Source organism: Limnobaculum allomyrinae (genome assembly GCF_016649425.1).
Classification (GTDB): domain Bacteria; phylum Pseudomonadota; class Gammaproteobacteria; order Enterobacterales; family Enterobacteriaceae; genus Limnobaculum; species Limnobaculum allomyrinae.
This window is the reverse complement of sequence record NZ_JADRCR010000003.1, coordinates 57672-168502: the sequence shown is the minus strand read 5'-3', so window position 1 is coordinate 168502 and position 110831 is coordinate 57672. Positions and strand designations below refer to the sequence as shown.

The 110831-nt window shown below is 48.5% G+C and carries 57 protein-coding genes and 1 pseudogene; 39 read left to right on the top strand and 19 right to left on the bottom strand.

All coding sequences use genetic code 11. The annotated features are described in order from the left end of the window. The first annotated feature begins 24 nt into the window (after nt 1–24). From I2494_RS08235 to I2494_RS08205, 7 genes are all read left to right on the top strand, one after another. Nucleotides 25–17760: an Ig-like domain-containing protein gene (locus I2494_RS08235; RefSeq protein WP_218467598.1), complete on the top strand. Its 17736-nt coding sequence runs from the start codon at nt 25–27 to the stop codon at nt 17758–17760. A gap of 110 nt (nt 17761–17870) precedes the next feature. Next, a complete protein-coding gene (locus I2494_RS08230; RefSeq protein WP_228350887.1) occupies nt 17871–18818 on the top strand; it encodes an OmpA family protein in 948 nt (315 codons plus the stop codon). 647 nt (nt 18819–19465) lie between these two features. Continuing rightward, nucleotides 19466–21724, top strand: a complete 2259-nt coding sequence (locus tag I2494_RS08225) for a type I secretion system permease/ATPase (RefSeq protein WP_228350886.1) — start codon at nt 19466–19468, stop codon at nt 21722–21724. A 106-nt stretch (nt 21725–21830) separates the two neighbouring features. Then, on the top strand, nt 21831–23087 hold the full coding sequence (locus I2494_RS08220) for an HlyD family type I secretion periplasmic adaptor subunit (RefSeq protein WP_218467596.1): 1257 nt from the start codon (nt 21831–21833) through the stop codon (nt 23085–23087). 7 nt (nt 23088–23094) lie between these two features. Continuing rightward, nucleotides 23095–25458 (top strand): TolC family protein, encoded by a 2364-nt coding sequence (locus I2494_RS08215; RefSeq protein ID WP_218467595.1) that lies wholly within the window; start codon nt 23095–23097, stop codon nt 25456–25458. Nucleotides 25459–25542: 84 nt separating this feature from the next. Next, nucleotides 25543–25821, top strand: coding sequence for an IS1/IS1595 family N-terminal zinc-binding domain-containing protein (locus I2494_RS08210; RefSeq protein WP_218467594.1), 279 nt, complete (start codon nt 25543–25545; stop codon nt 25819–25821). A 700-nt stretch (nt 25822–26521) separates the two neighbouring features. Further along, nucleotides 26522–31774, top strand: a complete 5253-nt coding sequence (locus tag I2494_RS08205) for an Ig-like domain-containing protein (RefSeq protein WP_218467593.1) — start codon at nt 26522–26524, stop codon at nt 31772–31774. Between the two features lie 4 nt (nt 31775–31778). Here I2494_RS08205 and I2494_RS20535 read toward each other — a convergent pair whose 3' ends face one another. Beyond that, the gene (locus I2494_RS20535; protein WP_267081247.1) at nt 31779–31910 is read right to left on the bottom strand and encodes a hypothetical protein; all 132 of its coding nucleotides are present in this window, start codon (nt 31908–31910) and stop codon (nt 31779–31781) included. 983 nt (nt 31911–32893) lie between these two features. Here I2494_RS20535 and I2494_RS08200 point away from each other — a divergent pair. From I2494_RS08200 to I2494_RS08180, 6 genes are all read left to right on the top strand, one after another. Further along, complete coding sequence (locus I2494_RS08200; RefSeq protein WP_218467592.1) at nt 32894–35509, top strand: Ig-like domain-containing protein; 2616 nt, start codon at nt 32894–32896, stop codon at nt 35507–35509. A 42-nt stretch (nt 35510–35551) separates the two neighbouring features. Next, entirely contained in the window at nt 35552–36433 is an 882-nt protein-coding gene (locus I2494_RS08195; RefSeq protein WP_321206118.1) for an Ig-like domain-containing protein, read from the top strand. Continuing rightward, nucleotides 36349–46602: an Ig-like domain-containing protein gene (locus I2494_RS08190; protein ID WP_228350902.1), complete on the top strand. Its 10254-nt coding sequence runs from the start codon at nt 36349–36351 to the stop codon at nt 46600–46602. The genes I2494_RS08195 and I2494_RS08190 overlap by 85 nt, the downstream gene beginning before the upstream one ends. Nucleotides 46603–46655: 53 nt before the next feature. Continuing rightward, nucleotides 46656–46790 (top strand): hypothetical protein, encoded by a 135-nt coding sequence (locus tag I2494_RS20525; protein WP_267081246.1) that lies wholly within the window; start codon nt 46656–46658, stop codon nt 46788–46790. Between the two features lie 273 nt (nt 46791–47063). Then, nucleotides 47064–48350, top strand: coding sequence for an Ig-like domain-containing protein (locus I2494_RS08185; RefSeq protein WP_218467589.1), 1287 nt, complete (start codon nt 47064–47066; stop codon nt 48348–48350). A gap of 419 nt (nt 48351–48769) precedes the next feature. Next, entirely contained in the window at nt 48770–59290 is a 10521-nt protein-coding gene (locus tag I2494_RS08180; protein ID WP_218467588.1) for an Ig-like domain-containing protein, read from the top strand. 105 nt (nt 59291–59395) lie between these two features. Here the strand turns inward: I2494_RS08180 and I2494_RS08175 are convergent, their stop codons facing one another. Further along, the gene (locus I2494_RS08175) at nt 59396–59806 is read right to left on the bottom strand and encodes an anti-virulence regulator CigR family protein (protein ID WP_218467587.1); all 411 of its coding nucleotides are present in this window, start codon (nt 59804–59806) and stop codon (nt 59396–59398) included. A gap of 225 nt (nt 59807–60031) precedes the next feature. Next, entirely contained in the window at nt 60032–62311 is a 2280-nt protein-coding gene (gene maeB / locus I2494_RS08170) for an NADP-dependent oxaloacetate-decarboxylating malate dehydrogenase (protein WP_218467586.1), read from the bottom strand. Nucleotides 62312–62838: 527 nt separating this feature from the next. On the opposite strand from maeB, the gene I2494_RS08165 reads away from it, so the two are divergent. Continuing rightward, entirely contained in the window at nt 62839–63180 is a 342-nt protein-coding gene (locus tag I2494_RS08165) for a YegP family protein (RefSeq protein ID WP_140920437.1), read from the top strand. Nucleotides 63181–63302: 122 nt separating this feature from the next. Here I2494_RS08165 and I2494_RS08160 read toward each other — a convergent pair whose 3' ends face one another. Both I2494_RS08160 and I2494_RS08155 read right to left on the bottom strand, forming a co-directional pair. Continuing rightward, complete coding sequence (locus I2494_RS08160; RefSeq protein WP_218467585.1) at nt 63303–63848, bottom strand: GNAT family N-acetyltransferase; 546 nt, start codon at nt 63846–63848, stop codon at nt 63303–63305. A 24-nt stretch (nt 63849–63872) separates the two neighbouring features. Continuing rightward, nucleotides 63873–65327 carry an MFS transporter gene (locus I2494_RS08155; RefSeq protein WP_218467584.1) on the bottom strand — a complete coding sequence of 485 codons (1455 nt, stop codon included), beginning with the start codon at nt 65325–65327 and terminating at the stop codon, nt 63873–63875. Between the two features lie 183 nt (nt 65328–65510). On the opposite strand from I2494_RS08155, the gene I2494_RS08150 reads away from it, so the two are divergent. After that, entirely contained in the window at nt 65511–67196 is a 1686-nt protein-coding gene (locus I2494_RS08150) for a molecular chaperone HscC (RefSeq protein ID WP_218467583.1), read from the top strand. A 283-nt stretch (nt 67197–67479) separates the two neighbouring features. Here I2494_RS08150 and I2494_RS08145 read toward each other — a convergent pair whose 3' ends face one another. From I2494_RS08145 to I2494_RS08130, 4 genes are all read right to left on the bottom strand, one after another. Further along, the gene (locus I2494_RS08145) at nt 67480–68931 is read right to left on the bottom strand and encodes an NAD-dependent succinate-semialdehyde dehydrogenase (protein WP_218467582.1); all 1452 of its coding nucleotides are present in this window, start codon (nt 68929–68931) and stop codon (nt 67480–67482) included. Between the two features lie 130 nt (nt 68932–69061). Next, on the bottom strand, nt 69062–70141 hold the full coding sequence (locus tag I2494_RS08140; RefSeq protein WP_218467581.1) for a tartrate dehydrogenase: 1080 nt from the start codon (nt 70139–70141) through the stop codon (nt 69062–69064). A 51-nt stretch (nt 70142–70192) separates the two neighbouring features. Continuing rightward, nucleotides 70193–72916: a DUF805 domain-containing protein gene (locus tag I2494_RS08135; protein WP_218467580.1), complete on the bottom strand. Its 2724-nt coding sequence runs from the start codon at nt 72914–72916 to the stop codon at nt 70193–70195. Further along, nucleotides 72913–73626 (bottom strand): DUF1266 domain-containing protein, encoded by a 714-nt coding sequence (locus tag I2494_RS08130; protein ID WP_218467579.1) that lies wholly within the window; start codon nt 73624–73626, stop codon nt 72913–72915. Before I2494_RS08130 ends, I2494_RS08135 begins: the two co-directional genes overlap by 4 nt. A gap of 268 nt (nt 73627–73894) precedes the next feature. Between I2494_RS08130 and I2494_RS08125 the strand changes: the two genes are divergently transcribed. After that, nucleotides 73895–75148 (top strand): MFS transporter, encoded by a 1254-nt coding sequence (locus I2494_RS08125; protein ID WP_218467578.1) that lies wholly within the window; start codon nt 73895–73897, stop codon nt 75146–75148. Nucleotides 75149–75498: 350 nt separating this feature from the next. Beyond that, complete coding sequence (locus I2494_RS08120) at nt 75499–76026, top strand: GNAT family N-acetyltransferase (protein ID WP_218467577.1); 528 nt, start codon at nt 75499–75501, stop codon at nt 76024–76026. Nucleotides 76027–76054: 28 nt separating this feature from the next. Here I2494_RS08120 and I2494_RS08115 read toward each other — a convergent pair whose 3' ends face one another. After that, nucleotides 76055–77017 (bottom strand): threonine/serine dehydratase, encoded by a 963-nt coding sequence (locus I2494_RS08115; RefSeq protein WP_218467576.1) that lies wholly within the window; start codon nt 77015–77017, stop codon nt 76055–76057. 405 nt (nt 77018–77422) lie between these two features. Between I2494_RS08115 and I2494_RS08110 the strand changes: the two genes are divergently transcribed. The 16 genes from I2494_RS08110 (at nt 77423) to I2494_RS08035 (ending at nt 95365) form a co-directional block, all read left to right on the top strand. Next, nucleotides 77423–78121, top strand: a complete 699-nt coding sequence (locus I2494_RS08110; protein ID WP_218467575.1) for a FadR/GntR family transcriptional regulator — start codon at nt 77423–77425, stop codon at nt 78119–78121. Then, nucleotides 78118–79023, top strand: a complete 906-nt coding sequence (locus I2494_RS08105) for a 2-dehydro-3-deoxygalactonokinase (RefSeq protein WP_218467574.1) — start codon at nt 78118–78120, stop codon at nt 79021–79023. Before I2494_RS08110 ends, I2494_RS08105 begins: the two co-directional genes overlap by 4 nt. Then, entirely contained in the window at nt 79007–79624 is a 618-nt protein-coding gene (locus I2494_RS08100; RefSeq protein ID WP_218467573.1) for a 2-dehydro-3-deoxy-6-phosphogalactonate aldolase, read from the top strand. The genes I2494_RS08105 and I2494_RS08100 overlap by 17 nt, the downstream gene beginning before the upstream one ends. Continuing rightward, nucleotides 79621–80769 carry a galactonate dehydratase gene (dgoD, locus tag I2494_RS08095; protein ID WP_218467572.1) on the top strand — a complete coding sequence of 383 codons (1149 nt, stop codon included), beginning with the start codon at nt 79621–79623 and terminating at the stop codon, nt 80767–80769. Before I2494_RS08100 ends, dgoD begins: the two co-directional genes overlap by 4 nt. Before the next feature lie 210 nt (nt 80770–80979). After that, the gene (locus tag I2494_RS08090; protein ID WP_218467571.1) at nt 80980–82281 is read left to right on the top strand and encodes an MFS transporter; all 1302 of its coding nucleotides are present in this window, start codon (nt 80980–80982) and stop codon (nt 82279–82281) included. 390 nt (nt 82282–82671) lie between these two features. Beyond that, complete coding sequence (locus I2494_RS08085; RefSeq protein ID WP_218467570.1) at nt 82672–83961, top strand: DUF3748 domain-containing protein; 1290 nt, start codon at nt 82672–82674, stop codon at nt 83959–83961. Nucleotides 83962–84095: 134 nt separating this feature from the next. Continuing rightward, nucleotides 84096–84542, top strand: coding sequence for a peptidoglycan-binding protein LysM (gene lysM / locus I2494_RS08080; protein WP_218467569.1), 447 nt, complete (start codon nt 84096–84098; stop codon nt 84540–84542). 471 nt (nt 84543–85013) lie between these two features. Beyond that, nucleotides 85014–85736 carry a carbonic anhydrase gene (locus I2494_RS08075; protein WP_218467568.1) on the top strand — a complete coding sequence of 241 codons (723 nt, stop codon included), beginning with the start codon at nt 85014–85016 and terminating at the stop codon, nt 85734–85736. Nucleotides 85737–85952: 216 nt separating this feature from the next. Continuing rightward, nucleotides 85953–87551: an FGGY-family carbohydrate kinase gene (locus tag I2494_RS08070; RefSeq protein ID WP_218467567.1), complete on the top strand. Its 1599-nt coding sequence runs from the start codon at nt 85953–85955 to the stop codon at nt 87549–87551. Nucleotides 87552–87576: 25 nt separating this feature from the next. Continuing rightward, nucleotides 87577–89235, top strand: coding sequence for a signal transduction protein (locus I2494_RS08065; RefSeq protein WP_218467566.1), 1659 nt, complete (start codon nt 87577–87579; stop codon nt 89233–89235). Nucleotide 89236: 1 nt separating this feature from the next. After that, nucleotides 89237–90163 (top strand): dihydrodipicolinate synthase family protein, encoded by a 927-nt coding sequence (locus tag I2494_RS08060; protein WP_228350885.1) that lies wholly within the window; start codon nt 89237–89239, stop codon nt 90161–90163. A 14-nt stretch (nt 90164–90177) separates the two neighbouring features. Next, nucleotides 90178–91248 carry a sialidase family protein gene (locus I2494_RS08055; RefSeq protein WP_218467564.1) on the top strand — a complete coding sequence of 357 codons (1071 nt, stop codon included), beginning with the start codon at nt 90178–90180 and terminating at the stop codon, nt 91246–91248. Continuing rightward, complete coding sequence (locus I2494_RS08050) at nt 91245–92216, top strand: tripartite tricarboxylate transporter substrate binding protein (protein WP_218467563.1); 972 nt, start codon at nt 91245–91247, stop codon at nt 92214–92216. Before I2494_RS08055 ends, I2494_RS08050 begins: the two co-directional genes overlap by 4 nt. Nucleotides 92217–92262: 46 nt before the next feature. Continuing rightward, complete coding sequence (locus I2494_RS08045; RefSeq protein WP_218467562.1) at nt 92263–92724, top strand: tripartite tricarboxylate transporter TctB family protein; 462 nt, start codon at nt 92263–92265, stop codon at nt 92722–92724. An 18-nt stretch (nt 92725–92742) separates the two neighbouring features. Continuing rightward, nucleotides 92743–94251, top strand: coding sequence for a tripartite tricarboxylate transporter permease (locus I2494_RS08040; protein ID WP_130589982.1), 1509 nt, complete (start codon nt 92743–92745; stop codon nt 94249–94251). Nucleotides 94252–94357: 106 nt separating this feature from the next. Next, complete coding sequence (locus I2494_RS08035; RefSeq protein ID WP_218467561.1) at nt 94358–95365, top strand: LacI family DNA-binding transcriptional regulator; 1008 nt, start codon at nt 94358–94360, stop codon at nt 95363–95365. On the opposite strand, the gene I2494_RS08030 is transcribed toward I2494_RS08035, so the two are convergent. After that, nucleotides 95349–95729 (bottom strand): YceK/YidQ family lipoprotein, encoded by a 381-nt coding sequence (locus I2494_RS08030; protein ID WP_228350884.1) that lies wholly within the window; start codon nt 95727–95729, stop codon nt 95349–95351. The genes I2494_RS08035 and I2494_RS08030 overlap by 17 nt on opposite strands. Before the next feature lie 298 nt (nt 95730–96027). On the opposite strand from I2494_RS08030, the gene ibpA reads away from it, so the two are divergent. Together ibpA and ibpB are read left to right on the top strand one after the other, a co-directional pair. After that, nucleotides 96028–96441 carry a small heat shock chaperone IbpA gene (gene ibpA / locus I2494_RS08025; protein WP_130589984.1) on the top strand — a complete coding sequence of 138 codons (414 nt, stop codon included), beginning with the start codon at nt 96028–96030 and terminating at the stop codon, nt 96439–96441. Nucleotides 96442–96530: 89 nt separating this feature from the next. Beyond that, nucleotides 96531–96962: a small heat shock chaperone IbpB gene (ibpB, locus tag I2494_RS08020; protein WP_218467560.1), complete on the top strand. Its 432-nt coding sequence runs from the start codon at nt 96531–96533 to the stop codon at nt 96960–96962. A 511-nt stretch (nt 96963–97473) separates the two neighbouring features. On the opposite strand, the gene I2494_RS08015 is transcribed toward ibpB, so the two are convergent. From I2494_RS08015 to I2494_RS08005, 3 genes are all read right to left on the bottom strand, one after another. Next, a complete protein-coding gene (locus I2494_RS08015) occupies nt 97474–98724 on the bottom strand; it encodes a valine--pyruvate transaminase (protein WP_218467559.1) in 1251 nt (416 codons plus the stop codon). Between the two features lie 288 nt (nt 98725–99012). Continuing rightward, nucleotides 99013–99987 carry a glyoxylate/hydroxypyruvate reductase GhrB gene (ghrB, locus tag I2494_RS08010; RefSeq protein ID WP_218467558.1) on the bottom strand — a complete coding sequence of 325 codons (975 nt, stop codon included), beginning with the start codon at nt 99985–99987 and terminating at the stop codon, nt 99013–99015. 81 nt (nt 99988–100068) lie between these two features. Beyond that, entirely contained in the window at nt 100069–101058 is a 990-nt protein-coding gene (locus tag I2494_RS08005) for a GlxA family transcriptional regulator (protein ID WP_218467557.1), read from the bottom strand. 131 nt (nt 101059–101189) lie between these two features. Here I2494_RS08005 and I2494_RS08000 point away from each other — a divergent pair, with 131 nt between their 5' ends. Next, entirely contained in the window at nt 101190–101816 is a 627-nt protein-coding gene (locus tag I2494_RS08000) for a cysteine hydrolase family protein (protein ID WP_218467556.1), read from the top strand. Nucleotides 101817–101964: 148 nt separating this feature from the next. On the opposite strand, the gene I2494_RS07995 is transcribed toward I2494_RS08000, so the two are convergent. From I2494_RS07995 to I2494_RS07980, 4 genes are all read right to left on the bottom strand, one after another. Beyond that, the gene (locus I2494_RS07995; RefSeq protein WP_218467555.1) at nt 101965–102624 is read right to left on the bottom strand and encodes an OmpA family lipoprotein; all 660 of its coding nucleotides are present in this window, start codon (nt 102622–102624) and stop codon (nt 101965–101967) included. A gap of 20 nt (nt 102625–102644) precedes the next feature. Then, a complete protein-coding gene (locus I2494_RS07990; RefSeq protein ID WP_218467554.1) occupies nt 102645–102914 on the bottom strand; it encodes a glycine zipper 2TM domain-containing protein in 270 nt (89 codons plus the stop codon). Nucleotides 102915–103195: 281 nt separating this feature from the next. Further along, the gene (locus I2494_RS07985) at nt 103196–103639 is read right to left on the bottom strand and encodes an N-acetyltransferase (protein ID WP_218467553.1); all 444 of its coding nucleotides are present in this window, start codon (nt 103637–103639) and stop codon (nt 103196–103198) included. After that, nucleotides 103636–104205 (bottom strand): DNA-3-methyladenine glycosylase I, encoded by a 570-nt coding sequence (locus tag I2494_RS07980; RefSeq protein WP_218467552.1) that lies wholly within the window; start codon nt 104203–104205, stop codon nt 103636–103638. The genes I2494_RS07985 and I2494_RS07980 overlap by 4 nt, the downstream gene beginning before the upstream one ends. A 120-nt stretch (nt 104206–104325) precedes the next feature. Here I2494_RS07980 and glyQ point away from each other — a divergent pair, with 120 nt between their 5' ends. The 3 genes from glyQ (at nt 104326) to I2494_RS07965 (ending at nt 109135) form a co-directional block, all read left to right on the top strand. Continuing rightward, nucleotides 104326–105240, top strand: a complete 915-nt coding sequence (gene glyQ / locus I2494_RS07975) for a glycine--tRNA ligase subunit alpha (RefSeq protein ID WP_218467551.1) — start codon at nt 104326–104328, stop codon at nt 105238–105240. 9 nt (nt 105241–105249) lie between these two features. Continuing rightward, the gene (gene glyS, locus I2494_RS07970; RefSeq protein WP_218467550.1) at nt 105250–107322 is read left to right on the top strand and encodes a glycine--tRNA ligase subunit beta; all 2073 of its coding nucleotides are present in this window, start codon (nt 105250–105252) and stop codon (nt 107320–107322) included. 340 nt (nt 107323–107662) lie between these two features. Further along, entirely contained in the window at nt 107663–109135 is a 1473-nt protein-coding gene (locus tag I2494_RS07965; protein WP_130589995.1) for a DASS family sodium-coupled anion symporter, read from the top strand. Nucleotides 109136–109223: 88 nt separating this feature from the next. On the opposite strand, the pseudogene I2494_RS07960 reads toward I2494_RS07965, so the two are convergent. Next, a pseudogene (locus I2494_RS07960) lies at nt 109224–110132 on the bottom strand (acyltransferase). Nucleotides 110133–110831: the final 699 nt, after the last annotated feature.

Sequence of the window (110831 nt, the reverse complement as noted above, 5' to 3'; positions counted from 1 at the left end):
AGTGAAGGTGAGCACAGCATCGTCGTGACTGAAACTGACGAAGCGGGCAACAGCAGCTCTACCGATCCAATTGAATTTGAAGTGGATACCACTCCACCGGCCACCCCGGACGTAGGCAGCATTATCGATAGCACCGGTGACAAAACCGGCTCAATCAAACCGGGTGACAAGACCGACGAAACCAAACCGGAATTTAACGGTAAAGGCGAACCGGGCAACGTTATCACCATCACTGACGGTGAAAACGTGCTGGGTACCACTATCGTTGATGAAGACGGTAACTGGACATTCACCCCGGATGAAGAGCTGAGTGAAGGTGAGCACAGCATCGTCGTGACTGAAACTGACGAAGCGGGCAACAGCAGCTCTACCGATCCAATTGAATTTGAAGTGGATACTACTCCACCATCTAAGCCTGAAATTGGCAGTATTATTGATAATACCGGTTCCAATGCGGGCGAAGAGATCAAACCTGGTGACCAAACCAATGAAAATCGTCCGGAGTTCAACGGTAAAGGTGAGCCTGGTGGCACCATCACTATCATCGATAATGAGAATGTGATTGGTACCGCTATCGTTGATGAAAACGGTAACTGGACCTTTACGCCGGACGAAGCGTTGGGCGAAGGTGAACATAGTATTGTTATCACCGAGACCGATGAAGCAGGTAACAAGAGTGAACCGTCCGATCCAATCGACTTTGAAGTGGATACCATCCCTCCGGCGAAACCGGAATTAGGCAGTGTTATTGATAACGAAGGTGATATCACCGGCGCTATCAAACCGGGTGGTGAAACTGATGATAAGACCCCTACCTTCACTGGTGAAGGCGAGCCGGGTAACACTATTACCGTTAAAGACGGTGATAAGGTGATTGGTACCGCTATCGTTGATGAAAACGGTGCATGGAGCTTCACGCCAGACACTGAACTGAGTGATGGTTCACACAGTATTACCGTGACTGAAACTGACAAAGCGGGTAACGAAAGCGATCCGTCTGACAGCTTTGATTTCGTCGTGGATACCACTCCACCAAATCCAGCCAACCTGTCTATTACCGGCGTACTGGATAACTACGGTGAAATCACCGGCAACATCACCAACGGTGGTGCCACCGATGACAGCCGTCCGGTTATCAGTGGTACCGGCACTGAAGGCGATACCATCATTCTGTATGTGAACGACGGCACCGGTAACCATGAAATTGGTCGCGGTACAGTCGGTTCTGACGGTAAGTGGAGCATTCAGCCAGAAACCCCATTACTGCCGGGCAGCAACCAGTTTACAGCGGTTGAAATGGACCCTGCAGGCAATAAAACTGACCCAAGTAACCAATACACTGTGACCCTGGATGTTTCCCGTCCAAGCGAGCCGGTGATTGTGAACGTGCTGGATAACGCAGGTGATATTGTAGGTCCATTGCAGAAAGGCGATGTGACTGACGATAACAAACCAACCATTACCGGTACTGCCGAGGCTGGCTACACCATCCGTATTTACGATGGCGTTACCCTGTTAGGTACGGCGACGGCTGACAGCAAAGGTGTCTGGACATTTATTCCGGATACGGCACTGGCTGACGGCAAGCACAACATTACGGCGACCGCCACCAGTCCGGTGGGTCAAACCAGCGATAAGACCGGTATCTTCAACTTTGAAGTGGATACCAAAGCGCCTGACGCCGTGGAAAATCTGGTGGTAACCGATAACGTCGGTGATTATCAGGGCCCTCTGAGCAACGGCGATACCACTGACGACAACACCCCGACCTTCAGCGGTAAAGCTGAACCGGGCAGCACCGTGACCATCTATGACGATGGTAAAGTGCTGGGTACGGCGAAAGTGGATGGTGAAGGTAAGTGGACGTTTACTCCTGACTCGGCACTAACTGATGGTGATCATAACTTCACTACCACCGTGACCGACAAAGCGGGTAACGTGAATCCAAATGGCCCTGGCCTGTCCCTGACGGTGGATACTTCAAACGATCCGGTCAGCATCACTGCATTAATCGATGATGTGGGTACTGTGACTGGCAATATCACCGCCAATGGCGTGACTGACGATACCAAACCGGAAATCACCGGTCAGGGTAAGCCAGGCGCAACCATCAAGGTTTACGACGGTTCAACCCTGCTGGGTGAAACCACGGTGAAAGCCAACGGCAGCTGGAGCTTCACGCCAGCCACAGAACTGAAAGAAGGTGCGCACAGCATTACGGTCACCATGACCGATAAAGCGGGCAACCTGACTGGCCCAACGGCGGCGTTTGACTTCACTGTTGATACCACTGCGCCAAACACACCGACCATTGATTCTGCCTTTGACGATGTAGGTTCTAAGCAAGGTTCAATGGCCAGCGGTAGTTTCACCGATGACTCCACGCCAACCCTGAAAGGTAGCGCAGAGAAAGGCAGCATCGTAACCATTTATGACGGTAGCAACGTACTGGGCTCGGTGACTGCGGATAACATCACCGGTGAGTGGAGCTTCACACCGTCTACCCCAATCAGTGAAGGCGAGCATAAGTTCCATGTCACTGCCACTGATGCGGCGGGTAATACCAGCACGCCATCTGCTGACTTTATCCTGACCACCGACTATACCGGTCCGGATGCCAGCAATCTGAAGATCACGGGTGTAACGGATAACTACGGTGAAATTACCGGCAATATCGACAACGGTAAAGCCACCGATGACAGCCGTCCGACCATTCAGGGTACCGGTACTGCCGGCGATACCATCATTGTGTACGCACAAGACGCCACCGGTAACCATGTGATTGGTAGCACCATAGTGGGTGCGGACAATAAGTGGAGCTTACAGCCTGAGTCGCCATTACTGCCGGGTGAGAACAAATTCACTGCGGTAGAAATCGATCCAGTGGGCAACTTCACCGATCCAAGCGCCGAGTATGTGGTGACGCTGGATATGTCACGTCCAACCGAGCCGGTTATCGTTAACGTGCTGGATAACGTGGGTGATATCACCGGTGCATTGCAGAAAGGCGATGTGACGGATGACACCAAGCCGGTTATCACCGGTACTTCTGAAGCGGGCTATCTGGTACGCATCTATGACGGTGCAACGCTGATTGGTTCTGCCACCGCTGACGAGAAAGGCGTGTGGACATTCGAGCCAACCACCGCACTGGCCGATGGTATGCACAACATCACGGCTACCGCCACCAGTCCGCTGGGACAAACCAGTAAACCTACCGGTATCTTCAATTTCGAAGTGGATACCAAAGCACCTAACTCGGTCGAAAACCTGCAGGTATTCGATAACGTGGGTGAGAAGCAGGGTTACATTCTGGATGGCGATACCACCGATGATGCTACCCCAACCTTCAGTGGTAAGGCGGAACCGGGCAGCACGGTGACCATCTATGACAACGGCAATGCCATTGGTTCTGCCAAGGTTGACAGCAACGGTAACTGGTCATTTACTCCGGACAGCAATCTGCCGGACGGTGAGCACACCTTTACCACAGCCGTTACTGATAAAGCCGGTAACACCAACACTGACGGCCCATCGCTGACTATCACTATCGATACCACCAATGTTGTGGTCAGCATTAGTGCGCTCATTGATGATGTGGGTGATAAGCAGGGTAATATCACACCAAACGGCGTGACCGACGATACCAAACCGGAAATCACCGGCGAAGGTAAAGCGGGCAGCACCGTAACCATCTATGATGGCTCTGTGAAGCTGGGTGAAACCACGGTGAAAGCCGACGGTACCTGGAGCTTTACGCCATCCACCCCACTGAAAGAAGGCGTGCACAGCATCACCGTGATTGCCAAAGATCAGGCGGGTAACACCAGCGATCGCACTTCGGCGTTCGAGTTCACCGTGGATACCACTGCGCCAACCATGCCGACCATCGAGTCAGCCCAGGATGACGTGGGTACGAAACAGGGTACTCTGAACAATGGCGATAAGACCGATGACTCCACACCAAGCCTGACCGGTACTGCCGAGAAGGGTAGTGTGGTGAAGATCTATGATAATGGCGCGCTGTTAGGCTCAACAGTTGCTGACAGCACCACCGGTAAGTGGACCTTCACACCATCGACGCCTGTACCAGAAGGTGAGAACAAGTTCCATGTGACAGCGACGGATGCGGCGGGTAATACCAGCGTTCCATCTGCTGACTTCATTCTGACCACTGACTATACCCGTCCGGATGGCACTAACCTGTCGATTACCGGCGTGGACGATCAGGTCGGCGCTTACACCGGTAACGTAAAAGCGGGTGAAACCACCGATGATACCCGTCCAACCATCAGCGGTACCGGTACGGCCGGCGACACCATTATCGTTTATGTGAAAGACGGTTCCGGTGAGCGTGAAATTGGTCGTGCGACAGTGGATGAAAATGGTAACTGGAGCATGCGTCCGGCGACACCACTGGCGAAGGGCTCCAACGAGTTCACCGCGGTGGAAATGGATCCGGTCGGTAACACCACCGATCCAAGTGCACCGTATGCGATTGTTATCGACAACTCCAAACCTCAACCGCCAGTGATTGAAACGGTGGACGATAACGTGGGACCGGTAACCGGCGCGCTGCAAAAAGGTGACGTGACCGATGACAACACGCCAACCCTGAAGGGTACCGCTGTGCCAAACGGCACCGTGACTATCTACAACAACGGTAACCCGATTGGTTCGGCGAAAGTTGACGACAAAGGTAACTGGAGCTTTACCCCAGAGCCTGCACTGGCAGACGGTAAGTACAACATTACCGTGACGGCTACCAGCCCGGTCGGTCAGGTCAGCGATCCAACCGGTATCTTCAACTTTGAAATTGATACCACGGCACCGGGTGCGGTAGAAAACCTGTTGATCAGCGATAACGTGGGTGCCTATCAGGGGCCATTGAAAGACGGCGATATCACTGATGACAACACGCCAACCTTCAGCGGTAAAGCGGAAGCGGGCAGCACGGTGTCTGTCTATAACGACGGCAATCTGCTGGGTACCGCTAAAGTGGATACCAATGGTAACTGGAGCTTCACGCCAAGTTCACCATTAGCGGACGGCGACTATAAGTTCACCACCACGGTAACGGATAAGGCGGGTAACACCGGCGATGAAACACCGTTAGTGAACATTAAGGTGGATACCACCGGTCAGCAAGTTTCACTGGATAAACTGGTGGATAACGTCGGCGATATCACCGGCAATATCTCGCAAAATGGCGTAACTGACGATACGCGTCCGGAAATCGTGGGTGCCGGTAAACCAGGCAGCATCATCAAAGTGTACGATGGTACGACTCTGCTGGGTTCTACCACTGTCAATGCCGATAAGAGCTGGAGCTTCACCCCGACCACCGATTTAGGTCAGGGCAGCCACAGCATTACCGTGACGGCCACCGATCTGGCAGGTAATACCACCGAACCGACGTATGCGTTTGAATTTACTATCGATACGCTGGCACCGAACCAACCAACCATTGAATCGGCCAAAGATGACGTGGGTACCATTCAGGGCACGCTGACCAATGGCGCGGCCACCGATGACCCGACGCCAACCCTGACCGGTAAAGCCGAGAAAGGCAGCGTGGTTAAAGTGTATGACGGCGATGCGCTGTTAGGCTCGGTGGTGGCTGATGATATCACCGGCCAGTGGACCTTTACCCCAACCTCGCCATTAGTGGAAGGTGAGCATAAGTTCCATGTCACGGCGACGGATGCGGCGGGCAACGTAAGTCTGCCATCGGCTGACTTCGTACTGACCATGGACTTCAGCGGTCCGGATAGCAGCAAGCTGTCTATCACGGGTGTGGACGATCAAGTGGGTGCAGTCACCGGTAATGTGAAACCGGGCGACACCACCGACGATACCCGTCCAACCATCAGCGGTACCGGTACCGCCGGTGACACCATTATTGTCTACGTGAAAGATGGCTCAGGTAATCGTGAGATTGGCCGCACTACCGTGGACAGCGAAGGTAACTGGACATTACGTCCGGCCTCTCCGTTGGTAAAAGGGGCTAACGAGTTTACTGCGGTAGAAATGGACCCAGTGGGTAATGCCACCGATCCAAGCGCACCGTATGCGATTGTTATCGATAACTCCAAACCTCAACCACCAGTGATTGAAACCATTGAAGACAACGTGGGCTCAATTACTGCGCCGTTGCAGAAAGGCGATGTGACCGATGACAACACGCCAACCCTGAAGGGTACCGCTGTGCCAAACGGCACCGTGACTATCTACAACAACGGTAACCCGATTGGTTCGGCCAAAGTTGACGACAAAGGTAACTGGAGCTTTACCCCTGAGCCTGCCCTGGCGGACGGTAAGTACAATATTACTGCTGATGCCACCAACAGCGTGGGCCAGACCAGTGATAAGACCGGTGTGTTTGACTTCACCGTGGATACCACGGCACCGGGTGCGGTAGAAAACCTGTTAATCAGCGATAACGTCGGTGCCTATCAGGGGCCGTTGAAAGACGGTGATACTACCGATGACAACACCCCGACCTTCAGCGGTAAAGCCGAAGCCGGTGGTACCGTGTCGGTGTACAACGACGGCAATCTGCTGGGTACGGCGAAAGTGGGCACCGATGGTACCTGGAGCTTTACACCAAGCACGCCACTGCCGGATGGAAGCTACAAGTTCACCACTACCGTGATGGATAAAGCCGGTAACGTGGGCGATGCCACACCAGTTGTGAACATCACGGTGAATACCGATAAGGTTGAAGTCAGTCTGGATAAACTGATTGATGACGTGGGCGATATCACCGGGCCAATTGCACAAAATGGCATCACCGACGATACGCGTCCGGAAATCACCGGTACCGGTAAAGCAGGCAGCATTATCAAGGTCTACGATGGCGCAACGCTGCTGGGTTCGACCACCGTTAATGCGGATAAGAGCTGGAGTTTCACCCCGACCACCGATTTAGGTCAGGGCAAGCACAGCATTACCGTGACGGCCACCGATCAGTCCAACAACACCACCGATCCAACCTCGGCGTTTGAGTTCACTATCGATACGGTAGCGCCAACTCAGCCAACCATTGAATCGGCGAAAGATGACGTAGGTTCTATTCAGGGCACGCTGACCAATGGCGCCGCCACCGATGACCCAACGCCAACCCTGACCGGTAAAGCCGAGAAGGGCAGCATCGTTAAGGTATATGACGGCGATGCGCTGTTAGGCTCTGTGGTGGCCGATGCGACCACCGGTCAGTGGACCTTTACCCCGACTTCACCACTGGGTGAAGGTGAGCATAAGTTCCATGTGACCTCCACCGATGCGGCAGGTAACGTAAGTCTGCCATCCGCTGACTTCGTGCTGAATATGGACTTCACTGGTCCGGATGCCAGCAAGCTGTCAATCGTGGGTGTGGACGATCAGGTGGGTGCGATCACCGGTAATGTGAATCCGGGCGACACCACTGACGATACCCGTCCAACCATCAGCGGTACCGGTACTGCCGGTGACACCATTATCGTGTACACCAAAGACAGCAGTGGCAACCGTGAAATTGGTCGCACTACGGTCGATAAAGACGGTAACTGGACATTGCGTCCTGAATCTCCACTGGTGAAAGGTTCTAACGAATTCACCGCGGTGGAAGTGGATCCGGTTGGTAATGCCACCGATCCAAGTGCACCGTATGCCGTCGTTGTGGACAGCTCTAAACCTCAACCGCCAGTGATCGAAACGGTGGAAGATAACGTGGGCTCAATCACCGCACCGCTGCAAAAAGGTGATGTGACTGATGACAACACGCCAACCCTGAAGGGTACGGCAGTGCCAAACGGCACCGTGACCATCTACAACAACGGTAACCCGATTGGTTCGGCCAAAGTTGACGACAAAGGTAACTGGAGCTTTACTCCTGAGCCTGCCCTGGCGGACGGTAAGTACAGCATCACTGCCGATGCCACCAACAGCGTGGGCCAGACCAGTGATAAGACCGGTGTGTTTGACTTCACCGTGGATACCACTGCACCGGGTGCGGTAGAAAACCTGTTAATCAGCGATAACGTCGGTGCCTATCAGGGGCCGTTGAAAGACGGTGATACTACCGATGACAATACCCCAACCTTCAGCGGTAAAGCCGAAGCGGGTGGTACGGTGTCGGTGTACAACGACGGCAATCTGCTGGGTACAGCGAAAGTGGGCACCGATGGTACCTGGAGCTTCACACCAAGCACGCCGTTGCCGGATGGCAGCTACAAGTTCACCACCACGGTCACGGATAAGGCGGGTAACACCGGCGATGCCACACCGGTAGTGAACATTACGGTTAACACCGAAGCGGTTGAAGTCAGCCTGGATAAACTGATTGATGACGTGGGCGATATCACCGGGCCGATTGCACCAAACGGCGTGACCGACGATGTGCGTCCGGAAATCACCGGTACCGGTAAAGTCGGCAGTATCATCAAGATTTATGATGGCGCGACTCTGCTGGGCTCCACCACCGTGAATCCGGATAAGAGCTGGAGCTTTACGCCTTCTTCCGATCTGTCTCAGGGCAAGCACAGCATTACCGTGACGGCTACTGACCAGTCCAATAACACCACCGATCCAACCTCGGCGTTTGAGTTCACGGTTGATACCGTGGCACCAAATGCACCGACCATTGAATCGGCCAAGGATGACGTGGGTGCCATTCAGGGCACGCTGACCAATGGCGCCGCCACCGATGACCCAACGCCAACCCTGACCGGTAAAGCCGAGAAGGGCAGCATCGTTAAAGTGTACGACGGCGATGCGCTGTTAGGCTCTGTGGTTGCCGATGCGACCACCGGCCAGTGGACCTTTACCCCAACGTCACCGCTGGGTGAAGGTGAGCATAAGTTCCATGTGACCTCAACGGATGCGGCAGGTAACGTAAGTCTGCCATCCGCTGACTTCGTGCTGAATATGGACTTCACCGGTCCGGATGCCAGCAAGCTGTCTATCACTGGTGTGGACGATCAGGTGGGTGCAGTCACCGGTAACGTGAACCCGGGCGACACCACCGATGATACCCGTCCAACCGTCAGCGGTACCGGTACGGCAGGCGATACCATTATTGTCTACGTGAAAGACGGTGCCGGTAATCGTGAGATTGGCCGTACTACGGTCGATAAAGACGGTAACTGGACGCTGCGTCCGGAATCACCGCTGGTGAAAGGCGCCAACGAGTTCACTGCGGTAGAAATGGATCCGGTGGGTAACTCCACCGACCCAAGCGCACCGTATGCGATTGTGGTAGACAGTTCTAAACCACAGCCGCCAGTGATTGAAACCATTGAAGACAATGTGGGCTCAATTACTGCGCCGTTGCAGAAAGGTGACGTGACCGATGACAACACGCCAACCCTGAAGGGTACCGCTGTGCCAAACGGCACCGTGACCATCTACAACAACGGTAACCCGATTGGTTCGGCGAAAGTTGATGACAAAGGTAACTGGAGCTTTACCCCTGAGCCTGCCCTGGCGGACGGTAAGTACAACATCACTGCCGATGCCACTAACAGCGTGGGTCAGACCAGTGATAAGACCGGTGCTTTCGACTTCACCGTGGATACCACGCCTCCGGGTGCGGTAGAAAACCTGTTGATCAGCGATAACGTCGGTACCTATCAGGGGCCGTTGAAAGATGGCGATACCACTGATGACAACACCCCGACCTTCAGCGGTAAAGCGGAAGCCGGTGGTACCGTGTCGGTGTACAACGACGGTAACCTGCTGGGTACGGCGAAAGTCGGCACCGATGGTACCTGGAGCTTTACACCAAGCACGCCATTACCAGATGGCAGCTACAAGTTCACCACCACCGTGATGGATAAAGCCGGTAACGTGGGCGATGCCACTCCGGTAGTGAACATTACCGTCAACACTGAGACCGTTGAAGTCAGTCTGGATAAACTGATTGATGACGTGGGCGATATCACCGGGCCGATTGCACCAAATGGCGTAACCGACGATACCCGTCCGGAAATCACCGGTACCGGTAAAGTGGGCAGCATCATCAAAGTGTACGATGGCGCCACCCTGCTGGGTTCTACCACTGTGAACGCCGATAAGAGCTGGAGCTTCACCCCGACCACCGATTTAGGTCAGGGCAAGCACAGCATTACCGTGACGGCTACCGATCAGTCCAACAACACCACCGATCCAACTTCGGCGTTTGAGTTCACGGTTGATACTGTAGCTCCGACTCAGCCGACTATTGAATCGGCGAAGGATGACGTGGGCTCCGTTCAGGGCACGTTAACTAACGGTATGGCGACCGATGACCCGACGCCAACCCTGACCGGTAAAGCCGAGAAGGGCAGCATCGTTAAGGTATACGATGGCGATGCGCTGTTAGGCTCGGTGGTGGCCGATGCCACCACTGGCCAGTGGACCTTTACCCCGACTTCACCACTGGGTGAGGGGGAGCATAAGTTCCATGTGACCTCAACGGATGCGGCGGGCAACGTGAGTCTGCCATCGGCTGACTTCATTCTGGAGATGGACTTCACCGGTCCGGATGCCAGCAAGCTGAAGATCACCGGCGTGGACGATCAGGTGGGTGCAGTCACCGGTAACGTGAACCCGGGCGACACCACTGACGATACCCGTCCAACCATCAGCGGTACCGGTACGGCCGGTGATACCATTATCGTGTACACCAAAGACAGTACGGGTAATCGTGAGATTGGCCGCACCACGGTGGATAAAGACGGTAACTGGACACTGCGTCCTGAGTCTCCGCTGAATAAAGGCGCCAATGAGTTCACCGCAGTGGAAGTGGATCCAGTGGGTAACGCCACCGATCCAAGTGCGTCTTATACCATTACGCTGGATATTGGTAAGCCGAATCCACCGGTGATTGAGACCATTGAAGACAACGTAGGCTCTATCACGGCACCATTGCAGAAAGGCGACGTGACCGATGACAACACGCCAACCCTGAAGGGTACGGCAGTGGCCAACGGTACAGTCACCATCTACAACAACGATGTGGCGATTGGTACGGCGAAAGTTGACGACAAAGGTAACTGGAGCTTTACCCCTGAGCCTGCACTGGCGGACGGTAAGTACAACATTACTGCCGATGCCACCAACACCGTGGGTCAGACCAGTGATAAGACCGGTATCTTTGACTTTGAAGTAGATACCACTGCACCGGGTGCAGTCGAAAATCTGCTGATCAGCGATAACGTCGGTACCTATCAGGGGCCGTTGAAAAACGGCGATGTGACTGATGACAACACCCCGACCTTCAGCGGTAAAGCCGAAGCCGGTGGTACGGTGTCTGTCTACAACGACGGTAACCTGCTGGGTACGGCGAAAGTCGGTACCGATGGTACCTGGAGCTTCACACCAAGCACACCATTACCGGATGGCGACTATAAATTCACCACCACGGTCACGGATAAAGCGGGTAACACCGGCGATGCCACACCGGTTGTGAACATTACGGTCAATACTGAAGGCGTTGAAGTCAGTCTGGATAAACTGATTGATGACGTGGGCGATATCACAGGACCAATTGCACAAAACGGCGTAACCGACGATACCCGTCCGGAAATCACCGGTACCGGTAAAGCGGGCAGCATCATCAAGGTGTACGATGGCGCGACCCTGCTGGGCTCCACCACCGTGAATCCGGATAAGAGCTGGAGCTTCACCCCGACCACCGATTTAGGTCAGGGCAAGCACAGCATTACCGTGACGGCTACCGATCAGTCCAACAACACCACCGATCCGACGTCGGCGTTTGAGTTCACGGTTGATACTGTGGCCCCAACTCAGCCAACTATTGAATCGGCGAAGGATGACGTGGGCTCTGTTCAGGGCACGCTGACAAACGGTATGGCGACCGATGACCCGACACCAACCCTGACCGGTAAAGCCGAGAAGGGCAGCATCGTTAAGGTTTACGATGGTGATGCGCTGTTAGGCTCGGTGGTAGCAGATGAAACCACCGGTCAGTGGACCTTTACCCCAACCTCTCCGTTAATTGAAGGTGAGCATAAGTTCCATGTCACGGCGACCGATAAAGCGGGCAACGTGAGCATGCCATCCGCTGACTTCGTGCTGGAAATGGACTTCACCGGTCCGGATCTCAGCAAGCTGAAGATCACCGGTGTGGACGATCAGGTGGGTAATGTCACGGGTAACGTTGACGACGGTGATTTCACCGACGACAGCCGCCCAACCATCAGCGGTACCGGTACGGCGGGTGACACTATTTATGTCCACGTCTCACACGAGTCAGGTGCTGATGTTCTGCTGGGTACTGCCAAGGTCAATGACCAGGGTATCTGGACCTTCCGTCCGGAGAATGCACTGGCAGAGGGTAGCAATAAGTTCACTGCTTACGAACGCGATCCGGTTGGCAACGAAGTGGGGCCAAGTAACGATTACACCGTGACGCTGGATGGTACTCCGTCAGTTGCTCCAACGCTGGATAGGGTTATCGATGATGTGGGCGCAATCACGGGCGAGCTGAAGAGCGGCGACGTGACTGACGATACCAAACCAACATTTGAAGGTAAGGCATCGGCAGGCAGCACCATTCATGTGTACGACGGCACCACTCTGTTGGGTACAGCTAAGGCTGACAGCAATGGTGACTGGACGTTTGAACCATCAACGGCGCTGAAAGACGGTACGCACGACATCACCTTTACCGCGACTTCACCAATCGGTCAGGTGAGCGATCCAAGTGATGTGTTTGTTATTGAAGTGGATACCAAGGCTCCGGCTCCGGTAGAAAGCCTGCTGATCACCGATAACGTCGGCGATTATCAGGGTGAGCTGAAAAATGGCGATACCACGGATGATGCAACACCAACCTTCAGCGGTCAGGCAGAAGCGGGCAGTATTGTCACCATCTACAACGATGGCGTGGCGATTGGTTCAGCGAAAGTCGGTGAGAACGGAAGCTGGACATTTACTCCGACTACCGACCTGCCGGATGGTAACTACAAGTTCACCACCACGGTCACTGACAAAGCGGGTAACGAAGGTGCACCAACACCAGTGGTTAACATCACCATTGATACCAGCATCCTGACCGTTAAGATCGACAACCTGATCGATGATGTGGGTACGGTAACCGGCAATATTCTGCCAAACGGCATTACTGATGACCTGCGTCCGGAAATCGTGGGTACGGTCAGCAAGCCAGGCAGTATCGTTACCATCTATATCGATGGAGTGAATCAGGGTACGGCCACGGTGAAAGCTGACGGCACCTGGAGCTTTACGCCAACTACTGACCTGGGTCAGGGTGAGCATAAAGTGGAGGTGACGGCGAAGGATTCATCTGGCAACGTGACTGATATGAGTCCGGAATTTATCTTCACTGTCGATAATATTCCACCGACTCTGCCAACCATTGATAAAGCCGTGGATAACTTCGGCGATGTCACCGGTGATATGAACTCTGGTGCGTTTACCGATGATAAGACCCCAACCCTGCACGGTACCGGCGAGAAGGGCAGCTTAATCACCATCTATGATGAGAATGATCAAGTGCTGGGTAGCGTATTGGTTAACGATCAAGGTAAGTGGAGCTACGAGTTACCAGAGCAGGCCGAGGGTCGTCATGACTACTACGTCATTTCATCTGATAAAGCGGGTAACGCCAGTGCGCCATCTGCTGATTTCATTCTGAATATTGACGATACCCCACCGGTTGCAGCGGTGGTAATTGAAGGCTACCACGATGATGTTGGCACCAATAAGGGGCTGATACTGGGTAGTGGCACCTCCACCGATGATACCTCTCCGATATTGAAAGGTAGCTGGAGTGGCGACCTTGACAGTACCGATGTCATTCAGATTTATCAGAATGGCATTCTACTGGGCATCGCAACGGTCGATCTGGTCAATCGTTCATGGACATTTGCGGTAAGCGGACTGGTTAATACCAATACCTATACCTTTACTGCCGTTGCGGTTGACGTTGCCGGAAACAAGGCCACCATTTCACCGGACTTCTTGTTGACCATTGATTTGGATCCGCCAACGCAGACCATTGATATCCTCAACTACTCCGATGATGTTGGTCTGTCACAAGGTAAGTTTGGCACCAATACGACAACAGACGACCGTACTCCAACGCTGAACGGAACCATCAGTGCTCCTCTGGAGCAAGGTGATGAAGTTCGTATTTACGATGTTGCTACCGGTTTAATGCTGGGTACGGCAACGGTACATGCGGACAATGTTTCCTGGAGTTTCGATCCATCGGCGTTGAAAGATGATATGACCTATACCTTCCGTGCTGTGGTGGCGGATAAGGCGGGTAACGAAGGGACTGTGTCCAATAACTTCGTAATATCAATTGACCTGACGGTAGTGATTAACGTTCAGGATACGCTGGATACCACACCAATTATTACGGGTTCTACTGGCTTTGATATTCTGCCGGGCGAATACCTTGAAGTAACGGTGAACGGTAAGAAATACAGCTCGCAGAACGGTAGCGTGGTGATCGATTTCCGTAACAACACATGGTATGTCCAGATCCCGGACAGCGATGCGTTACCTATCGGAAAATATGACGTGAAAGCGGTGCTATATGATGTTTATGGTGCCAGCATCACTAATGACGATACGCTCAATGAACTGACCGTATCACCAACATCTACCGTTACGGTAGGTGCGGGTGGCGGCGATCCGAACCAGAAGGGTACTGCGGTTACGCTGAGTGAAAATGGTACATGGAGAATCCATAGTAACCAGGCCATGCTGGAGTCGAAGGCAACTTCGTCATCAACGCTGGGTGATTTCACTACGACGAAACTGGTCAGTAACACCGGTACCGGGTACGACGCGAATAACTACGTACAGAACGCTACCTTTATGGACTATAACCGTGATGGTCTGATGGATCTGTTTGCTATAGATAGTAACTATAACGACGGTCAGCAGATGTTCTACTACAACGGTTCTACCTATGTAGCATACCAAGTGGGGGCAAACACCAACACGTCTCAGTCCGGCGACTTTGCCGGTGATGCGGGTACTGATGGTAGTGCCAACACCTGGAGCTGGTACGGCGGGATTATCGCTATCGATAAAGACGGCGACGGTTATGTTGATATGATCAACGGTGACCAGACGCCTAACGATAGTGCGATTCGTGGTGGTTATGGTTCGCAGATCGTACTGAATAATGACGGTACGGTCACCGGTATGAGCAAAGATGGTACGTTCGCAACGGACTATGCGGCCAACTCCTCGCACCAACCAATCGGGCTGGATCAGTCACAACCTGATATGGAACTGTCCGGTGTGGACATTAACAACGATGGTATTGTTGACTTTGTGATGCACAGTCAGAACATCGTTGCGGATGGCTCACGTATTGATAAGGACGGTGCAACCAATAGTTCAGCTGCACGGAGTACCGATCAGGCCCGTCTGGTGGTGGTTAACGGCACCAACAACGGAAACTGGAAGGTCAATCAGATCGTTGAGAACGTGTTCCAGCGCGGCTCGGATGATGACCCGAATATCGGTAACGGTGTTGCCATGACTTGGGGCGACTTTAACGGCGACGGTATGATGGACTTGTTCCTGGGCCGCGGAAGTGCCAGCACCACCAACTCTGGTGCTGCTTCTGGCACCAACGCAGCGCAGCACGCCAGTCGGATCTACTTTAACGACGGAACCGGCAAACTGGTGTTCGATGACCCGAACAACGACGGTATTGGTAACCCAACCGCCGCAGGAATGTACACCTTTAATGACACCCTTGCGGGTGGTGCATCCCTTGCGCTGGACTGGAACCACGACGGTAAGATGGACGTTATCGAACTGCCTGGTATGGGGAACTCCGGCGGTATGTCCAACGCCAGAGCGTCCGGGCCGGTTAACCTGTACACCAATACAACAACCGGTAGCACGGTGAGCTTTGACACCACGAATCTGCTTACCCAAGTGGGTAAAACGACGATTGGTGGCACAAGCACCTCGCAGCAAGTCACTGGTGCTATCGCCATTGATGTTGACTGGGACGGTGACCGTGACCTGTTAGTGTTCACTAACGGTGGTGTTACTACCTACATTGAAAACAAAAATGATGTTGGTTACGGCACGGCTATCCACCTGCGTATTCTGGATGCGGGCGGTATTAACTCCCTGTATGGCAACACGGTACAGCTGATTGATGAGGCCACAGGCCAAGTGGTTTCCACTCAAATCATCAACCCGCAGTCCGGTAACCAGACCAACGACAGTACGGCGATTGTCGACTTCTATAATCTGGATGCCAGCAAGTCGTACAGTGCAGTTATTCTGCGTTCAGAGAAGGGGGCGGTAGCCAACGTGGGTGGTGTGGCCAGTGTGGGCAGCACCACCGTTCAAAACGTCAACAAAGCATGGGCTGGGTTGAAGGCAGAAGAGTCTAACCACGCCTATGTGCTGACCACCGAGTCTGAAACCAACGTTGCGAACGCCAGCGCCAACGGCGGCACCAACAAGACGGGTATTGTGGGAACCGGCTACAACGATACATTCTTTGCCACCTTGGGTAACGATTTGTATAACGGCGCGGGCGGTACCACGGAGATATCCGGCGTTAAGACCTGGAGTGATACCGGCGGTCTGGACATCGTTGACTACAAGCTGGCGGGTAATACAGCACTGACCATCGATCTGAGCAAGACGACTATGCAGAATACCGGTTTCGGTAATGCACAGTTTGTGAATATCGAAGGGATTGCTGGCGGTGGCGGTAACGACACCTTTACCAGTGGCAATGCGGCGCATAACTACTTTGATGGTCGCGGTGGCGATGACACCTTCCATCTTGGCAGTAAAGGTCAGGATACGCTGATGTATAAGTCACTGAACTTGTCAGCCAATAATGGTGGTAACGGTCGCGATACGGTCTATAACTTCGCGATTGGTACGGTGGAAGCAACATCAAATGCTGACATTATTGACGTAAGCGATCTGTTGGTGGGTTACATGGCGGATGCTGACGGTGCGGCTCACTATATTAATGGTGTTGCAACCATTGATGCCGGTGACCGGATTACTCAGTATCTCTCTGTGTCCTACAGCGGTAATGACACCATTCTGTCTATTGACCGTGATGGTGACGGCTCAGCTTATGGCAGTACCGAGTTGCTGACATTGAAAGATACCAAAGCGACTCTGGAAGAGCTGTTAGCGAACCATCAGATAACCATCGACAATAATGGCAAAGCGTCTGCGACAACCAGCGAGTTCCAGGCCATCACGCAAATGTTTACCTCCGGTAACGACATTATGTTCGGTACCGAGCAGGAAGACGTACTGCTGGGCGGTCTGGGCAACGACACCTTTATCGGTATCGGTAAAGGGGATCAGGTATCGGGTGGTGACGGTAACGACATCATGAAGATTATCTCTACAGACTTCGCTTCAATCTCCGGTGATGAGGGTATCGACACCCTGATCCTGGATACCACCGGCGAACTGTTAGACCTGAGTGCGTTGAAAGACAAACTGAGCTCAGTGGAAATCTTCGATATGGGCAATGGTGGCAACACCATGAACGTATCACTGGAAGATGTCCTGCGCCTGGGATCAGAAGAACTGGCAATTAACAGTGGTAATAAAGCGATTGTGGTTAACGGCGAAGCCGGCAGCACCCTGCAGTTAGAAGGTACTGACGGTCAGTGGAGCATGTCGCAAAGCAATTACCAGTATCAAGGAAACACCTACAACGTCTGGACTATGGGTACCTCAGGAATCGAGGTGCTGGTCGAGAACACGGTGAATCCGGTCATCCTGTAATGGCTTAACCGAAGGACTGCCGCAAGGCAGTCCTGTCGGGACACTGTTTAATTTACCAATAACTGAATAACCCAGGAGTAAATATGTTTAGGGAAAACAAGAGGTCTGACGTGAATAAGCTGACAACGCTATTACGCGTATCTGCTGCGGGTGCGATTCCTGCTTTACTGGCTTTCAGCGTAGCGGCCGCCGGCGTACCGGCGAATGACGTGATGGAAATCAGCTCAACGGAAGAAGCGGCGACTGCTGCTGCACCGGTGGTACTGACCCATACCGGCACGCAATACGTACCGGTATCCAGAGTGAGTGAAAGTCTGGCTCAGGTGGTGTTCTACCGTCCGGCGGGTGATGCGGACGTAGGCGTATCGAACGTCTATGTCGATCGTGAATTCCAGGGTGCATTACGAAATGGTGAGTTCACCGTGTTCTGTGTGGAGCCGGGAAAACACATTATCGAAGCCTACGCAGATGATGCACCAAATTATAGCGGTAAAGAAACGCCAAAATCGGTCGCTAGATTAAATGGTGGCAAAACTTATTTTATCGAAACTAACCGCGTACCGGGTGTGGGCACACCTATCGCAGTCACTCGTACCCAGGCCGAAAGCAAGCTGTTTGGCTACAAAGGCGGCGCGACCATTAACCGTGCTTCCGCAGTACGTGCCTGTGACTATGTGGGTGGCTCACCGTTAGGCAACGTACTGTTCAGCTTCGCCGGTAAAAACGTATCGGATATTGAAGCGGGCGGTACTGAAATCGTGCAAAACATGGCTAACCACATCAACGGCCTGCCAGCGGGTTCGAGTGTCAACATCGTTGGTCATGCAGACCCGGTGGGTAATGCAACCTTTAACCAGAAGCTGTCAGTACAGCGTGCAGAAACCGTGAAGAAAATGCTGATCTCCTACGGCGTCTCACCATCGGTACTGTCTGTTAGCGGCCAGGGCGCCAACAACCCAACGGTTGATTGCACCGGCCTGCCAAACAACGAACGCAACTTCTGTAACCGTGCTAACCGCCGTGTAGACACCATGATCCAAACCGGCGCAGGTTATTAAGAGTAATGAAGTAAACCAAACCGGTTTGGTACCTGAATTTGTACCAACCGGTTTAGTGATTAAAAACAATAGATTCAAAGATAGTAAAACGAATGGTTTTGAATTTACCAAAGCCAATCGGAGGGAGAGGGTGCCGTGGGGGTCGACTTGGCGTAAGTCAACGACAAACAGGCGAAAGCCTGTTTGAACAGCGCTTGCGCTGGCCCGAAGGGTGAAACACCGCAAGGTGTTTCATAACTGCCCGTAGGCAGCCTAGGCCCGACGCCCACAAGGGCTAAGTACAACCGGTCTTCCGGCCGAGCACAAAGACGATATAAGCACATCGTTTTTACGGCCGGAATATCCACAGAAGCTAATAGTAAAAGATGTTAATCGGAAGGTAATGCCCGACGCCCTCCGAATTAAAGTACAACCGGTCTTCCGGCCGGGCACCAAGGTGATATAAGCACATTGTCTTTACGGCCGGAATATCTACAGAAGCTAATAGTAAAAGATGTTAATCGGAAGGTAATGCCCGACGCCCTCCGAATTAAAGTACAACCGGTCTTCCGGCCGGGCACCAAGGCGATATAAGCACATTGTCTTTACGGCCGGAATATCCAAAAAGGCTTATTTAATAATATTAAGCAACACATTGAGCCAATGATATGGACAGCGGATTTCCACCATTAAGAAAGCCGAAGTCCGCTACCCATATCAAAAAAATAGATGAAGTAACAACAACAGGAATAACCAAAACTATGAGTCAGGATTTCGCCCCCGCAACGGACGCACAACAAGACAGCTTACTCTGGTCTGTTCAGTGGCTGGCCGCATACTACAACAAACCAGCCAGTGCCGCGGTACTGTACGCCGGGCTGCCAAAAGAGCCGAAACTTACTTCCCAGCTTGCCCTGCGCATGCTGGATCAAATCGGCATGGGCGTTGCCTGGGTGGAGCGGGATCTTGACCAGTTATTCTCCTACCTGTTCCCGGTGGTGCTTACTCGTAAAGACGGCAGCCACTGCATCGTTACCGAACGCAGCAGCGGTAAAGGCGCCGGTTCATCTTACCGCGTTATCCTGCCGGAAAACGGCGGTGAGGTAACCCTGTCAGCCCGGGCGCTGGAAGAGATGTACTCCGGTTACGCCCTGCTGTGTAACCCCAAACCGAAACTGGATGAGCGCAGCAACGACTGCCTGCCGGAGCCCAATAAAGAAGGCCACTGGCTGTTCTCCACCCTGTGGCGCTATCGCCACTACTTCGCCAGCGCAGCCCTTGCCGCGCTGCTGGCTAACGTTCTGACGCTGGCCTCTACCTTCTTTACCATGAACGTGTATGACCGGGTGGTACCGACTCAGGCCTATGTAACTCTGTGGTCACTGGGTATCGGCGTTTTTATTGCCATTATCTTCGAGTTTGTCTCAAGGTTAGTAAGGGCTCACCTGTTTGATATTGCAGGTAAAAAAGCTGACTTACTGTTAGGCACCATGCTGTTCCGGCAGGTGTTAGGCATTCGTATGGAGAGCAAACCGCAATCTTCCGGTGCCTTCGCCAACCAGCTGCGCGAATTTGAATCGGTGCGGGATTTCGTCACCTCTGCGACGTTATCAACACTGTCGGATCTGCCGTTCTGTGCCCTGTTCCTGTTTATCATCTATCTGGTGGCGGGGCCGCTGGTGCTGGTTCCGCTGTGTGCGGTGCCGATTATCCTGATTGTCAGCCTGTGCGTGCAGTGGCCACTGGCGAAAAACATGAAGGAAAACCTGCGAGAAATCTCCCTTAAGCAAGGTTTGCTGATTGAAACCATCGACGGTCTGGAATCACTGAAAGCCGCTCAGGGTGAAGGCGTGATGCAAAAACGCTGGGAAGATTTCAGTGCACTGGCGGCGGCTACCTCAATGAAAACCAAAGCGTTATCCAGTACCACCACCACCTTCGTCAGCTTTATGCAGCAACTGACCACGGTAGCGATAGTTATCTGGGGTGTGTATTTGATCCATGCCGGTGAACTGACTATGGGTTCGATGATCGGTGCGGTGATCTTATCGGGTCGTACCCTGTCGCCGCTGGGCTCGGTAGTAGGTCTGACCCTGCGTTTCCAGCAGGCAAAAGCCGCGCTGAGCTCACTGAACCAGTTAATGAAAATGCCTACCGAGCGTGATGAGAAAATTCACTACCTGTCGGCACCCAACTTTACCGGCAACCTGCGTTTAAAGGGCGTCAACTTCAGCTACCCGAGCGGCAACATGATGATGGCCGCGCCGGTAGTTCTGCAAAAAATCAATATCTCTATTCGTCGGGGAGAGCGTGTGGCGATCCTCGGCAGTATCGGCAGCGGTAAATCCACCCTGCTGAAAGTGATGGCGCGGCTGTTCCAGCCGGGGGGCGGTCAACTGATGATCGACAACGTGGATGCCACCCAGGTGGATCCGGCGGACTGGCGTACCTCGGTAGGTTATGTGGGGCAGGACAGTCGTCTGTTTTTTGGCACGTTGCGGGAAAACGTCACCATTGGTAACCCGTCGGTGGCGACCGAAGAGCTGTTACAGGTAGCTCGTATGACCGGACTGGACAAAGTGGCGATGCGCCATCCGCTGGGTTTTGAAATGCCCATCGGCGAAATGGGACAGGGGATCTCCGGCGGTCAGAAACAGCTGGTGTCGCTGGCGCGTTGCCTGCTGTTAAAACCCAAAATTCTGCTGATGGATGAACCGACCAGCTCCATGGATGCCATGACCGAACTGCAGTTTATCAACAAGTTAAAAACCTCCATTACTGACCAAACGGTAGTGCTGGTCACTCACCGCTTCTCACTGCTGGAGCTGGTGGACAGGCTGATCGTACTGGATGAGGGCAAAGTGGTGGCGGATGGGCCAAAAGATGAAGTCATTGCTGCATTAAAGGCTAACGGTAAGGCGCAGTGATCCATATTTTTGGCGATCGGAAGTGTGGAATAAAACGGTCGCCAACAGGGAAGTTAGTTACAGATAGCATTAGATGGCGCAGATAGCGCTGGGGAAGACGGGCTTTATGACAGACAAGATACAAAAAGTGGGTGGTGGGCAACCAGCACCAACAGGAAAAGTAAAAAGCAGCGATTTGCCGTTTATGCGGGATTTGCAGGAAGCGCTGATCGAGCAGAAGACGCCGTTCAGCCTGATCATGCTGTATTTAATCGGTGCCATTCTCATTATCGCCATTGTCTGGGCGAAGTTTGCGCGGGTGGAAGAAATTACTCTGGGAGAGGGGCGAATTATTCCGGCCAGCCGTGAGCAGATTATCCAGAGCCTGGAAGGCGGGATCCTGGAAGAGCTGAACGTGCGCGAAGGTGACATCGTTGAGAAAGGTCAGGTGCTGTTGAAAATCGACCCGACCCGCGCCGGCGCGGTATATCGCGAAGGGGTCTCCAAGGTGATTGGCCTGAAAGGTACCATCACTCGTTTACGGGCCGAAGCCTATGGTACGCCGCTGGTGTTCCCGGCGGATGTGATGGCGGTACCGTCAGTGGTGAAAGATGAAACTCAGGCCTACAGCGCCCGTAAGCAAACGCTGGACGAGAGCGTTAAAACCCTGCAAACCAGCCTGAAACTGGCAGAAGATGAAATCAACCTGTCCGAGCCGCTGATGCAAAAAGGTTTAATGTCGGAAGTGGAACTGCTGCGGATGCGTCGTCAGGCCAACGAATTTCGCCTGCAAATTGCTGAGCGCCAGAACCGTTTCCGCTCCGAGGCCAACGCCGAACTGAACAAATTCGAAAGTGAACTGGCGCAAAGTGTGGAGAACGTGGCAGCCCGTGAAGACGTCATGAACCGTACCACTATTGTGGCTCCGGTTCGCGGCACGGTAAATAACATCAAAGTGACCACCGTTGGCGGGGTTATCCAGCAGGGCGGCGAGATCATGGCGATTATCCCGCTGGAAGACCAACTGCTGGTGGAGGCCAAAATCAAACCGTCGGACGTGGCGTTTCTGCATCCCGGTCTGAAAGCGACGGTGAAAATTACCGCCTATGACTACGCCATTTACGGCGGCTTAAGCGGCACGCTGGAACACATCAGTGCTGACACCCTGAAAGATGAAGACAAGATGCGTCAGGGACGTGGTGATACCACCTATTACCGGGTGTTAGTGCGTACTGACAAAGCGGCACTGACCGCCAAAGATAAGGTATTCCCGATAATGCCGGGCATGATCGCCACGGTAGAAATCAGAACGGGAGAAAAAACCATACTGGATTACATCCTGAAACCAGTCTTGAAAGCCAGAGAAGCGTTCCGGGAGCGTTAAGAACTATATGAAAATGAAACAACTGGCCCTGCTGACATTATCCTTATCGGTGACGGTGACAACCGCCATGTCAGCACAGGTGGACGATAAATTATTACAGGCGTTACAGCCGGGGCGTCGTGCGGGAGCGGTCAATCAGCCGCCACCGCCGGCGGTCAAACCCAAAGCGGTTGAGATGCCGGTGGCTCAGGCCGAACCGGTGATTATCACGCCAACACCGGTTTCTGCCACACCGGCGCGTGAGGTGGCTCCGGCCATTGTCGTGCCGCCTCCTGCACCCGTCTCGACCGTGGGTCGAGACGGTAACAGCTGGTCGACAGGTGCTAAGCCTGTTGTCGCGCCTGTTGCGACGGTCAGCAGTCATAAAGGCTGGCAGCAGGATGCGGTGACTCAGCCAGTATCTGAACCCGTTCGCCAGCCATCAGGACATGATAATCAGGTGCTGGAGCTGATGGATATTGAAGCGACAGAGACGGCACCAAAAGCCGTAGCAAACAGCACGCCGGCTCCGGTGGTTGTGGCAGAGCCGCAGCCGATCACAACCGCGCAAAACCCGGCTCCAATTGCTCCGATGGTTACGGCACCCATTGCTACCGTGGGTCGTGATGGTAAAAGCTGGGTGGTAAAAGACAACGTACCTCAGCAGGCGAAGCCATCCGCTTCAGAGAATGATGCTCTGGAATTTACCGCCATTGATGCAGCGGATAGTAAAGCAGAAATCATTGCCAGTGCGACACCGGTTAAAGCTGCAGAGCCTGAACCCAAACGTAATGCGCAGAATCCGGCACCTATTGCGGCCAGCCAACCTGCTATTGCTAAAACAAATGTAGCAGCGAGTAACAGCCACGATACGGAGCAACTTGCCTTTAGCGATATTTCATCGGATAGCGAACCGATGACAGTCTCTACCCCAGTGAAGCAGGACGAAAGCAAGCAGGCAACCCTGCTGGCAGATACCCGGCCAATGGTTCAGCCAGCATCAACCAGCGGAAATGATAATTCTTTTACTAAGACCGACGATAAAGTTCAGCAAGATATTCTGAACTGGGTGGTCACGGATACGTCACTGACCCCGCCGGATAACGCTCAAAATGCCGGTATTGTGGTGAAGACCTCCGGTTATGCCACTAAACCGCCGGTAGCGGGCAAAGGTATCCCGTCAGTTGAGTTTGTGAAGAGTACCGTGCGTCAGGCGCTGAACTTCAGCCCGGAAATTCGTAATGCGCAGGCGGCCTTTACCGCCGCCAAATATGACACTGATGAAATCAAAGGCACCCGTTGGCCGCAGGTGAGAGTGGGTGCTAACTCGCCAGTCTCTAACTTTGGTAGTGGTAGTCGTAACAATAACTCTTCGGATATCAGTGATACCAGCGGCTCGGTCTCGGTTACTACCACTGTGTTTGATTTTGGTAAAACCGGCAGCGGTATTCAGAGTGCGGAGGAACTGTCTAAATCATCCTTACAGACAGTGAAACTAACCCGTAACCAGATTGCCTATCAGACCATTGAAGGTCTGTTGACGCTGGATAAGTTCCAGAAAGATATCAAGGTGGCAAAAGCGTATGAAAAGCGCATGTCCGATCTGGTGAATATGCTGTCGCAAATTACCCAGACGGATAAAGGGCGGGGCAGTGAGCTGGTTCAGGCCCGTGCCAAGCTGCTACAGGCTCAAACTAACGTGCAACAGCTGGAAAGCAGCTGGCGCGATACCCAAATTATGATGACCCGTCTGCTGGGGCGTGAAGTTCAGCTACCGGAAAATCTGGTGTGGGATGAGTCCAATATCAGCTCCGGCAGTATTCTGGCGTCGCTGGATAACCACCCTCAAATTCAACGGGCGAAAGCGGAAGTTCAGGCCAGCCTGCATAAAGCAGATGCCATCAAATCTTCTGCTTATCCCAACATTAACTGGGTAGTGTCAAAAAGCACCGCCAAAGATAGTAACGGTGACGAACAATCCTGGTACACCGGTATAAACGTGGAATGGGATCTGTTCACCGGTGGCTCAGCCTCGGCATCTCAGGCCGCCGCTGTGCAGCGGGCTCAGGCTACTCAGATGCAGTTCGAAACCACCGTATTGGAACTGAAATATAAAATCCGCAGCATGATTCAGGTACGGGATTCCGCCTTTGAACGGGCGAAAGAGTATCAGGCATTGTCATCAGAAACGGATCGGGTGAGAACCATGTTCTATGAGCAGTGGTATTACCTGGGTAAGCGATCGCTGCTGGACGTACTGACAGCTGAGAACGACCATTTTAATAATCAGATTTCAGCCATCAACAATGAATTTGATGGTTACACCGCCAATATCAACATTATGGCGGAATCGGCCATGCTATTGGGCTGGCTGGGAATGCCGGTTTATTAAGTTGTTATATGTTCGTTCTATTTGAAATTGATTGCCTTAATCACTTTGGATAGCACGATGATAGCTTGTTATGGAGAATAATTTATGAAAAAGGATACACCAATTTGCCATTATTGTGGCAGGGCCGACCGTATTAAGAGGCATGGTATAGGTAGAACAGGACGACAGCGTTATTACTGCGCGGAGTGCAAGAAGACATTCCAAACCTATTATATCTATAAAGGAAAAGAGCAGAATATCGCTCTACAGATTGAACGTTTACTGGCCGAAAATTACACGCCAGAGAGAATAAGCAACGAGATGCAGGTTCGTTTAGCAACGATAGAGGCTCATATCCGGCAGCTTCAGGCATCAAATCTATAAATCGTTATTATATTTTTATATTGTAAATGTGAGCATTGAATAATAGAAAGAGCAGCTTTCAGGCTGCTCTTTTGTTTTTTTTAAAAGAGATGGTTGTGAAATCAGAAATTAATTTATTTTAATTATTAACGAGTTGGTGTGTTTTTTCAGGTGATGTTAAGTTTAGTATATTTTGGCTTTTTTATTTGGCTCTTTTTTTATTACCGTTGGTAAATTGTTTTTATTTAAAATCATTTATGTTGTTTCATCTGTTTTTTTACAAATTTTGTGTTGGTTTTATCTATACAGAACGTGATGACTTCATTTAATTTATTGTTTTTATTGTATTTTATTTTTAAGTGTTCGTGTTGCCTGTTGTTTTGATATTGAATTAATTCACTGTTACATCATCAGTTTTATTGTCTGATCAACCAATGTAAAGCAACACATCAGCAATTAAATCTGATTTATTCCTGTTCATTATTATTTTTATTGAAGAGTGTGATAATTAATGAATTTATTGGCTGGTTTAATACTTTTATTAGGATGAATAGTTCAAATGATAGCGTTGGACGATCATTAAATAGAATGATGCTTGTATTGTAAGATAAGATGTTTGGATAAGGATAAAATTCAATATAAACATTTAATTAAACAGTTACCATCAAACGAGTTGTAAATCTATTTTGTTACTGGTAATGAATAAAGGAGCTATTCTAATATGAGTAATAACGCCAGTTTATTAGTTAATTCAGGCAACGGTTCTTCTCAGGTGATCTCCCTTGATGCAGGGAAACCGATCAAAATCAAATTCCAACCGGGTAATCAGTATCTGCTAAAAAATGCAGATGATAACTATGCACCGAAGAATGTAATGTTGCAGCGCAATGGCGACGACTTGTATGTCATTCTTGAGGGAGAAGAGAATCCGGCTATCGTTGCTGAAGATTATTATATTTCTGGCAATAGCCAGCCATTCCTTGGTATGGGGGATGATGGACAACTTTATTCATATCCAGCTGCTAATGAGAATGGCTCCTTAACTTCTGTTTCTCTTGGTGGTATACCACAAGGGGATGCCTCCTATTTGTTTGAAAGCGCGGAATACGGTGATAGTAGTGTAATGGCATCATGGCCATGGTTTTTGGGTGCCGCCGTTATTGGTGCTTCAGCTATTGGCTATGGGATTTATGATCATAATAAAAGCGATGGCAACGGCTCGTCTTCTTATCCACCTTTGGGATCTCAGCCAGAAACTCAACCTGAAACCCAGCCAGAACCTCAGCCAGAGTCTGAATCCGAACCAGAACCAGAACCAGAACCAGAACCAGAACCTTTGCCGAATCCTGATGGTTCTGGCGTAGTTGATGGCACTATTGCCACTCCTGTTGTTGGCGACATGAGTTCAGATCAAAACCAAACAACGGTTCAGGGTACGGGAGAAGCGGGTTGCACGATTATTCTTTATGATAACGGTGAGGAAATAGGTTCAACTACCGTCGATGCAGAAGGCAACTGGATTTTTACCGCTGATACCGTTTTAAGTGATGGTTCACACAACATTTCTCTTATCCAAACCAGCCCGTCCGGGGAGATTAATTGCTCTGCTGAAGATTTTCCGTTTATTGTTGATACCGTACCGCCAGCAACACCGATTATTAGCGATATTGCCGGTGACAGTTCATTACCAACCTTCTCCGGTGAAGCTGAACCGGGTAGCACCATTACCATTTATAATCATACTACCGGGATTAGCCCGGCATTTATGAGTAAAAATGCTGCCGGAAACGGCACTATTATTGGGCAAGTGATTGTCGGTGAAGATGGCAAATGGAGCTTTACACCGGAAAGTCCTTTGCCTGCCGGCGAACACCATATCACCGTTATTGCAACCGATAAGGCCGGAAACCAGAGCGCACCATCAGAAGAATGGGTGCTGACTATTCATCCTCCGGTACTGGAAATACCGACGATTGAGTTTGTAACCGATGATGTTGGTGATTATCAGGGCATGTTGCAAAACGGCGATAACACCGATGACTATACGCCAACCTTTAGCGGTAAAGCTGACGCGGGCAATGTCGTTATTATTTATGGCAATGGTCAAATTATTGGTTCCACCTCCGTGGATGCCAACGGCAACTGGACATTTACCCCGGCAACCCCATTAGCTATGGGTGAGTATGATTTTACTGCTGTAGCAATGGATGCAGCAGGGAATCTGAGTGACCAGAGCGGATCCTTTAATCTGATTCTGGATGGCGTGGTGATACCGAACTTGGTGGAAATCACTCATATCATCGACGACGTGGGTGCGGTAACCGGTTTACTTGCCTCTAATGGTGTCACCGATGATACTCGTCCGCAGATTAGCGGAACTGCTCTTTCTGGCGATGTTATTAATATTTACGACGGTGGGGTACTGTTAGGTTCTACGGTTGTTGATACTAACGGTGAGTGGAGCTTTACACCTGCCGTCGATCTGGCTGATGGTCAGCACAGTATTACCGCGGCGGCAGTTGATGCGGCCGGTAATGTCGGCAAGCCAACCGCCGAGTTTGTGGTGATTGTTGATACGGTGGCTCCAGCCACGCCAGCTATTGAATCCATCTCTGCTGATGTTCGCGACGACCTGAGTAGCGGAACGGCCACTAATGATACCCGGCCAATACTGAAAGGTACGGCGGAACAGGGCAGCGTGGTGATCATTTTCGATAATGGCGCTGTTCTGGGTTCGACAATAGTGGATAACACCGGTCACTGGAGCTTTACGCCAGCAACCGAACTGCCTTACGAGGAGCATGTCTTTACCGTGTCCTCTGTTGATGCAGCAGGCAATATGAGCCAGCAATCACCGGGCTTTATTGTGATTATTGATAGTGATATCACGATTGTTCCACCAGTGGAGGAACCACCGGCTACGCCAACCATTGAGTTCGTAACCGATGATGTTGGTGATTCTCAGGGCATGCTGCAAAACGGCGATAACACCGATGACTATACGCCAACCTTTAGCGGTAAAGCTGACGCGGGCAATGTCGTTATTATTTATGGCAATGGTCAAATTATTGGTTCCACCTCCGTGGATGCCAACGGCAACTGGACATTTACCCCGGCAACCCCATTAGCTATGGGTGAGTATGATTTTACTGCTACAGCAATGGATGCAGCAGGGAATCTGAGTGACCAGAGCGGATCCTTTAATCTGATTCTGGATGGCGTGGTGATACCGAACTTCGTGGAAATTACTCAGGTTGTGGACGATGTGGGTATGGTAACCGGTTTTGTTACCTATGATGGTGTTACTGATGATGCACGTCCGCAAATTGGCGGGATTGGCTCTGTTGGTCAGCAGGTGATTGTTTACGCTATCGCTAATGAAGGGATGCGTGAAATAGGTCGGGCAACGGTAGATGCTGATGGTCAATGGAGCTTGCAATCAAACATCGCATTAGCTGAGGGAAGAAATGAGCTGATAGCGGATCTGATGGACTCTGATGGCAATCTATTACTGGTATCGTCGGTCTATCCCATTACGGTTGATACCACAGCGCCAATGCCGGTAACCGATTTTGTGATTACTGATAATGTTGGTAATTATCAGGGCATATTGAAAAATGGTGATGTAACCGACGACCCTACTCCAACCTTTAACGGTAAGGGAGAAGCCGGCAATATTATTGTCATTTATGCGAACGACCAGATTATTGCTTCTGCCCCGGTAGATGCGGATGGTAACTGGACATTTACGCCAGCTACCCCACTACCATTCGGGGAGTATCATTTTACTGTTGTAGCGATAGATCCTGTGGGCAATCAGAGTGAGCAGAGTGGATCTATTCACCTGATAATTGATAATCCGGGAACACCAAACGTTATTCAGATCACTCAACTGATTGATGATGTCGGTTCTGTGGTCGGTCAACTGACCATGAATAGTGTGACCGATGATGCTCGTCCACAGATTATGGGTGTGGCAACAGCCGGTAATGTGGTCAAAATTTATGATGGTGAGATTGAAATAGGCTCTACTACTGCAGATATGAATGGACAGTGGAGCTTTACGCCAGAATTTAACCTGGCTGATGGCGAGCACCGTCTGACTGCATCAGAAGTTGATGTAGTGGGGCACCAGAGTGAACGAAGCCCAGAGTTTGTCTTTACCGTGGATACTATTCCATCATCCACTCCGACCATCGATTCCGTGTCTGCTGATTTCCGTGGCGATCTGACTAACGGTACCGCTATCAATAATGGCACACCGACGCTGAAGGGCACCGCAGAGCAAGGCAGCGTGGTGAACATTTTTGATGATGGCATCCTTCTGGGCTCGACCATTGCCGACAGTGCGGGTAAGTGGAGCTTTACGCCGGCCACAGACCTGCCGGAAGGCGAACATGCCTTTACCGCGGCGGGCAATACGGGCTCTCCGTCAGGCGAGTTTACGGTGATTGTGGATTATGACCTCCATATTCATCCGCCGCTGCCGGAAGAGCCGTCGGTGCCGACCATTGACTCCGTGTCTGCTGATTTCCGTGGCGATCTGACTAACGGTACCGCCATCAATAATGGCACACCGACGCTGAAGGGCACCGCAGAGCAGGGCAGCGTGGTGAACATTTTTGATAATGGCATCCTTCTGGGCTCGACCATTGCCGACAGTGCGGGTAAGTGGAGCTTTACGCCGGCCACAGACCTGGCGGAAGGCGAACATGCCTTTACCGCGGCGGGCAATACGGGCTCTCCGTCAGGCGAGTTTACGGTGATTGTGGATTATGACCTTCATATTCATCCGCCGCTGCCGGAAGAGCCGTCGGTGCCGACCATTGATGTGGTGATTAATGACGCTCAGGAAGTGGTGAGCAATGGCGGCGTCAGTGATGACTTTACGCCAACGCTACTTGGTAAAGGCGAGCTGGGAGATATCATCCATGTGTATGATCGTGGTGTTCTGCTGGGTAGTGCAGTCGTTAATGATGATTATAACTGGAGCTTTACCCCTGAGTTGCCATTATCCGATGGGAATCATGTTTTCTTTGTTACCGCAACGAATGCTGAGGAAGTGGTAAGCCAGCCGTCAGCTGATTATGTGGTTATCCTTGATTATGCGGCTTCTTATCCGGAGCTGGCGATTACCGAAGTACTTGATCAAGTTGGTACTTTCACCGGTAGCCTTAGCATTGGTGATATGACTGATGATAATCGTCCAGTTATCAAGGGAACGGGTACCGTTGGCGATATGATCATTGTCTATACTACCGATCAGCATGAACTGGGAAGAACCATGGTTGATGCCGATGGTTCATGGAGCTTGCGTCCGGTAAATCCGCTACCAGAGGGTGACAATGCGCTAACGGCTGTTGGGGTGAATACTGATGGTGAGATGACTATGCCAACGCCACCATTCACCATTGTTATCTCATGTGGGATTGGTATGGCTCCTACGATGATTACTGGTGCGTTGGATGATGTTGGTTCGATACAAGGCATGCTACAAAACGGTGATACTACAGATGACAACCGTCCAACTCTGCAGGGAATGACTAATAATGAAAGCATCATTTCTCTGTACGACAATAATACGTTAATTGGTTCAACGCAGGCAGATGCAAGCGGTAAGTGGTCATTTACGCCAATATATGCATTGGTAGATGGTGAACACAAGATTACGGTTACAGCGAAAGATATGCATGGCAATGTCAGTGATCCATCCGACGTGTTTAACTTTACCGTTGATACAAGGGCTGATGCCGCAGAGGGCGTAATGGACGTTTCTCTGAGTGATGTTCTGCGTATTGGTTCGGATGAGTTAACCTTTGCTGCCGATAGCGAGAAGGAAAGCGCGCTACAGACAGAGAATGTAGCGCAGAGCCATTATCAACCAGAAGGCAGCAGTTATAATGTCTGGACAATGGGAGCCTCTGTGGTTGAAGTTGCACCACTTGAGAATGTAGTGAACCCTGCCATTCTGTAATTGATTAGCCGGATAGCGCGATCGCCGTTAAGCGATCGTTGATATAAGAAACGACCTGAATAACAGGTCGTTTTTTTTTGGTTTCGTTTTTTGCTGCTATCTGCTGATAGTTTTTGTAAAAGACAACGGTTGTCATATCCAGTATCTCAAACGCGCACTCCATCAAGCTCAATCAATTGTCGGGTATTTGAAGCATCCATATGTTTTCACTTTAATTGTATTATTTTTAGCCATGCTTGACTGTTTTTAGTTGAATAATCTAACTATTTAATTAAATCAAAATATAATTCTGATTTTGTTCTGGGTCAACATTATGTGATTGTGTGTGGTTTGTAGGGGGAGACGTGGTTGATAATCCTGATTTCAATTATCAGATATCAATTATTTTCTGTCGGAATTCAGGTGGGTTCTAATGGTGTAAAGCGTTTTGTTACTGTCTATTTCTGAAGGAAATATGAGTGTTTTTACACTGTTATAAATAGCGATAGCAAATGCCAAGTACAGTTAGTTTGAATGAATACATAATTTTTTTATCTAATACTATGTATTTCAATGATTTTTTATCATTGGTTTTTTACTGTATATGATTAAGTTTTCACATCGTTATTTTTGATTTTATTGACTAAGGAATGTTATGGCTATTATTTATATTTTATATTGGCGTTGTTTGTTTTATTTTTAATAACTTGTTTGTTTTTTTATTTTTATATTTCAAATAAACTTAATTTAATTATAACTATATCTTTAATTGTTTATTTAACTACTTGTTTGAAATTTAAATTTAATGATTGATTTTTACTATTTATTTAATTGTTGTTTTATTTGGCATGTTTGATTTTTCATTTTATTTTATATTTAATTAATTGTTTTTAATCGATATTTTTTAAATAAATCAAATTTATTTTATATGTTACTTAACGTGGTTAATCTATTTTTTTAATTTATCGGCAACATTTTTATTTTTGTTATTTGTTGGGGTTTTTATTGGGTTTTAGGTTAATATATCAACCTTTTTATCATGCGGCTTTTAGTCTGCTGTTTTTATAATTATTAGGTTATGCATCCGCGTAGCCTATGCGCTTTTCTGGGAATGAATAGGAATAAAGGAGCTATTCTCATATGAATCATAATGTCAGCTTATTGGTTAATTCAGGAAGTAGTACCTCGCAGGTTATGTCTGTTGATGCTGGAAGACCTATCAAAATCAAAATTCAGCCGGGCTGTAAATATCTGCTAAAAAATAAAACTGATAACTATGCTCCAGAAAACGTGACTCTTCAGCGTAATGGTGATGACCTGTATGTCATTTTAGAGGGTGACTCTACCCCTGCTATTGTTATTCAGGACTATTATGTTTCCGGTAATAATGAACCGATATTAGGTATGGCCGAGGATGGCCAACTTTATGCCTATATGGTGACAAATGGTTCCGCATTAGGTGAAGGTTACCAGTTTGAGAATGGCACGTTGGCGTCGGCGGCGCTTGGTGGCATGCCTTTAGGTAATGGTGCGTATTTATTTAACGACACGGATCACGATCATGATTTACTGGCATTGTGGCCCTGGTTTCTTGGGGTAGCAGCGCTGGGTGCATTGGCGGCCGTGGTCTTTCATAAAGATGATGACAGTAGTAGCCCGGCCCCAGCGCCACTACCCGCTTCCGTACCTGTTCTTAGTGGAGCAATGGATGCGACGGGGTCTATTACTGGCCCTATTGCCTATGGTTCTTCAACCGATGAACAAAAGCCGTTAATTTATGGTACCGGTGATGCGGGTAATACAATTACCATTTATGACAACGGAAAAGCGATTGGTATCGCCATTGTGGGAGCTGATGGTACCTGGAGCTTTAAACCTGCAACGGCATTAAGCGAGGGTGATCATTCGATTACCATTACTCAGACGAACGCTTCTGGTTCAATCAGCGCTTCATCTGATGATTTCTCGTTTATCATTGATATTACCGCCCCACAAAGACCACTGTTTAACGATATTATTGATGATGTTGGCACCATTCAGGGGCCGATTACCAACGGTGCTGTTATTGATGATGCCCGTCCGGAAATTACTGGCTCCGGGGAGCCCGGTAATACCATTACCGTTTTTGTTGATGGTAAAGAAATTGGTACAACAATTATTGATAATCAGGGTAACTGGAGTTTCACCCCGGCTTCAGATTTAACCGATGACCACCATCAAATTACCGTAACCGAAACGGATAAAGCCGGTAATACCAGTCCAGTCTCACCAACATTTGATTTTACGGTCGATACGATAGCTCCAGCGATACCAACAATTGAATCAGCAATCGATGATGTGGGTACCATTCAGGGTCGATTAAGCAACGGCGGCGCTGCCGATGATTCAACGCCAACCCTGCTCGGTAAAGCTGAAATAAACAGTATTGTTAAGGTATACGATGGCTCTGAGCTGTTAGGTTCTGCGGTTGCCAATGGGATAACGGGTGAGTGGGTCTTCACACCAGCTAAACCGATTTCAGAAGGTGAGCATCACTTCCACGTTACTGCAACAGATAAGGCTGGAAATACCAGCCAGCCATCATTAGATTTTGTTCTGACCACCGACTACACCCCACCAGACCGTAGCAAGCTGGCAATTACTGGCGTGGAAGATCAGGAAGGCGCCACCACGGGTAATGTTATCAACAATGGCATGACTGATGATGCCCGTCCAATCATCAGCGGTACCGGTACTGCTGGCGATACCATTGTGGTGTATGTAAAAGATGCCACCGGTAATCATGAGATTGGTAAAACTCTGGTTGATGCCGATGGCAAGTGGAGTCTGCAACCGGCAACGCCATTGCTGCCGGGTAATAACCAGTTTACTGCGATAGAAAGCGACCCGGTAGGTAATGCCACCACGCCAAGCGATCCCTACAGCGTTAATCTGGACATTGTTAAGCCAGTCGAACCGGTAATCGTTAACATCGTGGACAAGGTGGGGCCAATTACCGGAGTATTGCAAAAAGGTGCGATTACCGACGATAACCAGCCAACTATCATTGGTACGGCCAGAGTTGGTTATATCGTCCATGTTTACGATGGCGCATCTCTGCTGGGTACTACGATCACGGATAGCAAAGGTGTCTGGCGTCTAATGCCAGAAAAAGCGCTGGCTGATGGTAAGCACAATATCATGGCTACTGCGACCAGCCCTGAGGGTGAAGTTAGTGAACATACCGGTGTGTTTAATTTTGAAGTGGATACCAAGGTACCTACTGCACCAGAAGGTTTGATCATCACTGATAATACCGGTCAGGAGCAGGGCCCATTAAATGATGGCGATACTACGGATAACAATACTCCGGCCATTAGCGGTAATACTGAACCGGGCAATACCGTTGTTATTTATGATAACGGCGAGAAGATTGGTGAAGCAACGGCCGATACGGAAGGAAACTGGATATTTGTTCCGGATGTCCCTCTGGCTGATGGTGAGCACGAAATTACCGTTACGGTAAGAGATGAAGCCGGTAACACCAATACAGATGGGCCGGAAATATCGATTATTATTGATACCAGCAAGGTTCTGGTCAGTATTACTACCTTAATCGATGATGTTGGTACCATCACTGGCAGCATTAAGCCGCACGGCACCACGGATGATGTACGTCCGGAAATCATCGGTCAGGGCAAAGTTGGGAACCTGATTAAGGTTTATGATGATAAGACATTGATAGGTACAACAACGGTTAAAGCCGATGGTACCTGAAGTCTTACTCCGACTAAAGATTTAAGCGAAGGTAAACATAGTATTACCGCAACAGCCACCGATCTGACTGGCAATCTCAGTAGCCCAACATCAGCATTTGAATTCACGATAGATATTTCAGCACCGACAATGCCGGTTATTCAATTGGTAAAAGACGATGTCGGTTCAATACAGGGTGAGTTAAGCAGCGGTAGCATGACGGATGATTCTACCCCAACCCTGATTGGTAAAGCAGAAAAAGGCAATATCGTTACCGTATATGACGGCATCATTCTGTTAGGTTCGGTGGTGGCAGATAGCGTAACCGGAGAGTGGAGCCTCACTCCGTCTACGCCAATTTCAGAAGGTGAACATAAGTTCCATGCCATCTCGACTGACGCAGCAGGCAATATTAGTAAGCCATCAGCAGACTTTATACTGATCACCGATTACACCGCGCCAGATATCAGCAAACTGGTGATTACGGGTGTGGACGATAGGGAAGGCGATATCACCGGCAATATCGCCAATGGTGGATTGACTGATGACACTCGTCCAACTATCAGCGGTACCGGTACTGCTGGTGATACCGTTATAGTGTACACAAAAGATGCATCCGGCCATCATGAAATTGGCAGTACAACCGTGGATGCTAATGGTAAATGGAATCTGGTGCCAACCTCGCCATTATTACCAGGTTATAACCAGTTTACCGCGATGGAAATGGATCCGGTGGGTAATTCCACCGATCTCAGTGCACCTTACAGCATCATACTGGATGTTAATAAGCTGCCGGTTCCGGTGATCGTTAACATACTGGATGATGTTGGCCCAATTACCGGGCCGCTGGAAAAGGCGATATCACGGATGATAACCAGCCAACCATCGTTGGTACGGCTGAAGCTGGTTACACCATCCACGTATACGATGGCCTCTCATTGCTAGGGTCTGTGGTTGCGGACAGTTATGGCGTATGGATATTTACTCCAGCTACGGTTCTGGTTGATGGTAAACACAATATCACCGCCACGGCTACCAGCCCGTCGGGTGAAATCAGTCAACCAACGGGTGCCTTCAACTTTGAAGTGGATACCAAGGCACCAAATGCAGTAGACCCTCTGGTTATCAAAGACAACGTAGGTGATCACACCGGGGCACTGATTAGCGGTGATACCACGGATGATAATACGCCAACCTTTGAAGGCCAGGCCGAAGCGAATAGCACCATCACCATTTATGATAATGGCAATGTCATTGGCTCAACCACAGCAGATGCCGACGGTAAGTGGTCGTTTACGCCAAATGAATCATTAACCGATGGCGATTATACCTTCAGTACTACAGTGACGGATGCGGCAGGTAATACCAGCGCAGCAAGTCCGGATGTGCACATCACCATTGATTCCAGCGCTGTGGCGGTGAGTATCACCAAACTGGTCGATAACGTAGGTACCATCACGGGCAATATTACGCCTGCTGGCGTGACCGACGATACCCGTCCCGACATCCTTGGTGAAGGTAAATCAGGTAGCGTAATCAAGGTTTATGACAAAGGCAGTACGCTGCTGGGGTCAACAACGGTTAAATCTGATGGAAGCTGGAGCTTTACCCCTGCTTCTGATTTAAGCGAAGGCCCACACAGTATTACAGCGATTGCTACTGACAAAGTGGGCAATATCAGCCTGCCAACATCAGCGTTTGAATTCTCAATAGATATTACCGCACCGGCTATTCCAACCATTGAATCAGCACAAGATGATGTGGGTGCAATACAAGGCACATTGTTTAGCGGCGATATGACCGATGACCCAACGCCAACCCTGGTAGGCAAGGCTGAAAACGGTAGTATTGTGAAAGTGTATGACGGCAGCATTCTGTTAGGTTCCACGGTGGCTAATGGGGTAACCGGAGAATGGCACTTTACGCCAGCAACACCGATTTCTGAAGGTGCGCACAAGTTCCATGTTAGTGCTACTGATGCAGCAGGTAATACCAGTAAGCCGTCAGCCGACTTCATTTTGACCACCGACTACACAGCTCCGGATATTAGCAAACTGGCTATTACCGATGTAGACGATCAGGTAGGGTTAAAAACGGGTAACGTACTGCCAGGAGAAACTACCGATGATACGCGTCCAACCATCAATGGTACCGGCACTAAAGGCGATACGGTTATTGTGTTCACTACCGACAGTTCAGGTAAACATGAGATTGGCCGCGCTACGGTAGATGCTAACGGTAAGTGGCATCTGAAACCAGTATCGCCATTACTCCCGGGCAAGAATGATTTTACCGCTATCGAAGTTGATCCTGTGGGTAATCAGGCTGGTCCAAGCGCAGAATACCGTATTTTAATTAATACCCTGCCACCAGAACCACCAGTAATCGAGCGAGTGGAAGATAACGTCAACAATGTTGATGGTCTGATTGTTGCTCTGCAAAAATACGATGTCACTGATGACAATACGCCAACCATTATTGGTTCCGCGGTAGCCAACGGTATCGTTACTATTTACAACAAAGATGTGGCGATCGGCTCGGCAAAAGTCGGTGCTGACAGTCAGTGGACTTTCACACCATCACCAGCTTTGGCGGATGGTAAATATGAAATTCGCGCCAGCGTTACTGACACTATCGGCAGAACCAGTGAAAAGACCGGTCCTTTTGATTTCACCGTAGATACCATCGCACCAGGTAAAGCTACCGATCTGGTGGTTATCGATAATGAAGGTGACTGGACAGGTGCCCTCACCAGCGGTGATACCACCGATGACAGTACACCAACCTTTACCGGTAAGGCAGAAGCCAACGGTACTGTTACCATCTACAGCGGTAATACGGTGGTGGGTAAAACCGATGCCAATAGCAACGGTGACTGGACATTTACCCCAAGTACCGCACTGGCTGATGGTGATTATACCTTTACCATTAAAGTGACCGACAAAGCGGGTAACACGGGGGCAGCGACAGACAAGTTTAATCTGACTATTGATACCTCTAAAGTGACGGTGAAAATTGTCAAACTATTGGATGACGTAGGTGATATTACCGGCCCGATTACGCCAAATACCGGAGTGACCGACGATACGCGTCCGGAAGTGATCGGTGAAGGTAAAACTGGCAGCGTCATCAAAGTGTATGACGGTGAAAACCTGCTGGGTTCTACTTCGGTGAAAGCCGATGGCAGTTGGAGTTTTACACCATCCTCAGATCTGGGACAGGGTAGTCACAGTATTACGGCTACGGCCACCGATAAAACGGGCAATACCAGCCCGAAAACTTCGCCGTTTGTGTTTGAAATTGATTCGGTGAAACCATCTGTGCCAACCATTGATTCCGCGATTGATGATGTGGGTACTATTCAGGGCACGCTGAATAACCACGGCTGGACTGATGATCCAACACCAACGCTGATGGGTAAAGCCGAGAAAGGCAGTATCGTGAAGGTGTATGACGGTGAGGCCTTCCTGGGCTCGGTTACGGCAAACGCTACCACCGGTGAATGGAGCTTCACACCAGTATCCGGTTTATCGGAAGGGGAACACAAGTTCCATGTGACGGCAACGGATAAAGCCGGCAACGTTAGCGATAAATCGACTGATTTTATTTTGACGATGGATTTTACTGCACCGGATCCCAGCAAGTTGGCGATTACCGGAGTAGACGATCAAGTGGGCGGACTGACGGGTAACGTCGCATCAGGCGGGCTCACCGATGACAGTCGTCCGACTATTAGTGGTACCGGCACCAAAGGCGATCTGATTACGGTCTACAGCAAAGACAGCACCGGTAACCATGTGATTGGTTCAGCAACGGTAGGAGCCAATGACAGATGGTCATTACAACCGATATCTCCATTACTGGGCGGCTTAAATGAGCTGACGGCGGTGGAAACGGATCCGGTAGGCAATGCTACCAGTCCAAGCACCTCTTATACTATTACTCTGGTTACCAAAGGGCCTGCGACCGCTGTCATTATCAATATCCTTGATGATGTCGGTACCATTATCGGTGAGGTGCAAAAGGGCGGAGTAACGGATGATAATAAACCAACTATCAACGGTACTGCAGATAAGAATAGTGTCATTAAGATTTATGACGACGTTAAACTGCTAGGATCGGTGGTAACAGACAGCAAAGGTGAGTGGCACTTTACACCAGCTAAGGCATTGACAGACGGTATTCATAATCTGACAGCGACTTCAACGGATGCAATCGGTCAAACCAGCCCATCAACCGGTATCTTCGATATTATTGTGGATACGACAGCGCCCGCTAAAGTAGAAAATCTGGTGGTTATCGACGATGTTGGTGCGGTCACCGGCCCTCTGAAAAGTGGGGACATTACTGATGACAGCATGCCAACTTTCAGTGGCAAAGCGGAAGCCAATGGTAAGGTCACTATTTATGACAATGGTGTGGCTATTGGTAACACTACCGCTAATGCCAGTGGTAACTGGAGCTTTACGCCATCAACCGCATTATCAGACGGCACACATCCGTTCACTATCACGGTAACGGATAAAGCAGGTAATGAAGGCGAGTCAACGGCCTTTAAACTGATAATAGACACCTCTACGGTAACCGTATCCATCACGGCGCTGATTGACGACGTGGGTGATATCACCGGCAATATTGCCCAAAACGGCGTCACTGACGATACCCGCCCGGAAATTACCGGTAAGGGTAAAGAAAATAGCATCGTTAAGGTATACGACGGCAGTACGTTACTGGGTAGCACTACGGTCGATAGCAACGGTAAATGGAGCTTTACTCCGACTGCGGATTTGGGGCAGGGTGGTCACAGCATCACGGTCACAGCAACCGATTTGGTGGGTAACACTACAAAACCAACCTCAGCGTTTGTATTTAACATTGACACGGCGGCACCGAATCAGCCAACGATTGATAAGGCAGTGGATGATGTAGGCACCATTCAGGGTGACCTGATGAATGGCGCGATGACCGATGACCCTACGCCAACCCTGATTGGTAAAGCCGAAGCGGGTAGTCTGGTGAAGGTGTATGACGGCAATGTACCGTTGGGCTCCGTTACTGCTGCGGCAGACGGTAAATGGTCCTATACGCCGACAACAGGCATTTCGGAAGGTAAGCATGAGTTCCATGTTACTGCTACCGATAAAGCGGGTAATGTCAGCTTACCATCAGCCGATTTCGTACTAACCACCGACTATACTCCACCGGATATCAAAAAGCTGGCGATCACCGGTGTTGACGATCAAGTAGGGGGTATCACCGGTAATGTGGTGTCAGGTGGTGAAACCGATGACAATCGTCCAACCATTAGTGGTACGGGTACTAAAGGCGATCTGATCACGGTCTACAGTAAAGACAGTACCGGCAACCATGTTATTGGTTCAACGATTGTTGATACCAACGGTAAGTGGTCAATGCAACCGACCTCTCCGCTATTGGGTGGCCTAAACGAACTGACTGCGGTGGAATCGGATCCGGTAGGTAATAGCACCGTTCCGAGTGCAGAATATAACGTCACCCTGATAACCAAGGGGCCTGGCGCTCCGGTGATTGTCAGCGTGGTGGATGATGTAGGCACCATTACTGGTACGGTACAAAAAGGTGGCGTGACGGATGACAGCAAACCGACCATCAGCGGTACTGCCGATAAAGGCCACATCATTAAGATTTATGATGATGTCAAACTGTTAGGCTCGGTAGTAACAGACAGTAAAGGCGAGTGGCATTTCACACCGGCCAATGCATTAATCGACGGTGTCCATAACCTGACAGCTACGGCAACGGATGCTATCGGGCAGACCGGCCCGGCAACGGGTATTTTCGATATTATCGTGGATACTACCGCTCCGGGTAAGGTGAGTAATCTGGTGGTTATCGATGATGTCGGAGCCGTTACTGGTCCTCTGAAGAGCGGGGATATTACCGATGATTCTACGCCAACCTTCAGTGGTAAGGCAGAGGCCAACGGTAAGGTTATCATCTATGACAATGGTACGATGATAGGTTCGACAATGGCGAATGCCAGCGGCGACTGGAGTTTCACACCGAGCACCTCTCTACCGGATGGTTCACACCCGTTCACTATCACGGTAACCGATAAAGCAGGTAATCAAGGTGAGGCAGTTGCCTTTAACCTGGTGATAGACTCTTCTAAGGTGACCGTTTCTATTATTGCCCTGATTGATGATGTGGGCACCATCACTGGTAATATCGCGCAAAATGGCGTAACCGACGATACCCGTCCGGAAATTACCGGTAAGGGTAAAGAAGGCAGCATCATCAACGTTTACGATGGCGCAGCGATGGTAGGTAGCACCACAGTAGACAGCAATGGTAAATGGAGTTTTACACCCGTTGCCGATATGGGATCGGGTGAACACAGCATTACGGCCACGGCGACGGATAAAACAGGTAATACCAGCCCGAAAACTTCGCCGTTTGTGTTTACCATTGATACGTTAGCACCGACTCAACCGACTATTGATAAAGCTATTGATGACGTGGGCACCATCCAGGGCGATCTGGTCAGCGGCGCGATGACCGATGACTCTACGCCAACGCTGGTGGGTAAAGCTGAAGCAAACAGTCTGGCTACAGTATATGACGGCAGTGTAACGTTAGGTTCAGTGACTGCGACAGCAGACGGTAAATGGACTTATACGCCAACGACAGCCATTTCTGAAGGTAAACACGAGTTCCATGTTACTGCCACCGATAAAGCGGGTAATCTCAGTGTGCCATCAGCCAACTTTGTGCTGATTACCGACTATACCGCACCAGACCCAAGCAAACTGGCTATTACGGGTGTAGACGATCAGGTCGGTATTATTACGGGGAATATCAAATCAGGTGGTGTGACTGACGATAGTCGTCCAACCATCAGTGGTACCGGTACTAAAGATGACATCATTACGGTGTACACCACAGACAGTACTGGTAAACATGTGATTGGTAGCACTATTGTTGATGCCAATGGCAAGTGGAGCCTGCGACCAGCAGCAGCATTGGCTCAGGGCGAAAACAAGTTCACGGCGGTAGAAACCGATCCGGTAGGTAATTCAACGGAACCTTGTGCGCCGTACACCATTACCTTAGACACCTTTATATCAGACGCCAAAGTTACTATTACTGCGATCACTGAAGATCGCGGTAGCTCCAGTACTGACTTTATCACCAACGATAATACGTTGTTGATTAGCGGTACGCTGGATAAAGCACTGAAATCTGATGAGACAGTAGAAATTACGCTGGATAGCGGCAAAACCTGGACTAAGGCAACAACGCTGACCGATAGCGGCTGGACTGTTGACCTACAGAGTAAAGTGCTGGCTGATGGGGATTACACCATCAAAGCTCGCGTGGTGGATACCGCCGGTAATGTGGGTAGCACCGACAGCCATTCTCTGAGCATTATCACAGAAAGTCGTGATATGAATGGCCTGAGTACGACCGCGAAAATCACTACCGATACCAGCCATGGTCTGGTGGCGGGTGATCTGTTCAGCCACAGTGCAACACTCACTAACACGGATATGGTTACCCGTGACCGTAATGTAACGGTAACCGGTACCCTGAGTGCAGCGCTGTTAACCGGTGAAAAACTACAGATCTCGCTGGATGATGGCGCGACCTGGAAGACACTCACGCTGAGCGGTAATAACTGGAGCTACGCGTTGCCTGAGGTTTCAGCAGACACCACGTATAATTTTAGGCTTCAGGTCATTGATAATGCAGGTAACCTGGGCAGAAATACTAAGTTTGCCGAGAATTATAAAGTCTCCATCGATCTGACAGTACCGGACATGATTACAGCAGCTCCGGATATTGCTAAACACGTCAGTACTAAAGATGCCTTTACCTTTGACAGCAGCCATTATGGCACGGTAGAAGCCGGTACTATTGTTGCACTGGTTAGCGATGAGAACCGTAACGGTAGCTATCAGGAAGGTCTGGATCAGGTGCTGGGCTTTGCGAAAGCGAATGCAGATGGTTCCTGGAGCATGACGACTAAACTGCCAGCGGGTGCACATAACCTGGCGTTTATGGTGTGGGATGAAGCCGGTAACCACTCCAGTATGGGAGCCGCTACCAGCGTCGGTGTAACTGACGGTGAAGGCAGCTTGCTGATTACTCAGAAATGGGGTGGAACCACGGATTCCGATGGTCGTGGTCTTAGCTCAGCGGCAGTAACCATCAGTCAGGACGGTTTGTGGTCGTTCTTCCAGAGCGTACGTGGTACTTCCGGTACAACTACCGCTAACGCCGGTCGTGTGTATACCGCAACCGATCGTGAGAACTATGAGTCTACCTATTTAGCTCAGCCGTCCACCTCAAACGGTGCTGGCTATGATATCGATAGTAATACTTACAGCCGTTACGTTAACTCAGCGGTGTTTGCAGATATTAACCGTGATGGTTACACCGATGTGATGTCACAGGTCAGTTCGTACCAGAACGCGGGTCGTACTGCTTACTGGATGCAGAATGCAGACGGTACCTTCTCACCGAAGGCTGTGGATCAGGGAACCCTGAACCATCTGGGCGGTGTAATTGCCTATGACCGTGAAGGTGACGGTTATCTGGACTTCGTGCTGGCAGACTCTGAGGCTGACTCCATTTCATTCCTGAAGAATGATAAAGGCGTGCTGTCCTACGAGAAAGTGTCCGGTTTTGATAACGGGCACCCTGGCGGAGCTATTCCGGCAGCCCTGAGTATCATGCACGAAGTGGGTGCAGTGGATATCGATAACAACGGTACCGTCGATATTACGGCGCATATTGACTACAACGGCGTGGGTAATTTTGTTGGCAATACGTCTCGTGGTTTAGGCATTCTGTATAACCAACTGACCAATAATGGTTCAGGAAAAACTAACTTCAGCTCCGTTGGTTACTATGCCAACGTATTTACTAATGATGGCCATGAAGACTACGGTAACCTATCCATCTCCATGACCTACGCTGACTTTAACGGCGACGGCTGGTTGGATCTGTTCCTGAGCCGTGGTTCTAAAGCGGGTGCTAACAGCGATGAAAGCCGTATCTATCTGAACGATGGTACCGGTAGGTTGATTGCTCAGGACAGTCAGGCGCTGTGGTTTGGTGACAATCTGGCTGGTGGTACTTCGCTGGCGGTGGATTGGAACCATGACGGTAAAATGGACATTATCGAAATTCCACGATCCGGCGTGAACGGTAGCCCAACGTTGTATACCAATCTGGGGACTGATGTCTGGAATGGCGGTGGAGTCAGCCTGACGGGTTCTACTAAGTTCGACAATATTACCGGTGCTGTAGCGCTGGACTACGACTGGGATGGCTCGATGGATATCGTGTTATACCGTTCCGGCAGCGATGCCGGTGTGGTATCCAGCACTGATTCCGCACCAACGTTGTTGGTAAAAAATACCAATATCGCAGCAGATGGTACCAGTCTGCAAATCCGTATTGTTGACGGTTTCGGTATTAATACCTACTACAGTAATACCGTTAAGTTGTATGACTCTAAAGGTGCCTGTGTTGCTACACAGCTGATTAACCCGCAGGCGTCCGGCTCCAGTAACAGTATGGGTCTGGTCAGCTTCTTCGGATTAGATCCGAACGAAGTGTACTCGGTGCAATTGCTGCGTATCACTAACGGGGTTACTGACCATGTGGGCGCTGTTCCACTGATCGGTGGCCTTGCCAACAACACGGTTAACGCAAACTGGGGTGGCCTGACAACCAGTAAGTCGCACGATGCTTACGTACTGACGGCAGAAAGTTTGGATGCCAACAACAATACGGTAGGAACAGCCGGCATTATCGGTACCGGTTATAACGATACTTTCTTCGGCTCTGGTGGAAATGATACCTATACCGGCGGTGGCGGCTGGAACCTGATAGTCAGCGGTCAGCAAGTCTGGAGTGAGACGGCGGGGCTGGATATTGTTGATTACAGTCGTTCCGCTTCAGCGATTACCGCTAACCTGGCTACCGGCGTTGCAACCGGATGGGGTACTGACAAATTAGTCAGTATTGAAGGTCTGATCGGTTCTGCACAGGGCGATACATTCACGGATAACGCCGCGAATAACCTGTTTGAAGGCCGCGGTGGCAATGACACCTTCTACCTGACCAACGGTGGTAACGATGTACTGATGTACAAAGTGCTGACCGGTAAGAGTGGTGACGGTAGGGGTGGTAACGGCCATGACACAGTGTATGGTTTCACCGTGGGTAATCTGCTGACGAACAACAATGCCGATCTGATCGATTTGGGCGATGTACTTAACTACTCCGGTTCTTACTCCTGCTTTATGGATGAAGGCAAGATGACGCTGGACTTCGCTTCTCAGGGAATACTGAATTACCTGAAAGTGGAGCAGTTGAATGGCGATACCATCATCAGTATTGACCGTGATGGTAAAGGTGGTGCTTATGGCTTTGAAGAGCTGCTAACGCTGAAAGGGGTAAGTACTGACCTGGTGACGCTGTTGTCTAACAACCAGATTGAAGTTGGTGACGATACGCTGTCCAGCGCATCTTCCAGCACACATTCTCTGTTATCCACCACTCAGCAATCACTGCTGTCCATTTCTCAGATGTATACCGCTGGTGATGACATTTTGTTCGGCACCGATAAGGCTGACATCCTGATGGGTGGTCTGGGCAACGATACCTTTATCCATATTGGTACCGGCGATCAGGTCATGGGCGGGGCAGGTAACGATATCATCAAGCTGGCTTCAACAGATTTTGCTTATATCTCTGGTGATGAGGGTATCGACACCTTGATTCTGGAAGGTAAAAACGAACTGTTAGATCTGAGTGCGTTGAAAGACAAGCTGGAATCAATCGAGATATTCGACATGGGTGATAGTAGTAACACCATGAAAGTCTCTCTGGATGATGTTCTGCGTCTGGGTTCGGAAGAGCTGGCAATTCACCGTGGTGATAAAGCCATTATTGTCAATGGTGAGGAAGGCAGCACCCTGAAGCTGGAGAATGGTGACAGTCAGTGGGCCATATCGCAAAGCGCTTATCAGTATCAAGGTAACACCTATAACGTCTGGACTATGGGTGTTTCTGGTGTCGAAGTACTGGTCGAGAACAGCGTCAATCCAATCATTATGTAACTGAGTGACCAAAGCAGCTGCCTTCAGGCGGCTACTTTGGTTTTATCAATATTTTGTCAGAAGTCATCCTGCAACAGGGTGTTGCAGGAAGAGTAAGTAAAAGGCAGGTCTCTCAGGATGTACCTGCTGAATTACTGCCTACCGGTAGTCTGGATGGTAGTAATTCAACGGTGGTACGGGTGAATTAAGTAAACAAGATATCACCGGTATAACCGTGAAAATCGTCAAGTAAGTGCGTTGACTTAGTTGATGTCAGTAAAGGGAGGGAGAACCCATTACTGGTTAGTAATCACGCAGGATGAGTAACAGTTAACCTGTTTTATTCAGGTGATTTTTACTTTTTAAGTATACGGAAATAGTGATGGCAGGACATTTGTCTGACGCCATCAAACGCTGAGTTAAGCGTTAAGCACTTAATGGAATGCCTATTTCTGAAAATGGAATATAAGGAAATAATTTAAATGAATACCAATTTTATTGATAACAGTCGCGATGCTACCCCTGCGTTTTCTGGTGAAGGTGTACCGGGAACTATGATTACTCTGTTTGATAATGGCAGGGCGATCGGTCACACAGTGATTGGTGAAGATGGCCTGTGGAGCCTTTCTGCTAATGAATTGCCAGACGGTATCCATTACCTTTCTGTTCTTGGAATGGATAGCTACGGTAACAACCAGTTCGTGTTGGGCGCGACAATGATGGAAGTGGGTGACATTACACAACCGGCACCACAGCTACCACCTGAACTACAACCTGAGCCACAACCAGAGCCGCAGCCAGAGCCACAACCAGAGCCACAACCAGAGCCACAACCAGAGCCACAGCCTGAGCCGCAACCAGAGCCGCAACCAGAGCCACAGCCAGAGCCAAATCGTACATTAGTAACACCAATCATTAGCGGTGCCTATGATCAGGTTGGTGCTGATGTGGGTAATGTTAAATCTGGTGCGATCACGGATGATGCTCGCCCGGTTATCAGCGGCACCGGTACTGCTGGTGATGTTGTTGTTGTATACAACACCGATATTAATGGCAGACATGAAGTTGGCCAGGCAGTCGTTGATGCTGAAGGTAACTGGAGCGTAGCTCCTTATGGATTTGCTGCATTGTCAGTGGGTGAAAACCAACTGACCGTTGTAGCGATAGATCCTGCAGCAGGTACGCGTAGCGAAGCAAGCGAGCCATACACTCTGGTCGTTGAAGCATTTATTCCAGCTCCGGTACATGGCGAAGTGATGCAGGGTACTGCTGGTGATGACGTGTTTAATCATGTGGGTGAAGCGGATCAGGTGCTGGCTGGTGCTGGTAACGATCTGATCAATCTGCAATCACTGAACTTTGCTCTGGTTGATGGCGGCGAAGGTACTGATACGGTAGCACTGTCAACGGTGTACGCTAACTTATCCCTGAGCGCACTGAAAGACACGTTAACGTCAGTAGAGATCTTTGATCTGGGCGATGGTCATAACACCATTACCGTTTCTATGCATGACGTTCTGCGTATGGGCTCTGAAGAGCTGTCAGTTCACGGTGATAAGAAAGCGCTGGTTATCAATGGCGAAGACGGTTCTACCTTAGCGATCGAAAACGTTCGCGAACAGTGGATTCAGTCTGGCGGCGACGACAGTAAGTGGATGATAACTGAGCAAGATTATCATTATGCAGGTAACACTTATAACGTCTGGTCTATTGGTAATGCCGGTGTTGAGCTATTAGTTGAGAATACAGTTAACACTATCATTATGTAATTGAAAGATAGAACGGCCACCGTTTGGTGGCCGTTTTTACATCTAAATTTCGCTGAAATAGCCAAAAAGGATATTTCAGGCACAAAAAGGAGGAGGAAAAAACACACCGGTAGCTCAAGGCACAAATAAAAACAGCAGGATGGATAGTGGGTTAACGGAAGAAAACCCCACTTTCGGCCCTTGTGCTCATCGTCGAATAGCAACATTAAGCTGAATGATAAACGCTAAAAATTGTTTACGTTGTCAGCAAGATCGCAACAGTAATCAGGGAGTACGCGCTAAATTCCGCTAATTAGATACACCAACAGATAACAATAAAAAGCAAGCCCGGTTGCAGAACCTGAGATTGAGTTCTGTTAAGAGTGATGAACTCAACGGGCTATCAAAAAATGAGTAATGGATAAGGAGTCTGTTCTCGTATGAGTAAAAATATTAGTCTATTGGTTAATTCCGGGGGCGCCAGCTCTCAGGTTATATCTCTTGATTCAAACAACCCCGCCAGAATTCAAATTCAGGATGGACACCAGTACATCTTAAAAAATCAAGATAATAACCACTCGCCGGAAAATGTGACGCTAAAGCGGCACGGTAACGATCTGTATGTGATCTTGGAAGGCGATACCGATCCTGCGATTGTTATTGATAATTACTATGTTTCAGGTAATCACCAGCCATTATTGGGTATTGCTGAGGATGGTCAGCTCTATTCCTATATTACCAGTGATGCATTGAACGAAGGTTACATGCTGGCTGACGAGGGGGTTACCTCTGTTACATTAGGCGGTTCTTCACTGGGCGATAGTAGCTATTTATTTGAGAGCGTTGAATATAGCGATGGACTGATGGCATCATGGCCGTGGTTCTTAGGTACCGCAGTGATTGGCGGTATTGGCTATGGCATTTATAATACGAATAAAGATGATGATAACTCTTCTTCATCTTCTGTATCACTACAAACACCTGATACAAAACCTCAACCGAGCTCTCAGGCAGAACCACAGGCTGAATCTCAAGTAGAACCTTTACCAACACCAGCTGAAACTATTAATACGGTTGGTGAAGTCGCTATTCCTGCAGTTTCTGGTACCAGTACAACTGAAAATAAGACCACAATTTATGGTGTCGGTGAAGCAGGCGACACCATTACTATTTATGATAACAATCAGGTCATTGGTACCACGGTGGTTAATGCCAATGGTCAGTGGCAATTTATATCTGAAACGGCTTTAAATGGGGGCGTACATAACATTACGTTGACTCAAACTAGCCCATCAGGTTCAACCAGTGGTTCATCTGAAGCTTTCTCATTTACGGTTGATATCGCTACGTCAGAACAACCGATAGCCCCGGTTCAGGCAGTGTTTAACAGTATGGTAGATAGCGAGACATTGCTTGCTATCAATCTGGAAACAAAAACGGCCAGTACCACACCCATTTTTTCTGGCGTAGGTGAACCAGGCGCTGTTATTACCTTTATTGATAGCAGTAATGCGAGTCTTCTGTCTGCCGTAAATAAGAGCGGTAAGCAATTACTCAAAGCTGATGGCGGCAAAATTATTGGTCAGGTTACTGTAGGTGAAGATGGTATATGGAGCTTTACGCCAGATAAACCGTTGGCTGAAGGTCAGCACCGTATCACGATGATATCTACGGATAAGGATGGCAACCAAAGCCTGCCATCCGATCCGATAATATTTGAAATCGATATTACTGCACCAGACACTCCGGTCATTAATGCAGTACTGGACTCTTCTGGTGATTTGAACAACCCAATTTTATTGGGTAGCAATACTCATGAAGCCAAACCGATTATCTCGGGGCAGGGTGAGGCGGGAAGTACCATTATTGTTACCGATCGTGGTGAATTCATCGGTAGTGTGATTACCGATCAATCCGGAAACTGGACATTTACTCCAGAAGTGGCACTGAGCGAAGGTGCCCATAGTATCTGCGTTGCGGCAATAGATGAAGCCGGTAATGGTAGTCAAATCTCTGATGTGTTTGTATTTAATGTAGATACGTTAGCGCCAGAACAGCCGATTATTAACAACGTTACGGACGATAAAACGCCATCTTTCGTGGGTGAAGGTGAGCCAAACAGCACGGTCACTATTTTTGATAATGATGTGTTAATTGGCCAGGCAGCGGTGAGTGATGAAGGTCGATGGGTATTTACACCAGACGAGCCGCTAAGTGTAGGTACTCATAATATCACAGCCCGTGTAACGGATAGTGCGGGTAATGTGAGTGAGCCGTCAACAGTATTTGAGTTTATCTCTGAGACCACAAGTTCACCGACAGAGCCAGTTGTACCAACCATTGAATTTGTTTCTGCTGATTTCCGCGGTGACTTAGATAGTGGTACAGCGGTTAATAATGCTACGCCAACGCTGAAAGGCACGGCAGAGCAAAGCAGCGTTGTGACCATTTTTGATAATGGCACCATTCTGGGTTCGACGGTAGCGGATAGCACCGGTAAGTGGAGTTTTACGCCAGCAGCAGAACTGCCGGCAGGCGATCATGCCTTTACGGTAGCGGGTGATGCAGGTATCCCATCCGCCGAGTTTATGGTCACCGTGGATCCTGAACTTCATATTCACCCACCGGTACCGACAGAGCCAGTTGTACCAACCATTGAATTTGTTTCTGCGGATTTCCGCGGTGACTTAGATAGTGGTACAGCGGTTAATAATGCTACGCCAACGCTGAAAGGCACGGCAGAGCAAAGCAGCGTTGTGACCATTTTTGATAATGGCACCATTCTGGGTTCGACGGTAGCGGATAGCACCGGTAAGTGGAGTTTTACGCCAGCAGCAGAACTGCCGGCAGGCGATCATGCCTTTACGGTAGCGGGTGATGCAGGTATCCCATCCGCCGAGTTTATGGTCACCGTGGATCCTGAACTTCATATTCATCCACCAGTGCCGGAAGAGCCAGTTGTACCAACCATTGAATCCGCACAGGATGATGTGGGTGCAATTCAGGGTATTCTGAAGCATGGCGCTATAACTGATGATTCTACCCCAACGCTGGCAGGCAAAGCAGCCATGGGCAGCGTGGTGAAAGTTTATGATGGTGAAGAGTTACTGGGCTCAACGGTGGCAGATAACCAAACGGGTCAGTGGAGCTTTACGTCAACCACATCATTAGCTGAAGGTGAACATCAGTTCCATGTTGTTTCGGTCAGTGCTACTGGTAACGTTAGCGCCCCGTCGGATAGCTTTGTGCTGACGGTAGATACCATTGCGCCGGAAAAACCATCGATTAATATTAGTATTATGCTTCATGCAGATGTCCTTGATGATGAAGGGAATCCGTATATTCCGGGCGTAGATGAATGGTTCGGTGGGTTCTATGGTAAAGGTGAGCCAGGAAGTACGATTACCATCATTGATAATGGTAACGTAGTCGGTCAGACCATTGCTGATGCATCAGGATCATGGGTATTTACACCGCCGCCAGCATTAGGGAGCGGCGATCATGAAACTTATGTCACGGCAATGGATAAAGCGGGCAATATCAGCGAATCCTCCAACACAGTAACCTTCAAACTGATAGGTAATGACTCTGAGCCGCAAATACCAGCAACCATTGAATCCGCTCAGGATGATGTGGGTGCAATTCAGGGTATTCTGAAGCATGGCGCTATAACCGACGATTCCACCCCAACGCTGGCAGGTAAAGCAGCCATGGGCAGCGTGGTGAAAGTTTATGATGGTGAAGAGTTACTGGGTTCAACGGTGGCAGATAACCAAACGGGTCAGTGGAGCTTTACGTCAACCACATCATTAGCCGAAGGTGAACATCAGTTCCATGTTGTTTCGGTCAGTGCTACTGGTAACGTTAGCGCCCCGTCGGATAGCTTTGTGCTGACGGTAGATACCATTGCGCCGGAAGCAGCCTCTGATATAGATATCGTTCAATACCCATGTGGCGCGCCGGAGTTCATCACGGGGACGGCTGAAGCTCATGGTGTCGTTACCGTATATGATAATGGCAGTGTAATTGGTAGTACGGTGGCTGATTTTGATGGTTTTTGGGAGTTTAATCTGGAACATGCTCCAGAATCAGGGGCTCATACGATCACCACCACCGTAATGGATAGTGCGGGTAATATTAGTCAAGCCAGTCAGGAGTATTCTTTCTATATTAGTTTGAAAGGTATAGGGATTACTGAGTTAAGTGATTCGACGGGTGAGATAACAGGTAATATCTTCCCGGGTAGCGTAACCGATGAAGTTCGTCCAATAATCACTGGTTATGCAGAAGTAGGTTATGTCATTAAAATTTATGATGGCAGTACTCTGTTGGGTTCAACCGTAGCATATGAAGACGGTGAATGGAGCTTTACGCCAATCGATGATTTGGCTCAAGGGGAGCACAGCATCACAGCTGTCGCGATCGATGCAAATGATACTGTTGGTAATCCTACCCCAGCAATTACCTTTACTATTGATATTACTCCACCAGATGCACCGACCATTGAATCCGCACAGGATGATGTGGGTGTCATTCAGGGCAGTCTGAACAGTGGTGATTCGACGGGTGATTTTACCCCAACACTGAGCGGCAAAGCTGAAGCGGGTAGTGTGGTGAATGTGTATGGTACAGCGATACCTCTGGAAGGAACAGCATTACTGGGTTCTGTCGTTGTGGATAGCGAAGGTAAGTGGAGCTTTACGCCAGCTTTTGAGTTGGCTGAGGGCGAGTACAAATTCACTGTAACGTCAATGGATAGCGCTGGTAACATCAGTGTACCGTCAGAGCCATTCATTCTGAACCTTGAATACCCGGCTCCTGCATCAATCTCTTCGATTAAACTCATCGATGATGTGGGTGATATCAGGGGTAGCATTGCACCAAATGGCATCACCGATGATGCCCGTCCGGAAATGACTGGCAATGCCAGAACCGGCGATATTATTAAGGTTTATGACGGTGACACCTGTCTGGGCTCAATCCCGGTTAGATCTAATAGTGAGTGGAGTTTTACCCCACCCACCGATTTAAGTGAAGGTGTGCACAGTATTACCGTGACGGCGACTAACGAGTTCGGTAAGACCAGTGAACCAAGTACAGCGTTTGTGTTCTTCATTGAGACCACTGCTCCTGTGGTACCAACCATTGAATCCGCACAGGATGATGTGGGTGCAATTCAGGGTATTCTGAAGCATGGTGATATAACCGATGATGCAACCCCAACGCTGACCGGTAAAGCGACCATGGGCAGCGTGGTGAAAGTTTATGATGGTGAAGAGTTACTGGGCTCAACGGTGGCAGATAACCAAACGGGTCAGTGGAGCTTTACGTCAACCACATCATTAGCTGAAGGTGAACATCAGTTCCATGTTGTTTCGGTCAGCGCGACGGGTAACGTTAGCGCCCCGTCGGATAGCTTTGTGCTGACTGTGGACACTATCGCCCCGGAAGCAGCCTCTGATATAGATATCGTTCAATACCCATGTGGCGCGCCGGAGTTCATCACGGGGACGGCTGAAGCTCATGGTGTCGTTACCGTATATGATAATGGCAGTGTAATTGGTAGTACGGTGGCTGATTTTGATGGTTATTGGGAGTTTAATCTGGAACATGCTCCAGAATCAGGGGCTCATACCATTACCACCACCGTAATGGATAGTGCGGGTAATATTAGTCAAGCCAGTCAGGAGTATTCTTTCTATATTAGTTTGAAAGGTATAGGGATTACTGAGTTAAGTGATTCGACGGGTGAGATAACAGGTAATATCTTCCCGGGTAGCGTAACCGATGAAGTTCGTCCAATAATCACTGGTTATGCAGAAGTAGGTTATGTGATTAAAATTTATGATGGCAGTACTCTGTTGGGTTCAACCGTAGCATATGAAGACGGTGAGTGGAGCTTTACGCCAATCGATGATTTGGCTCAAGGAGAGCACAGCATCACAGCTGTCGCGATCGATGCAAATGATACTGTTGGTAATCCTACCCCAGCAATTACCTTTACTATTGATATTACTCCACCAGATGCACCGACCATTGAATCAGTTTCTGCGGATTTCCGTGGTGAGCTGACTGGCGATGTCATCATTAATAATACCCTACCGACGTTAAGTGGCGTAGCTGAGCACGGCAGTACGGTACGTATTTTCGATAATGATAATTTAATCGCGATCGTTGAGGCGGATGGTACCACAGGTAAGTGGAGCTTTACGCCGAAAGAGGATCTCCTGTTCGGTGAACATATCTTCATTGCAGAAGCCATCGATGCAGCAGGTAACTACAGCAGTCAGTCACCTGAGTTTATTGTCATTATTGATAGTGAATTTTGTATTATTCCGCCACCTGCAGAACCACCCGTTACGCTAACTATCGAGTCAGTTTCTGCGGATTTCCGTGGTGACTTAAATAGCGGTACAGTGGTTAATAATGCTACGCCAACGCTGAAAGGCACGGCAGAGCAAGGCAGCGTTGTGACCATTTTGAATAATGGCACTATTCTGGGTTCAACGGTAGCGGATAGCGCCGGTAAGTGGAGTTTTACGCCAGCAGCAGAATTGCCAGCCGGAGATCATGCCTTTACGGTGGCAGGTGATGCAGGTATTCCATCAGCCGAGTTTATAGTCACTGTGGATCCTGAACTTCATATTCACCCACCGGTGCCGGAAGAGCCAGTTATACCAACCATTGAATCTGTACAGGATAATGTGGGTGCAATTCAGGGTCTTCTGAAGCATGGCGCTATAACTGATGATTCCACCCCAACGCTGACAGGCAAAGCAGCCATGGGCAGTGTGGTGAAAGTGTATAACGATAGTGTTCTTTTAGGCTCTGTTATTGCCGACGCTGAAACGGGTGAATGGAGTTTTACCCCATCTACTGCATTACTGGATGGGACATATCATTTTGCTGTTACTTCAACAGATGCAGTTGGTAATGCCAGCTTGCCATCAACAGTTTTTGATTTGACCATAGATATCCCTGCACCAGCCCCTGATATCAGACAACAAATTCTTGGAGTAGATGATCAAGTAGGTCATATCACCGGAAATGTTAAGTCAGGTGATTGGACTGATGACTCGCAGCCAACTATTCACGGTGTTGGTACTGCGGGTGACATTATTAGAGTGTACACCAAAGATGCCATAGATAGTCATGAAATCGGTAGCGCCAGGGTAAGTGCTGATGGTACATGGAGCCTGAAACCATCGACACCGTTGTATTATGGTAGTAATGAACTGACAGCCGTCGCCATAGATGGATCTGGCAATGCCTATATGCCAAGTGAATCCTATGTGATCAGTTGTGGTGACGGGTCTCAAATGCCGCCAGTAATTGAAATGGTGTTGGACGACGTGGGTATCACCACCGGTGTGTTGAAACAAGGCAGCGTAACGGATGATAACAAGCCGACCCTGAGTGGTACTGCCGCTCGGGATTGTATCGTTAAGGTTTATGATGATGCCACACTGTTAGGTTCAACGCTGACTGATGCTAACGGTGAGTGGTTCTTTACACCAACATCGACGTTGACTGATGGCTCTCATAACTTTACCGCAACGTCTACGAGTAACATTGGACAGGTCAGCAAACCGACCGGTATTTTCAATATTATTGTAGATACGACAGCACCTGCAACAGCCACCAATATTGCGACCAGCAATGACGACCCAACCCTCTTAACGGGCAGTGCCGAAGCGAATGGAACTATCACGGTTTATAGTAATGACCTTGTAGTGGGTACCGTGAAAGTGGGTGCAGATGGTTCTTGGTCGTTTAACCTGAGTACCGTTCTGGCGGCAGGTTATGACACGTTCACGGTTACTGTAACCGATCGTGCCGGTAATGAGAGTGTTCCATCTTCAGCATTTACCTTTGATATTGATACTGTTTCGCCAACGGTACCAACCATTGATTATGCCTTTGATAACGTAGGTCATCTCACTGGTGCGTTAAAAAATGGTGATGTTACTGATGACAACACTCCAACTCTCCATGGTTCAGCGATAGCGAACAGTGTTGTCAGTATCTATCTTGGTGGAGAGACGATTGGTAGCGTAACAGCAGATGCAGACGGTAAGTGGGTATTTACCACAGCACCGATTGATATGAGTACACATGTGTTTACCGTAACGGCAACAGATGCGAATGGTAAGGTCAGTGAACCAAGCCAAGCGTTCAGTTTAGCGGTTGATAATGGACACTATGTTCCCACTATTATCGCTTACGTAATTGATAGTGTTGGTGATATTACAGGTCAAATTCGAAAAGACAGTGTTATTGATGATCCTCGCCCATACATTGCAGGAACAGCGGATAAGCACAGTATCGTTGAGATTTATGATGGAGAGACCTTACTGGGATCAACAAGGGCTTTATCTGACGGTGAGTGGAGCTTTACGCCATCGTTTGATCTGGGGCAGGGTGAGCATAGTATTACTGCTATCGCAACTGACATCATTGGTTATGTTTATCCTCCATCCAACGCGTTTAGCTTTACAATCGATACCACCCCACCAGCGATGCCAACTATCGAATCAGTCTCTGCGGATTTCCGCAGCGATATGAGTAGCGGTACTGTCACTAATGACATTACGCCAACGCTAAATGGTGTCGCTGGGAAGGGTAATTTTGTCACTATTTTTGATGGTGACGTCAAATTAGGTTCAGTACAGGCAGACAGTACTACGGGTAAATGGAGTTTCACGCCATCATTCGATCTGACTTATGGCGACCATACCTTTACTGTGATATCTGTTGATAAAGCAGGTAATCAGAGCACCCAATCGCCAGAGTTTGTTGTGGTTATTGATGCTGATATTTGCATTATGCCACCGCCTGTGGAGCCGTCAGAAGCACCAGGGATACCGACCATTACTTCTCTGGTAGACAATGTAGGTATCATCACGGGTACGGTGTTAAGTACTCATGTTACAGATGATGCCAGACCAACATTATCTGGCACGGCAATAGCGAACGGTATTGTCACCATATATAACAATAATGCGAAGTTTGCCAGTGTAACCGCTGATGGTGAAGGCAAATGGTCATTTACTCCAGAAACTGAGTTACCTGATGACGTATATAGCATCAATATTGATGTTACCAATGCAGAAGGGCAAACCAGTGGCAAGAGCAGCTATTTCTACTTTTACGTAGATACTGTTGCGCCGGATGCAAGTGCTGCTCCAGTGATTACATATAATAATCTGGATGAAAGCATCTCGCTGAAAGAGGGTGATGTGACTGATGATTGCACCCCCGCTTTGTCTGGATTGACCGAAGGTGGCAATATTGTGACTATCTACGATCACGGTGTTGTTATTGGTTCAACCACTGCAAGCTCGGGCGGACCTTGGTGGTATCCTACTTACGGCTCACCTTTGGCGGATGGCGAGCATCAGTTCACCATCACGATTATGGATAAAGCGGGTAATATTAGTACGGTTAGCCCAGAAGTTAATATCACTATTGATACCAGTGGAATCTTACCTTCAGTTATGTATCTCAGTGATCTTGTTGGCACTGTAAGAGGTCATGTCACTGCAAATGGTTCAACTGATGATCTCCGTCCCTGGATTACAGGTAGCGGTAAAATTGATAGTGTCGTCATGGTATATGACAATGGTGTATTGCTGGGTTCATCCACAGTGGCTGCCTTTAGTAGCCGTTGGTATATAAAACCAGATTTTGACTTAGCCGAGGGTAAACATAGTATTACATTAGTTGCCACTGACAAAATGGGTAATCATAGTGAATCAATCTCTGCATTTGATTTCATTGTGGATACCGTTGCGCCAGCGATACCAACCATTGAGTCAGCGATAGATAATATGGGGTCGATACAGGGTTTATTGAGCAGCGGTGATATAACCGATGACTCAACACCAACTCTGACGGGTAAAGCTGAAGTTGGTAGTATCGTGAGAGTGTATGACGGTAGCGTTCTGTTAGGCTCGACAACAGTAGATAGCCTGAGCGGTGAGTGGAGCTTTACACCAGCAGCGTATTTGGCTAAAGGTGAACATCAGTTCCATGTTACAGCTATAGATACTGCAGGTAACAACAGCCAGTCATCAGAGAGCTTTAGCCTGATTCTTGACTATAGCCAGCCAGATAGCGCTAACTTAGCAATTACTAATGTGCACTCAGATGGCCCTGTAGAAGTAATGAATAATGGGCCTATGTACACGGGTGATATTGAGAACGGTGGTGCAATTAGTTATGGCAAACCTCTCATTAGTGGTACGGGAACTGCGGGTGATGTCATCGTTCTCTACTCCAATGGATATTATAGTCATCTTGAATTGGGGAGTACGACTGTAGATGCAAATGGGAAGTGGAGTCTTCAGTTAACCAATAGCTTACAGCTGGATGATAATGAGCTTTTCGTGGTTGGAATGGATGACCAAGGGAATGTTACTGGTACTAGTGCACCATATGCAGTTATTTACTACGGTATATGGTTCGATGCCATTACACCGGACTTTGTTCTTGAGAGCGATAGTCTGGTACCTGCCAACGTAGAGGATGAAAACGCTGAGACCGTAGATGATGCTACAACGGGCACTCTCCTACACTCAGCGAATCTGGTCTTCTTTGGTAGTGAAGGCACTGACACCTTGATCCTGAAAGGTCAGAGTGACCAATTGAAATCGGGGTTAATGCAAGACAAATTAACTTCTGTGGAGATTATCGATCTGGGTGATGGCAATAACACCATGACAGTCAGTTTGCATGATGTTTTACGTTTGGGTACAGAAGAATTGGCAATCAATAGTGGAAACAAAGCGATGGTTGTCGATGGTGATGAGAGCAGTACACTGCAGTTAGAAGAAATGGATACTCAGTGGAGCACGTCACAAAGCGAGCATCAATATGCTGGCAATACCTATGACGTCTGGACTACCGCGTCTTCAAACGTTGAAGTCCTGGTCGAAAACAATGTGCATGTCATGATGTAATGCACTAACTAAATGGAACGATCGCTATCTGGCGATGGTTCCGATAACAAAACCGGCCCGTTGTTCAGGCCGGTTTTATTGTTTATAAACTACCTGAAACAGCGACTAATTAAAGACACCTTGCAAAATCGTGTTCACTATCAAAGTCGTTGCCGCAACCAGCACCAAATCATCACCCACCGCATACCATTCATAGCCAGGGTAGTGTGGCAGACCATTTAGCATGGTCACCGGTACCATTTTTTTAGCAATACCCGGAGGCAGCGGTTTACCCCGTGCTAAATTTTTAGCAATACCCGGTGGCAGAGGCTTATAGCCAACAATGCCATAGTTAACTGCCATTCCTCGCGCCTGATCGAACGTAATGGTTACGCTGACATTATCGTGGTCATCATGCCCGTTTCCTTTATTTTTATTACCTTTACCATTGCCACCGGGATCGGCATTTACCGGTGTCGTTCCCAACACCAAGGGTATTAACGCGGCAAAGATGATTGCAGTGAATTTTTTGCTCATGTGTGAAGCCTTATCTGAATGATTTACTGTCTGAATTAATAGTAGCAGCGATTAAGCAGGGCTTCCGTCAGCATAGATGAGCCAACGGTAAAAGAAGTGATAATGGTTGTAACGGTAGATGAGATCGGATGAGGCAATAAATATAAAGCCCGAAAACAAGGTGTTTTCGGGCTTTCAGTTTAAGGCAAACGGGCAAACGCGGCCAGAACGACCGCGTTCTATCAACTACAGCAACTGAGTTTGAGCTTCAGCCGCCGCCAGCGCTACCATATTCACGATACGTCTGACGGAAGCGATCGGCGTCAGAATATGTACCGGTTTGGAAATACCCATCAGCACTGGGCCCACGGTCACACCTTCCGAAGAGGAAACGCGCAGCAGGTTATAGCTGATACGAGCCGATTCCATATTTGGCATAATCAGGATGTTTGCCGCGCCTTTCAGCGGACTGTCCGGCATCACGTCGTTACGGATACTCTCTACCAGAGCAGCATCGCCGTGCATTTCGCCATCAATTTCCAGTTCCGGAGCGGCCAGTTTCACCAGCTCCAGCACCCGGCGCATTTTACGGGCGCTTGGACTATCTGAAGTGCCAAAACTGGAGTGGGACAGCAGCGCGACTTTAGGCTCGATGCCAAAGCGACGTACGGTCTCCGCTGCCATCAGTGTGATTTCTGCCAGCTGTTCCGGCGTTGGATCATCATTCACATAGGTATCAGCAATAAAGGTATTGCCGCTTGGCAGAATAATCGCGTTCATGGCACAGGCAGTATTCACCCCGTCACGATAACCAAATACTCCTTTCAGCACCTCATAATGCTCATGATAGCTGCCGATAGTGCCGCAAATCAGGCCGTCAGCTTCACCACGTTGCACCATAATGGTACCAATCAGGGTTGGGTTACCTATTAATGTACGCTGTGCCTGCTCGCGGGAAACGCCTTTACGCTTCATCAACTGATAGTACTCATTCCAGTACTCGTTGAAACGCGGATCGGATTCGTTATTTACAATCTCAAAGTCTTTACCCGCAACGATTTGCAGACCCAATTTCTTGATGCGCATTTCAATCACGCTTGGGCGACCGATCAGAATCGGATAGGCCAGCCCCTGAGAAACGATGTCCTGAGTGGCGTGCAGTACGCGTTCTTCTTCCCCTTCAGCCATCACAATTCGTTTCAGCTGTTTCTTCGCCTGAGAGAAGATTGGCTTCATAAACAGATTGGTTTTATAGATAAACTGAGTCAGATGTTCAACGTAAGCATCCATATCGGTAATTGGACGTTCGGCAACACCGGAGTCCATTGCTGCCTGCGCTACGGCCGGCGCAATTTTTACAATCAGACGCGGGTCAAATGGTTTTGGAATCAAGTATTCAGGCCCAAAAGAGAGTTCCTGATCGCCATAAGCAGAGGACACCACATCGCTCTGCTCTGCCAGCGCCAGATCGGCGATGGCACGTACTGCCGCCAGTTTCATCTCTTCGTTGATTACCGTGGCGCCAACATCCAGCGCACCACGGAACAGGAATGGGAAACACAGAACGTTGTTTACCTGATTCGGGTAGTCCGAACGGCCGGTACAGACGATAGCATCCGGACGTACCGCTTTCGCCAGCGGTGGCAGAATTTCTGGTTCAGGGTTAGCCAGCGCCAGAATCAATGGATTCTTCGCCATGCCTTTCACCATATCCTGTGTTAACACGCCAGGGCCCGAACAGCCAAGGAAGATATCCGCACCGTCAATGACCTCGGCCAGACTGCGTTTACCGCTGTCTACTACCGCGTAAAGCGCTTTATTCTCTTCCATATTCTCATCGCGGCCCTGATAGATAACGCCGCGTGAGTCACAAACGGTAATGTTCTTTTTGTCCATACCCAGCGCAACCAGCAGGTTCAGACAGGCGATGGCCGCTGCACCGGCACCGGATACCACCAGCGTAACCTCACCAATCTTTTTATCCACCACCCGCAGGCCGTTTAATACTGCGGAAGCACAGATAATGGCAGTACCATGCTGATCGTCGTGGAACACAGGAATTTTCATGCGTTTGCGCAGTGCTTTTTCGATCTGGAAGCACTCGGGTGCTTTAATATCTTCCAGGTTGATGCCACCAAAAGTTGGCTCCAGAGAAGCGATAATCTCAATCAGCTTATCCGGATCGGATTCGTCAACTTCAATATCGAATACGTCAATACCGGCGAACTTTTTGAACAGTACGCCTTTACCTTCCATAACGGGTTTTCCGGCCAGAGCACCGATATTGCCCAGACCAAGTACGGCTGTGCCGTTAGAGATTACCGCTACCAGATTGCCACGGGCTGTATATTTGTAGGATGCCTGAGGGTCGGCGGCAATTTCTAAGCAGGGCGCAGCAACGCCCGGCGAGTAGGCCAGTGCTAAATCACGCTGGGTAGCCAGCGGTTTGGTTGGCGTTATTTTAATTTTTCCTGGTACAGGAAACTGGTGGAAATCAAGAGCGCTTTGTTTTAATTGTTCGTCCATTATCGTGTCCTTTTCAGGGTGGTACAGGGCGACGCCGTGATACCCCGGAATAGATATAGGGTAATTATTAAAGACTAATGAGATGCAGCATCGTTATTGTTGGTCTTTCACTATAACTGTTTCTTTACGTACTTATTCATTATAAAGCACAGTTAGACAGCAATCTTAACATTAAATTAATAATTGACCACGCAAACATCAGTGGTGTTATCGCTTATTGTGACAGGGAATAACTATTGAGCCTTTCCCCCACACGTCTGAATTATTAATTGGCCCTTAACCGGCTAAATTGTCATCACTGAATGATTATTTGTCATAAATATCATATGGTTGAAAAATTTAATTATTTTTCTTTTCGTATTGCATACCAGAGCTAATACCATCAACTATGCTTACTGTGTATCGGTTAGAAAGAGCGTCCTTCTGTTTTAGTTGGCGTTGACTCTTTTTAAGGAACTTATCCGATCGCAGCATGAGGAGATGTAGTCGCTATCAATAAGATGGATTAACTAAAAGGTGAGTCGACAATGAGTGCAAAATTTGAAATTTTTCTAAGTAAAAACAACGAATTCTATTTCCGCTTAAAAGCAGGAAATGGGCAGATCATTCTGGGTAGTGAAGGTTATACCACCAAAGCTAACTGCCAGAATGGTATCAAGTCAGTGAAAACCCACTCTCAGGACAGCAAATATTTTGAAAAGAAAGTGACCTCTAATGACAAGTTCTCTTTCAATTTAAAAGCATCTAACGGTCAGGTTATTGGTACCAGCCAGACGTATACCTCTGAGCAGTCACGGGATGCCGGTATTGCTTCTGTGACGAATAATGCACCTGATGCAACCGTAGTAGATTTAACTGTAGAAGCCTGATTGCTTCTGCCAACAGGATTTTTACACCCTGTAGTGCTTCGTCCGTTAGTGCCTTACATGGCTAACGGACTTTTTTCTTTATTGCACCAGCTTCAATAAGCTATTGAGAACTGATGTAATAGCTATGGTCTTGCTGCCAGGCGATACAGGCAGTGTTGCAGTAGCGGGTGGTCTTTAGCCAGTGCCGGATGATCAAAGTAGTCTGGCGATAACGACATTCCCAACCTTTCCATTACCGCTCTGGAGCGCTGATTGGTTATGGTAGTAAAGGCAACAATCTCTGGTAAATCAAGCTGTTCAAAACCCACTTGCAGTGCGCGTTTTGCTGCTTCAGTGGCATATCCTTTCCCCCAAAAATCTTTTGCCAGTCGCCAGCCAATTTCCACACAGGGGGAAAAGGGAAGTTCATAGGTTGGAATATTCAGGCCGACAAAGCCAATAAATTGACCGGTAGCTTTTAACTCAACTGCCCATAAACCCCATCCACGTTCAGCAATTAGCGACTGGCAGCGATCGGCCATGGTATCGCTGGTGGCTTTATCCAGAGTAGAAGGGAAAAACGCCATTACCTGAGAGTCAGCATTAAGAGCGGCAAAGGGCGCGCGATCTTCAGTACGCCACTGCCGCAATCGCAGGCGTTCGGTTTCAGGTTCAATTAGTTTGGTCATCAGATACCTTTATTAAATATTTAGCTATACCAGCGTGTAGGCCTTCTCTAACCCGTCATCTTTGTCGTCCTTATCCTGTTTATCATCCTGTTCATGATGTTCACGAATGATAATAACAGGGGGCTCGATATCCTCATCGACAACAGCCGAAGCCGTCTCTGTTGAGTCATCCACTGGACTATCCGTCTCCACCATCTCCTGCTGATTAATGATCTCTGGCGCTGGCATGCTGTCCTGAATCATCTGTTCATCAAAGCTGGGGTTAAGAGCAGGAGAAAGCGGAGAACTCATCAGGCTGTCCGGCATAGCAATATGTGGTAATGGGGCATCTTCCACAAAATGCACTTCCTGCTTTTTCGCAGTACGACTCAGCAGTACCAACACCAGGCTACATAACGCAAAGAAAGCATACAGAATATTACCCCCCAACGGTTGCATCAGAGCACCAACAATCAGAGGCCCGATACTGGCACCTACACCAAATGACATCAGTAAACAGGCCGCCAGAGAGACCCGGCGCTCTGATTCAATCAGGTCATTGGCCAGAGCTACGACTAATGGATAGAGGGTAAATTGCAGCATGCCCACCACAAACCCAATTCCCAGTAAAAGCGTAAAAGAGATATGGGTCAGTATAGCTAATGGTAGTGCGGCCAATGCCAGCAACAGAGCAATAATTCGTAATAAAACTAATCGATTATAACGATCGGAAAGCCAGCTAAAAGGTAATTGAGCAATCAGGCCGGCACAAATAGAAATCGCCATAAACATCCCCGTCTGTTGAGTGGAAAGGGATTGCAGGCTGGTATAAACCGGAGCCAGACCGTAAAAAGAGCCCACCACCATGCCGATCACCACAATAGAGGCCAGTACTTTGGGAATGGAGCCAATAAAATAACGCAACTCCATGGGCGCCGGTGAAATCTGTTGCACGTGGCTACGGGTGGTCAGAGCAATAGGTACCAGACAAAGTGAGAAACACAGGGCAATAATCAGCAGGGTTTGAATGCCTAAATCAGGCTGCATAATTAACACAATCTGCCCTAATGCGGTTCCCAGATAAGAGGCGGCCATATAAAAGCCAAATACTACGCCACGTTGGTTAGGTTCAGCCTGATCGTTAAACCAGCTTTCCAGCACCATATACTGACACATCAGGCACAGGCCAATAATCAGCCTCAAAACGACCCATACCATCAGGATCTCGGTGATACCGTGCATCAATACCGCTGCAGTAATAATACCGGCACAGGCCACATAGGTTCGGATATGCCCCACCCGAATAATCAATGAGTAACCGACCTTCCCACCAATCACCAGACCAATATAGTTTGCGGCAATAATCGCCCCAATAAAGGCACCGCTAACGCTGGTTGATGCTAATCGAAGGGAGATATAGGTGGTCAACAGCCCGGAACCCAACAACATAATCATGGTTGTGGTATACAGGGGGAAAAACACGCCAAGGGCTTTTCTCACGGATCCTCCGGTGGAGTTTTTTTAACCAGCATCCGATGGTAACAAAATATACCCGGAAGAAATAGTGACGGACGGTTTTAGTACGGGATCGATCTGAATGACATAAAGCGTCCTCAGACGTTTGATTGATCGCTTTTCCCCCGATATGATGCAGCACTAAGGAATTGGAACGAGGTGAAAGTCATGAATGGAGAGCAGGCATCTGTACCGGCAATCGGTATTGATTTAGGGACAACCAACAGTCTTATTAGCGTTTGGCAAGATGGCAAAGCTCATCTTATTCCCAATGCGCTGGGGGAATTCCTGACCCCTTCCGCCATCAGCGTTGATGAGGATGACTCTATTCTGATTGGTCGGGCGGCATTGTCTCGCCTGACTACTCACCCGACGAAAACCGCTTCACTGTTCAAACGCTATATGGGTAGCAATCGCCAGTACAAACTGGGTGATAAGACTTTCACAGCGCCTGAACTTTCCGCACTGGTACTCAAATCCCTTAAAGCTGATGCTGAGGCTTGGTTGGGTCAATCGATTACCGATGTAGTTATCTCCGTTCCTGCCTATTTTAGCGATGAGCAGCGCAAACAAACCCGTTTTGCTGCGGAGCTGGCGGGACTAAATGCAGTGCGTTTAATCAATGAACCGACCGCAGCAGCCATGGCCTATGGCCTGCATACTCAGGAATTTGGTCGTACGCTGGTGTTTGATCTGGGGGGCGGAACCTTTGACGTTACCGTACTGGAATATGCACTGCCTCTGATTGAAGTTCACTCTTCTGCCGGTGATAACTACCTTGGTGGGGAAGATTTTACTCACGCACTGGTGAAAGCCTGCCTGAAAGAGTGGAAGCTGGACGAAAGTACCATTACACCGGAAGCGATGGCTCGCCTCAATGACAGTGCCGAAGAGATCAAATGCGGCCTGAATAATCAGGAAAGTGTGCTGAATTGGCACTGGCAGGATAAGGAATGGCGCTATAGCCTTGACGATCAACAGGCTGAAAAGCTGTGGTTACCATTGCTAAACCGCCTGCGTGCTCCCATTGAACAGGCGCTGAGCGATGCTCGCTTACAACCGAGTCAATTGGATAATCTGGTGCTGGTGGGTGGTGCTTCCCGCCTGAGCGTTATCCAGCGCATGGTTGTACGACTGTTTGGCAAAATGCCCCATCAGCATCTGGATCCCAGCACCATTGTGGCATTAGGTGCAGCAGTGCAGGCCGCCTGTCGCTTGCGTAATGAAGATATTGACGAAGTTATCCTGACGGATGTTTGTCCGTACACGCTGGGAATCGCCACCAGTAACGATAAAACATCGGGGATCTTCTCTCCGATTATTGAACGTAATACCGTGGTACCCACCTCCCGGGTTGAAACCTTTTATACCAATCACCCGGAACAAAAATTTATTCGGGTAGCGGTCTATCAGGGGGAAAGCCCTCGGGTAGATAACAATATTCTGGTAGAGTCGTTCGAAGTTCCGGTCGAACCCAACGGCCGTATTCAATCGCTGGATATCCGCTTTAGTTACGATATCAATGGACTGCTGGAAGTGGATGTCAACATGCTGGAAACCGGCAGCACCCACTCCAAAGTTATCGACCACAGCCCAATAGGATTGAGCGATAGCCAAAAACAGGCCAGCCACGACCGACTTAAAGCGCTGAAAATCCACCCGCGAGACGCCATTCCAAACCGCGCACTATTGGCACGTCTTGAACGCGCCTGGTCCCAATCCCTTGGCGACCAGCGCATGCAAATTGGTATCTGGCTACAAGAGTTCGACCAAACCCTGGCCGAGCACAAAGAAGAACTGATCACTCAGGTACGAGAAAGACTCATCGACTACCTGAACTCGATGAAGTTGTAATGTCTATTTAGTTGAATTAATTACGACAATATTTGATGGGTTTTACCTGTTAATAAAGCCAATCGGAGGGAGAGGGTGCCGTGGGGGGCGACTTGGCGCAAGCGCTGACTCGTCAGGGTGAAACACCGCAAGGTGTTTCATAACTGCCCGTAGGCAGCCCAGGCCCGACGCTCTCCAGACTTAAGTACAGGTACCTTCCGGCCGGGCACAAAGTCAATATAAGCACAATGCCATTACGGCCGGAACATCCACCGTTGTCCATTTCAACAAAACCTCAACAGCACTACAATCCCCCCTGACACATATACTTCAACTCCAGATAATCATCGATCCCATACTCAGAGCCTTCACGCCCCAGTCCTGACTGTTTCACACCGCCAAACGGAGCTACTTCATTCGACAACAAACCGGTATTAATACCGACCATACCGTACTCCAACGCCTCGCTGACGCGCCAGATACGGGCACTGTCTTTACTATAGAAATAGGCAGCCAACCCATAAATAGTGTTATTGGCCAGACGGATCGCCTCTTTTTCATCATCAAAAATCACTAATGGCGCAACCGGGCCAAAGATTTCTTCCTCCAGTAACTTTGCACTCTCAGGAACATCACCCAATACGATTGGATTAACAAAGTTACCGCCCAGTGGATGAGCCTTGTCGCCGGTCAGCACTTTGGCACCGTGGGAAACGGCGTCATCAACCAGCGATTGTACTTTGTCCACGGCTTTCTGATTAATCATCGGGCCGATATTAATCCCTTCATCCAACCCGTTACCCACCTTCAGTTCATTCACTTTGCGAGTGAGCTGCTCAGCAAAGGTAGAATAGATATCGCGGTGGATATAAAAACGGTTAGCGCAAACGCAAGTCTGTCCGGCATTACGGTATTTGGCCGCAATAGCACCTTCGACAGCGGCAGGAATATCTGCATCGTCAAAAACGATAAAAGGCGCATTGCCTCCCAATTCCAGTGATACTTTCTTAATCGTCTCAGCACTTTGTCGCATCAACAGACGACCCACTTCGGTGGAGCCGGTAAAGGTCAGCTTACGGATATCCGGATGAGCCGTGAGTACGCCGCCAATCGGGCCAGAGCGCCCGGTTACCACATTAAATACCCCGGCAGGAATACCCGCACGTCGTGCCAGTTCCGCCATCGCCAGAGCCGAATAAGGTGTTTCGCTGGCAGGCCTTAACACCATGGTACAACCTGCAGCCAGCGCCGGTGCTGCTTTACGGGTGATCATTGCCGCCGGAAAGTTCCACGGTGTAATTGCAGCGCAAACGCCGATGGGTTGTTTTATCACCATCAGGCGCTTATCCGCTGTTGGAGATGGAATCACGTCACCATTGGTTCGTTTACACTGTTCGGCAAACCATTCGATAAAGGAAGCGGCATAACGAATTTCGCCTTCGGCTTCGGCCAATGGCTTGCCCTGTTCACGGGTCATGATCATCGCTAAGTCTTTACGGTTCTCGATCATTAAATCGAACCATTTACGCAGCAGTATTGAGCGTTGCTGAGCCGGTAACGCTTTCCAGCCGTTCAACGCCAAACGAGCCGCATCGACGGCAACCAGCGTATCGTTTTCATTCATATCGGGCACCTGGCCCAAACGTTGACCGGTAGCGGGGTCGAATACCTCGAGATGGTTTTTACTGCCGGCATCCAGCCAGATACCGTTGATAAATGCCTGCTGTTTAAACAACGTTGGATCATTAAGTTTCATCAGATTGACCTCCGGAAATAGGTTTCAGGGTAGTCTTTAAGGATAGACCATCGAATACGGGCTATTTGTGATGGGCTATCGACATCCGGATAAATACCGAATGCCGATAGTGGCTAACTGTCAGATTTAACTACAGTCGTTCAGCAATCGCTTTGCCGACTTCCTGGGTTGAGGCACTACCGCCCATATCGCGGGTTTTGGGGCCCTGAGCGATAGCCTGTTCAATGGCGTGTAGAATGCCATCATGAGCCTGTTGATAGCGATTATCCCCTTCACCCAGAAAGCTCAGCATCATGGCGCCGGTCCAGATCATGGCAATCGGATTAGCAATATTCTGGCCGTAAATATCAGGGGCAGAACCGTGTACCGGTTCAAACATCGACGGGAAGTTACGTTCCGGATTGATATTGGCAGACGGCGCGATGCCAATGGTGCCGGCACAGGCAGGGCCAAGGTCTGACAAAATATCGCCAAACAGGTTAGAGGCCACCACCACATCAAAACGTTCCGGGTTAAGCACGAAGCGGGCACAAAGAATATCAATATGCTGCTTGTCCCAGGCAATTTGCGGATAGTTTTCTGCCATTAAAGCCAGACGTTCATCCCAGTAAGGCATGCTGATAGCCATACCGTTAGATTTTGTGGCCGAAGTCAGTTTTTTGCGTGGGCGAGTCTGAGCCAGTTCAAAAGCATACTTCAGGATGCGATCAACGCCGTGGCGGGAGAAGATAGACTCCTGTACCACAAACTCTCTGTCGGTGCCTTCAAACATGCGGCCACCAAGGGAAGAGTATTCACCCTCGGTATTTTCCCTCACCACATAAAAATCGATATCGCCGGGCTTTTTATTGGCTAATGGACAGGGCACCCCCGGAAACAGACGTACCGGACGCAGGTTGACGTACTGGTCAAATTCACGGCGAAACTTAAGCAATGAGCCCCACAGGGAGATATGGTCAGGCACTTTGTCCGGCCAGCCAACGGCACCAAAATAGATGGCGTCAAACGACTGGAGTTGTTTAAACCAGTCGGCCGGCATCATGCTGCCGTGCTCAAGATAGTAATCACAGCTAGCCCAGTCGAAAGTATGAAACTCCAGGTTGAGATCCCAACGTCGGGCAGCGGCTTCCAGCACGCGACCCCCTTCTGGTAATACTTCTTTGCCGATACCGTCGCCGGGAATGGCGGCAATTCTGTAAGTCTTATTCATCAGGGGCCTCTCTTGTGTGATTAAATTAACTCAATGGGCATCTTGCCTGTTCTATGGTTGATTAAACCATCCATTAGCCGGTGGCCCGGCTTTATTGGCAAAAGGAACACCCGGAGCCAGTAACAGGTAAATGATGCTTAAGGTCATGGTGATAGGAAAAATCGCGGAGACTACCGCCATGATGATGATGGCCGTATTACTCAAGTTCAGGTCATTGGCCCGTCTGATCATGGCGCCAAGGCTGCTGACCAGAAATAAGGCCACCAAAACTAATGGGCCTACGGCACTGTCTGACATCTTGATCAGGATGACACCGATAATACAGCTCAACAGTGCACCCAACAGCAACTGGGCGGCAAAGCCGGTGCGGTTAAGACGAGATTTAAAGCGCCAGAACTCCCAGAATTTACTGGGCTGTTGGCTGGCTTCCACAGGATTTCTACCGCGATAACGGGATTCCTGTAATAACAGTTTGGCCACCAGACGCAAGGTAATATCTTCATTGGGGTTTTGCTGACAATCCCATAGTGATTTTTGGCTGTCTTCAGAGAGAACCCGATGAGGATTGCGGCGCATATTCAGCGTTTCGCTAATCAGCTCTTTCAGCCGGGGATTACGCACTTCATTGATTTGCCCATAAGAGGTTGCGTTAAGCAATGCGCTTCTTAGCGCCTGTTCCGCCTCATTGTTGAGCTGCATTTCTTCTATCAACGTAGTGAAACGTTTTTCCCGACCATTGAGGCCAAACCAGGCGCAAGCGGCATAGAATACTATTTGATTGATATTCGAGGATTTTTCAATACGTCCTCGCCATTCCAGACTGCTGATATAAAAATGGTCGATAGAATAAGAGCGAGTGGTTTGTTGGTTTTCCAGATAGTTTTCCGGCGTGATCGGCAGTCGCGTCCATGAATGGTGCTGAAGAATTTGGCTCAGCGTGAGCCTATCCCGATATTGCTCAACGATATTCTCCTGCTGTATATCCAGGTTGTTAATCAACTGGCAGAATTCATACAGCGGATGCTGCTCTTGTGGTGTTATATTTTTCGCCTGTACCAGCATCGGTAATGATTCTGCCGGTCTTTCCAGCAACAGAACCAGCGCATAGCACTGGCGACACCATTGCCAGTAATCCTGATCGTTGACCGGTTCCGGCAGTGATGCACTGTTATTCAGGGCGATAAAGCTGATCCAATCCGTGATGGTTTCCAGATTGTTGCCAAAAGTTTCACTGTTGGCTAAGCGTTCTAATTGTTCATTGGCCATCCAGCGCCGTTGCAGTAACCAATGAAGGCACTGTAAATGTGCTTCAGAGTCGCGCTGTGCCAGTTCTGCCGGTAGTGCTTCCGGTTGCGGAGCATACAGCCAATGGGTAAAGGCTTGAATAACCGTAGATGTTTTCAGCCAGTCTAAACGTTGCTGAGCCTGTAGTTTAAATCGGCTCAGGATCAGGTCGTCCAGCGGATTGCCACTTTCCGGTTCATCAATAATTTGCTGTAGCAGGGTTTCATTTCCCAACCGCAGCATGCTGGCGTGGCGATAGAGATGCACCACCGGATCGCTGCCATCATCCAGAATCAGATGGCGAATCATGGTAATGGGTGTCTCTTTATGCAGCCGCCAGTTAGCAAAGTCCTGAGCTATTAGCGGCATCGGGCTTTGTAGTACCTCTCCCCATCGCAGCAAGGTTTTGGTGGTTTGGGTTGGGGTAATATAACGTTGTTCCGGTGCATCGATGGCTACGCCTTCGGCGGAGAGATATTGTGCATTATCCAGAGCCTGAATCAGCAGCGGCGTACGTTCTGGTGCATGATTAACGCACCAGGTTAATAGCCAGGCTTCTGCCGTGGCATGGCGCTCGGCTTGATACAGGCGGATCCAAAATGGCAGTGCTCTATCATCATGGCCGGACATAGAACATTGAGAAGCATATAAATAGAGCCAGTCGCTATTCTCCGGATCTTTGCTCAGCTGTTGCAGGCAATAGTCGCTGAGATGTTCAGAACCAATTCCCGCCAGTGTGTACCAGCGGCATCGCAGTTCCATCACCTCCGGAGAATCAGGCCAGTAGATCACCATCGGCTGCATCAGATACTCTCGCAACATCCAGGCAGGCCGTTCCCAAAACAGAAAATTGATCGAGTTGATATGCTCTACGCTGGCATTCTGTGCTGCCAGCGGCAGCCCCGTAAGCAGGGTCATATCAAAGATATCGCCTTTGGCAATATAGTCGAGATAGTCGTCCAGATGCTCGACGCTCTCACCTTTCAGCTCGGTGATTCGCTGTTTCCAACGCATACGCTCTGCCAGAATCTGCACGCAGTCTCTGGAGACATAGCTGGTGTTATACAGCATCATCAGCAGTTGCCAGCGTAGCTGGTTAGTCACCTCGATGGAGTGACTATCAATTTTCTGGATGTACTGATGCCAGGCATCCGGCTGATAGCGCTGATTAGCATCGTTTAACAGGGTTTCGAGATCCGCAGTTAACTGGTCAATGGCCTGTTGCTCAGGATGCTGTTCCTTCGCCTCTGGTTCTTGCTCTTGTTCCGCCTCAATCAGGGGTTGGATTGGTGCATCATTCAGGGCAGAGATCGGCCGGAATTCTGACTGAATCCCTTTTTTAGCCTGCTCATAAGCCTGACGCAGATTTTGGAAACCTTGTGGGTCGCTCTCCGGATGATACTCAGGTAGTTTTTTACGGTAAGCGTTACGGATAATCTCCTGATCGTCCGTGGGCTCAATGCCTAATATTTCCCAACAGCTTAGATTCATGACCAGTCAACCTCCTGTAGTGACTGAGGTTTTTCCATCTCCAGCTCGGCCGGATCCATTTCCCATATAAGATGCTGATAAGGGCTATTGGACTCGGTAAACAGATACCGGGAAATGGTCATATTCGAATCCAGCGTACCTTTACTGTTCAGCGCGTAGCGTTTGAGTTCCGGCAGCTCTTCACTGATGGAGAGCCAGAAGGTTCTGCCAATCAGAAATCCGGATGCGTACTCTTGCCAACTGGCGTAGTAGTGGCGGGCGCGCTGGGCGATACGACAGTGAAACCACAAACTCTCTTGTTCTGTAATCCACTGGTTCAATACGCCAATACGGCACAAGAAGCTCATTCGGCACAGATCCCAGGCACGGATGCCGCCTGAGCCGCACATGAGAGCGGTATCGGCCACAAACTCCAGCAATACCTGACGCGACTCTTCCTGATGTGCTGAATAATCCCGCCAACGGTTTGGTGTTAGCTGGTGCCATAAATAGTAAGGATAGGAGAGTTCGTCAGCATGACCGTGGTCGATCATGCGGGTGACGGTATCGAATAATGATTCTCTGGATTCTATGTCCCAGCTCTCTTTTAAATCCAGCGAGGAGTCATTTGGGTAGAAGTTCGGCGCGGTGTAAGACGCCCCGTATTCAATGTTTAGTGCGACTATTGGGGCCGACAGGGCGTATAGCCAGTGTTGATATTGTTGGTCCATCAATAAGCTCAACGGGGAAAAAAATAGTTATTCAGGATACTACTACAGAAAGAAAACGCCTTCAAAGATGGAAAAATGTGTTGTGAGACAACTCAGATGCTGTTATCACATTGTTTCTGGAAAAACTGCAACTACACATTGTGATATGCCAAAAGGATATCCGGAAGTGTGCCTTTGTTTATCAATCGGCGGGTTGAGACAAATTGTTCTATGCTTCATCCGCTCTGATATTTTCTGCCTGTTATAACAGGCGCTGAAACTCTACTTTATGAGGATAACTCAGGTGTCACAAGCGACGACTTCACAAAAAACGCTGGTTCAAAAAGGGGTGTCTAAACATAAGCTGTTGACGATTGCCGGTCTGGGGTGGATGTTCGATGCTTTGGACGTCGGGCTGTTGTCGTTTTTATTGGCAGCGTTAAAACAAGACTGGGGACTAACGGCTCAACAAATGGGCTGGATTGGCAGCATTAACTCTATCGGCATGGCGGTAGGAGCGTTTGTATTTGGCGTGATGGCGGATCGTACCGGACGAAAATCGGCATTTATTGTCACATTGCTGTTGTTTAGTGTTGGCAGTGGGCTGACTGCTCTGGTATCTACGCTGGCGGCATTACTGGTGCTGCGTTTTATTATTGGTATGGGGCTGGGTGGCGAACTGCCGGTAGCCTCAACGCTGGTATCTGAAAGCGTTGAATCACACGAACGCGGGCGCATTGTGGTACTGCTGGAGAGCTTCTGGGCGTTTGGTTGGCTGGCGGCGGCGCTGATTGCTTACTTTATCATTCCAAGCTACGGCTGGCGTGTGGCGATGTTAATCAGTGCGTTACCTGCGTTCTATGCCATTTATTTGCGCTGGAATCTGCCGGACTCACCGCGCTTTAAGCGGGCAGAAACCAAAGAGGCCAAGCCTTCAATTATCAGCAATATCACAGCGGTTTGGTCCAGTGATTATCGTAAAGCCACGCTGATGCTGTGGATTCTGTGGTTCTGCGTGGTGTTTTCTTACTATGGTATGTTCCTGTGGCTGCCGAGTGTCGTGATGCTGAAGGGCTTTAGTTTGGTGAAAAGCTTCCAGTATGTGTTGATTATGACGCTGGCCCAACTTCCGGGTTACTTTACCGCCGCATGGCTCATCGAGCGCTACGGGCGTAAGTTTGTACTGGCAACTTATCTGACCGGAACCGCGATTTCAGCCTATTTCTTTGGGGCTTCTGATACCGTTGCTCAACTGTTGATTTTTGGCATGCTATTGTCATTCTTCAATCTGGGTGCATGGGGAGCGTTATACGCCTATACACCGGAACAATATCCAACCGCGATCCGCGGCACGGGTGCCGGAATGGCTGCTTCCATTGGTCGGGTTGGTGGTATTCTGGGGCCACTAATGGTCGGTTATCTGGTGGCAATGAACAGTTCGATTACGCTGATTTTTAGTCTGTTCTGTGCGTCGATAATGGTGGCGGTAGTGGCGGTTATTTGGTTAGGGAAAGAGACTAAGCAGATGGATTTGATACCATAACGATCTGTTTAGCTCTTGAGTAATTTCGGCCGCTAATGATGTAGCGTTTAGTTCAACTATCGTGAGGCGGCCGAGCAGGGGGCGTTGGGGCGAACGTCCCCTGCACCCCCGCGCCTTCGCACCCGAATCCAGGTCGCCTGTGGCGACTTCCCTCCGCCTTCACTCGGGCTTACGCACCGGCACTGATTCGCTCCCAGCGAAGCAGTGCCTCGCCCAACATCCCTGTTGGGCGTGCTACCCTCTTTCAGTTGTCGGCTGAATTCCAGTGCTCTTTGAGGTCAAAAGCTTAAGAGAGAAGGTCAAGGGCTTTAAGGGCAACGGCGGGAATGCATTTTGTTGAAAGGATTTATATGACTGGTGAAATAACTAATTATTCGATTGGTTTGGCTGTTGCGGCCGATATCCCATTAATTGCCCCGATCGAGGCTGCTGCTGCGTCGATTTTTCCTGAATCCGTTTTGCCAATACCACAGCGGCAGGAGACGATTTCTGTTGATTTATTGCAGCAGGCTCAGGCAGAGAAACGATTATGGGTGGCGCAGCAGGATGGCCAGCCGGTTGGTTTTATTCTGGCAGATCGGGTTGAGGAGTGGGGCTGGATTCAGGAGGTATGTGTCCATCCTGATGCGGGCAGGCGAGGTATTGGTAAACAGTTGATTAGGCAAGTGATTGAATGGTCACGTCAGCAGCAGTGCCAATATGTCGGACTGACGACGTTTCGTGATGTGGTCTGGAATGGCCCTTTTTATCAACGTATAGGTTTTATGGCATTTGACTCATTGCCCGTCCCTGAGTTTCTACAGCAGGCTCTAGCCGGTGAGCGGGAATGGAGCCGCTTTTATCGGATGGCGATGTATTATCCCCTGAATCCGCAGTGAAACGGTTCAGAGGATAGAGGTTGAGGTATTATTCTCCGCTCACTGCATTAATGTACTTTTCCAGTACGATATTTTTACCGCACAGTACCACGGCGATTTTCTTACCCTGAAATTCAGGTGCCAGCCGTAGTGCAGTTGCAAGCGCTACGCCAGCGGCACCTTCAATCATCCAACGGTCGGTGCGGGCGACCAGACGCATTGCATCGCGGATCTCTTGCTCACTCACTAATTCGCAACGATCGATGACCTGTTGGCAAACAGGAAAGGTAATAGCGCCAGGCTCTACGCCGCCAGCGGTGCCATCAGACAGCGTTTCCTGCTCTTCCACTTCGATAATTTTTCCGGCCTTCAGGCTGGCGTACATGCTGGGCGCATTGGCTGGCCAGCAGCCGATAATGTGAGTTTTAGGGGATAACTGTTTGAGAGCAGTACCAATACCCGATATCAAACCGCCGCCACCAACGGCAATAAATACCGCATCCAAATCGTCTATCTGTTCTGCTATTTCTATGCCAGCTGTACCCTGACCGGCAATAATGTATTTGTCGTTATAAGGAGAGACAAAGGGTTTCCCCTGTAATCCGGCTTGTCTTGATGCTTCAAGCTCTGCCGCCAGCGCGTCCCCTTCAACCAGTTCAATATCAGCCCCAAATGCACGGATAGCATCCAGCTTAACCTGTGCCGCTGTTGCGGGAGCATATACGGTAACGGCTACGCCCGCTTTCCGAGCCGCCAGCGCTAATGCCTGACCATGATTACCTGTTGAAGCGGTGATCACACCGCTCTGGCGCGCGGTTTCATTCAGTAAATGTATCTTATTTGCCGCTCCCCGAAACTTGAATGACCCCGTATGCTGCAGGTGCTCACACTTCAGATAGATTTGGCAGCCGCTGATTAATGATAGCAACGGGCTGTAGTCCAGCGGTGTGGTTCTGACCTGGGGACGAATTGCCATATGGGCTTCAGTGATTAATGGATAGAGGGAATTCATACCGGCTCCTTTAGGTTAGCAAACTTATTTTTATCCTCTGGTTGATGAGTTGTCGAGGGACAAGTTAACCAGTAAATAAAAAATGATCGGAAATGATGAGGTTAAAAACTGTAAGAGAGGGTGAGTTTCAGGCAGGGCTGTTATTTTTTCAGCGCTGAATAACCTTTTCTGGCATTCAAATAATTTCCTTCCAGAAATGGATTGTACGTTTTGCGATCCAGATCGTAGTACAATTTAAATAAATTGAATTACAATCCTTTCGTCGTAGTAGAAATACTCGCCATTTTTAACATCGTGTACAAGACAGGTGAGGGTCAGACAGATAAAGTTGGTAACAGTCAAAACTGATGCCGAAGCAGCACAGTTTTCAGTACAACAACGACACTTATCACTCCGGAGTTATTGATGCCACAGTCTGAAATGAGCAAAACCGATCGCATTATTATCGAGCTGGGTAAGCAGATCGTACACGGTAAATATATTCCCGGTTCTGCGTTACCGGCAGAAACCGATCTTTGTGAAGAATTTAATACTTCACGCAACATTATTCGTGAGGTGCTGCGCGCACTGGCAGCAAAGCGTTTAGTTGAAGTGCAGCGTTATCGCGGAGCCTTTGTCACTTTCCGCAATCAGTGGAGTTATCTCGACAGTGACGTTTTGCAGTGGATTCTTGAGCATGATTACGACCCCCGGTTGATCGCCTCAATGAATGAAGTACGTCATTTAGTCGAGCCGAGTATGGCGCGTTGGGCAGCAGAGCGCGCAACCCCTACAGAATTGGTACAGATTGAAAGTGCGCTGAATGACATGATTGTTCACAGTCAGGATCGTGAAGCGTTTAACCAGGCGGATATTCGTTTTCACCAGGCTATTTTGGTGGCGACCCATAATCCAATATTACAGCAGTTGGGTGTTGCGATTAGTTCGCTACAACATGCGGTGTTTGAGCGTACCTATATGCCGGATGAAGACAATATGCCTCGCACATTGCGGGAACATAAGGACTTGTACGATGCGATTCGTCATCAGGATATTGATGCCGCAGAGAAGGCCGCTCTGGCGATGATTGCCAGTTCCACCCAGCGTTTGAAGGAGTCTACATGATTGAGCAATTTATCGGCGTTGATTGGGGATCAACCAATCTGAGAGCCTGGTTATTTGATGGCGATCTTTGCGTCGATACGCTGCGTTCTGAGCGGGGCGTTACCCGTTTTGACGGGCAGCCGCCGGAAGCGATTTTTCATCAGCTGTTTGATAACTGGCTGGCTCAGTATCCTGACGGGATCCCTGTAGTCATGGCCGGCATGATTGGCAGCAACGCTGGATGGATTCCTACTCCTTATCAAATGTGTCCGGCAAATTTAAGTCAGATCTCTCATCACTTAATGCCGGTAACTCAGCTAGCGCCAATGCGCGCCTGGATTGTGCCGGGTCTTGCCATCAATCAGGATGGCAACTGTAACGTTATGCGCGGTGAAGAGACCCAGTTAGTGGGTGCTCATGCACAAAAACCAGCCGCCTATTACGTGATGCCCGGTACCCATTGCAAATGGGTACAAATGGATGGCGATACGGTAGCCGATTTTCGGACGGTGATGACCGGTGAACTACATCATTTGTTGATTAATCATTCTCTGGTGGGTGCCGGTATTGGTGTGCAGCGGGAATCGCAGCAGGCATTCAGACAGGGTATGGAAGTTGGTTTTAATGAAACTCATATTATCCGCCGCCTGTTTGAAACCCGGGCGGCTCATGTTCTTGGTCAGTTAGATCCTTCCGTGGTTCAGGAGTGGCTATCCGGATTGCTTATCGGTAATGAAGTGGCGCAAATGCAACAGCAATATGCCGATGTGAATCAGCGTGGCGTCACGATTATTGGTAACCAGAGTTTAACCAGTCGCTATCGTGAAGCGTTGGCTTTAGCCGGTATTCCACATCAGGCCATTGATGGAGATGATGCCTTTAAATCCGGTATAAGGAGTCTGGTTTATGAGCTGGAAAACTAATTTTCCGCTAATTGCTATTTTACGTGGTATTCAGCCCCAGGAGGTGGAGTCCCACGTTTCCGCCCTGATTGAGTCTGGTTTTGATGCTATTGAAATTCCACTGAATTCACCGCAGTGGGAGGTCAGTATTCCGAAGATGGTTGAGCAGTTTGGTTCTCAGGCGCTGATTGGTGCGGGTACCGTCTTAACGGTTGCTAATGTCGAGCGTTTAGCGTCGATGGGCTGCCAAATGATTGTGACACCAAACACCAATCCGGCGGTTATCCGACGCGCCGTAGAGTTTGGTATGACGGTATGTGCTGGCTGTGCCACGGCAACAGAGGCGTTTACCGCACTGGACGCCGGTGCTCAAACGCTAAAAATATTTCCTTCTTCATCTTTTGGCCCTGACTACATTAAAGCGCTCAAAGCCGTTTTACCGCCAGAAGTACCGGTGTTTGCGGTGGGTGGCGTGACGCCAGAAAACCTCCACCAGTATAGGCGGGCGGGTTGTGTTGGCGCAGGGCTGGGAAGCGATCTGTATCGTGCCGGTCAGTCACCTGAACAGACCCGCCAGCAGGCGCAACGTTTTGTTAAAGCCTATAAGGAAGTGCAGTTATGAAAATTACTAAACTCACCACTTACCGTTTAGCCCCGCGCTGGATGTTTCTTAAAGTAGAAACCGATGAAGGCGTGACTGGCTGGGGGGAACCGGTGATCGAAGGTCGTGCTCGCAGTGTTGAAGCAGCGGTACATGAACTGTCAGAGATGATTATCGGTCAGGATCCTGCCCGCATAAATGATATCTGGCAAACCCTGTATCGCGGTGGTTTTTATCGCGGTGGCCCTATTCTGATGAGTGCTATCTCCGGTATCGATCAGGCATTGTGGGATATCAAAGGCAAAGTGTTAGGGGTTCCGGTTTACCAACTGCTGGGTGGACTGGTGCGCGATAAAATTAAAGCCTATAGCTGGGTAGGTGGCGATCGCCCATCTGATGTGATTTCCGGTATTAATAAACTGAAAAATATCGGTTTCGATACCTTTAAGCTGAATGGCTGTGAAGAGATGGGAATCATTGATAATTCACGTAAAGTGGATGAAGCGGTAGCGGTAGTGGCTGAAATTCGTGAAGCCTTTGGTAATAGTATTGAGTTTGGTCTGGATTTCCATGGTCGCGTTGATGCGCCAATGGCAAAAATTCTGATTAAAGAGCTGGAGCCTTATCGTCCGCTATTTATTGAAGAACCGGTACTGGCAGAGCAGGCAGAATATTATGTTCGTCTGGCAGCTCAGACTCATATTCCTATTGCAGCCGGTGAACGAATGTTCTCCCGTTTTGATTTTAAACGTGTGCTGGCCGATGGTGGCCTGGGCATCGTTCAACCCGATCTTTCCCACGCTGGTGGTATCACCGAGTGTTATAAAATTGCCGCAATGGCGGAATCTTACGATGTGGCGTTTGCTCCGCATTGTCCTCTGGGGCCGATTGCGTTGGCATCCTGCCTGCATATTGATTTTGTCGCACGTAATGCCGTACTTCAGGAACAGAGCATGGGTATTCACTATAACCAAGGCGCAGAGCTACTGGATTATGTACTGAATAAAGAAGACTTCTCGATGGAAGATGGTCATTTCTATCCACCAACCAAACCAGGGTTAGGCGTGGAGATAAATGAAGAGTTAGTGATTGAACGCAGTAAGCAAGCTCCTGACTGGCGTAACCCGATTTGGCGTTATCCGGATGGCGCTGTTGCCGAGTGGTAATAATGGCATTGTGAAAGCATCGCGTTTATTTAAAACGTAATTAACCGGTCAGTTTAATTATTAAAGCAATAAAAAGGCGTAAATACCCGCCGGGGTTCCCTTACGCCTTAATCTGACCGGATCTGTTTTGATTACGTTGATAAATAAGGCAATAGAGCAATTTTTATTATTTTCCGGCAGTATAAAAACAATTAAACAGGATACTCTACAATGGATAAAACAATCGATTCGGTAGAGGTAATAAAGCCCACCAAGCGTCGCTATATTACCTTATTGATGATTTTTGTGACGGTGGTGATTTGCTATGTCGACAGGGCAAATCTGGCCGTGGCATCTGCCAAAATTCAACAGGAGTTTGGCATCACCAAAACGGAGATGGGATATATTTTCTCCGCCTTCGCCTGGACTTATACTGCCTGCCAAATTCCGGGTGGTTGGTTTTTAGATCGGGTTGGTTCCAAACTTACTTACTTTATTGCCATCATGGGCTGGTCAGTCGCTACCTTCTTGCAGGGGTTTGCCGGTGGATTAGCCTCGTTGATTGGTTTGCGGGCTGTGACCGGTCTGTTTGAAGCCCCGGCGTTCCCGGTAAATAACCGGGTAGTCACCAGTTGGTTCCCTGAACAGGAACGTACCGGTGCTGTAGGCTTCTATACTTCAGGGCAGTTTGTTGGTCTGGCATTTTTAACGCCGATGCTGATTTGGGTTCAGGAAATTCCAAGCTGGCATTGGGTGTTCTTTATTACTGGTGCGATCGGGATTGTCTGGGCACTGATTTGGCATTTTAATTACCAAAACCCAAGAAAAAGCAAAGGAATAAACCGTGCAGAGCTTGAGTATATCGAGCAAGGCGGCGGTATGGTTGATGGCGATGCTCTGATTGAGAAAAAAGAAAAAGTGCCATTTACCCGCGCGGACTGGAAACTGATTTTTCATCGTAAATTGATTGGTGTCTATTTAGGTCAGTTTGCCATTACGTCCATGCTGTGGTTCTTCCTGACCTGGTTCCCTAACTATTTGACTCAGGAAAAAGGCATTGCCGCGTTAACCGCCGGTTTTATGACGACGGTACCTTTTCTGGCCGCTTTCCTCGGGGTGTTACTTTCTGGTCAGTTGGCCGATAAATTAACCCGTAGTGGTAAATCCATTGGTTTTGCCCGTAAGACTCCGATTATCTGCGGTTTGTTGCTCTCTTCCTGCATTATGGGAGCTAACTACACTAACGATCCGATTTGGATTATGGTGCTGATGGCGGTGGCATTTTTTGGTAATGGTTTTGCGTCAATTACCTGGTCGCTGGTTTCATCACTGGCTCCGGTGCGCCTGATTGGTTTAACCGGTGGGGTATTTAACTTTATCGGCGGTTTGGGTGGCATTACTGTGCCGTTGGTAGTGGGTTATCTGGCTCAACACTATGGTTTCGCTCCTTCGCTTATCTATATTTCCGTTGTGGCGGTGATTGGTGCGTTCTCGTATATTTTGTTGGTTGGAGAAGTTAAGCGGATAGCCTGATTTGCCGGGGCTATGACTGATGGGTCGTAGCCCCTAAACACGGTGTTATTACGGTCGGGATATTGGCAGGTGCTGATTTATTAGATTTGTCAGCCATCTGAGTTCGTTCGTGACGACGTTCCTCTGCAACCCTCTCTCCGCTGTCGTCTGAATTCCACTACTCATCAGGAAGGTTATAGCCGCTCTGGTATCAGCGGATCTTTTATCTCATCTCTCCTTGCTGTAACTCTAATTCCCTCCTATATCTATTTAACATCATTATGTTATTAATTTTCTTAATGAGTGACGAAATAGCGATAACGGTGGAATTTTTTATAACCTTTCAGTGACAGTTGAAAATTTATCTTGCAACATAAAGATTCGTACAGGCGACAAGGTAGGAGCACATCGATGCGTGAAACAGAAAAACAAATTACCTATACGCCCTGCAACCACCAGTTAACTAACGTTAACGTATGGACACCGGACAGTCAGTGGTTGATTTATGATGTCCGGCCCGATGGTTCGTCGTTTACCGGCGAGACTATCGAACGGGTGAATATTAATAGCTGCGAAGTTGAAATTGTTTATCAGGCAGAGCCGCAAAGCTATGTTGGCGTGGTGACTGCCAGCCCGGTTGAACCGGTGCGCTATGCCTTTATCCACAGTCCGGAGCAGCCGGATGAACAGTGGCACTATGACTTTCATCACCGTCGCGGTGTGATAGTGACTGAACCAGACCGAAAGCATGCGGTTACGCTGGATGCATTAGATATTACCCCTCCTTTTACCAGCGGAGCGCTACGCGGCGGTTCCCACGTTCACGTTTTTAGCCCGGATGGTAGTCGGCTGAGCTTCACCTATAACGATCATGTGATGCATGAGAAAGGGTCACAGTTTGATCAGCGCAATATTGGTGTTGCGGTGCCGCTGCATTCCGTTCATGTGGAAAAACAACACGTTCGGGAATATGACGGTAGTCATTTCTGTGTTTTGGTGAGTTCAACAGTATTGGTTCCCGAAGCAGGTAGTGATGAAATCAGCCGGGCTTATGAAGAGGGATGGGTAGGAAACGAAGGTTATATTACCCCACAAGGAACGATTCAACGCTGGGCGCTGGCATTTATTGGTGATACCCGGGCAGAGGATGGTAGCAAACTGTCAGAAGTTTTTATTGTTGATTTACCTGAGCATTTGGAAGATTACGCCAAACCCGGTGAGTACCCACTAACCGGAACCATGACGCTGATGCCAGCACCTCCGGCAAGTGTAAGTCAGCGTCGTTTGACCTATACCGGAGATCGACGTTTTCCGGGAGTTGTCTCTTCGCCACGTCACTGGATTCGCAGTTCTCCTGATGGCAGCAAAATCGCGTTCCTGATGAAAGACGATTTCGATGTGGTTCAGGTTTGGCTGGTCTCTCCGCAGGGCGGCGAACTAAAACAGGTGACCGATGGTGGTTACGGGGTGGATTCTGCATTTAGCTGGAGTCCGGACGGGCGTAGTCTGGCCTTTGTTATGGATGGCAGCATCGTGTTGTGTGATGTTAACAGCGGGGTTGTGAAGCGGTTAACCGAGAAGAATGCAAACCACCTTTGTGCTGATGCGGTGGTGTTTTCACCTAATGGTGAATATATTGCTTACATGCGAAAAGTAGACGGTTTTTCTCAATTATTTATTACTGGCACTGAACCGGATTAACACAAAATTAGTGTGTGGGCGGTTCGTGGGATATACTATAAACAGCGCTTATCTCTCGCTGACGAGGTGGTTCACCACGGGTTTAGTCGGAAATAAGTGGTGTCTAAACATTTTAACTGTTGTTGGAGAATATAATGGGAATGTTATTCAATTTTGTTAAGGAAGCAGGCGAAAAGCTTTGGGATAGTGTCTCTAGCAAACCAGAAGATAAAGCAGCAAAACTGAAGGCGCACTTAGATAAAATGGGTCTGCCTGGTTCTGATAAAGTTGATATTAAAGTAGAAGACGACACCGTTATTGTTGGTGGCGAAGCTGCAGATCAGGAGCTGAAAGAGAAACTGATGGTTATTCTGGGTAACGTTGCGTCTATCGGTAACGTTCAGGATCAAGTTTCTGTTGCTCAACCTTCAGAAGAAGGTAACTTCTATACCGTTCAGAAAGGCGATACTCTGGGGGCTATTGCTAAGTCTCAGTATGGTGATGCCAACAAATACCAGAAGATTTTTGAAGCTAACAAACCAATGTTAAGCCATCCGGATAAGATCTATCCAGGACAAGTTCTGCGTATTCCTAAATTATAATTAGTTATTAATTAACTGATTTAAAAGCCCCTGAACTTTAATAGGTTCGGGGGCTTTTTTATTTATTATCATTTTCTTTTTTATATTTGGTTATGCTGTTGAAATTAATTCTTATTTAATTTTAGTACTAAATAGAATAAACAAGATAAGTTTCAGATTCATATTTTAATTTCCTCCATTTTATTGAACATTAATAACGGCCTTTTGAAGGAGTTACATTATTTTTCATTGAGTTAATGAAAATGATACCTGTGTGTTATTTTTTTTCATATCAATGGGTTACATATTATTACACTTTGCATCGGGTTAATTACAGCTCGGTTGATTCAAGTTGTTTTAATCGAATATATAATTATCGAACACGGGAACTTATTTTTCCGCTGCATCCAGGGATGTTAGCAATATTGTATTCGATTGATACTTGTCATATCCCTCTAATATTGTTCTGGTTAATCTTTAAAAGGAAATAATGTGAAAACGTTTATCGCCGTTTGTGGTCTGGCATTGTCTTTTAGTGCGCTTGCATCCCCTCATTGGGAATATAGCGGCGAAGCAGGGCCGGAACATTGGGCTGAATTAGCACCAGAATTTGCTGCCTGCCACGCTCAAAATCAGTCACCGGTTAACCTGACCGGTACCGTTAAATCCGATCTGAAGCCTTTCCATATTACTTATGCTGCGGGCGCAGAAAATATGGTGAATAATGGCCATACATTACAAGTCAATTATGCCGCAGGTAGCAAAATTGATGTCGATGGTATGCCATTTGAACTGAAACAGTTCCATTTCCATACCCCGGGTGAAAACCAAATCGAAGGTAAATCTTTCCCTATGGAGATTCACTTTGTTCATGCTAACAGTAAGGGTGAACTGACAGTGTTAGCCGTTATGGTGAAAGAGGGTAAAGCTAACCCAACGCTGGCTAAACTGTGGAAAGAGATGCCTAAGACGGGTGAAACGGTGACCTATGATCAAAAGATCAATGCCAAAGATTTACTGCCAGCTAACTTGCACTACTATCGCTTTAGCGGTTCTCTGACTACACCTCCTTGTACTGAAGGGGTTCGTTGGTTAGTGCTGAAAAATCAGATCACTGCCAGCCATGAACAAATTCAGGCGTTTACTGCGCTGATGGGACACCCAAACAACCGTCCGGTTCAGCCAATCAATGCTCGTGAAGTTCTGAAAGACTAAGAAAACTGCGTCCTGCCGGCGTTAATTCTGATTGATTAACGCTGGCTGGATTATTGGATTTTCTCCTGCCAAATTGCTCAAAAAATTATCTATTTCAATTCAGTTGGTTATCTTCTTCATTTCGATCGATATCACATAATTTAAACAATTTGATTGTTTTTTGCTCCGCGCTTTCATGAGTTGCTAACTCGACGCAGCATTGAGTTTGGAGGCATTGTGGAGCATCAGTTTTTTATCGGGGTTGATGTAGGATCTGCCAGTGTCAGGGCTGGTATTTTTACCTCACAAGGGGAACGCCTGGCATTTTCAGTTCGGGCTATTCAGCAATTTCACCCCCGAGCGAATGTAGTTGAGCAGTCATCTGCGGATATCTGGCAGCAAGTGTGTGCGGTGGTAAAAGAGGCCGTTGAACTCTCCCGGGTTGATATTGATTCCATTTGCTCCATTGGCTTTGATGCCACCTGCTCTTTAGTTGCGGTTGCAACGGATGGCTCACCCGTTTCGGTTGCTGAAAATGGTGAGGCTGAGCGGGATATCATCATGTGGATGGATCACCGAGCCATTGATGAAGCCATGGAGATTAATCTGACCAATGATCCTGCGTTGCAATATGTTGGTGGTGAAGTCAGCGTTGAGATGGAATTACCCAAAATTCTTTGGTTAAAAAGGCATTATCCACAGCGCTATCAGCAGGTATGGCGCTTTTTTGATTTAGCTGATTATCTGGTCTGGCGAGCCAGCGCGGCTGATGCAGCCAGTATTTGCACCCTAAGCTGTAAATGGAACTACCTTTCTCATGAAGGACGCTTTAGCCACAGCCTGTTGGATGCCGTAGGGCTGACAGAATTAACCGATAAAGTACCCGCTACAGTTTTAAATTTGGGTGAAAAGGCGGGTATGCTCTGCCCGGAAGCTGCCCGTCAGTTTGGGTTGAATACCAATGTCGTTATCGCCAGTGGAATTATTGATGCCCATGCCGGTGGTCTGGCTTTGGTTGCGGCACATCCACAAGCCAGTTTGGCCATTATCAGCGGTACTTCTAATTGTCATATGGTCGTCAGTCCTCAGGCGGTGATGGTACCCGGCGTGTGGGGGCCTTACTTTAGCGCCATGATCCCTGATTGGTGGCTGAATGAAGGTGGGCAAAGTGCTGCTGGTGCTCTGGTTGAGTGGACACTACGCCAGAGCGATGCCTGGCCTGAACTGGAAGCGATAGCTCAGCGTCAGCAGTGCAGCTACTACCAAATTCTGAATCAGCGGGTTGCTCAACTCGAACAGCAGCATCCGTTTCCTACTTATCATCTACATATTCTGGCAGATCACCACGGCAATCGTTCTCCCCGCGCTAATCCTGATGCGAAAGGGATGGAGTCGGGTCTGTCGCTGGAGACGGGGCTGGATGCACTGGCCCGCCGCTATTTAGCCACCCTACAGGCTATTGCCTATGGTACTCGCCATATTATCGACGTACTGGAAGAGTCAGGCCATCAGATTGAGCGCCTGATTTTATGCGGCGGTGCGACTAAAAATCCGCTTTGGCTCAGAGAGTATGCCAATGCGACTCAACGCACGATCCATCTGGCTAAAGAAGAGGATGCAGTCACGCTGGGTGCTGCTTTACTGGGTGCCGTAGCATGCGATGCCTTTTCTGACTTTTCTCAGGCGGCCGGAGCAATGGTTCGATATGGAAACAGCATTCAGCCCGATGATTCAACCGCTTCATTCCATCAGGCTAAGTATCAGGTTTATTTACAGATGTATCAGGATCAGCAGCGTTATCACCAGATGATGAGTAATGCCGAATTGTCAGCGTAAAATTTATCAGAACAGGAAAATCAACGTGTTAAAACTTAATCTGCCACCGTCACCGGCGAAAATAGGGGCGAAAAGTAAGCAGGTATTGATGGTCACTAACGCGGATTTACGTGAGCCGGCAAACGTTACCTGTTGGCCAATACAGAAAAAATTTGAAGACAAGCTGGAGCGGGCTTTGGAACAGCTGGGTTACTCCATGAAGCGAGCTCATCCGGTGAGTCAAAGTCGTGGACATGGTTTTATCAGTAGCCAGCGTGAAGGCAGTGATTTGTTTGCCGCTATTGAACCGGATGCGCCAGTGATTGTGCTGTTAACTGCCTGGCAGTATTCACACCATATCGCTCCATCGTTAGCTCACCATCGTGGCCCTGTCCTGTTGCTGGCGAATTTTGACGGTACCTGCCCGGGGTTAGTGGGCATGCTTTGTCTGGCAGGAACCTTAACCAGTCTGGATAAACCCTATTCCCGTTTATGGTCAGAGAGCTTTGATGATGAGTTCTTTATGCAGGGTTTGCAGACCTGGCTGCGTTATGGCTCATTGCAACATAAGAATAATTATTTGCATGATGTGGCGCCGACACATCCGGTAATGGCGACCCCGGAGGGTGCCGTGGGTCGCAAAGTCGGCGAATATATTTTGCAGCATAAAGAGATTTTGGGATTATTCGATACTTTCTGTATGGGGATGATTAACGGCGTATTTCCTCAGCAAGCGTTAGTGAATATAGGCATGCCGCTGGAGTCGCTGTCACAGTCTGCTTTGCTGGTTGAAATGGCGAAAGTGCCCGATGAGCTAAGGGAAACCTGTCTGAACTGGTATGAAGAGCGCGGTATGAAATTCCAGTTTGGTGAGGATAGCGCCATTGAGCTAACTCGCGATCAGGTCAAAGAGCAGTGTGCCATGATGATTGCCATGGCGCGCTTTGTAAAACGTTTTGGTTTATCGGCGGTAGGGGTTCAGTATCAGCAGGGGTTGAAGGATAGCTGCGCCGCTTCAGATTTTGCTGAAGGTGCCATTGGTTCCACCGAGCGTTTTCCTATTCCGGATGAGCAAGGCGAGATCATCTGCCCAAATCAGGCCATCCCCTGCATTAATGAAGTGGATATGGGAACGGCTATTCCCCAAACCATGTTATGGCGTTTGCTGAGTTCATTAGGGCTGCCGGCGGAAACGACATTACATGATATTCGTTGGGGCAGTGAATATCGGGGTACTTTCTATTGGGATATGGAGATCTCCGGAGCGGTGCCGTTTGAGCATCTGAAAGGTGGTATTGCGGGTGCAACAGGATATCGTCAACCGCCTATGTTTTTCCCTTATGGTGGTTCAACTATTTGCGGGCAGGGTAAAGCCGGGCGCTTTGTCTGGGCTCGAGCCCACTATGAAGGAACCAATGTGGTGATGCATATTGGTTCCGGTCATGCAGTTGAATTACCCGAAGACGAGTTTGAACGCCGCCGCCGGGCGACTAACTATGAATGGCCGCTGCTCAACTGTGTACTGGATGGCGTTCAGCGTGATGACTTGATGTCAGGGCATCAAAGTAACCATATCACGATTGCTTATGTGGAGCAGGCTAAGCTGAACAGCGTACTGCGGGCGTTTGTCGCTCAGGCGCTGACTCAGGGGATTCAGGTAAAAGTAGCGGGCGATGCACTGCATGCGCTTCAAAAGGAAGCATAACGTGAACCAACAAAAATATAGCGGCGTTTGGCCTGTGATGCTAACGCCCTTTGATGAACGTAAAGAGATCGACTGGCCGTCACTGGAAAAGCTGATTGAGTGGTATCTGGCTGCCGGTGTTCACGGGTTATTTGCCGATTGTCAGTCGAGTGAAATGTTCTTTTTAAGCGACGAAGAAGCCAGAAAACTGGTGCGTTTTATCGTAGAAAAAGTTGATGGTCGGCTACCTGTCGTGGCATCCGGTCATACGGCAAATGCATTTAGCCATCAGAGTGAACAGCTAATCAGTATGTCTGAAACCGGTGTTGATGGGGTGATAATGATCAGCAACCGTCTGGCGCTGGCGGGCGAAAGCAACGATAAGGCACTGGAAACCTTACAGCGTTTAACCGCTCAGGTGCCGGTATCGGTAGATCTGGGAATTTATGAATGCCCTTACCCATATAAACGCCTGCTGTCGGAAGAGACGGTGGCCTGGTGTGCTCAAAGTGGTCGTTACACCTTCATTAAGGATACCTGCTGCGATTTGACCATGATTAAACGTCGCCTTGAACTGGCCAAAGGCAGCCGCCTACATCTGGCGAATGCCAATAGCCAAACGCTGCTGGCCTCTTTTCAGGCGGGGTGTCAGGCCTTTAGCGGTGTTATGGCTAACTTTCATCCTGACCTGTATGTCTGGCTGTATGAGAATTGGCAGGCCGAGCCGGAAAAGGCTCGCAAGTTATCTGATTATCTCTCTACCGCAGCATTAGTTGAGAATCTGGATTACCCGGTTTGTGCGAAAAATTTTCAACAATCCATTGGAAATTTCCATACTATTGCCTGCCGGGTGCGGGATAGCAGTGGATATCTGCAAACATTCTATCCGGAGGCCATTAATGGCATGGTGCGGTTGGGACAGGATATTCGCGGTTATTTAGAGCTATAAGGAAAAATCATAAGATGCATTTTATTAAGCAATCTTCGCAGTTTTTACTGGATGTGAATCATCAGCTTTTTAATAACTGTCATGCATCAACATTAGTGGTGCTACCAGACAGCGATCAACTGCTGGTAGCCTACTTTGCCGGACAAAAAGAGGCCAGCGGTGATACGGCAATTTGGCTATCTCGTTGCGTCAGAGGCGAATGGCAGCCGGCTCAAAGAGCCATTGCTCAGGATGGTCTGGCACACTGGAATCCGGTTTTGCACTACCAGTGCGGCACGCTATGGTTGTTCTATAAAGTGGGGCCGGATGTACATCACTGGATAACCCGCTATGTTACATCCGGAGACGGTGGTTATAGCTGGAGTCAACCTCAGGAGTTAGTGCCAGGAGACCCGCTGCCTCGTGGCCCGGTTAAAAACAAGCTGTTGGTGATGTCCAATGGTGAGTGGCTGGCTCCTTCCTCTATCGAGAACGATCGCTACTGGGATGCTTTTGTTGATATCTCCGCCGATTTGGGTGAATGCTGGCAGCGCGTGGACATCCCGATTGCTCATATTCATCCGGTATCTGCAAATGAGCGTGATATTTGGCAAGGTTTAAAAGATGACGCGCTGTGGGAAACCGATCTGCAACGCGTATTTGAATGGGATGGCGTGATTCAGCCAACGTTATGGGAGTCCGCTCCCGGCCTGGTACATGCCATGATGCGCAGTTCCCGTGGGCGCATTTACCGCAGTGATTCAATGGATTATGGCCGTAGCTGGTGTCCGGCCTATGAAACAGAACTGCCAAATAATAACAGTGGTATTGATGTAGTAAGACTGGGAAATGGCAGTCTGGTGCTGGCTTATAACCCTATCGAAGGCAACTGGAATCGTCGCTATCCCATATCAATCAATGTATCGCAGGATAACGGCAAAACCTGGTCGATTCCGTTAGATCTGGAAAATGGTGAAGGAGAATTTTCCTACCCGGCGATTATCGCCAATGGTGAAACACTCCATGTGACCTACACATGGAATCGTAAGAACATCGTGTACCAAAAAATAACGTCTGATAATGATAATAATGGAGTGCCCTCATGAAAAAAAATCTGCTTCCTCTGCTCGCGCTAATGCTGCCCTTCGGGATGGTTCAGGCGGAGCAAACGCTAACTTACCCTACCAAGAACATTGAAGTGGTTATTCCTAAAAATCCTGGTGGTGGTACTGATACTTCAGCCCGTACCGTGATTGAGTTTGCCCGTGACCGTATGCCTAAAGGAACCATGTTTGTTCCGGTGAATAAGCCCGCCGGTAACGGCCTGACCGGGCTGATTGAAGTGGCAAAAGCTAAGCCAGATGGCTATAAGCTGGTGATGACCACCGTTGAACTGGCGATGTTCCCACATCAAGGCAAATCACCGGTGACTTATAAAGATTTTACGCCGTTAGTGACAACGATTGCCGATCCGGTTGCGGTGGTGGTCAATGCCAAATCGCCTTATAACACGCTGCAAGAGTTTATTGATGCAGCAAAAGCCAATCCGGGTAAGTTAAAAGTGGGTAACTCCGGTATGGGGGCGATTTACCATTTGGCGGCGGTGAATATGGAAAAAACTATGGATGTGAAGTTTAACCATATTCCTTATAACGAAGGCACCGGCCCCTCTATTGCTGCGTTAGTGGGTGGTCACATCGATTCAGTATTAACTACGCCGGGCTCGGTAAAATCTCAGGTTGATGCCGGTATTCTGAAAGTGCTGGGTGTGATGGACGAAAAACGTTTTGAACTGTTCCCGGATGTACCGACCTTTAAAGAGGCGTTAGGTCTGGATGTTAACGTCAAAATGCGCGCCTGGGCGGTGCTGGCAACGACCGCTAAAGTACCGGATAACGTGAAACAAGAACTGGTGGATACTTTTACTGAAGTAGTGAAAACACCGGCCTATCAGGAAGCGTTGAAGAAACAGGGCATTATGCCAGTAGTGATTGCCGGTGATGATGCTTACAACATGATGAAAGAAGATGATGAGATGTATAAAACGCTGATAGACGAAACCATGAAAAAATAAATAGAGGTATCTCCTGTCGGTTCGCCGGCAGGAGGGAGACGATGTCATGCGGAAATTGAATATTCTTGTCGGTTTACTCTCGGTTCTTCTGGGGGGCGTAATTATGTATCTCTCCCGGGATATGAGCATGTTTGATCAATACGGCGTGCCCGGAGAGCGTTTCTGGCCCTATGGTCTGGCCTGGTTATTTATTGGATTAGGCGTTTTACAGTGGATTGAAGTGGCCGTTCAGCGTGCAAAAACTGCCGGTGTTTCGGTTGATCTGACCTCTCTGCCGGTGCGTAGAGCCTATGTACTGGCGATCGTAATGGTGCTGTATGGCGTATTGCTTAACTATACCGGTTTTATTGTGGCTTCGCTGCTGTTAAGCCCGGTGGTGATGTGGATGATGGGTGAGCGACGGGCGTGGTTTTTAGCGCTGATTTCAGTGGTGATTGTGGCCACTATCTATGTCTCATTCACCCTGATTTTTAATTCCCCTCTGCCTGTATCTGAATTCTTAGAATAAAAGGATAAAGGGATCGCTATGAATGAAGTTTTAGAAGCCCTGTTTATCGTATTCAGCCTTGAAACGGTATCAATGATTCTGTTGGGGGTGTTGGCCGGCATTATTATCGGTGCGCTGCCGGGATTAACCGTCAACATGGGCATCGCTTTACTGCTGCCGCTGACCTATTCCTTTCAGGGTATGACCGGGATCCTTTTACTGTTGGGGGTCTATTGTGGTGCGGTATATGGCGGCTCAATTACGGCTATTTTGATTAGTACGCCGGGTACGCCTGCTTCCGCTGCGACCGTGCTGGATGGATACCCTATGGCTAAAAAAGGGGAAGCTGGTCGGGCGCTGGGATTATCTACCATGGGCTCCATGTTTGGCGGCCTGTTTAGTACCATCGCATTAGTGCTGATTGCACCTCTGCTGGCAAAAGTAGCCACCGGTTTCTCTGCGGCAGAGTATTTTGCTCTGGCGGTATTTGGTATCAGTATTATCACCAGCGTGTCATCTAACTCGATTATTAAAGGATTGATTGGTGGTGGAATTGGTTTGTTTATTGCCACCATTGGCCTGGATCCGATGACCAGTGGAATGCGTTTTACTTTTGACTCTATCTACTTAATGGGTGGCGTTTCGTTTATACCGGTGCTGGTTGGGCTGTTTGCTTTTTCTCAGGGATTGCTAAGTTTTGAAGAGGATTACCGTGAGCGTATTGCCGGACAGGTAAAGATTATTCGGGCTAATATCACGCGTATCTTACCAACCTGGCTCGATTTTAAACGTGTGTTACCTACCTATGTTCGTTCTTCGGTCATTGGTACCGGCATTGGCGCAGTGCCTGGTGTGGGTGGTGATATCGCTTCTTTTATCGCTTATAACGAAGCAAAACGCTGGTCTAAGCATCCGGAAGAGTTTGGCCATGGTTCTCCTGAAGGGGTATCTGCTCCGGAGGCTGGTGCTAACTCGGTAGCGGGGGGTGCGATGGTTCCATTAATGACGCTGGGTATTCCTGGCGATGGGGCGACAGCCATCATTATGGGAGCTTTTATGGTGCAGGGGCTGGCGTTAGGCCCTCAGCTATTTACCGATCATCCGGTTGAAGTAAATTCCATCTTTATCGGTTTATTTGCTGCCAACGTATTTATGGGCATCATGGGTTTTATGGGCATGCGCCTGTTCGCTAAAGTGATGGATATTCCGCGCCGCGTGCTGGTGCCGATTATTCTGATGCTGTGTTCTGTGGGTGCCTACTCGGTTAACCACAGTATGACCGATGTATTCGTTATGATGGGCGCTGGATTCTTAGCTTATATTTTGATTAAGCTGGATTTTTCTATGTCGCCAATCGTCATTGGTATTATTCTTGGCCCAATGGCAGAATCTAACCTGCGTCGGGCACTGATGATGTCGGAAGGCGATCCGATGGTGTTACTGACTCGTCCGATATGCGCAACATTTTTGGCTATTGCAGTACTAACATTACTTTTGCCTGTATTTGGACCTAAAATCAAATCACTGATGAAAGTTCGTCGGGGATAAGATTGTGATACCCGCAGGATATGGCGTGCGGTAGCAGAAAATTTGCCATATCCTGCACTATCAGTATTCACCATGTTTAATCAGTTAATGGAACCAACGAGACGTCATGGCTAAAACGGTAGAGCAGATTGCGAATGATTTAAACTTATCCATTACTACGGTTCGTTTAGTATTGAATGGTAAGGCTGAACAGTATCGCATCAGCGTAAAAACGCAGGAAAAAATAGCTCAATATGTTGAATTACATGGCTATACCGTTAACCATACTGCACGTAGCCTTAAACTGAACAAGACTGAAACTTTCGGTTTAGTCATTCCGCGTTTATCAAACCCCTTCTTTTCTGCACTGGCGGAGTTACTGGAAATTCGCTGCCGGGAAGCTGGCTATCAATTAATGATCTGTTGTACTTATGGCGACCCCAAATATGAAAACAAACTGGTGAAATCGCTGGAAGAACGCAATGTAGACGGTATTTTTATTGTTTCAGTTGATGCCAAAAGTCAGGCTCATCACGTTAAACACCGCAATAAACCGCTGATTTTTCTCGATCGGGATTTTGGTATTAAAGGGGCGTCCTGTGTTATTACCGATAACTGTAAAAGTGGTTATCGCCTGACTCGTGCCATGTTGGATAAAATTCAACAGCCTATTCATTTCTTTGTGGGTGATGCCGGGCTGCCTACTATTGCTGAACGTTTGAAAGGGTATGTCAGAGCCAGCGATGAGTCAGGTTTTTCTCAGGAGAAATCGCTGCTCTCTTATGCTGACCATAACCGGGTTGAAGATGGTGAGCTGATGATGAATCAGTTTATTGAACAGCACGGTGAGTTTCCGGTGAACTTTATCTCCTCTTCATTACCGATTCTGGAAGGAGGGCTAAGCGTATTACGTGAGCGCTATGGCTATATCCCCAGCCGGATTAATATTGGTACCTTCGACGAACACGTCATGCTGAGCTTTTTGCCCAATAATATCTGGTCGATGAGGCAGGACGAAAAGACGCTAGTGGGGCAGGCTTGTGAAATGATGCGTCAAAAGATCGACGGTTTAACCGATAGTCAGCTTTTTGTTGCTGATGCAGAATTGATTGCCCGTATTACTTCTTATCGCTAGATTTTTCTTGTGGGGGTGGCGTATAGCCAGAACCCTTCATCAGTCCTTTGTTTTGCTTCTCTTTATCTGAATCTGAAATCGTTTTTCGTGGCGAAGATCGCCCTTCGGTATCGCTGGCACGATAGAGGTCATAAGGCAGCAAAACGGTATCTAACATCGCAGAGAAGGGCAGATCGACAATCAACAGGCTGCGCATCAGCCATCCATGATTGTCGTCACCAATCATATCAATATCATGAGCAGTGCCCGGATAATACCGTTCATAAGGCGCCACGTGAGCCATCAGGCTGGAGCAACCAGAAAGTGCAAACATGGTTGTACTGACACAAATGGGCAGTAAAAAACCTTTAACAGTAGTCATCATTGTTTGCTATCCACAAAACGCATCATACGTTCTGACAGTTAATGATATTGGGTTGAAGAGCAACGTTATAGCACTCAACTATCTAAATTTGAATAAGTAACGCCAGATAATCGAGTGTCGATATAAAATTTAGCTTAGAAATGGAGTTTTGCCGTTGAAAAATGAATTTATGCCTCCATTTTGTTAAGTGTGATCGATAAAGCAATGCCAATAGGGTTGCTGATCGCTGGAAGTTCATCTGTCCTTAAAGGAAGATGATGTTATTCAACCTCGCTGATTTATTTAGGAGGCGTGTTTTATGCGTAATTTTGATCTTTCCCCACTGTATCGTTCTGCCATCGGTTTTGACCGGATGCTGAATACCCTTGAGTCAGGCCAGAGCCAAAGCAATGGCGGCTACCCTCCCTATAATGTTGAGTTGGTTGATGAACACCATTACCGTATTGCTATTGCGGTCGCCGGGTTCGCTGAAAGTGAACTGGAGATTACCGCTCAGCCCAATCTGTTAGTCGTACGTGGTGCCAAACAGAGCCAGGAACCAGCAAAAACTTACCTTTATCAGGGCATTGCCGAACGCAATTTTGAACGCAAATTCCAACTGGCTGAACATATTCAGGTTGAAGGCGCTCATTTAGAAAATGGTTTGCTGTATATCGAACTGGCACGGGTTATTCCTGAGGCTTCAAAGCCACGCCGTATCGAAATTAAGTAATCGAATTTTGAGGCGCTAAGCGCCATAAACGTTATTTTGCCTGCCGTAATGGGGGCAGACCTTACTCGCTTCAAAGAAGGAGTTATATTATGCGTAATTATGATTTATCACCGTTATTTCGTCAGTGGATCGGATTCGACAAATTGGCCAGCAGCATGCAGGGTAATGCGGATTCCGGTTTCCCTCCTTACAATATTGAGAAAAGTGACGATAACCACTATCGCATCACATTAGCCTTAGCCGGATTTAAACAGGAAAATCTGGAAATAGAATCAGAAGGCCAGCGTCTGACGGTAAAAGGCAACCCAACCCAAATAGAAAAAGAGGTTCAGTATCTGCATCAGGGATTGTCCTGTAAGGCGTTTGAACTGAGCTTTACTCTGGCAGACCACATGATTGTCACTGAAGCCAAATTCGAACTGGGGCTGCTGCATATCGATATTGAACGCAGAGTACCGGAAGCGTTACAGGCACAGCGGATTACTATTGGTAAGCCGGGTGTGATTGAGCATCAGCAATAATAGTTGCTGAAAAATAATAGTATTGAGCAGGTTTCGTCCACTAGTAGTGCGGTGTTCAAATTGGCGGCAGTGCAAGTGGCCGAGCAGGGGGCGTTAAGGGCGAACGCCCCTGCACCCCCGCGCCTTCGCACCGGAATTCAGGTCGCGCTATGAATACATCATGAAATGATGTATTCACCCTTGCGGGCCAGCGCAAGCGCTGTTCAACGCGGTATACCGCGTTGTGGCGACTTCCCTCCGCCTTCATTCGGGTTTACGCACCGGCGCTGATTCGGTTTATTCGCCTCATCCCTACGGGGCCAGCACGTTGTGCTGTTCAAAGTTGCTCCTGCAATTTTGTCCGGGGTAGCACGCCAAACATTCATGTTTGGCGTGCTACCCTCTTTCAGTTGTCGGCTGAATTCCAGTGCTCCATGAAAAGGTCAAGGGCAACACCCAGTGAGCGTTGCCCTTCTATTTTACAAAATGGCGAATAAGAGAAACTGAATTATATATCTTTCAAAGGGCGGATTTATCCTTCCTTATGTGCTCTCTCAATCTCTTCCGCTAAAACAATAATTCCCTTCTCTATTAACTCGGGCTCCGGCACATAGTTCATCCGCATACATTGCTGGGTATGAGGCCACTCCTGCTCCAGACCAGAGAAGAAGTAATGACCGGGCACCATCAGTACACCGCGGGCTTTTAACCGTTGATACAGGGTTTGACTGCTGACAGGTAAATCCTTGAACCATAACCACAGGAAGATGGCACCTTCAGGTTTATGGATCAGACAGCGTTCTGCCGGGATATAACGGCGAATAATCGCCAGCGTTTGCTCTACGCGCTGTTGATAGAAGGGACGGATTACCTGCTCTGAAAGACGGAGTAAATCACCGCGTTCTATCATCTCTAAAGCCAGTGCCGGGCCGATGCTGCCCGGTGCCAGGCTAATAATGCCATTCATATTGCCCATGGCCTGAATGGTTTCTTCATTAGCGATAATAATTCCGCAGCGAGTGCCTGGCAGACCCAGTTTGGACAGGCTCATACACAGAATGGTATTCAAATTCCATAGCGGCGTGGCCTGACTAAAGATAATACCCGGAAAAGGAACACCGTAGGCGTTATCGATAATCAGCGGGATGCCTTTCTGATGCGCAATGGCATCCAGACGCATCACTTCTTCGTCGGTTAATACGTTACCCGTTGGGTTAGTTGGACGAGAAACGCAAATAGCGCCAATATCATCACCAATATGCAGATGGTCAAAATCCACATGATATTTAAACATGCCTTCGGGCAGCAGCTCGATGGTCGGTTTATAAGAGACCAAAAGGTCTTCTTCCAACCCTACATCGGCGTAGCCGATATATTCCGGAGCCAGAGGAAACAGAACTTTCTTCACCTGACCATCGGGCTGGTGGCCGGCGAACAGATTAAACAGATAGAAAAAAGCACTTTGGCTACCGTTGGTCAGAGCGATATTTTTCGCTTCAATCGGCCAGCCCAGCTCTTTGCTTAACATCTCTGCCAGTGCAGTCAGAAAGGTATTCTTCCCCTGCGGGCCATCATAGTTACAGATAGATTCGGTGAGCTTTCCTTCTGCCAGTAAATCGGCACAAAGCTGAGTAAAGTAGTCTTGCATTTCCGGGATTTTTGCAGGATTACCGCCCCCAAGCATAATTGCCCCGGGAGTGCGTAAACCATCGTTTAAATCGCTCATTAACTGGGTAATGCCGGAAAAACGGGTAAATTTTTTACCAAAAGATGAAAATGTCATGTTAATACATTGATGTTATGGGCTGAGGGGATAACCATTAACCATACCGACAGACCTTAGCTGGTGCAACGGGTGAGTATTTGACTGATTTTTATCTGAAGTTCTGTAGTAATTACCACACATGGTGAAATGTGTGGTTCAGGCGACCATTGAATGTGGTATTCAACAGGTTTATTTGGTTAATTCCGAGGGATTGTGCTGATAAATAAACTGCATTTTTACCGTGACTACATCAAAAAAATGTGTGATTTGATGCAGACACGGTAAGACCAGGGCCAGATTTGTGTGCTAGCGGATAACCTGAGGATTAACGCAGTTGCCATCGATACTGTCCGTCATGGCTGCAATTAAATTATCAACGGCGCTGGCAGCCATGGCATAGCGTGCCTCAAAAGTGGCTGAACCAATATGCGGAATTGCAACCACGTTCGGCATCGATAGCAGCGGGGAGTCCTTTGGCAGCGGCTCTTTTTCAAATACATCCAGACCCGCACCGGCAATGGTGCCTTGCTGTAGTGCTTCGATTAATGCTGCTTCATCCACTACCGGGCCACGTCCGGCATTAATAAAGAAGGCTGATGGTTTCATCAGTGCGAATCGTTCTGCATTAATCAGGTGACGAGTTTGTGGATTCAACGGCAATATCAGACAGACATAATCGGCTACTGACAGCAGTTTATCTAATTCCATATGAATGGCATCGAAGCGGTTTTCTGCCTCCGGATTGCGGTTGCGGGTGTTATAAACGATTTTCATACCGAAACCGAAATGTGCCCGCTGAGCCAGTGCGGTACCAATACGACCCATTCCGATGATTCCCATGGTTTTATGATGAATATCGGTACCAAACCAGCTCTCGCCTACGCTGCCTTTCCACTCTCCGGCTTTTACTCGTTCCGCTACATTCAGGATGCGCCGACCGGTAGTCAGCACCAGCGCCATAATAGTATCTGCCACCGTCTCGGTCAGGGCCCCTGGCGTATGCATCAAAGGAATCTTTCTTTCGGTCAGGGCATCAACGTCAAAGTTGTCAAAACCCGCAGAAATGGTAGAAACCGCTCTGAGTACCGGTGCCTGTTCCAGTAATTTACGATCGATAGTTTCGTTAGCTCCAATGATACCTTCGGCTTTACTCAGGGCTTTAATAAAGTCGGCGCGATTTTCATTAGTAATGGAGTCAAAAGAGGTAACGGAAAAACGTTGTTCCAGTTTGTCCTGTAAATCTTCGGGCAGTTTCTTATAGGAGACGATCGATGGCTTCATGTCCTGTCCTCTGCGATGGGATAGATTGTCAGTGACCAAACATTACCATAACTGATAAATAAATCATGACCGGTTTTTGGTTTATTTACTGGCTGATTGTTCTGCCTTTATTTTGAACTGCTTCCGGTAGGATGAGGGAGAAATGTTCAACGCTTTGGTAAAGTGCTGACGCAGGGACGCCACGGTATTAAAACCGGATTCTGCCGCCACCTTCTCCATAGAATGATTGCCGGATTCCAGCATTCGTTGTGCTTTAGCAAGGCGCTGATTCAACAGCCATTGCATTACCGTGGTACCGGTAGTTTGCCGCACATGTCGGGTAAAGGTTCGACGGCTTAACGCACCTTTTTGCGCCAGTGAATCGATAGAGTGCGGTAGTTCAGGATGTTGCGCTGCCCAGTTAAGTACCTGAGAGATACGGTCATCCTGTCGTGATACCGGCAGTGGAATTTCAATAAATTGTGCCTGCCCTCCCTGACGATGAGGTGCAACAACCATTTGACGGGCAACCTGATTAGCGATTTCTGCTCCGCAAATCTGCCGTAGCATATGTAAGCAGCAATCAATCGCTGCGGCCATACCGGCGGAGGTCAGAATATTTCCTTCATCAATATAGAGTTCCGCTGCGCGCAGCGCTACTTCCGGATAACGCAGGCTAAAAGCATTGGCCCATTTCCAGTGGGTGGTTGCCGCCTTACCATTTAATAGCCCGGCTTTAGCCAGTACAAAGGCTCCCAGACATAAGCCGACAATTTTTACACCCTGCCGATTAGCCTGTTTCAGCACATCAATAAACTCTTCGGGAGGGGCAATATCAATGCGGTGCCAGGATGGCACAATGATGATATCTGCCTGCCGGAAGCCTTCAATACCGTATTGAGTCGTGATGCTAAACCCCATCGAACTTTCTATCTGTTGCTCTTCCAGTGCACAGGTGATGACCCGAAAACGAGGAGAGCCATCCTGATTCAGCACATTACTGAATACCGTATGGGGAATAGAGAGATGAAACGGATTAATGCCCTGATAAGCGGCAACGGCAATAGTGGTCGGGTTGGTCAGCGGTTCCATGCATATTCCCTGAATGTCAGGCAAAGATAATTGGCCTGATTCTATCGATATCTGTCATTCAGGTCACTATCCGATAAGTGAGTAAGCCCGCAAAATAGCCGAAGTGTTAACGGGCTATAAGGAAACTATTGATGGACAGGCCGACAAGAGCATTGATCGTTATTGATGTGCAAAACGAGTATTTCACTGGAGAATTACCTATTGAATATCCACCGGTGGAGATATCGTTAAACAATATTATCCGGGCTATGGCGGTGGCAAAAAAAGAGGGTATTCCAATTGTTGTTGTGCAAAACAGCGCCGCGGAAAACTCACCGGTGTTCGCCAGAGGCAGTAAAGGGTGGGCGTTGCACCCGGAGATTCAGCGTCAGCATCACGATTTATTGATTGAGAAGCGCTTACCCGATGCGTTTGCCGAAACAGCGCTTATGGCCTGGCTGAAAGACCGACAAATAAATACCTTAACTATTGTCGGCTATATGACGCATAACTGTGACGCTTCCACCATTTACCACGCCAGTCATGCAGGATTTAGCGTCGAGTTTCTGTCCGACGCCACAGGAAGTCTTCCTTACGAAAATCAGGCCGGAAAGGCAACTGCTGAAGAGATCCACCGGGTATTCAGTGTCGTTTTCCATTCCCGGTTTGCCGCAGCCGCATCAACAGCAGAATGGCTAAAAGCAGTGGAGAATAAACAAGGGATAGCCGGGGGAAATATTCTGGCATCTAACCATAAAGCCAGAGGTCTAAAAAGCTAAGTAAGGCGGCTTTCCGGTCGAGCACTAAGGTGATATGAGCAACATCGTTTTTACGGCCGGAACATTCTTATCAGTCAATTTAACCAATCTACCCGCCATAAAAAAACCGGCGCACAGCGCCGGTTTCTCACAAAACATCAAACCCCAATCACAATGGACTTAACGTAATGGTTACGCGACGGTTCTGTGCTTTACCAGCCTCTGTGCTGTTAGAGGCGATCGGTTGATCGGGTCCAACACCCTGAGTATGAATACGGTTAGCAGCAACACCCTGAGTAATTAACGAACTGGCTACGCTGTCAGCACGCTGTTGAGACAGATTCATGTTTAACTGACGAGAACCGGTGCTGTCGGTGTGGCCAAGAATATTCACGGCGGTTTTGTTGTACTCTTTTAATACCATTGCCACACCCGTCAGAGTATTAGCACCTGCAGGCTTCAGCGTACTGCTGCTGGTATCAAAAGTAACATTATTTGGCATATTCAGAATGATCTGATCGCCTGAACGGGTAACGCTCACGCCAGTACCTGCCATTTTCTCACGCAGTTTAGCTTCCTGAACGTCCATATAGTAACCAACACTACCACCCAGAGCAGCCCCGGCAGCAGCCCCAATCAGGGCACCTTTACCGCGGTCTTTCTTGGATGATGACAATGCACCTACACCCGCGCCAACAACAGCGCCAATACCTGCACCAATGCCAGAATCGCCAACTTGTGATTCACCGGTATAAGGGTTAGTCGTACAACCCGAAACGGCTAATGTACCGCTAAGTGCAATAACCGTGGCAATCATAAACTTTTTCATACATATACCTTAAAACAGAATTACTGACCTGAGCTATTGCCCAGAATGGCTCCGGAAGCAGCACCAACCGCAGCACCTGCGGCAGCACCAATCAGGGCTCCCTTAGTATTATCTTTGTGCGAGGAAGATAATGCACCGATGCCTGCACCGACAACGGCCCCAACGCCTGCACCAACACCTACGTTTGCTGCCTGATTGTTATTGGGATTACTTCCACCATACGGATTTGCACAACCTGCCAGTGACAGCATAGATGTAACTACGACAACTGCTGCAATAAACTTTTTCATAACCTGTACCTCGTTGAATCGACATCCTGATACAGCAGATTAAAGCCTAATTTTTGCGGAAAGGAAGTTTCTTTACGCAAATTTTTCAATTGCAGGACACTTCTTTAACAACCGAAAAAGGCCGTTATACGGGGTGATGACGTCGTTTTTTGTCACTGCTATCAGACCCGTATCTTTACAATTATAGCAGGCTAATAATGAGTAAAAGGGTAATTAAGTGCGGTAGCTACACAGGGTTCGCACTAACAGCACTTACCCTGTGTAAGGCTAAAAGCGTGTTATCAGGGAGCAATAAAGGGGGCTTGCCATTGCATGATTAAGGTTATCTGTTTTGTTTCCGGGTGAGGTTGTTCGCTGACAATATGAAAACCCATTGCCTGATAGAATTGAAGTGCGTGGGTATTTTCCCGATAGACCTCAAGTAGCAGTTTGGGGTAATGATGTTTAACTGCCTCAATCAACGCCTTACCAATGCCTTTTCCCTGATGATTAAAATCAACAAACAGCGCTCCGATAAACTGCTGTTCCATCACACTGATAAAACCAATGATTTCATCATGTTCACAATAGACCCAGGTGGTTGCATCAGGAATATAAACGTTGCGAACCAATGGCTCACTTTCCTGCCAGTACGATTGTTCAACAAAAGGGTGCGCATGAATGGTGGTGGCTAACCACAACGCCATTAGCGCATCCAGATCCTGTGGCTGATAGTGACGAATCACGCGTGGTTGTCCGGATGGCAGAAACATTCAATCATATGGTCGTTAACCAGCCCCATCGATTGCATAAAGGCATAACAGGTGGTGGCACCGAAAAATTTAAAACCACGCTTTTTTAGTGCTTTTGCCATGGCGACCGAAGTCGGCGTGGAAGCAGGGAATTCTTCAGGTTTTTTCATCGAAAGATGGTTGAGGATTGGATGATTATCTACAAACGACCAGATAAAGGTGGCGAAGTCCTCTCCGGCAGCCTGCATGGCCAGATAAGCTTTGGCATTATGCACGATGGCCTCCAGTTTGCCGCGATGGCGAATGAGTCCTGGGTTTTCCATCAGTTTATCAATGTCTTTTTCCGTCATGGCAGCAACTTTTACCGGATCAAAGTGGTGAAAGCATTGGCGGTAAGCCTCACGTTTTTTCAATACGGTAATCCATGAAAGTCCGGCTTGTTGTCCTTCCAGACAAATTTTCTCAAACAGTTTTTGATTGTTGCGAACGGGCTTGCCCCATTCGTTGTCATGGTACTCAATGTAAAGTGGATCTTGATTGACCCAGCTACAACGTTGCATATATTTCCCCTGATTTTTAACAAAATCCTGTGTCCGGTATGGATTAGAGCTGCACATCTGGTCGTCTATAGGTATACTTATCAGCTACATTAATTAAACTCTATCGCGCGCGGATCCAACATGCAGAAGTTCGATAATAAAACCTTTCAGGGATTAATCCTAACATTACAGGATTATTGGTCGCGTCAGGGCTGCACCATTGTCCAACCATTGGATATGGAAGTCGGTGCTGGTACGTCACATCCAATAACCTGCCTGCGGGCTTTAGGGCCTGAGCCAATAGCCGCTGCTTATGTGCAGCCTTCACGCCGTCCTACGGATGGTCGCTATGGTGAAAACCCGAACCGCTTACAGCACTACTACCAGTTTCAGGTCATTATCAAACCCTCTCCGGATAATATTCAGGAGTTGTATCTTGGCTCACTGAAAGAGCTGGGTGTGGATCCGACGGTGCACGATATTCGTTTTGTTGAAGATAACTGGGAAAACCCAACGCTGGGTGCCTGGGGTCTTGGTTGGGAAGTATGGCTAAACGGAATGGAAGTGACCCAGTTTACCTATTTCCAACAGGTCGGTGGTCTGGAGTGTAAGCCAGTAACGGGTGAAATCACCTACGGGCTTGAGCGTCTGGCGATGTATATTCAGGGCGTGGACAGCGTTTACGATTTAGTCTGGAGTGACGGCCCTTTCGGTAAGACTACCTATGGTGACATCTATCATCAAAACGAAGTGGAGCAGTCTACCTATAACTTTGAATATGCCGATACTGACTTCCTGTTCAGCTGTTTTGAACAGTATGAGAAAGAGGCTCAAAAGTTACTGGCATTAGAAACTCCACTGCCGTTACCGGCTTACGAGCGCATTCTGAAAGCGGCCCATAGCTTTAACCTGCTGGATGCCCGCAAAGCGATCTCTGTGACCGAGCGCCAACGCTATATTCTGCGTATCCGTACGCTGACCAAAGCGGTTGCTGAGGCTTACTATGCTTCTCGCGAGGCATTAGGTTTCCCTATGTGTAATAAGAATAAGGTTTAAGAGAACGCCATGACTCAACAAACTTTCCTTGTGGAAATCGGCACGGAAGAGTTGCCACCGAAGGCGCTTCGCTCTCTTGCTGAATCTTTTGCTGCAAATTTTAAAGCGGAACTGGACAACGCTAATTTGTCCTACGGCGCGGTTGAGTGGTTCGCTGCTCCACGCCGCCTGGCTCTGAAAGTCATTGAACTACAGGCCTCACAGCCCGATCGTGAAGTTGAAAAACGCGGCCCGGCAATTTCTCAGGCGTTTGATGCCGAAGGCAAACCAAGCAAAGCCGCAGAGGGCTGGGCTCGTGGTTGCGGTATCACCGTTGAACAGGCTGAACGACTGACTACGGACAAAGGCGAATGGCTGATGTATCGCGCTCAGGTTAAAGGCCAGCAAGTGCAGGCGCTGTTGGCCGATTTGGTCGCCCAGTCGCTGGCTAAATTGCCAATTCCTAAACCGATGCGCTGGGGTGATAAAGATACCCAGTTTATCCGCCCGGTTCATACCGTAACTATGCTGTACGGTAGTGAACTGATTGACGGAACTATTTTGGGCATTAAATCCGATCGCATTATTCGCGGTCACCGTTTTATGGGCGAACCTGAGTTCTCCATTGGTAGCGCCGATCAGTATCCAAAAATTCTGATCGAACGCGGCAAAGTGATCGCCGATTATGATACCCGTAAGCTACTGATAAAGCGTGATGCCGAAGCCGCTGCCGATAAACTTGGCGGTGTAGCTGATATCAGTGAGAGCCTGCTGGAAGAAGTTACTTCGCTGGTGGAATGGCCAGTGGTGTTAACCGCTAAATTTGAAGAGAAGTTCCTGGCAGTACCATCCGAAGCCTTAGTGCATACGATGAAAGGCGATCAAAAGTACTTCCCGGTATATGATCATCAGGGTCGTTTAATGCCGAACTTTATCTTCGTGACCAATATTGAATCCAAAGATCCGCAACAGATAATCTCCGGTAATGAGAAAGTGGTTCGCCCACGTCTGGCGGATGCGGAATTCTTCTTTAATACTGACCGTAAGCATCGTCTGGAAGATCGTCTGCCACGTCTGGAAACTGTTCTGTTCCAACAACAGCTTGGTACCGTACGTGACAAAACTGACCGTATTCAGGCGCTGGCCGGTTGGATTGCCAGCCAGATTGGCGCTGATGTTAACAAGGCGACCCGTGCAGGTTTGCTGTCCAAATGCGACCTGATGACCAACATGGTGTTTGAATTTACCGATACGCAAGGCGTGATGGGAATGCATTATGCCCGCTTTGACGGTGAAGACGAAGAAGTGGCAGTTGCGTTGAATGAGCAGTATATGCCGCGTTTTGCCGGTGATGAGCTACCTAATTCGCTGGTTGCCTGTGCAGTAGCGATTGCCGATAAAATGGATACCTTAGCGGGTATTTTTGGCATCGGTCAAAACCCGAAAGGGGATAAAGACCCCTTTGCATTACGTCGTGCAGCGCTGGGTGTATTACGGATTATCGTTGAGAAGAATTTACCGTTAGATCTGGCGACATTAACCGAAGAAGCGGTGCGTTTATACGGTGATAAGCTGACTAATACTAACGTTACCGATGATGTGGTTGAGTTTATGCTGGGGCGCTTCCGTGCCTGGTATCTGGATGTTGGCTACAGCATTGACGTGATTCTGGCAGTATTGGCTCGTCGTCCAACTAAACCGGCAGATTTTGATGCGCGGGTTAAAGCCGTGTCGCATTTCCGTTCATTGGATGCTGCGGTTTCATTGGCAGAAGCCAACAAGCGGGTGTCAAATATCCTGTCTAAGGCTACGGATACGCTGCATGATAGAACCAACGTAGCAATACTCAAAGAGCCGGAAGAGATTCATCTGGCAACGCATTTGGCAGTATTGCGCGATAAGTTGGAACCACTGTTTGAAGAGGGGCGCTATCAGGAAGCGCTGGTTGAACTGGCGGATCTGCGTGAATACGTTGATGCTTTCTTTGATAAAGTCATGGTAATGGTTGATGATGAAGCTATCAGAGTTAACCGTTTGACATTACTAAGCAAATTGCGTGAGCAGTTCCTGAAAGTTGCGGATATCTCTCTGCTACACAGTTAATTTACTTACCAATAACTAACAGGCTGTTTTGGCTTATATTGCTGAAACAGTTTGTTGGTTAATCAGATATCCCCCATTGTTAAAACTTTGTAGTCACCCGACTTTTTTAAACAATATGTCTGTTCTGGTTGCATAAAACCAGTATGATAAGTTTTGTTTAAATTATGTGAAATGAAATGATTTTGTATTGCATGATATCAAAGCGTTATTTATTAAAACGCTCGGTTCTTCGATCCCAAAATTAAGTCATTTGATGATGTGACAAAGGTGCTGTTTTGCCTGAATTTGTCTCAGTTCTTTTTCTGAGATACCCACTCTATATGAATAAGTGGACAATATTATGGATAAAATGACTCCGCTAAAACCTGTTCCTTCTCTTGTTGCGATCGCGATTACTCTGATTATTTGGTTTGTTATTCCCGTGCCTGAAGGCGTAACGCCCAATGCCTGGCACTTGCTGGCGTTATTTGTAGGAACCATTGCCGCTATTATCGGCAAAGCGATGCCTATTGGTGCTCTTTCTATCGTGGCTATTGCGCTGGTGGCATTGACCGGTGTAACTAATCCAGGAAAACCAGGTGCTGCGCTAAATGATGCGTTAAGTGGTTTTTCGAATCAGCTTATCTGGCTGATTGGTATTTCCATTATGGTTTCGCAAAGTTTGAATAAAACCGGTTTAGGTGCACGTATCGGTTACTACTTTATTTCTCTGTTTGGTAAAAGAACGCTTGGTATCGCCTATGCGCTGGCAATTGCCGAAACTACGCTGGCTCCCGTCACGCCAAGTAATACGGCTCGGGGTGGTGGCATTATTCACCCGATTATGCGCTCTATTGCCGACAGTTTTAACTCTAAGCCTGAACCCGGATCAACGGAGAAGATTGGTCGTTACCTTTCTCTGGTCAACTACAATATTAACCCTATTACCTCAGCGATGTTTATTACGGCGACTGCACCTAACCCGTTGATTGTTGCTCTGATCATTAAGGGAACGGATCCGAGTATTGAGTTCACTTGGGGAATGTGGGCCATTGCCGCACTGATTCCTGCCATTGTCTCATTGATTGTGGTACCGCTGGTGATTTACTGGCTGTATCCACCAGAAATTAAAAGCACGCCGAATGCTCCGGTTTTTGCTAAAGAAAAACTGCGTGAGTTAGGCCCGGTATCTTTGTCTGAGAAGATTACTCTGGCGGTATTTGGCTTGCTGCTGGTGATGTGGGCAGGCATTCCTGCCTTTTTCCTGGGGGAAGGTTGGGTCGTCAATCCTACCACGGCTGCATTTATTGGCCTGTCTATTTTGCTGATGACCGGCGTTCTGAGCTGGGAAGATTTGCTGAAAAATAAAGGTGCCTGGGATACCGTTGTATGGTTCTCCGCGCTGGTAATGATGGCGACCTTCCTTGGTAAACTGGGCCTTATCAGCTGGCTTTCGCAGACAGTGGGTGGTGCCATTGATAATCTGGGTATTGGCTGGATTGGCGGTACTATTTTGTTAACGCTGGTTTATGTCTATTCTCATTACTTCTTTGCCAGTACTACTGCACACATTACCGCGATGTTTGCCGCCTTCTTTGCCGCAGGTTTGGCGCTTGGTGCGCCACCTGCGCTGCTGGGTTTGATTCTTGCCTTCGCTTCTTCATTAATGATGTCGTTAACCCATTACGGCACGGGCACTGCTCCAATTATCTTTGGTTCTGGTTATGTCACGCTAACCGAATGGTGGAAAACCGGATTTATCCTGAGTGTGGTCAATCTGATCATTTGGATAACCGTCGGTGGAGCATGGTGGAAGTGGTTAGGATATTGGTGATTATTAGCGCTTTTTGACCGCTGTTTGAAAGATAAAGGCCTGCAAAAATGCAGGCCTTTATGATTTTAAGAAATGATTAAAAGGGATGTTATTGTTGAGGCTTACTAAACTGCTCTTTTAATTGACCCAGCAGCAAGTCTTTTCTTTGCCAAACCTCATGCAACCACTGCTGAAACTGGCGTTTAAACACCTTATCATTCAGGTAGTCACCGCGAATACTGTCATCTACCGGCAGAGTTTCAATACGTATCACAATACGTTTCATTTGGCCGCTCAACAGATCAATAAATGGTTTATCTTCGTTTTCCGGATAACAGAGGGTGACGTTAAGAATACGATCGAACTGTGCCCCCAGCACGTTGAGTGCCAGTGCAATACCCGCTGACTTTGGTGGTAGAAGGTTTTGATAAGGGGAGTTGAGCTACTCTCTTTTTTGTTCGGTAAAACGCGAACCTTCCACAAAGTTAACAATAGTGGTGGGATGGTCGCGAAATTTTTCACAGGAGCGGCGCGTGGTTTCGATGTCTGTACCGCGCTTCTCAGGATGTTTGATCAGATAAGTCCGCGAGTAACGGCGCATAAATGGCATATCCAGCGCCCAGCAGGCAATACCAATAAAAGGAACCCAAGCCAGCTGTTGTTTGAGAAAGTATTTATTCATTGGAATGCGGTTACGCATTACGACGCAAAGGGAAACGATATCTGTCCAGCTTTTATGGTTACTAATTAACAGATACCAGTTTTGTTTGCTGAGATCTTCTGCACCCTCAATATCCCATTCGATTCGATTGGTTATTTTTAAAATGAGAGCCAGAGATACACACCAGCACCACATCATAAAATTACAGAATGCGGATACACCTTGGCTGACTACCTTAAACGGTAGTAAAAGTTTCAATATGCCAGCGATTACCATAGGGACAGAACAAAGCATGGTAAAAACGATGGTTAATATTGTTGTGATGATAAAGATAATTGGGGCAAACAGTTTTGGCATGTCGATTTTTCGTTACAGGTCTACTGGCATCCAAGACAATGAACACTCATCATTCTTCAAATTTTGGCTAATTCTAACAGAAAGCCAAAACTAAAATAAATTTTTGCAATAAGTTCGGCTGAAACTATAACGGACGTAAGGCTACCATATTAATAAATTGGCGAATGAACAAAATCTGCGGAGAGCCCGAAGCTGCTTAAATTACACATTCTATTCCGACCTTTTGGTCTGTGAGTGGTGCTGTTGTCAAAAATAATGACAGAAGGAATGTGTTGTTTTAACGGTTTTTATAACGTGATCTTTTGATGTGTCAGGTTACATTCAGAGGAACTCTCTTTTATCCCATTTTTTACTAAAATAAATTGGTTAATTATCAGAAAAGGGAACCGTAGCTCTTGACAGATATGAATCACTAATAAACCAAATATCCACAGTTGAAGATCGTGCCATAATCAGAATGTAAACTTGACTTCTATATATATCTCTTTGATTTATTAATGTTTATTTTTGCTTTTTCGGAGTCTATCCCGTTGTTGTATAACATATACTTACTTTTACCCACCGAGTTATCCACAGATTTTATGGGTAAATTGATAGACTTTTTTCCCGTCGGTATCGCTAAAGTTAAATAAGCTATTCGTCTCTTGCCCTCAGCTATGGCATGCTTACTACTATTGATGAATCAAACAGCAAAGAATC

Excerpts from the sequence above, each read along its gene's own strand:
- I2494_RS08225 (WP_228350886.1), top strand. The coding sequence starts at position 19,466 with ATGGACAGCGGATTTCCACCATTAAGAAAGCCGAAGTCCGCTACCCAT.
- I2494_RS08220 (WP_218467596.1), top strand. The coding sequence starts at position 21,831 with ATGACAGACAAGATACAAAAAGTGGGTGGTGGGCAACCAGCACCAACA.
- I2494_RS08215 (WP_218467595.1), top strand. The coding sequence starts at position 23,095 with ATGAAAATGAAACAACTGGCCCTGCTGACATTATCCTTATCGGTGACG.
- I2494_RS08210 (WP_218467594.1), top strand. The coding sequence starts at position 25,543 with ATGAAAAAGGATACACCAATTTGCCATTATTGTGGCAGGGCCGACCGT.
- I2494_RS08205 (WP_218467593.1), top strand. The coding sequence starts at position 26,522 with ATGAGTAATAACGCCAGTTTATTAGTTAATTCAGGCAACGGTTCTTCT.
- I2494_RS20535 (WP_267081247.1), bottom strand. The coding sequence starts at position 31,910 with ATGACAACCGTTGTCTTTTACAAAAACTATCAGCAGATAGCAGCAAAA.
- I2494_RS08200 (WP_218467592.1), top strand. The coding sequence starts at position 32,894 with ATGAATCATAATGTCAGCTTATTGGTTAATTCAGGAAGTAGTACCTCG.
- I2494_RS08185 (WP_218467589.1), top strand. The coding sequence starts at position 47,064 with ATGAATACCAATTTTATTGATAACAGTCGCGATGCTACCCCTGCGTTT.
- I2494_RS08180 (WP_218467588.1), top strand. The coding sequence starts at position 48,770 with ATGAGTAAAAATATTAGTCTATTGGTTAATTCCGGGGGCGCCAGCTCT.
- I2494_RS08175 (WP_218467587.1), bottom strand. The coding sequence starts at position 59,806 with ATGAGCAAAAAATTCACTGCAATCATCTTTGCCGCGTTAATACCCTTG.
- maeB (WP_218467586.1), bottom strand. The coding sequence starts at position 62,311 with ATGGACGAACAATTAAAACAAAGCGCTCTTGATTTCCACCAGTTTCCT.
- I2494_RS08165 (WP_140920437.1), top strand. The coding sequence starts at position 62,839 with ATGAGTGCAAAATTTGAAATTTTTCTAAGTAAAAACAACGAATTCTAT.
- I2494_RS08160 (WP_218467585.1), bottom strand. The coding sequence starts at position 63,848 with ATGACCAAACTAATTGAACCTGAAACCGAACGCCTGCGATTGCGGCAG.
- I2494_RS08150 (WP_218467583.1), top strand. The coding sequence starts at position 65,511 with ATGAATGGAGAGCAGGCATCTGTACCGGCAATCGGTATTGATTTAGGG.
- I2494_RS08145 (WP_218467582.1), bottom strand. The coding sequence starts at position 68,931 with ATGAAACTTAATGATCCAACGTTGTTTAAACAGCAGGCATTTATCAAC.
- I2494_RS08140 (WP_218467581.1), bottom strand. The coding sequence starts at position 70,141 with ATGAATAAGACTTACAGAATTGCCGCCATTCCCGGCGACGGTATCGGC.
- I2494_RS08135 (WP_218467580.1), bottom strand. The coding sequence starts at position 72,916 with ATGAATCTAAGCTGTTGGGAAATATTAGGCATTGAGCCCACGGACGAT.
- I2494_RS08130 (WP_218467579.1), bottom strand. The coding sequence starts at position 73,626 with ATGGACCAACAATATCAACACTGGCTATACGCCCTGTCGGCCCCAATA.
- I2494_RS08125 (WP_218467578.1), top strand. The coding sequence starts at position 73,895 with ATGAGGATAACTCAGGTGTCACAAGCGACGACTTCACAAAAAACGCTG.
- I2494_RS08120 (WP_218467577.1), top strand. The coding sequence starts at position 75,499 with ATGACTGGTGAAATAACTAATTATTCGATTGGTTTGGCTGTTGCGGCC.
- I2494_RS08115 (WP_218467576.1), bottom strand. The coding sequence starts at position 77,017 with ATGAATTCCCTCTATCCATTAATCACTGAAGCCCATATGGCAATTCGT.
- I2494_RS08110 (WP_218467575.1), top strand. The coding sequence starts at position 77,423 with ATGCCACAGTCTGAAATGAGCAAAACCGATCGCATTATTATCGAGCTG.
- I2494_RS08105 (WP_218467574.1), top strand. The coding sequence starts at position 78,118 with ATGATTGAGCAATTTATCGGCGTTGATTGGGGATCAACCAATCTGAGA.
- I2494_RS08100 (WP_218467573.1), top strand. The coding sequence starts at position 79,007 with ATGAGCTGGAAAACTAATTTTCCGCTAATTGCTATTTTACGTGGTATT.
- dgoD (WP_218467572.1), top strand. The coding sequence starts at position 79,621 with ATGAAAATTACTAAACTCACCACTTACCGTTTAGCCCCGCGCTGGATG.
- I2494_RS08090 (WP_218467571.1), top strand. The coding sequence starts at position 80,980 with ATGGATAAAACAATCGATTCGGTAGAGGTAATAAAGCCCACCAAGCGT.
- I2494_RS08085 (WP_218467570.1), top strand. The coding sequence starts at position 82,672 with ATGCGTGAAACAGAAAAACAAATTACCTATACGCCCTGCAACCACCAG.
- lysM (WP_218467569.1), top strand. The coding sequence starts at position 84,096 with ATGGGAATGTTATTCAATTTTGTTAAGGAAGCAGGCGAAAAGCTTTGG.
- I2494_RS08055 (WP_218467564.1), top strand. The coding sequence starts at position 90,178 with ATGCATTTTATTAAGCAATCTTCGCAGTTTTTACTGGATGTGAATCAT.
- I2494_RS08050 (WP_218467563.1), top strand. The coding sequence starts at position 91,245 with ATGAAAAAAAATCTGCTTCCTCTGCTCGCGCTAATGCTGCCCTTCGGG.
- I2494_RS08045 (WP_218467562.1), top strand. The coding sequence starts at position 92,263 with ATGCGGAAATTGAATATTCTTGTCGGTTTACTCTCGGTTCTTCTGGGG.
- I2494_RS08040 (WP_130589982.1), top strand. The coding sequence starts at position 92,743 with ATGAATGAAGTTTTAGAAGCCCTGTTTATCGTATTCAGCCTTGAAACG.
- I2494_RS08035 (WP_218467561.1), top strand. The coding sequence starts at position 94,358 with ATGGCTAAAACGGTAGAGCAGATTGCGAATGATTTAAACTTATCCATT.
- I2494_RS08030 (WP_228350884.1), bottom strand. The coding sequence starts at position 95,729 with ATGATGACTACTGTTAAAGGTTTTTTACTGCCCATTTGTGTCAGTACA.
- ibpA (WP_130589984.1), top strand. The coding sequence starts at position 96,028 with ATGCGTAATTTTGATCTTTCCCCACTGTATCGTTCTGCCATCGGTTTT.
- ibpB (WP_218467560.1), top strand. The coding sequence starts at position 96,531 with ATGCGTAATTATGATTTATCACCGTTATTTCGTCAGTGGATCGGATTC.
- I2494_RS08015 (WP_218467559.1), bottom strand. The coding sequence starts at position 98,724 with ATGACATTTTCATCTTTTGGTAAAAAATTTACCCGTTTTTCCGGCATT.
- ghrB (WP_218467558.1), bottom strand. The coding sequence starts at position 99,987 with ATGAAGCCATCGATCGTCTCCTATAAGAAACTGCCCGAAGATTTACAG.
- I2494_RS08005 (WP_218467557.1), bottom strand. The coding sequence starts at position 101,058 with ATGGAACCGCTGACCAACCCGACCACTATTGCCGTTGCCGCTTATCAG.
- I2494_RS08000 (WP_218467556.1), top strand. The coding sequence starts at position 101,190 with ATGGACAGGCCGACAAGAGCATTGATCGTTATTGATGTGCAAAACGAG.
- I2494_RS07995 (WP_218467555.1), bottom strand. The coding sequence starts at position 102,624 with ATGAAAAAGTTTATGATTGCCACGGTTATTGCACTTAGCGGTACATTA.
- I2494_RS07990 (WP_218467554.1), bottom strand. The coding sequence starts at position 102,914 with ATGAAAAAGTTTATTGCAGCAGTTGTCGTAGTTACATCTATGCTGTCA.
- I2494_RS07980 (WP_218467552.1), bottom strand. The coding sequence starts at position 104,205 with ATGCAACGTTGTAGCTGGGTCAATCAAGATCCACTTTACATTGAGTAC.
- glyQ (WP_218467551.1), top strand. The coding sequence starts at position 104,326 with ATGCAGAAGTTCGATAATAAAACCTTTCAGGGATTAATCCTAACATTA.
- glyS (WP_218467550.1), top strand. The coding sequence starts at position 105,250 with ATGACTCAACAAACTTTCCTTGTGGAAATCGGCACGGAAGAGTTGCCA.
- I2494_RS07965 (WP_130589995.1), top strand. The coding sequence starts at position 107,663 with ATGGATAAAATGACTCCGCTAAAACCTGTTCCTTCTCTTGTTGCGATC.